This window comes from Streptomyces sp. NPDC004111, from assembly GCF_042874215.1.
In the GTDB taxonomy this organism is placed as follows: domain Bacteria; phylum Actinomycetota; class Actinomycetes; order Streptomycetales; family Streptomycetaceae; genus Streptomyces.
Genome location: NZ_JBIAMU010000023.1, coordinates 1 through 111,532, shown reverse-complemented (window position 1 = coordinate 111,532; position 111,532 = coordinate 1). Strand labels below are relative to the sequence as shown.

The 111,532-nt window shown below is 72.7% G+C and carries 104 protein-coding genes (1 of these 104 cut by a window edge); 43 read left to right on the top strand and 61 right to left on the bottom strand.

The features are described from left to right. The 5 genes in view from ACFYVL_RS36260 to ACFYVL_RS36240 are tightly spaced (at most 60 nt apart) and all read left to right on the top strand, a layout consistent with a single transcriptional unit that may run on beyond the window. Positions 1 to 1,688, top strand: the 3' portion of a protein-coding gene (locus tag ACFYVL_RS36260) for an FAD-dependent oxidoreductase (RefSeq protein ID WP_389252699.1). It extends 226 nt beyond the left edge of the window; 1,688 of the gene's 1,914 nt are visible here — the last part of the coding sequence; its start codon lies beyond the left edge, outside the window; its stop codon occupies positions 1,686 to 1,688. A gap of 60 nt (positions 1,689 to 1,748) precedes the next feature. Beyond that, positions 1,749 to 2,537 (top strand): hypothetical protein, encoded by a 789-nt coding sequence (locus tag ACFYVL_RS36255; RefSeq protein WP_389252697.1) that lies wholly within the window; start codon positions 1,749 to 1,751, stop codon positions 2,535 to 2,537. Then, a complete protein-coding gene (locus ACFYVL_RS36250) occupies positions 2,534 to 2,830 on the top strand; it encodes a PqqD family protein (protein WP_389252695.1) in 297 nt (98 codons plus the stop codon). Before ACFYVL_RS36255 ends, ACFYVL_RS36250 begins: the two co-directional genes overlap by 4 nt. Beyond that, a complete protein-coding gene (locus tag ACFYVL_RS36245) occupies positions 2,827 to 3,735 on the top strand; it encodes an ArsR/SmtB family transcription factor (protein WP_389252693.1) in 909 nt (302 codons plus the stop codon). Before ACFYVL_RS36250 ends, ACFYVL_RS36245 begins: the two co-directional genes overlap by 4 nt. Position 3,736: 1 nt before the next feature. Beyond that, positions 3,737 to 4,282 carry a GNAT family N-acetyltransferase gene (locus ACFYVL_RS36240; RefSeq protein ID WP_389252691.1) on the top strand — a complete coding sequence of 182 codons (546 nt, stop codon included), beginning with the start codon at positions 3,737 to 3,739 and terminating at the stop codon, positions 4,280 to 4,282. Here ACFYVL_RS36240 and ACFYVL_RS36235 read toward each other — a convergent pair. From ACFYVL_RS36235 to asnB, 8 genes are all read right to left on the bottom strand, one after another. Then, positions 4,272 to 5,306, bottom strand: a complete 1,035-nt coding sequence (locus ACFYVL_RS36235; RefSeq protein ID WP_389252689.1) for a pyruvate kinase — start codon at positions 5,304 to 5,306, stop codon at positions 4,272 to 4,274. The two genes, ACFYVL_RS36240 and ACFYVL_RS36235, sit on opposite strands and share 11 nt — an antisense overlap. Continuing rightward, positions 5,303 to 6,142, bottom strand: a complete 840-nt coding sequence (locus ACFYVL_RS36230; protein ID WP_389252687.1) for a hypothetical protein — start codon at positions 6,140 to 6,142, stop codon at positions 5,303 to 5,305. Before ACFYVL_RS36230 ends, ACFYVL_RS36235 begins: the two co-directional genes overlap by 4 nt. Before the next feature lie 91 nt (positions 6,143 to 6,233). After that, on the bottom strand, positions 6,234 to 7,436 hold the full coding sequence (locus ACFYVL_RS36225; RefSeq protein WP_389252685.1) for an acyl-CoA dehydrogenase family protein: 1,203 nt from the start codon (positions 7,434 to 7,436) through the stop codon (positions 6,234 to 6,236). Between the two features lie 16 nt (positions 7,437 to 7,452). Beyond that, a complete protein-coding gene (locus ACFYVL_RS36220; protein WP_389252683.1) occupies positions 7,453 to 8,451 on the bottom strand; it encodes a hypothetical protein in 999 nt (332 codons plus the stop codon). After that, positions 8,444 to 9,898 (bottom strand): FAD-binding oxidoreductase, encoded by a 1,455-nt coding sequence (locus ACFYVL_RS36215; RefSeq protein WP_389252681.1) that lies wholly within the window; start codon positions 9,896 to 9,898, stop codon positions 8,444 to 8,446. The genes ACFYVL_RS36220 and ACFYVL_RS36215 overlap by 8 nt, the downstream gene beginning before the upstream one ends. A gap of 141 nt (positions 9,899 to 10,039) precedes the next feature. Beyond that, complete coding sequence (locus tag ACFYVL_RS36210) at positions 10,040 to 11,308, bottom strand: MFS transporter (RefSeq protein ID WP_389252679.1); 1,269 nt, start codon at positions 11,306 to 11,308, stop codon at positions 10,040 to 10,042. After that, positions 11,305 to 12,354, bottom strand: coding sequence for a diiron oxygenase (locus ACFYVL_RS36205; protein ID WP_389252677.1), 1,050 nt, complete (start codon positions 12,352 to 12,354; stop codon positions 11,305 to 11,307). Before ACFYVL_RS36205 ends, ACFYVL_RS36210 begins: the two co-directional genes overlap by 4 nt. A 32-nt stretch (positions 12,355 to 12,386) precedes the next feature. After that, on the bottom strand, positions 12,387 to 14,564 hold the full coding sequence (asnB, locus tag ACFYVL_RS36200; protein ID WP_389252675.1) for an asparagine synthase (glutamine-hydrolyzing): 2,178 nt from the start codon (positions 14,562 to 14,564) through the stop codon (positions 12,387 to 12,389). 661 nt (positions 14,565 to 15,225) lie between these two features. Here asnB and ACFYVL_RS36195 point away from each other — a divergent pair. From ACFYVL_RS36195 to ACFYVL_RS36185, 3 genes are read left to right on the top strand one after another with little or no spacing between them, the layout of a single operon-like run. Further along, positions 15,226 to 16,623 (top strand): pyridoxal phosphate-dependent decarboxylase family protein, encoded by a 1,398-nt coding sequence (locus ACFYVL_RS36195; protein WP_389252673.1) that lies wholly within the window; start codon positions 15,226 to 15,228, stop codon positions 16,621 to 16,623. Between the two features lie 49 nt (positions 16,624 to 16,672). Next, on the top strand, positions 16,673 to 17,305 hold the full coding sequence (locus ACFYVL_RS36190) for a hypothetical protein (RefSeq protein WP_389252671.1): 633 nt from the start codon (positions 16,673 to 16,675) through the stop codon (positions 17,303 to 17,305). Next, positions 17,302 to 17,934: a DUF6875 domain-containing protein gene (locus ACFYVL_RS36185; RefSeq protein WP_389252669.1), complete on the top strand. Its 633-nt coding sequence runs from the start codon at positions 17,302 to 17,304 to the stop codon at positions 17,932 to 17,934. The genes ACFYVL_RS36190 and ACFYVL_RS36185 overlap by 4 nt, the downstream gene beginning before the upstream one ends. 60 nt (positions 17,935 to 17,994) lie before the next feature. On the opposite strand, the gene ACFYVL_RS36180 is transcribed toward ACFYVL_RS36185, so the two are convergent. The 12 genes from ACFYVL_RS36180 to ACFYVL_RS36125 all read right to left on the bottom strand — a co-directional run bounded on the left by ACFYVL_RS36180 (position 17,995) and on the right by ACFYVL_RS36125 (position 29,492). Then, positions 17,995 to 19,173 carry an alpha/beta fold hydrolase gene (locus tag ACFYVL_RS36180; protein ID WP_389252667.1) on the bottom strand — a complete coding sequence of 393 codons (1,179 nt, stop codon included), beginning with the start codon at positions 19,171 to 19,173 and terminating at the stop codon, positions 17,995 to 17,997. Further along, a complete protein-coding gene (locus ACFYVL_RS36175) occupies positions 19,170 to 19,904 on the bottom strand; it encodes an indole-3-glycerol-phosphate synthase (RefSeq protein ID WP_389252665.1) in 735 nt (244 codons plus the stop codon). Before ACFYVL_RS36175 ends, ACFYVL_RS36180 begins: the two co-directional genes overlap by 4 nt. A gap of 41 nt (positions 19,905 to 19,945) precedes the next feature. After that, a complete protein-coding gene (locus tag ACFYVL_RS36170) occupies positions 19,946 to 20,656 on the bottom strand; it encodes an N-(5'-phosphoribosyl)anthranilate isomerase (RefSeq protein WP_389252663.1) in 711 nt (236 codons plus the stop codon). Continuing rightward, positions 20,653 to 21,798, bottom strand: a complete 1,146-nt coding sequence (locus tag ACFYVL_RS36165; protein ID WP_389252661.1) for an acyl-CoA dehydrogenase family protein — start codon at positions 21,796 to 21,798, stop codon at positions 20,653 to 20,655. The genes ACFYVL_RS36170 and ACFYVL_RS36165 overlap by 4 nt, the downstream gene beginning before the upstream one ends. Before the next feature lie 46 nt (positions 21,799 to 21,844). Continuing rightward, the gene (locus ACFYVL_RS36160; RefSeq protein WP_389252659.1) at positions 21,845 to 22,219 is read right to left on the bottom strand and encodes an ectoine synthase; all 375 of its coding nucleotides are present in this window, start codon (positions 22,217 to 22,219) and stop codon (positions 21,845 to 21,847) included. Between the two features lie 71 nt (positions 22,220 to 22,290). Further along, on the bottom strand, positions 22,291 to 23,142 hold the full coding sequence (gene trpA, locus ACFYVL_RS36155; protein ID WP_389252657.1) for a tryptophan synthase subunit alpha: 852 nt from the start codon (positions 23,140 to 23,142) through the stop codon (positions 22,291 to 22,293). After that, complete coding sequence (locus ACFYVL_RS36150) at positions 23,135 to 24,190, bottom strand: hypothetical protein (protein ID WP_389252655.1); 1,056 nt, start codon at positions 24,188 to 24,190, stop codon at positions 23,135 to 23,137. Before ACFYVL_RS36150 ends, trpA begins: the two co-directional genes overlap by 8 nt. 50 nt (positions 24,191 to 24,240) lie before the next feature. Then, positions 24,241 to 24,504: an acyl carrier protein gene (locus tag ACFYVL_RS36145; protein ID WP_389252653.1), complete on the bottom strand. Its 264-nt coding sequence runs from the start codon at positions 24,502 to 24,504 to the stop codon at positions 24,241 to 24,243. After that, positions 24,501 to 26,135: an AMP-binding protein gene (locus ACFYVL_RS36140; protein ID WP_389252651.1), complete on the bottom strand. Its 1,635-nt coding sequence runs from the start codon at positions 26,133 to 26,135 to the stop codon at positions 24,501 to 24,503. The genes ACFYVL_RS36145 and ACFYVL_RS36140 overlap by 4 nt, the downstream gene beginning before the upstream one ends. Next, positions 26,132 to 26,980, bottom strand: coding sequence for a MaoC/PaaZ C-terminal domain-containing protein (locus ACFYVL_RS36135; RefSeq protein WP_389252648.1), 849 nt, complete (start codon positions 26,978 to 26,980; stop codon positions 26,132 to 26,134). The genes ACFYVL_RS36140 and ACFYVL_RS36135 overlap by 4 nt, the downstream gene beginning before the upstream one ends. Continuing rightward, complete coding sequence (locus ACFYVL_RS36130; protein ID WP_389252646.1) at positions 26,977 to 28,230, bottom strand: beta-ketoacyl-[acyl-carrier-protein] synthase family protein; 1,254 nt, start codon at positions 28,228 to 28,230, stop codon at positions 26,977 to 26,979. Before ACFYVL_RS36130 ends, ACFYVL_RS36135 begins: the two co-directional genes overlap by 4 nt. Positions 28,231 to 28,280: 50 nt before the next feature. Beyond that, positions 28,281 to 29,492, bottom strand: coding sequence for an aminotransferase class I/II-fold pyridoxal phosphate-dependent enzyme (locus ACFYVL_RS36125; protein WP_389252644.1), 1,212 nt, complete (start codon positions 29,490 to 29,492; stop codon positions 28,281 to 28,283). A 302-nt stretch (positions 29,493 to 29,794) separates the two neighbouring features. Between ACFYVL_RS36125 and ACFYVL_RS36120 the strand changes: the two genes are divergently transcribed. Further along, a complete protein-coding gene (locus tag ACFYVL_RS36120; RefSeq protein WP_389252642.1) occupies positions 29,795 to 30,730 on the top strand; it encodes a BTAD domain-containing putative transcriptional regulator in 936 nt (311 codons plus the stop codon). A 201-nt stretch (positions 30,731 to 30,931) separates the two neighbouring features. Here the strand turns inward: ACFYVL_RS36120 and ACFYVL_RS36115 are convergent, their stop codons facing one another. From ACFYVL_RS36115 to ACFYVL_RS36105, 3 genes are read right to left on the bottom strand one after another with little or no spacing between them, the layout of a single operon-like run. After that, on the bottom strand, positions 30,932 to 31,684 hold the full coding sequence (locus ACFYVL_RS36115; RefSeq protein WP_389252640.1) for an SDR family NAD(P)-dependent oxidoreductase: 753 nt from the start codon (positions 31,682 to 31,684) through the stop codon (positions 30,932 to 30,934). Further along, positions 31,681 to 32,667, bottom strand: a complete 987-nt coding sequence (locus ACFYVL_RS36110) for a 3-oxoacyl-ACP synthase III family protein (RefSeq protein ID WP_389252638.1) — start codon at positions 32,665 to 32,667, stop codon at positions 31,681 to 31,683. The genes ACFYVL_RS36115 and ACFYVL_RS36110 overlap by 4 nt, the downstream gene beginning before the upstream one ends. 11 nt (positions 32,668 to 32,678) lie before the next feature. Then, positions 32,679 to 32,933 (bottom strand): hypothetical protein, encoded by a 255-nt coding sequence (locus ACFYVL_RS36105; protein ID WP_384353763.1) that lies wholly within the window; start codon positions 32,931 to 32,933, stop codon positions 32,679 to 32,681. A 232-nt stretch (positions 32,934 to 33,165) separates the two neighbouring features. On the opposite strand from ACFYVL_RS36105, the gene ACFYVL_RS36100 reads away from it, so the two are divergent. The 6 genes from ACFYVL_RS36100 (at position 33,166) to ACFYVL_RS36075 (ending at position 39,517) form a co-directional block, all read left to right on the top strand. Then, positions 33,166 to 34,062 (top strand): class I SAM-dependent methyltransferase, encoded by an 897-nt coding sequence (locus ACFYVL_RS36100; RefSeq protein ID WP_389252636.1) that lies wholly within the window; start codon positions 33,166 to 33,168, stop codon positions 34,060 to 34,062. A 10-nt stretch (positions 34,063 to 34,072) separates the two neighbouring features. Beyond that, complete coding sequence (locus ACFYVL_RS36095) at positions 34,073 to 35,626, top strand: flavin-containing monooxygenase (RefSeq protein ID WP_389252634.1); 1,554 nt, start codon at positions 34,073 to 34,075, stop codon at positions 35,624 to 35,626. Positions 35,627 to 35,663: 37 nt separating this feature from the next. After that, on the top strand, positions 35,664 to 37,205 hold the full coding sequence (locus tag ACFYVL_RS36090; protein WP_389252633.1) for an FAD-binding protein: 1,542 nt from the start codon (positions 35,664 to 35,666) through the stop codon (positions 37,203 to 37,205). Between the two features lie 112 nt (positions 37,206 to 37,317). After that, positions 37,318 to 37,806 (top strand): SRPBCC family protein, encoded by a 489-nt coding sequence (locus ACFYVL_RS36085; protein ID WP_389252631.1) that lies wholly within the window; start codon positions 37,318 to 37,320, stop codon positions 37,804 to 37,806. Beyond that, positions 37,803 to 38,639: an alpha/beta fold hydrolase gene (locus ACFYVL_RS36080; RefSeq protein ID WP_389252629.1), complete on the top strand. Its 837-nt coding sequence runs from the start codon at positions 37,803 to 37,805 to the stop codon at positions 38,637 to 38,639. Before ACFYVL_RS36085 ends, ACFYVL_RS36080 begins: the two co-directional genes overlap by 4 nt. Then, positions 38,636 to 39,517 carry a 4'-phosphopantetheinyl transferase gene (locus ACFYVL_RS36075; protein ID WP_389252627.1) on the top strand — a complete coding sequence of 294 codons (882 nt, stop codon included), beginning with the start codon at positions 38,636 to 38,638 and terminating at the stop codon, positions 39,515 to 39,517. The genes ACFYVL_RS36080 and ACFYVL_RS36075 overlap by 4 nt, the downstream gene beginning before the upstream one ends. Here ACFYVL_RS36075 and ACFYVL_RS36070 read toward each other — a convergent pair. The 4 genes from ACFYVL_RS36070 to ACFYVL_RS36055 form a co-directional block, all read right to left on the bottom strand. Further along, positions 39,507 to 40,514, bottom strand: coding sequence for an AraC family transcriptional regulator (locus ACFYVL_RS36070; protein WP_389252625.1), 1,008 nt, complete (start codon positions 40,512 to 40,514; stop codon positions 39,507 to 39,509). The genes ACFYVL_RS36075 and ACFYVL_RS36070 overlap by 11 nt on opposite strands. A gap of 154 nt (positions 40,515 to 40,668) precedes the next feature. Then, positions 40,669 to 41,211, bottom strand: a complete 543-nt coding sequence (locus tag ACFYVL_RS36065) for a DUF1772 domain-containing protein (protein ID WP_389252623.1) — start codon at positions 41,209 to 41,211, stop codon at positions 40,669 to 40,671. Beyond that, a complete protein-coding gene (locus tag ACFYVL_RS36060; RefSeq protein ID WP_389252621.1) occupies positions 41,208 to 41,843 on the bottom strand; it encodes a hemerythrin domain-containing protein in 636 nt (211 codons plus the stop codon). The genes ACFYVL_RS36065 and ACFYVL_RS36060 overlap by 4 nt, the downstream gene beginning before the upstream one ends. Before the next feature lie 214 nt (positions 41,844 to 42,057). Continuing rightward, the gene (locus ACFYVL_RS36055; RefSeq protein ID WP_389252619.1) at positions 42,058 to 42,885 is read right to left on the bottom strand and encodes an NAD(P)H-binding protein; all 828 of its coding nucleotides are present in this window, start codon (positions 42,883 to 42,885) and stop codon (positions 42,058 to 42,060) included. A gap of 341 nt (positions 42,886 to 43,226) precedes the next feature. Between ACFYVL_RS36055 and ACFYVL_RS36050 the strand changes: the two genes are divergently transcribed. Further along, positions 43,227 to 44,219 carry an AMP-binding protein gene (locus ACFYVL_RS36050; protein WP_389252617.1) on the top strand — a complete coding sequence of 331 codons (993 nt, stop codon included), beginning with the start codon at positions 43,227 to 43,229 and terminating at the stop codon, positions 44,217 to 44,219. Between the two features lie 112 nt (positions 44,220 to 44,331). Here the strand turns inward: ACFYVL_RS36050 and ACFYVL_RS36045 are convergent, their stop codons facing one another. Beyond that, positions 44,332 to 45,141 (bottom strand): SDR family NAD(P)-dependent oxidoreductase, encoded by an 810-nt coding sequence (locus ACFYVL_RS36045; protein WP_389252615.1) that lies wholly within the window; start codon positions 45,139 to 45,141, stop codon positions 44,332 to 44,334. A gap of 110 nt (positions 45,142 to 45,251) precedes the next feature. Next, positions 45,252 to 46,586, bottom strand: a complete 1,335-nt coding sequence (gene gdhA, locus ACFYVL_RS36040; RefSeq protein ID WP_389252757.1) for an NADP-specific glutamate dehydrogenase — start codon at positions 46,584 to 46,586, stop codon at positions 45,252 to 45,254. 321 nt (positions 46,587 to 46,907) lie between these two features. Between gdhA and ACFYVL_RS36035 the strand changes: the two genes are divergently transcribed. Next, positions 46,908 to 47,414 (top strand): DUF1772 domain-containing protein, encoded by a 507-nt coding sequence (locus tag ACFYVL_RS36035; RefSeq protein WP_389252613.1) that lies wholly within the window; start codon positions 46,908 to 46,910, stop codon positions 47,412 to 47,414. Positions 47,415 to 47,501: 87 nt separating this feature from the next. Here the strand turns inward: ACFYVL_RS36035 and ACFYVL_RS36030 are convergent, their stop codons facing one another. From ACFYVL_RS36030 to ACFYVL_RS36015, 4 genes are all read right to left on the bottom strand, one after another. Further along, positions 47,502 to 48,179, bottom strand: a complete 678-nt coding sequence (locus ACFYVL_RS36030; RefSeq protein WP_389252611.1) for a DUF1772 domain-containing protein — start codon at positions 48,177 to 48,179, stop codon at positions 47,502 to 47,504. Positions 48,180 to 48,352: 173 nt separating this feature from the next. Further along, the gene (locus tag ACFYVL_RS36025; protein ID WP_389252609.1) at positions 48,353 to 48,499 is read right to left on the bottom strand and encodes a hypothetical protein; all 147 of its coding nucleotides are present in this window, start codon (positions 48,497 to 48,499) and stop codon (positions 48,353 to 48,355) included. Then, positions 48,496 to 48,885, bottom strand: a complete 390-nt coding sequence (locus tag ACFYVL_RS36020; RefSeq protein WP_389252607.1) for a hypothetical protein — start codon at positions 48,883 to 48,885, stop codon at positions 48,496 to 48,498. Before ACFYVL_RS36020 ends, ACFYVL_RS36025 begins: the two co-directional genes overlap by 4 nt. Continuing rightward, a complete protein-coding gene (locus tag ACFYVL_RS36015; RefSeq protein ID WP_389252605.1) occupies positions 48,882 to 49,391 on the bottom strand; it encodes a hypothetical protein in 510 nt (169 codons plus the stop codon). Before ACFYVL_RS36015 ends, ACFYVL_RS36020 begins: the two co-directional genes overlap by 4 nt. Before the next feature lie 180 nt (positions 49,392 to 49,571). Between ACFYVL_RS36015 and ACFYVL_RS36010 the strand changes: the two genes are divergently transcribed. Next, positions 49,572 to 50,405 (top strand): helix-turn-helix domain-containing protein, encoded by an 834-nt coding sequence (locus tag ACFYVL_RS36010; RefSeq protein ID WP_389252755.1) that lies wholly within the window; start codon positions 49,572 to 49,574, stop codon positions 50,403 to 50,405. Then, on the top strand, positions 50,402 to 50,665 hold the full coding sequence (locus ACFYVL_RS36005) for a DUF397 domain-containing protein (protein ID WP_389252603.1): 264 nt from the start codon (positions 50,402 to 50,404) through the stop codon (positions 50,663 to 50,665). Before ACFYVL_RS36010 ends, ACFYVL_RS36005 begins: the two co-directional genes overlap by 4 nt. A gap of 99 nt (positions 50,666 to 50,764) precedes the next feature. Here the strand turns inward: ACFYVL_RS36005 and ahcY are convergent, their stop codons facing one another. From ahcY to ACFYVL_RS35940, 13 genes are all read right to left on the bottom strand, one after another. Continuing rightward, on the bottom strand, positions 50,765 to 52,165 hold the full coding sequence (gene ahcY / locus ACFYVL_RS36000) for an adenosylhomocysteinase (RefSeq protein WP_389252601.1): 1,401 nt from the start codon (positions 52,163 to 52,165) through the stop codon (positions 50,765 to 50,767). 51 nt (positions 52,166 to 52,216) lie between these two features. Next, positions 52,217 to 53,125, bottom strand: coding sequence for a methylenetetrahydrofolate reductase [NAD(P)H] (gene metF, locus ACFYVL_RS35995; RefSeq protein WP_389252753.1), 909 nt, complete (start codon positions 53,123 to 53,125; stop codon positions 52,217 to 52,219). A gap of 110 nt (positions 53,126 to 53,235) precedes the next feature. Beyond that, entirely contained in the window at positions 53,236 to 56,736 is a 3,501-nt protein-coding gene (gene metH, locus ACFYVL_RS35990) for a methionine synthase (protein ID WP_389252599.1), read from the bottom strand. After that, on the bottom strand, positions 56,733 to 57,734 hold the full coding sequence (locus ACFYVL_RS35985; protein WP_389252597.1) for a carbohydrate kinase family protein: 1,002 nt from the start codon (positions 57,732 to 57,734) through the stop codon (positions 56,733 to 56,735). The genes metH and ACFYVL_RS35985 overlap by 4 nt, the downstream gene beginning before the upstream one ends. A gap of 125 nt (positions 57,735 to 57,859) precedes the next feature. Further along, positions 57,860 to 59,068, bottom strand: coding sequence for a methionine adenosyltransferase (metK, locus tag ACFYVL_RS35980; protein ID WP_389252595.1), 1,209 nt, complete (start codon positions 59,066 to 59,068; stop codon positions 57,860 to 57,862). A gap of 108 nt (positions 59,069 to 59,176) precedes the next feature. Then, positions 59,177 to 61,150 (bottom strand): condensation domain-containing protein, encoded by a 1,974-nt coding sequence (locus tag ACFYVL_RS35975; protein WP_389252593.1) that lies wholly within the window; start codon positions 61,148 to 61,150, stop codon positions 59,177 to 59,179. Positions 61,151 to 61,234: 84 nt separating this feature from the next. Then, positions 61,235 to 62,215 (bottom strand): SRPBCC family protein, encoded by a 981-nt coding sequence (locus tag ACFYVL_RS35970; RefSeq protein WP_389252591.1) that lies wholly within the window; start codon positions 62,213 to 62,215, stop codon positions 61,235 to 61,237. A gap of 102 nt (positions 62,216 to 62,317) precedes the next feature. Further along, complete coding sequence (locus ACFYVL_RS35965; protein ID WP_389252589.1) at positions 62,318 to 62,593, bottom strand: acyl carrier protein; 276 nt, start codon at positions 62,591 to 62,593, stop codon at positions 62,318 to 62,320. Between the two features lie 52 nt (positions 62,594 to 62,645). Then, a complete protein-coding gene (locus tag ACFYVL_RS35960) occupies positions 62,646 to 63,896 on the bottom strand; it encodes a ketosynthase chain-length factor (RefSeq protein ID WP_389252586.1) in 1,251 nt (416 codons plus the stop codon). After that, on the bottom strand, positions 63,893 to 65,206 hold the full coding sequence (locus tag ACFYVL_RS35955; protein WP_389252584.1) for a beta-ketoacyl-[acyl-carrier-protein] synthase family protein: 1,314 nt from the start codon (positions 65,204 to 65,206) through the stop codon (positions 63,893 to 63,895). The genes ACFYVL_RS35960 and ACFYVL_RS35955 overlap by 4 nt, the downstream gene beginning before the upstream one ends. A 144-nt stretch (positions 65,207 to 65,350) precedes the next feature. Continuing rightward, positions 65,351 to 66,334, bottom strand: a complete 984-nt coding sequence (locus tag ACFYVL_RS35950; RefSeq protein ID WP_389252582.1) for an aromatase/cyclase — start codon at positions 66,332 to 66,334, stop codon at positions 65,351 to 65,353. Next, positions 66,331 to 68,070 (bottom strand): FAD-dependent oxidoreductase, encoded by a 1,740-nt coding sequence (locus ACFYVL_RS35945; RefSeq protein ID WP_389252580.1) that lies wholly within the window; start codon positions 68,068 to 68,070, stop codon positions 66,331 to 66,333. Before ACFYVL_RS35945 ends, ACFYVL_RS35950 begins: the two co-directional genes overlap by 4 nt. A gap of 57 nt (positions 68,071 to 68,127) precedes the next feature. Next, the gene (locus ACFYVL_RS35940; RefSeq protein ID WP_389252578.1) at positions 68,128 to 69,726 is read right to left on the bottom strand and encodes a class I adenylate-forming enzyme family protein; all 1,599 of its coding nucleotides are present in this window, start codon (positions 69,724 to 69,726) and stop codon (positions 68,128 to 68,130) included. Positions 69,727 to 69,890: 164 nt separating this feature from the next. Between ACFYVL_RS35940 and ACFYVL_RS35935 the strand changes: the two genes are divergently transcribed. After that, the gene (locus ACFYVL_RS35935; RefSeq protein ID WP_389252577.1) at positions 69,891 to 70,364 is read left to right on the top strand and encodes a nuclear transport factor 2 family protein; all 474 of its coding nucleotides are present in this window, start codon (positions 69,891 to 69,893) and stop codon (positions 70,362 to 70,364) included. Positions 70,365 to 70,407: 43 nt separating this feature from the next. Here the strand turns inward: ACFYVL_RS35935 and ACFYVL_RS35930 are convergent, their stop codons facing one another. The 6 genes from ACFYVL_RS35930 to ACFYVL_RS35905 all read right to left on the bottom strand — a co-directional run bounded on the left by ACFYVL_RS35930 (position 70,408) and on the right by ACFYVL_RS35905 (position 76,676). Beyond that, entirely contained in the window at positions 70,408 to 71,661 is a 1,254-nt protein-coding gene (locus ACFYVL_RS35930; RefSeq protein WP_389252575.1) for a beta-ketoacyl-[acyl-carrier-protein] synthase family protein, read from the bottom strand. Further along, entirely contained in the window at positions 71,658 to 72,431 is a 774-nt protein-coding gene (locus ACFYVL_RS35925; RefSeq protein ID WP_389252574.1) for a thioesterase II family protein, read from the bottom strand. The genes ACFYVL_RS35930 and ACFYVL_RS35925 overlap by 4 nt, the downstream gene beginning before the upstream one ends. Positions 72,432 to 72,490: 59 nt before the next feature. Next, positions 72,491 to 73,312, bottom strand: a complete 822-nt coding sequence (locus ACFYVL_RS35920; RefSeq protein WP_389252572.1) for a BTAD domain-containing putative transcriptional regulator — start codon at positions 73,310 to 73,312, stop codon at positions 72,491 to 72,493. A 309-nt stretch (positions 73,313 to 73,621) separates the two neighbouring features. Next, a complete protein-coding gene (locus ACFYVL_RS35915; RefSeq protein ID WP_389252570.1) occupies positions 73,622 to 74,023 on the bottom strand; it encodes a DUF6009 family protein in 402 nt (133 codons plus the stop codon). Next, positions 74,020 to 75,522 (bottom strand): phage/plasmid primase, P4 family, encoded by a 1,503-nt coding sequence (locus ACFYVL_RS35910; RefSeq protein ID WP_389252569.1) that lies wholly within the window; start codon positions 75,520 to 75,522, stop codon positions 74,020 to 74,022. Before ACFYVL_RS35910 ends, ACFYVL_RS35915 begins: the two co-directional genes overlap by 4 nt. After that, a complete protein-coding gene (locus ACFYVL_RS35905; protein WP_389252566.1) occupies positions 75,519 to 76,676 on the bottom strand; it encodes a bifunctional DNA primase/polymerase in 1,158 nt (385 codons plus the stop codon). The genes ACFYVL_RS35910 and ACFYVL_RS35905 overlap by 4 nt, the downstream gene beginning before the upstream one ends. 799 nt (positions 76,677 to 77,475) lie before the next feature. On the opposite strand from ACFYVL_RS35905, the gene ACFYVL_RS35900 reads away from it, so the two are divergent. Both ACFYVL_RS35900 and ACFYVL_RS35895 read left to right on the top strand, forming a co-directional pair. Then, positions 77,476 to 78,708 (top strand): ParA family protein, encoded by a 1,233-nt coding sequence (locus ACFYVL_RS35900; protein WP_389252564.1) that lies wholly within the window; start codon positions 77,476 to 77,478, stop codon positions 78,706 to 78,708. Continuing rightward, positions 78,705 to 79,859, top strand: a complete 1,155-nt coding sequence (locus tag ACFYVL_RS35895) for a ParB/RepB/Spo0J family partition protein (RefSeq protein WP_389252562.1) — start codon at positions 78,705 to 78,707, stop codon at positions 79,857 to 79,859. The genes ACFYVL_RS35900 and ACFYVL_RS35895 overlap by 4 nt, the downstream gene beginning before the upstream one ends. A 275-nt stretch (positions 79,860 to 80,134) precedes the next feature. Here the strand turns inward: ACFYVL_RS35895 and ACFYVL_RS35890 are convergent, their stop codons facing one another. Then, positions 80,135 to 82,135, bottom strand: a complete 2,001-nt coding sequence (locus ACFYVL_RS35890; RefSeq protein ID WP_389252560.1) for an acyl-CoA dehydrogenase — start codon at positions 82,133 to 82,135, stop codon at positions 80,135 to 80,137. A 377-nt stretch (positions 82,136 to 82,512) separates the two neighbouring features. On the opposite strand from ACFYVL_RS35890, the gene ACFYVL_RS35885 reads away from it, so the two are divergent. From ACFYVL_RS35885 to ACFYVL_RS35825, 13 genes are all read left to right on the top strand, one after another. Next, positions 82,513 to 83,199 carry a ScbR family autoregulator-binding transcription factor gene (locus tag ACFYVL_RS35885; protein WP_389252558.1) on the top strand — a complete coding sequence of 229 codons (687 nt, stop codon included), beginning with the start codon at positions 82,513 to 82,515 and terminating at the stop codon, positions 83,197 to 83,199. A 166-nt stretch (positions 83,200 to 83,365) separates the two neighbouring features. Then, positions 83,366 to 84,604: a cytochrome P450 gene (locus ACFYVL_RS35880; RefSeq protein WP_389252556.1), complete on the top strand. Its 1,239-nt coding sequence runs from the start codon at positions 83,366 to 83,368 to the stop codon at positions 84,602 to 84,604. Positions 84,605 to 84,827: 223 nt separating this feature from the next. Continuing rightward, positions 84,828 to 85,415: a ScbR family autoregulator-binding transcription factor gene (locus tag ACFYVL_RS35875; protein ID WP_389252554.1), complete on the top strand. Its 588-nt coding sequence runs from the start codon at positions 84,828 to 84,830 to the stop codon at positions 85,413 to 85,415. Between the two features lie 291 nt (positions 85,416 to 85,706). Then, entirely contained in the window at positions 85,707 to 86,549 is an 843-nt protein-coding gene (locus tag ACFYVL_RS35870; RefSeq protein ID WP_389252552.1) for a BTAD domain-containing putative transcriptional regulator, read from the top strand. Positions 86,550 to 86,665: 116 nt separating this feature from the next. After that, on the top strand, positions 86,666 to 87,577 hold the full coding sequence (locus ACFYVL_RS35865; RefSeq protein ID WP_389252550.1) for a ScbR family autoregulator-binding transcription factor: 912 nt from the start codon (positions 86,666 to 86,668) through the stop codon (positions 87,575 to 87,577). Positions 87,578 to 87,870: 293 nt separating this feature from the next. Then, on the top strand, positions 87,871 to 89,670 hold the full coding sequence (locus ACFYVL_RS35860; protein WP_389252548.1) for an acyl-CoA dehydrogenase: 1,800 nt from the start codon (positions 87,871 to 87,873) through the stop codon (positions 89,668 to 89,670). Positions 89,671 to 89,737: 67 nt separating this feature from the next. Beyond that, positions 89,738 to 90,571 carry a 4'-phosphopantetheinyl transferase family protein gene (locus ACFYVL_RS35855; protein ID WP_389252546.1) on the top strand — a complete coding sequence of 278 codons (834 nt, stop codon included), beginning with the start codon at positions 89,738 to 89,740 and terminating at the stop codon, positions 90,569 to 90,571. A gap of 533 nt (positions 90,572 to 91,104) precedes the next feature. Next, the gene (locus ACFYVL_RS35850; RefSeq protein ID WP_389252544.1) at positions 91,105 to 93,228 is read left to right on the top strand and encodes a condensation domain-containing protein; all 2,124 of its coding nucleotides are present in this window, start codon (positions 91,105 to 91,107) and stop codon (positions 93,226 to 93,228) included. Positions 93,229 to 93,316: 88 nt separating this feature from the next. Further along, the gene (locus ACFYVL_RS35845; protein WP_389252542.1) at positions 93,317 to 93,601 is read left to right on the top strand and encodes a helix-turn-helix domain-containing protein; all 285 of its coding nucleotides are present in this window, start codon (positions 93,317 to 93,319) and stop codon (positions 93,599 to 93,601) included. After that, positions 93,598 to 95,175: a helix-turn-helix domain-containing protein gene (locus ACFYVL_RS35840; protein ID WP_389252540.1), complete on the top strand. Its 1,578-nt coding sequence runs from the start codon at positions 93,598 to 93,600 to the stop codon at positions 95,173 to 95,175. The genes ACFYVL_RS35845 and ACFYVL_RS35840 overlap by 4 nt, the downstream gene beginning before the upstream one ends. A 549-nt stretch (positions 95,176 to 95,724) precedes the next feature. Continuing rightward, positions 95,725 to 97,263, top strand: coding sequence for a phage/plasmid primase, P4 family (locus ACFYVL_RS35835; protein WP_389252538.1), 1,539 nt, complete (start codon positions 95,725 to 95,727; stop codon positions 97,261 to 97,263). Between the two features lie 68 nt (positions 97,264 to 97,331). Then, positions 97,332 to 97,721, top strand: coding sequence for a DUF6009 family protein (locus ACFYVL_RS35830; protein ID WP_389252536.1), 390 nt, complete (start codon positions 97,332 to 97,334; stop codon positions 97,719 to 97,721). Positions 97,722 to 97,865: 144 nt separating this feature from the next. Further along, the gene (locus ACFYVL_RS35825) at positions 97,866 to 98,276 is read left to right on the top strand and encodes a rodlin (RefSeq protein ID WP_389252534.1); all 411 of its coding nucleotides are present in this window, start codon (positions 97,866 to 97,868) and stop codon (positions 98,274 to 98,276) included. A 367-nt stretch (positions 98,277 to 98,643) separates the two neighbouring features. Here the strand turns inward: ACFYVL_RS35825 and ACFYVL_RS35820 are convergent, their stop codons facing one another. Then, positions 98,644 to 99,006 (bottom strand): hypothetical protein, encoded by a 363-nt coding sequence (locus tag ACFYVL_RS35820; RefSeq protein WP_389252532.1) that lies wholly within the window; start codon positions 99,004 to 99,006, stop codon positions 98,644 to 98,646. A 243-nt stretch (positions 99,007 to 99,249) separates the two neighbouring features. On the opposite strand from ACFYVL_RS35820, the gene ACFYVL_RS35815 reads away from it, so the two are divergent. From ACFYVL_RS35815 to ACFYVL_RS35785, 7 genes are all read left to right on the top strand, one after another. Then, complete coding sequence (locus ACFYVL_RS35815; protein ID WP_389252530.1) at positions 99,250 to 99,513, top strand: hypothetical protein; 264 nt, start codon at positions 99,250 to 99,252, stop codon at positions 99,511 to 99,513. Positions 99,514 to 99,760: 247 nt separating this feature from the next. Beyond that, positions 99,761 to 99,994, top strand: coding sequence for a chaplin (locus tag ACFYVL_RS35810; RefSeq protein ID WP_389252528.1), 234 nt, complete (start codon positions 99,761 to 99,763; stop codon positions 99,992 to 99,994). 157 nt (positions 99,995 to 100,151) lie between these two features. Further along, on the top strand, positions 100,152 to 101,369 hold the full coding sequence (locus ACFYVL_RS35805) for a chaplin family protein (protein ID WP_389252526.1): 1,218 nt from the start codon (positions 100,152 to 100,154) through the stop codon (positions 101,367 to 101,369). Positions 101,370 to 101,418: 49 nt separating this feature from the next. Beyond that, positions 101,419 to 101,652 carry a chaplin gene (locus ACFYVL_RS35800; protein ID WP_389252524.1) on the top strand — a complete coding sequence of 78 codons (234 nt, stop codon included), beginning with the start codon at positions 101,419 to 101,421 and terminating at the stop codon, positions 101,650 to 101,652. A 167-nt stretch (positions 101,653 to 101,819) separates the two neighbouring features. Continuing rightward, positions 101,820 to 102,725: a chaplin family protein gene (locus ACFYVL_RS35795; RefSeq protein WP_389252522.1), complete on the top strand. Its 906-nt coding sequence runs from the start codon at positions 101,820 to 101,822 to the stop codon at positions 102,723 to 102,725. Between the two features lie 226 nt (positions 102,726 to 102,951). Beyond that, positions 102,952 to 103,266 (top strand): hypothetical protein, encoded by a 315-nt coding sequence (locus ACFYVL_RS35790; RefSeq protein ID WP_389252521.1) that lies wholly within the window; start codon positions 102,952 to 102,954, stop codon positions 103,264 to 103,266. A 132-nt stretch (positions 103,267 to 103,398) separates the two neighbouring features. After that, positions 103,399 to 103,632 carry a hypothetical protein gene (locus tag ACFYVL_RS35785; RefSeq protein ID WP_389252519.1) on the top strand — a complete coding sequence of 78 codons (234 nt, stop codon included), beginning with the start codon at positions 103,399 to 103,401 and terminating at the stop codon, positions 103,630 to 103,632. An 80-nt stretch (positions 103,633 to 103,712) separates the two neighbouring features. Here the strand turns inward: ACFYVL_RS35785 and ACFYVL_RS35780 are convergent, their stop codons facing one another. The 3 genes from ACFYVL_RS35780 to ACFYVL_RS35770 form a co-directional block, all read right to left on the bottom strand. Further along, a complete protein-coding gene (locus ACFYVL_RS35780; protein WP_389252517.1) occupies positions 103,713 to 103,952 on the bottom strand; it encodes a chaplin in 240 nt (79 codons plus the stop codon). 222 nt (positions 103,953 to 104,174) lie between these two features. Continuing rightward, complete coding sequence (locus tag ACFYVL_RS35775; protein ID WP_389252515.1) at positions 104,175 to 106,247, bottom strand: reprolysin-like metallopeptidase; 2,073 nt, start codon at positions 106,245 to 106,247, stop codon at positions 104,175 to 104,177. Positions 106,248 to 106,644: 397 nt separating this feature from the next. Further along, positions 106,645 to 107,052, bottom strand: coding sequence for a rodlin (locus tag ACFYVL_RS35770; protein WP_389252513.1), 408 nt, complete (start codon positions 107,050 to 107,052; stop codon positions 106,645 to 106,647). Positions 107,053 to 107,318: 266 nt separating this feature from the next. On the opposite strand from ACFYVL_RS35770, the gene ACFYVL_RS35765 reads away from it, so the two are divergent. Next, positions 107,319 to 107,726, top strand: coding sequence for a rodlin (locus ACFYVL_RS35765; protein WP_389252510.1), 408 nt, complete (start codon positions 107,319 to 107,321; stop codon positions 107,724 to 107,726). Between the two features lie 232 nt (positions 107,727 to 107,958). Here ACFYVL_RS35765 and ACFYVL_RS35760 read toward each other — a convergent pair whose 3' ends face one another. The 4 genes from ACFYVL_RS35760 to ACFYVL_RS35745 form a co-directional block, all read right to left on the bottom strand. After that, the gene (locus tag ACFYVL_RS35760; protein WP_389252508.1) at positions 107,959 to 108,456 is read right to left on the bottom strand and encodes a DUF5949 family protein; all 498 of its coding nucleotides are present in this window, start codon (positions 108,454 to 108,456) and stop codon (positions 107,959 to 107,961) included. A gap of 101 nt (positions 108,457 to 108,557) precedes the next feature. Then, a complete protein-coding gene (locus ACFYVL_RS35755) occupies positions 108,558 to 109,442 on the bottom strand; it encodes a hypothetical protein (protein ID WP_389252506.1) in 885 nt (294 codons plus the stop codon). A 467-nt stretch (positions 109,443 to 109,909) separates the two neighbouring features. After that, positions 109,910 to 110,197, bottom strand: a complete 288-nt coding sequence (locus ACFYVL_RS35750; RefSeq protein WP_389252504.1) for a hypothetical protein — start codon at positions 110,195 to 110,197, stop codon at positions 109,910 to 109,912. 55 nt (positions 110,198 to 110,252) lie between these two features. Further along, positions 110,253 to 110,705: a hypothetical protein gene (locus ACFYVL_RS35745; RefSeq protein ID WP_389252502.1), complete on the bottom strand. Its 453-nt coding sequence runs from the start codon at positions 110,703 to 110,705 to the stop codon at positions 110,253 to 110,255. Between the last annotated feature and the right edge of the window lie 827 nt (positions 110,706 to 111,532).

Sequence of the window (111,532 nt, the reverse complement as noted above, 5' to 3'; positions counted from 1 at the left end):
CGCGGGCGCACATCACCAACCAGCGCACCATGGAGATCATGCGCGAGCTCGGCCTGGAGGACGAGCTGCGCCGGCTGTCCACCCCGCAGGCCGACATGGCCGAGAACGTGTACTGCGAGAGCCTGGCCGGCCCGGAGATCGCCCGGCTGCGCGCCTGGGGCACCGACGAGGACCGGCTCGGCGACTGGGCCACCGCCAGCCCCTGCCCGCCGGCCGACCTGCCGCAGTCCCTGCTGGAGCCGGTCCTGGTCACCGGGGCCGCCCGGCGCGGCGCCAAGGTCCGGTTCGACACCGAGCTGCTCTCCTTCGCACAGGACGCGGACGGGGTCGACGCCCGGCTCCTGGACCGGCTGACCGGCCACGAGTTCGTCCTGCGCAGCCGCTACCTGATCGGCGCGGACGGCGCCAACAGCCGGGTCGCCGAGCAGCTCGGGCTGCCCTTCGAGGGGCGCGAGGCGACCGGCGGCAGCATCAACATCGTCTTCGAGGCCGACCTGACCCGGTACGTCGAGCACCGGCCCGGGGTCCTGTACTGGATGCTGCGCCCCGGCGACGGCATCGCCGGGGTCGGGGTGGGCGTCCTGCGGATGGTCCGCCCCTGGAACCGGTGGATGGCGGTCTGGGGGTACGACATCCAGGGGCCCCGCCCGAGGATCGACGAGGCCGCAGCGCGGGACATCGTGCACGGGCTGCTGGGCGGCCCCCTGGTGGAGGTGCGCGTGGAGTCCGTCTCGGTGTGGGCGGTGCACGAGCGCTACGCCACCGACTACGGGCGGGGCCGGGTGTTCTGCGCGGGCGACGCCGTCCACCGCCACTCGCCCGCCAACGGCCTGGGCTCCAACACCTCCGTGCAGGACGCCCACAACCTGGCGTGGAAGCTGGCCGCGGTGCTGCGCGGCGGCGCGGGCCCCGCACTGCTGGACACCTACAGCGCCGAGCGCGCCCCGGTGGGCCGGCAGGTGGTGCGCCGGGCCGCCCGCAGCGCGACCGAGTTCGGGGCGCTGTTCGACGCGCTGGGGCTCGGCGACGGCACCCGCACCGCCGACCTGACGGCGGGTCTGGCCGCGCTGCGCGCCCCGGACGCCGCGGGCGCCGAGCGGCGGCGGGAGCTGGCCGCCGCGGTCCGCCTCAAACACTACGAGTTCAGCGCCCACGGGGTGGAGCTGAACCAGCGCTACTCCTCCACCGCGGTCCTTCCCGGCCCGGCCCCGCAGTCGCCCGCGGACACAGAGCGTCCCGCCGGGCAGTCCTTCGCCCGGGACTCCCTCGCCGGGGAGTCCTTCGCCCGGGACCCCGAGCTGTACCACCAGCCCGCGGCCCGCCCCGGGGCCCGGCTGCCGCACGCCTGGCTCACCGACGCCGCGGGCCACCGCCGCTCCACCCTCGACCTGGTCGGCCGGGGCTCCTTCACGGTGCTCACCGGTCTGGCCGGCGGCGCCTGGGAGGAGGCCGCGGAACGGTGCGCGGGCCGCTTCCTGGTCGGGCTGCGCACGGTCCGCATCGGCACTCCCGGGGCCCTGGACCCGTACGGCGTCTGGTCGCGGTTCACCGAGGACCTCGACGAGGCGGGCTGTCTGCTGGTGCGCCCCGACGGCCACGTCGCCTGGCGCCACGACACCCCGCAGCACGACGCGGCCCCGGCCGCCGAGGCACTGACCGAAGCACTGACCGCGATCCTCCACCTCTAGCCGGGGCCCGCCGCGACACCCCTCGTCGCCGGCCCCCTCCTCACCCCGAAAGGTCCGCCCATGCCGCAGCAGCAGCCCGCCGACTGGCTGGCCCCGCTCCACGCCAGGCAGCTCCTGCCCGCCGGTACCGTCGCCGCCTTCGTGGTCGGCTCCGCGGCCCGCGGCTGGCACAACGCGCGCAGCGACTACGACGTCTACGTGGTCACCACCGAGGAGTGGCGGACCGCCACCAGCGGCTCCATCCTCATGCCGCTCAACCCGCCGCGGGTGCGCAGCGAGATGTTCTACGAGGACGGCAGGCGCTGGGAGGTCACGTACTGGACGGAGAGCCAGATCGACCAGATGCTCGCCAAGGTCGGCTGGGAGGTGTACGAGCGCGGCATCATCGCGGGCGAGGTCCTCACCCCGCGCGAGGAGGTCTCGCTGGCCCGGCTCGGCACCTGTCTGCCGCTGCTCGGCGAGGAGTGGGTGGACGCCAAGAACCGGGAGCTCCAGAAGTCCGCCTTCCGCTCCTTCGTCGTGGTGCGCTCCCTGGGCGCCGCCGACGACGCGGTGGAGGACGCGCTGGGCCAGATGGAGTCCGGCAGCCTGGAGGCCGCGACGCTCTCCGCCCGCCGGGCCCTGGGCCACGCGGTGGACGCGCTGCTGGAGGGCGAGGGCGAGTACGGCAGCCACATGCCCAAGTGGCGCCCGCACCGCTTCCGGGCGGCGGCCCCCGAGGCCCTCTCCTTCGAGGAGTACTGGGCGCTGGAGACGATGCAGGGCTACGACCGCGCCGACCCGCGGCCGTGGATCCGCACCGTGCTGACCATCTGTCAGGACATCTCGATGCGGGTGGAGACCTCGTGAGCACCGCGCGCGACGTGCCGCGCAGGACCCTGGGGGTGCCGGTGCGCCGGGTCTCGGGCGAGCTGGTGCTCGGCGTGCAGGACGAGGCCCTGGAGCTGTCGGGCACCGCCCGGGTGATCTACGAGTCCGTCGACGGGCGGCGCACCGTCGCCGAGGTCGTGGACACCGTCGCGGCCGTCTTCGGGGCCGCTGCGCACGAGGTGTTCGACGACGTCGCCGGGTTCCTGGACGAACTCGCCGCACAGGCGGTCGTCGAGTGGTCGCCGCCCGGCGGCCCGGGGCGCGGGAGATGATCCGCCTGGAGGTGGACGACGAGAGCCTGGGCCGGGTGCGGCTCGGGCTGAGCCCGCTGTGGGAGACCATCGGCAGCCTCGCCCTCCTCGCCAGGTACCGGGGCCAGGCGCCCTCCCCGTACACCCAGTGGGCCCGCACGGTCAGGCACGCGATGCCCAGGGAGCTGGTGGAGGGGCTGGTGGTGCCGATGCGGCGGGGCACCCTGTTCCCGCCGGGCTCGGTGCCGCTGCCGGACGCGGCGCGCGGCACGCTCGCCGCCGAACTCGACGCGCTGCGCGCACGGTACGAGGGGCCGGGGGCCGGCCGGCTGTGCGCGCTGCTGGAGCGGTACTGGCAGTGGGCCCTGGCCCCGCACTGGACGGCGATCCGCGCCTCCCTGGACGAGGAGGTCCTCTTCCGGGGGCGCACGCTCGCCGTGTCGGGGGCCGAGGCGATGCTGGAGGAGCTGGACGGGCGGGTGCTGTGGGAACGGCCGCGGCTGACCGCCCCGTACCACCGCGACCTGGCGGTGACCGCCGCCGGGGCGCAACTGCTGCTCGTGCCGACCGTCTTCGCGGGCGGCGCCCGGCTCTTCCAGCAGGAGGACGGTGTGGTGGCCATGTCCTACCAGGCCCGCACCAACCGGTTCCTGCGGGTGCCCGCCCAGGAGGGGCGCGACCACCGCGCCGAGGACCGGCTGGCGCTGCTGCTCGGCAGCGGCCGGGCGCAGGTGGTGCGGGCGCTGGAGGTGCCGCGCACGACCACGGCGGTGGCCCAGACGCTGGGCTTCGCCAAGAGCACCGTCTCGCAGCACCTGACCGTGCTGACCTCGGCCGGTCTGGTGTGGAAGGAACGGATGGGCGGACGGGTCCTCTACCAGCTGGACCGCGGCGGACTCGCGGTCCTCGAACACCTAGGGTTCTGACATGAACGCCGTTGCGGAGCTGAAGCCCGAACTCGTGCGCCCCGACGCCCGGTTGCACAGCGCCTGGCTGGCCGCCCGCGCCGAGTGGCCGCCCGGCGCCCACATGGACGGCTCCGGGCTCGGCGACGGGGACGACACGGACGGCCCTGCGGGTTTCGCGGCCTGGGTGGAGCGGCTGCTGCGGTGCGCCGACCCGGCGGTGGAGCCCGCGCCGGGGCGGGTGCACTCGACGTACTGGTGGATCGTGTCCCGGGGTGCCGTGCTGGGCGCCGTGGAGCTGCGGCACTCGCTCAGCCCGTTCCTCCTGGAGGCGGGCGGGCACATCGGCTACAGCGTCCGCCCCGGCCACCGCGGCCGGGGGCTCGCGGGCTGGGCGCTGGACCAGGCGCTGGGCGAGGCACGGCTGCGGGACATGGCACGGGTGCTGCTCACCGTCACCCCGGACAACGCGCCTTCGGTGCGGGTGATCGAGCGCGCCGGGGGTGTGCGGGAGGACGTCCGGGAGACCGTGGCCGGCCCCAAGGCGCGCTACTGGATCACCCTCTGACCTGCCGTCGGCCCGCGGCCGGGGTGCCGTAGCGGCGGGCCAGCTCGGCGAGCAGGGAGACCGTGCGCAGCGGGTCGGCGCCGATGGTGGTCTCCGTGGCGAGCAGCAGCCCGTCGACGCCGGACTCCAGCAGCTCGCACAGGTGGGCCAGTTCGGAGCGGTGCGGGAGCCAGGAGTTCTCCAGCCCCGCCAGCAGCTGGGTGCCCACCACGACGGGCACCGACAGCCGGGCGCACTCCCGCACGACGTGCGCGCACAGGCCGGGGAACTCGACGGCCCCGGCGTCCAGGAGCAGGTCGCCGCGGCCGAGCAGCACGCTGTCCGCGGCCCGTGCCACCTCGGCCACGGCCGCGGCCCCGGCCACCGTCTCGACCTTCGCCACCACGGCGTTTGCCCCGCGACCGCCCCAGGCGGCGCGGACCGGTGCGAGGTCCGCGGCGCTCTCGGCGAAGGAGACGACGGCGCCGGTGAACGGCGCGTGCGCCAGCCGCTCCAGCAGCGCCAGGTCCGCCGGCGCCGCGGCGCCGGACCCGCGCGGCCCGCCGCCCTGCACGCACACCCCCTTGCGCGGGCCGAGCACCCCGCCGGTCAGCGGCTCGGCCACGCAGTGGTCGGCGGCCACGGACACCACGCGTGCGGCGTCCTCACCGTCCCCCAGCAGCAGCACGTCGCCGCGGGCGAGGCGGCGGCCCCACTGCGGCGCGGAGAGGCCCAGTTCGGGCACCTCGCCGCCCTCGCGGGCGGGCCGCGCCCCGTGCACCACGCGGAAGCGGCGGACCGCGGCGAGGTCCAGGGGCCGGGTGTTGGTGAACCGGGTCTTGACGCCGGGCAGGTCGAGGAGGAGTTCGACGGGCCGGCCGGCGGCGCGGCTCGCGGCCAGCGCGTCCGCCGCCTGGGCCGCCAGCTGGGCGGGGCCGAACTTGGAGGCCGAGAAGCGCAGTCCGCCGACGCCGAGCCGGATCAGTGCGGTCATCGTCGCCCGGTCGCCGGTGGCCGGGCCGACGGTCGCCAGCAGCGCCGTCACGGCCTGTGGGCGGTGCGCAGCAGCGGCAGGTGGGCCGCCCGCTCCAGCACCGTCTCCCGTACGGAGTCGGCGACGGCCAGGGCGGCGCGGACGTGCCCCTCGGCGGTGGCGCCGTCGTGCCAGTGCAGCAGGGCGTCGGCCAGGTCGCGGGCGGTGCGCGGGCCGAGGGAGCCGGCGTGCAGGTCCAGCAGCGGCAGCCAGCCGGTGCGGTCGGGGTCCGTCTCGCCCAGGGCGGCCAGCAGCGCGCCGAGCAGTTCGGTGAGGGACTCGCGGAGCGTCCACTGGGCCCGGCGCGGTTCGCCGTCGGCGAGGCGGGCCGCCGCGGCGCGGCGCAGTTCGCGGTGCCTGCCCAGGTGCTCGGCGAGCAGGAAGTCCGCGAGGCGGTCGGTGCGCAGGGTCTCGCGCCAGTGCTGGGCGATCGACTCGTTGGCCAGTACCCGGCCGGTGCGCACGCGGTGCAGCAGGTGCCGGGTCGCCTCGTCCAGGGACGGGGCGTTGGCCCGTACCGCGGGCTCCACCAGCGCCTCGGCGCAGTGCGCGGTGCGCGCCGCGGCCGAGGCCAGTTCGGCGTGCCCGCAGAAGCGGACGGTGGCGGTGCGGCCCGGGGCCAGGGCGTAGGTGCCGCTGCCGAGCGCGGCCACCGAGGCGGCGGCCCCGGTGGCCGAGGGGCCGGTGCCCAGCAGCAGCAGCCGTGCCCCGTCCGGGCCGTCGCCGAGCAGCAGCAGGGTGTCCTGGGGGCGTACGGCGGCGGCCAGTTCGGCCAGCGGGGCCGGGACCGGTCCGGTCTCGGCCGGTCGGGCCGGTGCGCTGCGCGGGGGGACGGCGACGGTGTGCACGGGGATCTCCTGACGTTGGCGTCGTGCCGGGACCGGTGAACCGGGCGGGGGCCGGACGGGGTCCGGGGGCCTGGGCGGGGCCGGGCGGGGCCTAGAGGAACGCGGTCTCGGGTTCCTGGCCCATCAGCAGCTGGCCGGACCACTGAAGGATCTTGCGCTGGCCCACCACGTGCTGGCAGGCGGTCGTCATGTCGCGCAGCGCCCGGTCCAGCGGGGAGCGCGTGCGGTGGATCGCGTCGCCGCCGACCAGGTCGTACAACTGGGCCGTGATCTCCCGGGCGGTGCGGAAGGCGTGGTAGCGGGCGAGGGCGGCGGCGGCCCGTTCGCGGTGGGTGGCAGGCTCGCCCGCCTCCAGCCGCCGCCACTGGGCCTCCACCGAGGCGAACACCTCGGAGCGGGCCGCCGCCAGGCGCATCTCGCACTCCGCGACGACGCCCTGCACGTGCTCGGACTCCCGCCACGGCGTGCCGGGACCGGCACCGCGCAGGTCGGCGAGCCCGTAGACGTGGTCCAGCGCGCCGCGCGCGACCCCGAGGGGAACGCCCGACATCTTGCGCAGGATCGCGTCGGAGCGCCGGTGCAGCGGGCCGTCCCGGTAGGGCTCGTCGAAGGAGAAGGTGTGCTCGGCGGGGACCAGCAGGTCCTCGGCGGTGTAGTCGCAACTGCCGGTCCCGGCCAGGCCCGTGGTGTGCCAGGTGTCGTGCACGGTGAACCGGTCCGCCGGGGCGAGCACCACCCGCCACACCGGCCGGCCCGCCGCGTCCAGCAGCGGCTTCCCGTCGCGGTGCACGGTGCAGCCGCCCGCGACGACGTCGGCGTGGGTGCAGCCGCTGCCGAACCGCCAGTGGCCGCGCACCCGGTAGCCGCCGGGCACCTCGTCGGCCCGGCCGGCCGGCGGCAGCCAGCCCGCCGTGATGGTGTCCAGGCGCGGGAAGAGCGTGCGGGCGGCGTCCGGGCGCAGGTAGCCGGCGTAGATCCCGGAGTCCATGCCGATCATGGCGCACCACGCGACGGACGCGTCGGTGCGGGCGAGCTGCTCGATCAGCTCGATCTGTTCCATGGAGGTCAGTTCGGGCCCGCCCCACTCGCGGGGCATCGCCGAGCGGAAGACGCCGGTGGCGCGCAGCTCCTCGACCAGGTCGTGCGGGAGCCTGCGGCCCCGGTCGATCTCCTCCTGGCGGGCCCGGACCAGCGGGGCGAGGGCCCCGAGGCGGCGGCCGATCTCGGCGGCGCCGAGGAACGCGGCCGGGTGGGGGCGGGCGTCCGCGAGGGGCGCCTCCGGGGCGATGGTCATGTCGTGGCTCCTTGGTTCACAGCGCGCCGCACAGCCGGGCGAGCACCGCCATGCGCAGGTGGAGGGATTCGCGGACCTGGTCGAGGTACAGCCCGCCCGGCAGGGCGTCGACGCCCGGGTGCAGTTCGTCGTTGCGGGGGCCCGGATGCAGGATCAGGGCGCGGGAGGAGGTGCGGCGGATCTTCTCGGCGGTGATCCGGTACTGCTCGGGGGTGATCGCCGCCTTCTTGGCCAGCGAGGCGGGGTCGGCCTCCAGGCCGGGTACGTCGACGGGCATCATCTCCACCGCGTCGCACTCGGCCAGCAGGTCGAGCACGTCGCCGCAAAAGTCGTGGGCGGTGCCCGAGGCGCGGAGCGCCGCGGCCAGGTCGGCCGGGAGCGTGGTGTGCAGCACCCCCGTGCCCGGCCCGGTGCGCAGCGGGGCGGCGGGCGGCACCAGGAAGAGGATCTTCCCGACGCGCAGCAGCGCCAGGGTGAGGACCAGGGAGCGCAGCACCCGGGTGCCGGGGTCGCCGACGATGCCGACCACGGCGCCGCGCAGGTCGCCCAGGCGCCGGGTCATCACCCAGGTGTCGCTGAGCGCCTGGGTGGGGTGCTCGTTGGAGCCGTCGCCGCCGTTGACCACCGGGCAGGCGGAGACGGCGGCGGCCCGGCGGCCGGCCCCGGCCACGAAGTGCCGCAGGACCAGGACGTCGGCCAGCTCGGAGACCACCGCGACGGTGTCCTCCAGCGATTCGCCGATGTAGTCCACCGAGCGGCTGGTGGACGGGTCGGCGAAGCCGGACACGGTGGCGCCCAGCCGCAGGGCCGCGGCCTCGAAGCCGATCCGGGTGCGGGTGCTGGGCTGGAAGAAGAGCACCGCGAGCAGCCGGCCCACCAGCAGCCGGCGGGCCTCGGCCGGGTCCAGTGCGGCGATCAGGTCGGCGTCGGCGAAGTGGCCGCGCACGGCCGCCTCGTCGAGGTCGTGGACGGCGACCAGGTGCCGGGTCGCCGTCGCTGTCCGGGTCTCACGCATAACGCCCCCTGGCGATGATGTCCTGCGGGTCCAGTGCGGTCTTGAGCCGGCGGAGCAGGGCTTCCTGTCCCGCGTCGCCGCGGTGCCCCGCGGCGGCGGCCATGCGGTCCACGTCCAGCCGGTAGGGCGGGAAGCCGGCCGCGGTGGCGTCCCGGTGGAGCGCGTCGAGCAGGGCGTGCGCCCGTGCGGTGGTGGCGGGGGTGCGGGCGAAGCGCAGCGAGACGACCACGTCCACCCAGCCGCTCGGCATGACGTTGAGGGTGTGTCCGACGGTGGCCTCGGGCATCCGGGCGGCGGCGTCCGCGATCAGGCCGCGCATCGTGCGCAGGGCGGGCGCGGTGAAGGGCACGACCGGCACGCAGAACAGCCAGCCCTGCCGGCTTTGGGCGTCCGCCTCGTCGGCACTGGTGCCGAACACGGCCTCCACCATGGGGTCGTTGGCCCGCGGGTCGCCCGCGTAGCCGCGCAGCGCGGCCCTCTCCTGCACGGAGGGCACGTCCTCGGCGGGGTCGAGCACCCGGCAGTCGGTGAAGCCCGCGGCCGGCGCCTCCTCGCGCAGCAGCGCGCAGGCCGCCGTCACCAGGGCGGTGCGTCCGGCGACGGGTACGAAGACCCGGTAGCCGCCCGCCCGGGGCCCGCCGTACGCGGCGGTGGCACCGGCGTCGAAGATCTTGACGACGCCGGCCGCGATCCGGTTGGCGTGCCAGCCGCGGAGTGCGGCCAGGCCCTCGTCGAACCGTTCGGCGGACAGCCGCAGGGTGACGATGCGCAGCGTCTCGGTGGCCGGGATGAGCCGCAGGACGGCCGCGGTGACCACTCCGAGGTTCGACTGGGCGAACAGTTGCACCGGGTTGGGGCCCGGCGGGTGGTCGTAGGGGGTGGTGGCGGTGCCCGGCCGGGGCCAGCGGCCGACCCGGGCCAGGGTGCCGTCCGCGAGGGCGACCTCCAGGCCGACGAGGTCCTCCGAGCGCTGTCTGCGCAGTCCGATGCCCCGGTCGAGGACGTTGCCGACGACGCTGGTGGCGGCGGCGGACGCGGTCACGTTGAGCAGGTACCCGGTGCCGGCCAGGCGGGCGGCGAGCGTCCCCTGGGTGACGCCGGGCTCGACGACGCAGACGCCGCTGTCGGTGTCGAGCTCGCGGATGCGGTCCAGGTGGTGCAGGCGCATCACGACCGCGCCGTCGGCCACCGGTTCGGCCGAGCCGAAGCCCCAGTTCCGGCCGGAGCTGGTGGGGTGGACGTGGATGCGGCCCGCCCCGGAGCGGGTGTACTCCCGCAGCAGGTCGGCGACCTGACGGGGGGTGCGGGGCTCCACCGCGGCGGGCACCCGGCGGCTGCGGAACCCGCCGCTGTTGCCCGCGCCGGGCGCCTTGGTCGTGCCGGAGGCGGGCAGCACCCGCCCCGACAGCTCGCCAACGAGGTCCGCGGTCGTTGTGTGGATGTCCATCGCCCCTCCTCCTCGGCACGGCCGCCCGGCCACTGACCGATGATCAGCGGGCCGGGAAGGGCCTGGCAACGCGCCGGTGACGGGCATCTCCGATGACCCGCATCAGTGCCGCCGATGCCCGAGGGGGGGTGGCTCGGGCTCTCAGGGGGAGTCGGCCAGTTCGCGGCGGTGCCGCAGCGGGCCGGCCAGCAGGAGCGGGCCGAGCAGGGTGCCCGCGCACACCGCCCACAGGGCCGGGCGCAGGCCCGCCGCGCCCGCCATCGTTCCGGCCGCCGCCGCGCCCACCGGGCTGGCGCCCCAGGAGACGAACCGTACGGTCGCCATCACCCGCGACAGCAGTTCCGGCGGGCTCTCGGTCTGCCGGTGGGTGCGGGTCACGATGCTGCCGACCACGATGCCCGCGGAGAGTCCGGCGTTGCCGACGAGGAAGAAGGTGCTGCTGCCCACGGTGGTGGTGAACGGGATGAGCAGGGCGAACAGTCCGCCGGTCAGGCTCGCGGCGAGCAGGGCGCGGGCGGTGCCCAGCCGCCGGGCGAGCGGAGTGGCGAGGGCCGAGCCGATCAGTGCGCCGAGCCCGTCCGCCGCCAGCACCGCGCCGACCAGCCAGGCGGGCGCGTCGACGGCGCGGACCAGGTAGAGCGGGGTGAGGGCCAGCAGTGCGGAGGAGAAGAAGTTGGTGGCCGTCGCCCAGACGAGGCACGGCCGCAGCACCGGGTGCCGGACGACGAAGTGCCAGCCCTCCTTGATGAGCCGGCGGGCGGGGACCTGCGGGCGGGGGTCGCAGGCACGCTCGGGCAGGGTGCGCAGGGTCAGTGCGGAGACGAGGTAGCTGGCGGCGTCCAGCAGCAGCGCGCCGACCGCGCCGGTGGCCTGGACGAGCAGTCCGCCCACGGTCGGGCCGCCGGTCTGGGTGACGGCGTGGGTGCCGGAGAGCAGGCTGTTGCGGGAGTTGAGCTCCTCGCGGTCGATGATCGCGGGCAGGAAGGTGGAGTTGCCGATCTCGAAGAGGACGCTGGCGAAACCGACCACGAGGGCCGCCAGCACCAGATGTCCGTAACCGAGGTGGCCGAGCCACCAGGCGAGCGGCAGCGAACCGATGGCGGCCAGCCGCAGCAGGTCCATGGCGATCTGCAGGCGGCGCAGCGGGAAGCGCTGCACGATCACTCCGGCGGGCAGGCCGAGCACCAGCCAGCCGGCCTGTCCGGCGGCGCTGAGCAGGGCGACCTGGAACGCGGACGCGTCCAGCAGGGTCAGCGCGACCATGGGCAGCGCCACCACGGTGACCGCCGAGCCGGCGCCGCTGACGGTGGTCGCGAACCAGAACCGGCGGAACATCGCCGCCGGGCTCATCGCGGGCGCGGCGGGCGGCCCGGTGGCCTGCTCGGCCGCGGTGTGCAGGGTGCTGCTCATGCCGCCACCTCCTGGGGTGTGCCGGGGGCGGCCCGCACGGGGCGGGCGCCCCACAGTCCCGCCTCTTCGAACGCGTCCCGCGTCCGGGGGTCGTCGAGTGCGCCCGCCTCGGCGAAGTAGCGCGTGAGCGGGCGTGCGGCGTCGGCGAGGGTGCGCCGCAGGGTCTGCTCGGGCCACGCCTCGGCGACGACCTGGGCGCACTGCTCCCGGCCGAGGCCGATGCCGCGCAGGAGTGCGGCGCTCTGCTCGTAGTCCGGTTCGAGGAAGGCTGCGACGGCGGCCGGGACGTGGGGTCCGACGGCCTGCCGCTCGCGCACGGTGAGCGCGGGCCACAGGTGCTTGAGCACGGACCGGAAGTACACGTGGTGGCGGCCCTCGTCCTCGGCGTGGTCGCGGACCAGTTCGCGCACCGGGACGGGCAGCCGCTCGTCGCGGGGGATGTCGGCGAGGATGCCGGAGATCAGGGTCTCGGAGACGATGCCGAACAGCAGCGACTCGATGCCCCGCACCTCGTGCGGCAGCTGTTCGCGCAGTGCGTCGAGGCGGCGTACGAAGGCGGGCGGCGGGGTGTCCTCGGGGGCGGGGCGGGCGACGTGGGTGCCGGCCTCGATCTGCCGGGCGAAGTCGTGGCTGAACTGGGCGTGCCAGGCCTCGTCCGTGACGATCTTGTACGCGTCGGCCTTCATCTGCTCCGGCAGGACCAGCCCCGAGCGGCCCCGGCTGATCCGGGTGGCCACCGGGATGACGGCCAGGTTCTCCAGCTCGGTGGTGAAGTCGAGGTAGTCGTAGAGGCGGCGCAGCAGCAGTGCCTCGACGACCACCTCGCCCTTGGCCGCGACCAGCGGGTGCAGCACGACGGGGTAGAGCTCCGGCGGGAAGTACAGCTCGCCGGTGTCCTGGCCGGTGAAGTCCCGGCGGGGCTTGCGGCGTACGCCGGCGAGTTCCTCCCAGCGCCCGTAGCGGCTGGCGTACCCGGCCGTCCGCGGGCGGTCCGCCGGGTTGCCGCGCACCAGTTGCTCCTGTGCCATCTGCTGGTAGATGCCCATCTGTCTCCCCCTCGGGTCTGCCGGGCCTGCGGTCAGTTGAAGGCGAGGAGCCGCTGGTCGAAGAGGTCGTCGAGATCGGAGCGGACCTCCTCCTCGCGCACCCCGGCGGCTTGGAGCACCCGGTCGAACGGGGTCGCTCCGTCGATGCGGCGCAGCACCCGCAGGGTCGGGGAGTCCTGTTCGAGGACGTACTCGATCTGCCCCTCGTGCAGGAGGAACCAGGAGTCGTCGGCGTCGGTGAGCAGCTGCACGCCCTCGGCGGCGGCCGGTACCCGGTGCGAGGCGTAGTCGCGGCCGGAGCCGAGCGGGTCGGCCGCGGACGGCGCGGTGGCGGCGGGCGCGGCGGCGGTGAGCGCGGTGCGCACCGGTCCGGGCGAGAGGTCGGCGAGGCGGGGCGGCTGCGCGGCCATCTCGGCCAGCAGCCCCATGTTCACCACGCGCATCAGCAGTTCCACGGCCGGGTCGTCCGTCGCGCCGTCGCCGAAGCCGGCCAGCCGGCGGCGGACGGCGGGGCCGTCGAGGTAGCGGTCGGCGCCGGGCGCGGCGAGCGCGCGCTCGACGAGTTCGCCGTCGTTGGCGCGCAGCACACCGACCAGCATCCGGTACGCGTGGCGGGTGCCCGACCCGTAGAAGAAGGGGCCCTTGGGGCGGTCGGCGATCCGTGCGGGCAGCCGGTCGCGCACCGCGTCGCGCAGGATCCGCTTGTCCCACAGGAGCCGGGGGCGCAGGTGCCGCGGGATGACCGCGGTCAGTTCGACGAGCCGGTGGTCGAGGAAGGGGACGCGGGCCTCGGTGCTGCTGCCGGCCGCGGTGCGGTCCTCGTGCCACACGTTGTACTGCTGGATCTTGGCGTACTCCGACTCCACGTACGCCCGGTACACGTCCCGCCCCGGGCCGCCGCCGAGGTGGTCGAGCGCCGCGTCGGAGAAGTAGTCGTGGCCCTCGGACCACCAGCGGCGCAGGCCGGGGTGGCGGTCCAGGGCGGTGGCCCGGTCCATGTGGCGCAGGCTCTCCTCGAAGGAGTCCCAGTCCTTCTCGCCGATCAGCTCGCGGGAGTAGCCGCCGTTGAACTCGTCGCTGGCGGCGCCCAGCAGCATTCCGCGCAGGCCGGGCCGCTCGGCGCGGGCGAAGCGGTGCAGTTCGTGCTTGTAGTAGATCTCGGGGCCGGTCATCGGGGTCTCGGCGAGCCACACGAGCCGGCGCCACTCCTCGGGCGTGGGCACCTGGTCGCGGCCGAAGACCACCTGGTGGTTGGGGACGCCCAGTTCGCGGGCGAGCCGGGCCGCGTGTTCGGCGTCCCCGTTGACCCGGGTGCCGCCGGAGAGCGCGGTGAAGGTGTGGACGTTGCCCAGCTGGGGTGCGGCCAGGGCGAGCACGGCGGCGGAGTCGACGCCGCCGGAGAGCAGGAGGCCCAGTTCGGTGTCGGCCGTCGCGCACTCGCGGACCGACTCCGTGAGGATCTCGCCGTAGCGCCGGGTGAACTCCTCGGGGCCGGTGCCCTCCTCGGGCTCGACGGGCATCTCCCAGTAGCGGTGGCTGTGGGTGCGGCCGTCGGCCAGGTCGATGCGCAGTACGGTCGCGGCGGGCACGGTGCGCACCCCCTCGAACCAGGTGACCGTGCCGGGTCCGCCGAAGCGGGGGGAGGCGGCCACGGCGGGCACCGACAGCGAGCGCTCCCAGTCGAAGGCGCGGGGCGTCGCGGGGTCGGCGAACAGGCCCTTGATCTCCGAGGAGAGGGTGATGCGCCGCTCGTCGCGGTGGTAGTAGAGCGGTTTGATGCCGAACCGGTCGCGGGCGAGGACGAGTTGGCCGCGGGCCCGGTCCCAGAGGATCAGGCCGAACATGCCGCGCACGTCGCGCAGGAAGTCCAGGCCGTGCCGGCGGTAGAGGTACAGCAGCACCTCGCAGTCCGAGCCGGTGCGCAGCCGCACCCCGGAGGGCAGGGAGGCGGCGAGTTCGCGGTGGTTGTAGACCTCGCCGTTGGCGATCAGGACGAGGTTGCCGTCGTCGCTGACCAGCGGCTGGCTGCCGTCCTCGGGGTTCACCAGGGAGAGCCTGGTGAAGGCGAGTCCGACGGGTCCCTGGCGCAGTACGTCGCGCTCGTCGGGACCGCGGTGGTGCAGGGTGTCGGCCAGCAGTTCCAGCAGGGCGTCGGTCCCGGGACCGAGATCCTGCCCGTCGATCCGGGCCGTGCCCGCGATTCCGCACATGTGAGTTCCTTCGGGACACGTCGTCTGCCGGTGGGGAGGTGCGCGCCACCGCTTGTGGCGGCCGGCGCGCACCCTCCTGTGCCATGCGACCGGATCCCCGGTGTGGGGGGTCGGTCACCTCACGCCTCAGGTGTTGCCCTTGAGCGCCGTCGTCTGCGAGACCTTCTTCGCGGAGGGTCTGACGAACTTCTGCATGGCGGTTCACCTCCCTCGTCGAGGTAGGGGCACCCGTGGTACCCGCGAGCGGCGTCGGGGAGCCGGGGCCCGGCTAGGACCCCGCGCCGCGGCGGCTCAGGTGTTGCCCTTGAGGGCCGTGGTCTGGGAGACCTTCTTCGCGCTCGGGCGGGCGAACTTCTGCATACGCTTCACTCCTTCTTCCCGGGGTCCTCCCGGGGTCCCGGGAGGGGGTCGCGGTGCGGTGGCCGGTCCCCTTCTCGGGGCTCCTGCTCCGTTCCGATGACAGGAGAAAACCACTGGTGGCGGGGGTGGGCCCAGGCATTCGTTCCTCACCGAACGCGCGGGGGCCGGGGCCCGGCCCGCGGGGGCCGTTGCGGGGGGCTTGCGGGGGGCGCGGCACGCTCCTGGTGCGTGCGCGGGACCGCGTACGCGCGATGCGAGCCGCACCGCCGTGTCCCGGGTGCGGCCCTTGGCGGAGGCTCCCGTGGACCTGCACGATCTGCACGACCTGCGTGCCTGGCTGCCCCGGGCGCTGTCGGTGGCCGAGCGGTGGGGCGGGCGGTTCGGCCCGTACGAGAGCCACGGCGCGCACCGGGTGGGGGCCGCGGCGTTCGACGAGGCCTTCGACCGCTTCGCGAAGCGGATGGACGACAACTACCCGTTCTTCCATCCGCGTTACGCGGGCCAGATGGTCAAGCCGCCGCACCCGGCGGCGGTCACCGGCTACCTCACCGCGATGCTGTTCAACCCGAACAACCACGCCGCCGAGGGCGGGCCCGCGACCACGGAGATGGAGCGCGAGGCGGTCGCCGCGCTGGCGCAGATGTTCGGGCTGGGCGCCTCCCACGTCGGGCACCTGACCACCAGCGGCACCATGGCCAACCTGGAGGCCCTGTACGTCGCCCGCGAGCTGCACCCCGGGCGCGGCGTGGCCTACAGCTCCGAGTGCCACTACACGCACGCCCGGATGTGCCACGTACTGGGCATGGAGGGCCACCGCGTCCCGGTGGACGTGCGCGGCAGGATCGACCTGGACGCGCTCGCGGACCTGCTGCGCGGCGGCCGGATCGGCACGGTGGTGGTCACCACCGGCACGACCGGGCTCGGCGCGGTCGACCCGGTGCACGAGGTGCTGGCACTGGCCCGCCGGTACGGGGCGCGGGTGCACGTGGACGCGGCGTACGGCGGCTTCTACGCCATCCTCGGCCGGGCGGGCACCGGCGGTGTGCACGCGGAGCCCTGGCGGGCGATCGCGGAGTGCGACTCGGTGGTGGTGGACCCGCACAAGCAGGGGCTCCAGCCCTACGGCTGCGGGGCGGTCCTCTTCCCGGACCCGCGCGCCGGACGGCACTTCGCGCACGACTCGCCGTACACCTACTTCACCGACTCCGACCTGCACCTGGGCGAGATCAGCCTGGAGTGCTCGCGGGCGGGGGCGGCGGCAGCGGCGCTGTGGCTGACCCTCCAGTTGCTGCCGCTCACCGTGGCCGGGTTCGGGCAGATCCTGGCCGGAAACCGCCGCGCCGCCCTGCACTGGGCCCAACTCCTCACGCAGTCACCGGAGTTGACGCTCTACCAGCGCCCCGACCTGGACATCGTGACCTACTTCCCGACCAGCGGGGGCGGCCGGCTGTCCGCGATCGACGAGGCGAGCGGGCGGCTGCTGCGCGACGGCATGAACGCGGACACCGACCCGGTGTACCTGAGCCTGCTGCGCGCCGACGCGGACGCCTTCCAGCGGCGCCACCCCCGGGTGGTGCGGGACGCCGAGGCGGCGCGGGTGATCCGCAGCGTCCTGATCAAACCGGAGCACGAGCACTACCTTCCGGTGCTGCACGCGCGCGTGAACGAGCTGGCAGCACGGGCCCGCAGCACGCCCTGACCGTGTCCGACCCGCACTCCCCCACGCCCCCGCGACCCTGGAGTCCACCTTGCCCCCGACCCAACGGTCCTCGTTGCCCGGCCCGCCGGACACCGGTTCCTCCGGTGCCGGCCCGTCCGTCCGGCCGTCCGTCACGGACCTGTGCGAGCTCCTTGCCACCTGCTTCCACGACGACGCGATCACCCGCTGGATCGTCCCCGACCCGCGGGAGCGGGCCGCGCGGCTGCCCGGCTTCTTCCGGGTGTTCGTCGAGCTGTCCGCCGCCTGCGACGGGATCCTCGCCGACCCCGGCGGCGACGGCGTCCTGCTCTTCCTGCCGCCCGGCGCCGCCCCCGACGAGGCCGCCCTGGACGCGGACCTGGCCCGCGCGCTGGGCCCGTACGCGGACGCCATGCGCACCGTCGCCGCCCTCCAGGCCGAACGGCACCCGGCCGACGCCCCGCACTACTACCTCTCCTTCGGCGGGGTCCGCCCCGGCCGCCGCCGCGGCGGGCTGCTCACCGGGTTCCTGACGACGGTGACCCGGCGCGCCGACGCCGAGGGGGTCGGCGCCTACGGCGAGGCCAGCTCGCCCGGCGGCGAGGCCGCGATCGGCCGGATCGGCTTCGCGCGGGTGGGCGGCGACATCGTCCTGCCCGGCGGCGGGGCCTCGCTGCGCCCGATGTGGAGGGATCCCCGATGAGGGGCGACGATCTGATCCGGTCGTGGACGGCGGGCGAGGTGACCCGGGGCGAGGTGCCGGCCGAACACCTCGCCCCGCTGTCCCTGGTGCTCGACTGGAGCCGGGACTTCCTGGTCTCCAGCCATCCGGAACTGGGCCGCAGCGGCCCGGTCTGCCCGTACACCCAGCCCTCCCTGCGCAAGGAGCTGTTCCACCTGGCGCTGCCGTCGGCCGGCTGCGACGACCTGGCCTCCGCCGTCGACTCGCTGCGCACCCGGCACGCGGCCCTCTCGCTGCCGCTGTCGGAGGACGACCGGGAACTGCTGACGATCCTCCTGGTGCTGCCGGACTTCGACGCGACCGACTCGGTGGAACTGGACGAGCTCCAGCTCAAGGCCAAGAACGAGTTCGTGGCCGAGGGGCTGATGATCGGTCAGTTCCACCCGGTGTGCGAGGAGCCGGGTCTCTACAACGAGGCGTTCCGGCCGCTGCGGGCCCCGCTGCCGCTGCTCGCGGTCCGCAAGCTGCTGGTCTTCGACCTGCCGTTCCTGCTGAGCGACGACCTGCACATGGACCACTACCTCCAGCGGTTCGCCCCCTCCATCCCGGCCCGGATCCGCGACCGGCTGGTGAGCGAGGTGGTGGCCTGATCCGCCGGCGGACGGCGGGCGGCCGGCTCCCCACCGGCCGGCCGGCCGCCGTCCGCGCGCTCACGCGGCCCCCGTCAGGCACTGCTCCAGGAAGGTGAGCACCGCCAGGTGGTACGCCGGGGCGGCGAGCCCCAGGCTGATGTTGTGCCCCGCCGACGGCAGCCGGACGGTGGTGGCCGAGGGGGCCGCGGTGAGCCGGGCGGCCATCTCCGCCAGGGTGTCCTCCGCCAGTTCCCACCAGTGCTCGTGCTCGGCGAAGGTCAGCCGGACCGGGACGCGGACCCGGGGGGCCAGGTCCTCGAACTGGCGCGGCCAGTGGACGGTCTCCGCGGACTCCCTGACCGGGGTCGGCGAGAGCAGGGAGCGGCTGGCCTTGAAGGTGCCGGGCGGATAGAGGTGCAGCGGCCCCCAGTTGAGCCTGGTGGCACCGCCGCCCAGCGTGGTCGGGAAGTGCAGGGCCTCGGGGTGGTACCGGTAGCCGGTGCCGGAGGTGTCCAGACCCAGCAGCGGCAGCGGCCCCTCGGACGCCGCCGTGTGCAGGGCGACCTTGCCTCCGTCGGAGTGGCCGAGCAGGAGGACTCCGGCGCCGGTGTCGTGGGTGCGGCTGAAGTCCTTGAGCGCCGCGTGCAGGGCGGCGCCCTGCTCGGCGAGCGGCAGTCCCTCGGGGAGGAAGTCCGCGGACTGCCCGTATCCCGGCCGGTCCACCGCGAGCACGGTGTGGCCCAGCGCCGTGGCCAGGGGGAGGAAGGAGTTCCAGTACGCCGCGCCGGTGCCCCGGCCGTGGACGGCCAGGATCGTGGCGCGCGGCGCCCCCGAGGAGGGCTCGGCCAGCAGTGCCGACAGGGGTGTGGTGCCGGCGTCGAGGGTGAGCGGGCGCGGTGGCGGGGTGGCGAGCGGGCCCGCCGCGGGGCGCTGTTCGGCGCGGTGCCGCGGGGGCGGGAGCGGGCGGGACGCGCGGGCCGTCGTGGGGTGTTGCGGAGATTTCGCAGAGCTGGTCCCTTCCGTGCGCGGGGGCGGATACGTCGCGGGGTCGTTCCCTTCCGTGCGGTGGGGCTCGGTGCGGCGGGGCTCCTTTCCGTGGGGTCCGTGGGGTCCGTGCGCTCCGGTGGGCCCGGTGCCGTGGGGCCCGGTGCCGTGCGGCGGGCCGGGGCGGCGGGGCGTCGGTGCGGGCGGCTGCTCCGGGCGGCGCAGCGGGGTGGTGGGGGTGTCGGTCTCCTCGGCGCGGGCAAGCGGGCTCATCGCAGCACCAGCTCCTTGCGGGCCTCCTCGCGGGCACCGGCCACCGCCTCGAACCAGGCCGCCGGTGCGCCGCTGCGCAGCAGCGAGGTGCCCACCAGCAGTCCGCCGAAGCCGGCGTCCAGGAGTTCGGCGGCGGTCGCGGGGCTGTCGATGCCGCTCGCGCTGACCGGGCAGGGGGTGCCGGTGGCGCGGACCGCGGGCAGCAGGTCCAGGCTCCGGTTCAGGTTCCCCCTGCCGCGCTCGCGCTGCTTGATGTCCTTGTTGTTGACCGCGATCACGCACTCCGCGGGGTGGTGGACGCTCTCCAGTTCCTCCTCCGTGGTGATCTCGACGAACGGGGTCAGTCCGGTCAGCAGGCACTCCGTCACCAGGGTGCGCATGCTGGAGCGGGGCAGCAGGGCCGCGGTCAGCAGCACGGCGGAGGCACCCAGTTCCTTCGCCGTGCGGACCTGGTCCTTGCGGGTGATGAAGTCCTTCTGCAGCAGCGGCAGTTTGGTGATCGCCGCGACGTCCCGCAGCAGGTCGGGCGTGCCGCCGAACCAGCGCCCCGTCACCACCGAGATGCAGGGCGCGCCGGCCGCCTCGTACGCGTCGACGATGCCGACGGGGGTGCGGCTGCCGAGCAGGTTGTAGCCGTGGGAGTCGAGCCGCTTCACCTCCGTCACCACGGGCGTCGGGGCGGCCAGGAGGGCCTCGAGAAAAGGGAAGTCGGTCCGGTTCCGGTGCGTCATCGCGAAGAGCTCCGTTTCGTGTCGGGGGCCCCGGGGGGCGGTCAGACGGGGTCGAGCGCGCGGGTGCCGGTGCACCAGGCGCGGGCCAGGGCGGCGATCTCCGGGACGCCGAAGCCGCCGGTGGGGGCGGAGCGGGCCGCGGTGTCGACGTCGATGCCGCGGAACCCCGGATGGGCGGCGACCTCCTCGTAGGCCGGGCGGTTGGCCGGGGTGAGCCCCCCGGCCAGCAGGAACGGGCGGGTCAGGCGCGGCAGCAGGGCGGTGAGGTGCGCGGGGTCCAGGGTGCGGCCGGTGCTGCCGATCCGGCCGTCGTCGGTGGCGGTGTCGAGGAGGAAGAGGTCGGTGCCGGCCCTGGCGTACGCCCCGGCCAGCGGGCGCTCCACGCAGCCGCCCGCCGCGTCGACGTGCAGCACCTTGACGATGCCGACCTCGGGGGGAAGGGCCTCGCGCAGGGCCCGTACCAGCGAGGGCGGCTGGTAGGCGTGGAGCTGGACCAGGCCGATACCGGCCCGGGAGACGAGCCGGGCCAGCTCGTCGGCGTCGGCCAGGAAGGTGACCAGGACCGGCAGCAGCCCGGCCGAACGGGCCTGTCCCGCAAGGGAGTCGAGCTGCTGTTCGGTCAGTTCCGACGGGCCGCCGGGGATGCCGTGCCACAGTCCGACACAGTCCGCCCCGGCGGCCGCCGCCGCCTCGATGTCCTGCGGGGCCGTGGCCCCGCAGACCTTCAGCAGAAGGGGTGGGAGCCGGGTCATTTGCCCAGCCCCAGCATCGAGGCGATGCGGTTGTACTGGATCTCGTTGGTGCCGGAGTAGATGGTGCCCCCGACGGCGTTGCGCACCTCCTGTTCCAGTCCGAACTCCGACATGTAGCCGTGTCCGCCGAAGATCTGGACGGCGGTCAGGCTGGTGGCCAGGTTGCTCTCGCTCGTGACCAGTTTGGAGATGGCGAGGTCCTCGGTGACGTTCTCCCCCGCCTCCAGCTTCTCGCCCGTGTCGTAGAGCCACTTGCGGGCGGTCTCCAGCTGGATCTTGGTGTCGACTATCTTGTTGGCGATCGTCTGGTACGAACCGATCGCCTTGCCGAAGGACTTGCGGGTCTTCGCGTAGTCGACGCACCGGTCCAGCCGGCGCTGCATCTCCCCCACGTTGACGATGAACGAGAAGAGGATCTCCCGCTTCATCACGTGGTCCAGTACGAGGAACCCGCCGCCGACCCGTCCCAGTACCGCACTCCTGGGCACCCGTACGTCGTCGAAGAAGAGTTCGCTGAGCGGCGAGGTCCGCAGGCCCATCTTCTTCAGGGGCTTGCCCGCGGTCAGGCCGGGGGTGTTCCTGTCCACCAGGAACGCGGTGGTGCCGAGCGGGCCGCCGTCGGGGTGGGTGCGGGCGTAGACCACGATCAGGTCCGCGACCGGTCCGTTGCTGACGAAGACCTTGCTTCCGTTGATGACGAAGTCGTCGCCGTCACGGACGGCCCGGGTGGTCATGGCCATGGCGTCGGAGCCGCCCTCGGCCTCGGTGATCGCATGTGCGCCGATCGCCTCGCCCGAGCAGATCAGGGGCAGGTAGCGCTCCTTCTGGTCGGTGGTGCCGAACTGCTGCAACGGGATTCCGGTGGAGCAGATGGAGGTGGTGACGGAGAAGCTCAGGCCGGCGTCCCGGTTGTACTCGCCGAGCCCTTCCAGCACGTACATGGTGGTCAGGAGCGACTGCCCCAGGCCCCCGTACTCCTCGGCGAAGGGCAGGGAGAGGATTCCCGTCTTCTGGACGAGCTTCCACTTGTCCTCCGAGAAGGCGGACTTCTCGTCGAGTTCGATGTGGTCTGCGCTGAGTGCGTCTCCCCACCTCTCCAGACTGCCGCGCAGATCGGCCTGGTCGGTGTTCCAACGGATCACGACGGACCCCTTTGTGTGGGCGGATGGTTCGGGCCGGTGCGCCGCCTCAGTAGGCGGAGGAGGTGGCGGCGTCGAGGCTGTGCACCTCGTCGCCGCGCAGGGCGGGCGAGAAGACGCAGACCAGCCGCAGGTCCTCGTGGGGGCTGGCGACCAGGAAGTGGGCGTCGTGCTGGTCGAGGGCGTACATCTTGCCGGGGGTGATCGGGTGCGAGGTGCCGTCGAGCTCGATCACTTCTCCGGAGCCGCCGATGCAGTAGCAGGCTTCCAGGTGGTTCACGTACTCCAGCCGGGACTTGGTGCCCGCGGCGACCGTGGTGTCGGTGAGCGAGTAGCCCAGGCCGTCCTCGGCGAGGAGGAAGCGGCGGCTGAGGCCGTTGCCCCACTCGACGGTCTTCACGGTCTCGATGTCACGAACGATCATGGCTGTCTCCTTGGGTGTGGTGGTGCGCGAGGGTGCTCGATGAGGGGTGGAGCTCTCTGTGGTGCGCCCCGTCAGGGGCTCTCGGGCAGGACCGAGCGGACGAAGGTCCGAAAGGCCTCGGTCACGTCCTGGCCGGCCTCCTGGGCCGCTTCGATCGCGGCGACCGCGGCGGAGCCGATGATCGCGGCGTCCGCCCCGGCGGCCCCGACGGCCTCGACGTGCTGCCTGGTGCTGACCCCGAAGCCGACGGCGATCGGGGAGTCGGTGTGCGCCCGCAGGCCGGTGACCGTCCGTGCCAGGGCGGCGTGGCCGTCGGCGGGTGCGGTCCCGCTGCGTCCGTAGTGGGCGACGAGGTAGAGGTACGCGGAGGCGCGGGCGGCTGCTTCGGCCCGGGTCTCCTCGGCGCTCCTGGCGTAGCAGGTGGTGACGACGGGGAGCCCGGCCTCGGCGGCCGACTCCAGGTGGGCGGTGCGCAGCCGGGGCGGCAGCGCGTGGACGAGCAGGCCGTCGGCGCCGGACGCGGCGATGTCGCGGGTGGCGGCGGCCAGGTCCCGGTGGCCCAGCGAGTACCTCCAGTCGGTGAGCAGGGCGATCCGGGTGTGGGTGAGGTGCGGCCGTACGTCGGCGATGAACGCGAGTACGTCGTCGAGGCCGGCCCCGCCGCGGGCCAGTGCGCGGCTCGCGGAGCGTCGTACCACCGCGCCGTCGGTGACCGAGTCGGGGAACGGGACGGCCAGTTCCAGGCAGTCCACGCGCTCCTCGTCGAGCATCAGGAGCAGGTCGCGCAGGACGGGCAGCGGCGGGTCCCCGGCGTTGAGGAACAGTGCCAGTCCGGTGCGGCCCTCGGTGCGGCGGGGGAAGAAGGGGGCCGGGGCGGTGGGGGCGGGGTTCGTGGTCCTGGTGACCTCCAGTCGGCTAGGCATGGGCCACCGCCGGCTTCTTCGACGGGGTGGTGGTCCTGGGGGCCTCGGCGATGCGCCGGGCCAGGTCGCGGGCGGCGCCGGAGCGCACCGCCTGCTCGGCGAGCGCGATGGCGGAGTGCCAGTCGCGGCGGGTGTCGGTGGCCACCGCGAGGGCGGCGGCGCCGAGGCAGACCGTGCGGGTGGCGATGCGGCCGGCCGTGCCGGACAGCACGGACAGGAAGTGCTCGACGGCGCCGGCCGGGTCGGCTGCGGGCCGCAGGTCGCCGAACGAGCCGTCGGCCGGGGTGAGTTCGCCGGGCCGGATGACCCGGGTCAGGGAGTTCTCCCCGTGCACGGTGTTGGTGGCGAAGGGCAGCAGTTCGTCGGCGCCGGTGTCGTTGGTGGTGAGCCAGATCCTGCGCCCCTGGTGGCTCGCGGCCAGGGCGCGCAGGGTGTCGATCGGGGCCGCCGCGGAGACTCCGGTGACCTGGGCGTTCACCGGCAGGTCCGCGAGGAAGGGGCCCAGCGCGTTCAGGAACCGGCCGAAGGGCTTCATGCTCAGCGGGGCCACCGTCCGCGCCAGCCGGGTCAGCTGCGCCGGGTAGACGAACGGCCCGGCGAAGGCGATCCCGTACGTGGCGAGGGTGTCCTCGGTCTGGGCGTAGGAGGAGGTGAGACGGACCCCGAGCCGCTCCAGCAGGTCGACGGAGCCGAGCGAGCTGGTGTAGGCGCGGGAACCGGTCTTGACGACCTTGACCCCGGCCGCCGCGGCGACGAACGCCGAGGCGGTGGAGATGTTGAAGGTACGGGGCCCGCCGCCGGTGCCGACGACGTTCACGGTGCCTTCCCAGGCGGCGCCCGCGGGGGTCGCGGGCCGGCGCTCGGCGAGCGAGTCCAGCAGGTGGCGCAGCGTCTGGTGGTCGGGGATCCGGCTGGTCAGCGAGGCCAGCAGGGCGACGGCCTGGGTCTGGTCGAGCTGGCCGTCGCCGAGCTGGTCCCACCAGGACCGCCAGGTCTCCCGGCCGACTGGGGCCTGCTGCCGCAGCAGGCCGGTGAGGGCGTCGTGCACGGTCGGTCTCCGTCTCGGGTGGGGTACTGGGGGCGGGGGTCCGCGGTGGGTCAGACCGTCGCGGCGGAGGCCGCGCGGGCCTCGGTGATGAAGGTGTCGATGGCCTCGACGCTGCGGAAGTTGTTCGGGTCGAGGTCGTTGTCGCCGACCGCGACGTCGAAGCGGTCCTCGACCCAGGCGATCAGCTTGAGGACGCCGAGGCTGTCGATGACGCCGTCGTTCAGCAGGTCGTGGTCGGTGGCCAGCTCGCTCGCCGGGGTGCCGGGGAGGAACTCGGTGATGACGAAGTTCTTGATGGTGTCGACGTTGCTCATGACGGGATTCCTTCGGGTGTGGTGGCGGTGGTGGTCAGCTGGTCGAGCCGGTCGAGCGCCTTGCGGTCGACCTTTCCGGTGGCCGTTTTCGGCAGCGGGACGTCGATGAGGGTGAGGTGGCCGGGCACGGCTGCCCGGGGCAGGTGCTGGGCGCAGTGCTTGCGCAGTTGCAGGCCGGTGAGGGCGGAGCCGGGTGCCCGCTGGACGCCGGCGACGAGCTTCTTGCCGGCGATCGGGTCGGGCAGGGCGGCGACTCCGGCCTCCAGCACGTCGGGGTGCTCCTGGAGGACCCGTTCGATCTCGGCGGTGTTGACCGCGACGCCGCGCACCTTGACCTGGAAGTCGGTGCGTCCGCTCAGGTGCAGGGTGCCGGCCCCGTCGCGCCGCACGAGGTCGCCGGTGCGGAACCAGCGGCGGCCGTCGAGCCCCAGCGGGTGGCCGGTGAACTTGTCGGCGTGCCGGGTGCGGTCGAGGTAGCCGCGGGTCTGGAAGGGCGTGGAGACGTACAGTTCGCCGCTGCCCGGTCCTTCGACGACGGCGCCGGTGTCGGGGTCCAGCAGGAGGGCCTGCACGCCGGGCAGCGGCTGGCCGATGGGTACGGGCGGGAAGGCGGTCGCGGTGGTGTCGACCTCGTGGATGAAGCTGTCGTTGGTCTCGGTGCAGCCGTAGATGTTGTGGATGCGGGCCCGGGGGAAGAGGCCGGGCAGGGCGGCGAAGGTGCGGTCGGGGATGGCGTCGCCGGTGAACATCACGTGCTCGACGCCGGGGAAGACGGTGCCGGTCTTGGCCGCCGCGTCCTGGAGCAGTCCGAAGGCCATCGGGACGGCCTGCATGACGTGCACCTCGTGGCGCAGCAGGAGTTCGGAGAGGTGGCGGCCGTGGGCGGCCAGTGCCGGATCGACGAGGACGACGCGCCCGCCGTGGGCGAGGGTGGTCCACACGTCGAGCAGGCACAGGTCGAAGTTGAGGGGCGCGTAGTTCAGCACGGTCCGGCCGGGGCCCGCCTGGAAGGCGGGGCCCGCCCAGCGGGTGAAGCGGTCCACGGCCCCGGTGCCCAGCGGGACGATCTTCGGGAGGCTGGTGGAGCCGGAGGTGGTGAGCAGGAAGGCCACGTCTGCGGCCTCGTCGGCGGGCAGCGGCTGGGCGGTGACGTCCGGGTTGGGCGTCACCCTGGCGCGTTCGCCGCCGGGGGCCAGGACGTGGGTGCAGCCGGCCTGGGCGAACAGATCGGCGAGCAGGGTGTCGGCGAGGGCGGGCGAGGGGATCATCACCGGCCGCCGGGCGAGCAGGCAGGCCAGGACGAGGGCGACGGTGGCCGGGGACTTGTCGGCGAGGACACCTACCGGCTCGCCGGGGGCCAACCGCAGGTGGGCGAGCCGGTCGCGCTCGGCCCCGGCGAGCTCGTAGAGGCCGCGGTAGGTGGTCTCGGCGCCGTTGAAGACGAGGGCGGTGGCGTGCGGGCGGTCCCGTACCTGGGTGAGGAATCCGGCGATCAGGCCGGCGGTGGGCACGGTGGCCGCGTCGTCGGTGTCCTGCGGGGCGGCGGTGTCCCGCGGGGCCGCGGGGGTCCGCGGGGCCGTGGCCCGCGCCGCGGCGGCGCGTGCCTTGCGGGCGCGCGGCCCGGCGGTCACGGCCGGCCTCCCGTCCGCGGGGGCGCGATCTCGATCCACCCCGACTTCACCGCCGCGCCCCGGGGCGTCTTGCAGGTGAAGCGGACGACGCGGGCCTCGGCGTCCGGCTGCAGGACGATCTCCAGCGGGGTGTGCGGCGGGACCGGTGCGGAGAACCGGCAGCCCAGGCCCCGTACGCGGGCGGGGTCGCCGTCGGCGAACCGGTCCACGGCCTCCTCGACCGCGAGGGCGACGACGCTCATGCCGTGCGCGATGACGGTCTCGAAGCCCGCGGCACGGGCCGCGTCCGCGTCGAGGTGGATGGGGTTGAGGTCGCCGGAGACGTGTCCGTAGGCGGCGATCCAGTCGGGGCTCAGCTCGTGGGTGGCGCTCTGCGGGGTGCCGGCGCCGGTGGGGGCGGGGGCGGGCGGGCCGCCCGCGACGTCGCCGTACGGCTCCAGCTGCGTGGCGCCCACCAGCAGGGCGGAGATGGTCAGTTCGGCGATCGGCCCGGGGCCGTCCTCGCCGGTCAGCTCGGTGCGCAGGGCGATCCGGGCGCCGCGCGGCTCCTTGCGGATGCCGGCCACCGACAGGCTCACGGTGATCTGCTCGTCCGGGCGGGCCTGGCGCACGATGCGGATGTCCTGGCCGAGGTGGACCACGGAGACGGGGCCGGGCTCGGCCTCGGTGAGGGCGGCGACGGTCTGCTCGGCGACGGTGTGCGCGAGGACGAAGGTGTGGACCGGGGAGGCCTGGCCGGGGCGGGCGGCGGGCAGACAGTGCCGGGCCGCGGTGCGGTAGCCGGTGATCGCCGGCTCGGTGACGGTGAGGGTACGGACCGGGGACGGCAGGGCGAGGGTCGTCATACCGGCATCACCACCACGGAGGAGTTGTGACCGCCGAACCCGAAGGAGTTCGTGAGCGCGGGTCCCGGGGGGACGGCGCGCGGTGCGCCGTGGACGACGTCGAGTTCCATTCCTGGCTCCTGCTGTTCGTGGTTGGCGGTGGGAGGTACCTCGCCGTGCCGTACGGCCTGCACGGTGGCGATGAGTTCGACGGCGCCCGCGGCGCCGATCAGGTGCCCGATGACGGACTTCGGGGCGGTGACGGGGGGCTGCGCGGTGCCGAACACCTTGGTGAGGGCGGCGGCCTCGGCGCGGTCGTTGTGGGGCGTGGAGGTGCCGTGCGCGTTGACGTGGGTGATGTCCTCGGGGGCGAGCCCGGCGTCCGCGATGGCGCCCGACATGGCGGCGGCGGCGATGGAGCCGTCGGGGACCGGCATGGCGAGGTGGTGGGCGTCGGAGGTGGCGGCGTACCCGGCGACCAGCCCGTAGGTGCGGGCGCCGCGCGCCCTGGCGTCGGCCAGGCGCTCCAGCACCACGAACCCGGCGCCCTCGCCCATCACGAACCCGTCGCGGTCCTTGTCGAAGGGGCGCGAGGCGTGCTCGGGGTCGTCGTTGCGCATCGAGACGGCGTTCAGGTTGCCGAAGCCGGCCAGCGTGACGGGGGTCAGGGTGTGCTCGGCGCCGCCCGCGATGACGACGTCCGCGCGGCCGGTCTGGAGCAGCATCAGGGCGTGGCCGATGGCGTCGGCGCCGCTGGCACAGGTGTTGGCGACGGTGAGGGCGGGGCCGGTCCAGCCGAGCCGGATGGCGATGTGCGCGGCGGCCGCGTTCGGCATCGTCATCAGCGGCATCAGCGGGTTGACCCGGGCCGGGCCGCCCTCGGTGAAGTGGGCGGACTCCAGGTCGCTGGTGGCGCGTCCGCCGACCGCGTTGCCGACGACGATCGCGGTGCGGCCGGGCTCGGCGGTGGGTGCGCCGGCGTCGCGGTGGGCGGCGAGGGCGGCGGCCGTTCCGTAGTGGGCGAAGGGGTCCATCCGGCGGGCCTCCTTCGCCGGTACGAGGCCGTCCACGGCCTCCAGACCGGTGACCCGGCAGCCGATGCGCACCCGGTGGCGGCTGAGGTCGAAGTGGGTGAGGGCGGCGGCGGTGGAACGGCCGGCCCGCAGGGTGTGCCACAGCTCGTCCGGGGTGCACCCGCCGGGGGTGACCACGCCCATGCCGGTGATGGCGACGGGCGGCTGCGCCGCACTGCCCCTGGACTGTCCAGGCATGTCTGCTCCTCGGAAGCTCAAAAAGCCGTGGTGGTGGGGGTGCGGGGCGCTCAGATGATCCGGCACTCGCGGGCGGAGGTGATGAAGGCGTCGGCGGCGAAGTCGATGTCGTCCTTGGTGTGCGCGGCGGTGATCGCGATGCGCAGCCGGGCCAGGTCGTTGGGGACGGCGGGGGTGACCACGGGCAGGCCGATCACACCGTGCTTGCGGCAGGTGGTGGCGTAGTCGTAGGCGGCCTCGTCGGACCCGGCGATGACGGGTACGACCGCGGTCTCGCTGTCGACGGTGCTCATGCCGGCCGCGTGCAGGATGCGGCGGAAGCGCTCGGACTCCTGCTGGATGAACTCCACGCGCTCCGGCTCCAGTTGGAGGATCTGGAGGGAGGCGAGGGCGGCGGCGGCCTGGGCCGGGCCGAGGGCTGCGGAGAAGAGGAAGGGGCGGGCCGCGTACTTGAGGTGGTGGATGAGCTCGGCGGAGCCGGCCACCCAGCCGCCCATGGAGGGGATGGCCTTGGAGAGGGTGCCGAGCTTGATGTCGACGCGCGCCTCGTAGTCGAAGTGCTCCTCGATGCCCTTGCCGGTGGCGCCGATGACGCCCAGCGCGTGCGCCTCGTCGACCATCAGCAGCGCGTCGTGCATGTCGCAGACCTTGCGCAGGTCGACCAGCGGGGCGATGTCGCCGTCCATGGAGTAGACGCTGTCGACGATGACCAGGCGCACCCCGGTCTTGGGGGCGGCGGCCAGCCTGCGCTCCAGGTGGCCGACGTCGTTGTGGCGGAAGCGGGTGACGGTGGCGCCGGAGAGGCGGCAGCCGTCGACGATGCTGGCGTGGTCGTACTTGTCGATGAAGACGGTGTCGCCGGGTCCCACGATGCCGCCGACGGTGCCGGTGTTGGCCGCGTAGCCGGAGCCGAAGACCATCGCCTTCTCGCGGCCGGCGACCTTGGCGACCTCGGCCTCCAGCTCCTCGTGCAGCGGGGTCGAGCCGGCCAGGGCGCGCACCCCGTGGTTGCCGGTGCCGTAGAGGTCGAGGGCCGCCTTGGCGGCGGAGACCACCCGCTCGTCACCGGCCAGCCCGAGGTAGCTGTAGCCGGACATCATCAGCAGCCGGCGGCCGTCCTGGTCCGCGTACGCCGAGTTCCGCTCGCAGGTGTACGCCACGAAGCTGTTCTTGCGGTTGGGCTCGTACTCCAGGGAGGCGACCCTGTCGCGGAAGTAGGCGAGCTTCGGCTCCAGGCGCTCCCAGGCAGCGGATGCGTTCACGTTTCTCTCCTCGTCGCGATCGTCCGGCCGGTCCGGAACTCCATCGGCGCCCCGCCGTTTCTCCGGCCGGGCTCTAGTGGAATTCCATTAGGGCTCGGGGGGCGCAATAGCAGCGCAAGAGCGGCCGTCGGTACGGGAATCGAGCACGGCAGGAGCGGGAGAAGTGCGCCGGTCCAGTCGCACTGGAAGAGCGCTCAATGGGGCATTTCGCCGTTGACACGCGAAGAGGGCGCGCGGTTATGTTCGAGATCGCACGAACTAGACAGACACGGCCGGAAGTCGTCCGTTTCGGAGAGTGCAAAATGCTGATCAGACTTGTGGGGATTGTCGCGATCGAGCAGGACGGAGCTGCGCCGCAGCACCTGTCGAGCGCCCAGGCACAAGTGGCGCTCGCCCGGTTGCTGGTCGAGCGGGCCGACGGCACCGAGCGTGACCAGTTGGCCGAAACCGTGTGGCCCGAGGGGCTGCCCGACACCTGGGCCTCGGCGCTGCGCAGTGTGGTCAGCCGGGTGCGGGCGTTCGTCACCACACCGCGGGACCTGCCGGGCGAGACCCCGCTGGTCGCGCAGGGCGGCAGGTACGTGCTGCGGATCCCGCCGCACGCGGTCGTGGACGTGGAGGTCGCCGAGAGCGCGGTGACCGAGGCCGTCGAGGCGTACGCCCAGGGCTCCTACGCGGTGGCCCGGCAGCTGGCGGCCGGCGCCGTGTCGAACCTGCGCGGTTCGTTCCTGCCCTCGCACGAGGGCGAGTGGGTGGACTCGATGCGCGAACAGCTGGAGGAGCTGCGGCTGAACGCGCTGGAGACCGCGAGCCTGGCCGCATCCGCGCTGGGCGACGAGCACCACGCGCTGCGCTACGCGGAGGAGGCGGTGCGCCGGGCCCCGTTCCGGGAGAGCGCCTACCGCTGCCGGATGGCCGCGCACACCAGGGCCGGCAACCGGGCAGAGGCGCTGCGCAGTTACCAGCAGCTGCGCGAGGTGCTGGCGGAGGAGCTGGGCATCGACCCGGCGCCGGAGACGGAGGCGGCGTACCTGGAACTGCTGCGCACCCCGGAGCCGCGGCCGGCCCTGCGGCCGGTGACCGTGCTGGACCCACTGCTGATGGGCATGTTCGAGGTGGACCGCAGGGCCGCGCCGCCCCGGCCGTGCTCGCTGTCGGCGCACGGCTGCGTCACCCACCCGCTGCCCGCGGCCCGCCCCTCGCTGCCCGCGACCCTGCCGGCCTCGCCCGCTGCTTGAGGGCCTGTGTCCCGCCCCCGGCCGGGGGCGGGACACAGGCCCTCGAGCAGCCCGCCCCACCACGCGCGAAGCCGCCGCCGGAGGAGTTCCGGCGGCGGCTTCGCGGCGTGCGGTGCCCGCACAGCACGCACGCGTGTACGGGCCCCGGCCGCTACGGGGGGATGGCGCGGCCGGGGCCCGGCGCGGGGGCAGGACGGGGCGTCAGGTGATGGACACACCGCTGTCGATCGAGACGACCTGTCCCGTCATGCAGTCCTGGTCGAGGAAGAGACCCGCGCTGCGGGCCACCTCCTCCACCGTGACGAAGCGCGGGATGGGCGCCTTGTCCTCCATGCCCTCGATGACGCGGTCGGGGAGGTCCTGCGTCATCCCGGTGATCATGAATCCGGGCGAGAGCGCGTTGACGGTCACACCCCGGCGCCCGCATTCGGAGGCGAGGGTGCGGGTGAAGCCGATCAGGCCCGCCTTGGAGGCGGAGTACGCCGTCTGCCCGGCCGTCGCGATGATGCCGGACGGGGAGACGATGTTGAGCACCCGGCCCCACCGCTTGCGCAGCATGTACGGCACGGTGGCGCGGGCGGTGTGGAAGGAGCCGATCAGGTTGGTCTGGATGACCTGGGCCCAGTCGGCCGGGTTCTGCATGGCCATCAGGCTGTCCTTGCGGATGGCCCCGTTGTTGACCAGGACGTCCACCGCGCCGAGCTCGTCGGTGATGGTGGCGTACATGCTCTGTACGGTCTCCCAGGAGCCGACGTCCCCGGTGACCAGCACCGAGGGGTTGGTCAGCTTCTCCTGGAGCGCCTGGGCCGCGTCCCGCGAGCTGTTGTAGTGCACCGCGACGCGGCAGCCCAGCGAGTCGAGTTCCAGCGCGAGCGCCTGGCCGAGACCCCCGGAGGCGCCGGTGACGAGCGCGACCGGGGACTCCGGCCGCTGACCTGCACTGTTCTTGCTCATGCGGCGACACCGCCCCATTCCAGAAGGATCGAACCCCATGTCATACCGGCGCCGAAGCCGGCCAGCAGGACCTTGTCGCCGGACTTGATGCGGCCTTCCTCCAGCGCCTCGGTGAGCGCGATGGGGATCGACGCGGAGGCCGTGTTCCCGTACTTCTGGAGGTTGGTGATCAGCGCTTCCTGGCGCAGCCCGGTGTGCGACAGGATCGAGTTGATGATCCGGATGTTCGCCTGGTGGGGGACGACGTGGTCGATGTCGGCCGCCTCCACCTTGGCGCTCTCCAGCGTCTCGCGCACCGTGCGGACCGTGTAGCGCACCGCGTTGAGGTAGATCTCGTTGCCGTTGATCTGCGCGTAGTGCAGGCCCGCCGCCACCGTCTCGGCGGTGGTCGGCATGCGGCTGCCGCCGGCCAGCACCTTGAGGGAGCCGGCGCAGGAGCCGTCGGCGCCCAGGTTCCAGGCCTTGACCCGGTTCTCCGGGCCCGCCTGGAGGACGATCGCGCCCGCGCCGTCGCCGACGAGGATCGACAGGTCCCGGTCCTCGGGGTTGGCGGTGAGGGTGTGGGTGTCGGAGCCGATCAGCAGGATCGGCCGGGGATCGATGGCGATGAGCGCCATCGCGGACACCAGCCCGTAGACGAAGCCCGCGCACTCGGAGTTGACGTCGTGCGCGCTCCCGGAGATGCCCAGTTCGTGGTGGACGAAGGCGGACGTGGCGGGGGAGGGCTGTTCGGGGGTCGCCGTGGCGACGATGAGGTGGGCGATGTCGTCGCCGGTCAGACCGGCCTTCTCCAGCGCCCGCCGGCCGGCCTCGACGGCCAGCGAGGCGGTCGTCTGCCCCGGGTCCACCGCTCGCCGCTCACGGATGCCGCAGCGGCTGACCACCCAGTGCTCGTCGACGCCGAAGCGTTCGGCGAGCTCCGCGCTGGTGACGACGCGTTCGGGTACGGACATGCCCCACCCGGTGATGTCGAAGCCGGACACAGGCCCCTCGCCTACGCGTTCGCCGGGACGAGCGCCACGATCTTCGCGTAGACGTCACGCAGCGTGGTGGTGTCGTCGAGGTCGGCGAAGAGCGACTCGTCGGCCGGGATGTGCGGGTACTGGTTCTGGAAGCCGTACAGCCACTCCATCAGGTCGAGCGAGTCGACGTCCGCGATGTGCTGGAGCGGGGCGTCGGGGCTGACCTCCGCGGCACCGGAAACGGCCTCCAGCTGGCTGGCCAGTTCTTCGATGGTGGGCAGCGACATGAGTCGGTCCTCTCTCGGCGGTGCGTCCTGTTTTCCGAAGCGATGAAAACCCCGCCCCCGCAAGGAAGTCGCAAGACGGTGCGGGGCCGTCCCCTCCATTGCGCGCGGCCGTCCCCTCCATTGCGCGAGGGGCCGGCGGGCGGCCGTATTGCGCATTCCTTGCGGGGCATCCGGTTTCCTCGGACGCGAATTGCAGGAATGTGCCGTCCCGCCGGACAGGAATGAGGATCAGATGACAACGGTCGCGCCCAAGTCGGTGGACCCTGAAGTCGATGCGATCAGGCACCACTACGAAGTCAGCAATGACTTGTACCGGCTGATCCTGGGTCCCTCGATGATGTATTCCGGCGGTTACTGGGAGGACGGCGAGGACCTCAACGCCGCTCTCGATACGGCCCAGTACCGCAAGCTGGACAAGTTCGCCGAGCTGGCGAACGTCGGGCCGAACGGCGCCAAGCGCGTCCTCGACATCGGCTGCGGCTGGGGCACCATGATCAACCGCGTCACCACCGTGCACGGCGCGGAGGCGGCGGTCGGTCTGACGCTCTCGCGCACCCAGGAGGCGTTCAACGACGCCCTGAACAACCCGCGGATCAAGACGCTGGTGACGAGCTGGGCCGACTACAAGGTCGCGGACGACAGCGAGAAGTACGACGCCGCGTTCTGCATCAACGCCCTGGAGCACTTCGTCTCCTCGAACCTGCCGCCCAAGGAGCGCACCAAGCGCTACCGCTTCTTCTTCCAGCAGATCGCCAACGCCCTGAACCCGGGCGCCAAGTTCGTGCTGCACACCATGACCGCCGAGGCGCTGCCGATGAACCGGGCGCTCCTGGACGACCTGAAGTTCCTCCAGCGCTCGGAGTTCGAGGGCTGCCACATCCCGCACCTGCACGAGCTGACCGCCGCCGCCGAGGGCCTCTTCGAGATCGACGAGATCGTGAATGAGCGCGAGTCGTTCGCGATGGCCTGCCGCGCCTGGCTGGTGCTGCTGGCCGAGCGCCGGGACGAGGCCGTGGCCATGGAGGGCGAAGAGGTCGTCGCCCGCTTCGAGCGCTACCTCGACATCTTCGCCTACACGCTGGAAGACAAGTTCTTCAACAACTTCCGCGTCACCATCACGCGCCGCTGAGGAGGTTGACATGACGAGCATTCTCGAACCGGCCAAGGACGGCGGGGCCCGCAGCGCCGCCGACACGGCCCCCGGCGGCCGGGGCCCCACCCGGCACCTGCGGGTGGCGGTCATCGGCACCGGGTTCTCGGGCCTGGGCACCGCCGTCAAGCTGCTCCAGAACGGCATCGACGACTTCCTGGTGTTCGAACGGGCCGACGAGGTCGGCGGCACCTGGCGCGACAACGACTACCCGGGTTCCGCGTGCGACGTCATGTCCCACCTCTACTCGTTCTCCTTCGCCAGGAACCCGAACTGGAAGTCCACCTTCGCCAAGCGCGACGAGCTGTACGACTACCTGCGCGACGTCGCCGACCGCTTCGGGGTGCGCCCGCACATCCGCTTCGGCCACGAGCTGATCGCGGCCCGCTGGGACGGTGCCGAGCGGCACTGGCGGGTGGAGACCTCGCAGGGCGACTACACCGCCCAGTTCCTGGTCACCGGCACGGGTTACCTCAGCGAGCCGTCCGTGCCCGACATCAAGGGCCTCGGCGACTTCGAGGGGAAGATCTTCCACTCCTCGAACTGGGACCACGACCACGACCTGAAGGGCCGCCGCGTCGCCGTCATCGGCACCGGTGCCTCGGCGATCCAGTTCGTGCCCAAGATCCAGCCCGAGGTCGCGCACCTGGACCTCTACCAGCGCACCCCCGCCTGGATCGGCCCCAAGAGCGACAAGCCCAACAGCGCGCTGCACACGAAGATGCTGCGCTCGCTGCCCGGCTACCAGGGCTTCAGGCGCAACTTCAACAAGTGGGGCCGTGAGGTCCTCGCCTTCGCCTGGGCCCGCCCCAAGGTCGCCGGCAAGGTCCAGAAGATGGCCAGCGACCACCTGAAGAAGTCGGTCCCCGACGAGGCGCTGCGCGCGAAGCTGACGCCCGACTACGTGGTGGCCTGCAAGCGGCTGCTGTTCTCCAACACCTGGTACCCGGCGATCCAGCAGCCCAACGTGGACCTGGTCACCGACGGCATCCAGGAGGTCCGCGCCAAGTCGGTTCTCGGCAGGGACGGTGTCGAGCGCGAGATCGACACCATCATCCTGGGCACCGGCTTCGCGGCCACCGACCGGCCGGTCGCCCGCCGGATCTTCGGCCGCGACGGGGTGCAGCTGCGCGAGGCGTGGAAGGACGGCATGTCCGCCCACCGCGGCACCACCGTCGCCGGCTTCCCCAACCTCTTCATGCTGCTGGGCCCGAACACCGCGCTGGGGCACTCCTCCCAGACCGTGATGATCGAGGCGCAGATCGGCTACGTCCTGGACGCCCTGAAGCAGATCGAGAAGCGGGGTCTGTCCAGCGTCGAGGTGAGGCCCGAGGCGCAGGAGGCGTACAACAAGACGCTCGACGGCCGCATCGAGGGCTCCGTCTGGACCGACTGCCAGAGCTGGTACCAGGACGCCAACGGCCGCAACTCGTCGATCTGGCCCACGTACACCTGGCGCTTCCGCGCCGGGACCAAGCGCTTCGACCTGAGCGAGTACCAGCTCGCCTCGCAGGTGCGCACCGGCACGCAGGTGCCCCAGTAGGACCCAGGACGCCACGGGAAACGGGAGACGTACGCAGATGAGCATCACCCCAAGAACAGCAGCCCGCACCGCCGCGGGCACGGCGCCCCAGCCGTCCCGGCGCAAGATCCTGGGCGCCGCTGCCGCCACCGCCGTCGCGGTCGTCGGCTGGAACACGGTGGACCAGTCGTGGGCCACCGCCGCCGAGCCCGGTGACCGCCGCAACGTGGTGCCGGTGCCGGCCCTGGACGGCGCGCTGGTGACCACGCCGGCCGTGGTCGAGTCCTTCGCCCACGACTTCGGGCACTTCTTCGACGGCGGCGCCAACAAGCCGTGGGCCGTGCTGCGGCCCGGCAGCATCAACGACATCGTCAAGATCGTCAAGTATGCGAACGCCAACAACATCAAGGTCGCCGTCAACGGTCAGGGCGGCACCGGCAAGGACATCGAGTCGCACTCGGTGTACGGCCAGGCGCGGGTGCCCGGCGGCATCTCCATCGACGCCCGCGGCATGTCGAAGATCTGCTCCTTCGGCAACAGCGTCGTGCAGGTCGAGGCGGGGGTGACCTGGGGGCAGCTGACCGACGCGGCCCTCAAGATCGGCAAGACGCCGCCGGCGCTGCCGGACTACCTCTACCTGTCGATCGGCGGCACGCTCAGCGTCGGCGGCATCGGCGGCACCGTCCACAAGTACGGCCTGATGGTCGACAACGTCGACTCGCTCGACATCGTCACCGGTGACGGCAGCCTGGTCACCGCGTCGCGCACGGTGCGCCCCGACCTGTTCTACTCCGCGCTCGGCGGCGGCGGCCAGGTCGGCATCATCGTGCGGGTCAAGGTCAAGCTGATCCCGGCGCCGAAGCGGGCCGTCATCTTCACCCTGTACTACGCCGACCTGGCGACCTACCTCGCGGACTCCGAGAAGCTCCTGGCCGAGGGCCGCTTCCAGGTGAACGCGGGCGAGCTGACGCCGACCGCGGACGGCAAGGGCTGGCGCTACAAGATGGAGGCCGGCGCCACCTACGACACCACGGCGCCGGACCGCGCCAAGCTGCTGGCCGGGCTGAAGGACGTTCGGGCCGAGGCGGTCATCGAGGACCGGTCGTTCCGCGAGTACATGTTCCGCCTGGACGCCTACGAGGCGTACCTCAAGGACAGCGGCCACTGGTACACGCCCAAGCCGTGGCTGAGCATGTTCCTGCCCGGCTCGAAGACCAAGGCGTTCATGGAGATCGCCGAGCGCGAGCTGAACGCCGACTCGCTCGGCGGCGGGTTCCTGCTCTTCTACCCGTACTACACCGCGAAGATCAAGGCGCCGCTGGCGGTCCAGCCCAACGAGTCCGTCGGCTACCTCTTCGACCTGCTGCGCTTCCCCAACCCGGGCGACCCCAACATCAACGCCATGCTGGAGCAGAACCGCAAGCTGTACGACATCGCGGTCAGCATGGGCGCCAAGCGCTACCTGGTGGGTTCCATCCCGAACATGACGACGGCCGACTGGAAGGCCCACTACGGCAACCGCTGGACGGGTTTCGTCGCCGCCAAGAAGAAGTACGACCCCAAGAACCTCTTCACTCCCGGCCAGGGCATCTTCTCCTGACGGCAGCCGGAAGGCAGAGGCACCGACGGGCCTGGAGGCCCGGCCGGCGGCGGGGGACGGGGTGGATCGCCCCGTCCCCCGCCGCCTTTTTCCATCTCTACGGGAGGTTCGGATGACCACGTACGACCTGATCGACGAGGCGGTGATCGACGCTCCGGCGGACGCCGTGTGGAAGGCGCTCGTCTCGGAGTTCCGCGGGGCCAAGGAGTGGTGGGTCCCCTCCAACACCTTCCACGCGGTCTCCGGGGAGCCGGACGCGGTGGGCGGCAGGACCGGTGTCGTCGTGCACACCAAGGGCGCCGACAAGGGCGGCCTGAAACTGCGCTTCACCTCGCGGACGGTGGCGGTCGAGCCGGGCCGCCGGCTGGACATCGAGTACGTGGACGGGGTGTTCCGCGGCCCGAGCACCTTCCGGCTGGAGCCGCTCGCCGACGACCGCACCCGGCTGTCCATGCACTTCACCGGCAGCCCGCACGGCTGGCTGAAGATCCTCGCCAAGGTCGCCGACCTGGGCGCGGAGCACTCCAAGGGCACGCTCGCCGCGTTCGAGTCGCTCAACCGGCGGCTGTCGGCCGAGAAGGCCACGGCGGTGGAGCGGTGACCACCATCCCCGAGCTGACCCACGAGCTGACGGTGCGCACCGACGACGGCGCCGCGCTCGCGGTCACCGTCCTGTCCCCGCTGGCCGGACGGTCGGCGGGCGTCGACGTGGTGCTGGTGCACGGCTGGGCGCACACCCGGCGGACCTGGGGCACCGTCTCCGACCGGCTGATCCGGGCCGGGCACCGGGTGGTGCTCTACGACCAGCGCGGCCACGGCGCCTCCACCCTGGGCCGCACCCCCGTCTCGGTCGAGCGGCTGGGCGCGGACCTGGCGGCGGTGCTGGCGGAGACCGGGGCGCGCGAGGCGGTGGTGGTCGGCCACTCGGGCGGCGGTTTCGCCGCCCTCTCGTACGCGGCCACCTCGCCGTCCGCCGGGCGCCTGAAGGGGCTCGTCCTGCTGGGCACCGCCGCGCACGGCCAGGACACCCCGGACAGCGAGGTCAAGATGATGGGCAGCGGCCCCTTCTCGTGGGCGCTGCGCCGGGGCGCGCTGGGCCGCAAGCTGCTGGGCTCCACCATGGGCAAGAACGTCGACCCGCAGGTTCGCGACGTCAACCGGCAGATGTTCTCCGCGACCCAGCCCCGGGTCCGGGCCGACTTCTTCCGGTGCACCCGCGGCTGGGACGTGCGCGAGGCCCTGAAGAAGGTGACCGTCCCCGCGGTGGTGCTGCACGGCACCCAGGACAAGGTGATCGGCATCGACTTGGCCGAGATCCTCGCCCAGGTGCTCCCCGGCGCGCGCTTCGAACGCCTGGAGGACGCGGGCCACATGCTCCCGCTGGAGCGCCCGTCGGCAGCGGTGTCGGCGGTGGCGGAACTCGCCTCCCGATGACGGCACCGACGGTGACACCGGCACCGGCGGCCGTGCCGGTGCCGGCGGCCGTGCCGGTGCCGGTGCCGGCGGCTGTACCGGTGTCGGCGGCCGTACCCGTGCCGGTGCCGGTGCGTGCCGTCGTACGGGTGCGGAGCGACGCGGCGGCGCGGGACCTTGGGCGGCCCGCCGTGCTGCGTTCCGCCGTGCCGCACCGGCCCGGCGGAACTGAGCGCGGCGGGGCGCTGATCGGGCGGATCCTTCCCGCGGGCGTCGCCGCCTCGGAGGCGTTCGACGACGCGGCGCCCGCCCCGCTGTTCCTCGCCGAGGCCGCCCTGATGACCGGGCGGCGCGAGCGCAGGCGGCGGCAGTTCGCGACGGCCCGCGCCTGTGCCCGGCGCGCGCTCGCCGAACTGGGCCGCTCCCCCGCCCCGTTGCTGCCCGGTCCCGGCGGCGCCCCGCGCTGGCCCGACGGGGTGGCCGGCAGCATCACCCACTGCGACGGCTACCGGGCGGCGGTCGCCGCGCCCGCCGCCCGGTACTCGGCCCTGGGCATCGACGCGGAGCCGGCCGGACCGCTGCCCCGGGGCGTGCTCGGCCTGATCACCGACCCGCGGGAGCGCGCCGCACTGGCCGCACTGGCGGCGGCCGAGCCCTCCGTGCCGTGGGAGCGGATCTTCTTCTCGGCCAAGGAGGCGGTGTACAAGGCCTGGTACCCGGCGACCGGCGTCTGGCTGGGCTTCCGGGACGCCACCCTCGGACTTTCCGCGGACGGCACCTTCACCGCCGAGGTCCGCCCGCCGCACCCGGTGGACACCGACCCCCGCTACGAGGGCCGCTGGCTGACCGGGCGCGGCCTGGTGCTGACGGCGGTGGCCCGCCCGGCGCTCAGCCCGTAGCGGTGTTCCCCAGCACGACCGTGCGGGGCACCGGCGGGGTCTCGCGCGGGCTGCTGGGGGCGGTGCCCGACCGGTACTCCTGGGGGCTGATGCCCCGTACCCGCTTGAAGGCGGTGGACAGGGCGAAGGCGGAGCCGTAGCCCACCCGGGTCGCCACGCCCGCCACCGTGGAGTCCGGTTCGCGCAGCAGGTCGGCGGCGAGCGCGAGCCGCCAGCCGGTGAGGTACGCCATCGGGGGTTCGCCCACCAGGTCGTTGAAGCGGCGGGCGAGCGAGGCGCGCGAGACACCGGTCTTCAGGGCGAGTTCCTCGACGGTCCAGCCGTGCGCCGGGTTCTCGTGCAGCAGCCGCAGCGCCGGGCCGACCACCGGGTCGCTCTGCGAGCGGTACCAGGCGGGGGCGCCGCTGCCCGGCTCGGCGAGCCAGGTGCGCAGGACACCGATCAGGAGCAGGTCCAACAGGCGGTCCAGGACGATCTCCTGGCCCGGTTCGTCGCGCGTCATCTCGGTGGCGAGCAGGGCGATCAGGGTGGAGTCGGCGCCCTCCGAGGGGCGCACGAGCAGGGTCGGCAGCGCGCTCAGCAGCCGCCGGCCGATCTCGCTGGGGGCCTGGTAGGTGCCGCTGAGCATCACCGCCGAGTCGCTCTCCTGGAAGGCGGCGCCCCAGGTCCGTACGCCCAGTGCCATGGACTCCGTGACGTCCTCGCCGTCCTCGGTGTTGCACCGCTGCTGCGGGCCCACCGTGATCTGGACCGGGGTGCCGGGGGAGTCCGCGACGGTGTACGGGTCGGGGCCGCGCACCACGGCGACGTCGCCGGGGCGGATCAGGGCGGGCGTGCCGTGGTCGGGAATCAGCCAGGCGTCGCCGTGCGCCATCGTCACCACGGAGATGGGGGCACGGTCCTCGATCCGCATCGACCAGGGCGGGTTGAAGACGGACTTCAGGAGGAAGGCGCCCCGTGCTTTGGGGCCTTCCAGCAGGCCGGTCAGGGTGTCCATGCGTGCATCCTCTCCGCTGTCGCCCCCGCCCGTCCCCCGCGGGGTCCGAACAAGGGGCGCGGGCCCCGCGGGGCGGGAGGGGAAAATGCGCCCGCCCCTGCCACGGGGGAGAGACAGGGACGGGCGCGGTTTCGGGGGGCCTGCGGGGCCGGGGTTACGCGGCCGAGGCCCGGCCGTGCAGGGTCAGCGCGCGGCCGAGGGCCGCCAGGGCCGCCGTACAGGCCACGGTGCGGATCATGTTCCCGCTGGTCCAGCGGTTGCCGAAGCGGGACCGGGCTGCGGTCGGGTCGCTTCCGGCGCGGGCCAGCTGGACGTTCAGCGGGATGTTGACGACCGCGGTCACCAGGAGCGAGAGCCCGTAGAGGGCGAACGCGGTCCAGCCCCAGCGGGCCGCGTCCGGGCGCCCGCCGCGCTGCTGCTGCACGGCGGCGATCCCGGTGGCGAGGAAGGCGCCGAGGAAGAGCAGGCCGAACAGGCCGTTGTCGATGGCCTCGTTGATGTTGCGCATCGCGGTGACGTAGGTGTGGTCGTCGCCGCGCCCCAGGCCCGGCATCACCGAGATGTCGAAGGCGAAGTAGAGGCCGGCCATCAGCCCGGTGCCCACGGTCGCGGCCACCAGGGTCACGGACTGCGTGGTGGTGCCGGGCCTCGCTCCGGTCACCGCCTCGGCCGCCGTGCCGGTCAGTGTGCTGGTCATGAAGAGATCCCCCTCAGGGTGCGTTCGTAGCGCCTGCGCAGCACGGTGGCGCCGAGCAGCCGGACCGGTGGCGGGATGGTGGCCGAGACATGGGCCACCGAGGTGCGCTCGGCGCCGTCGAACATCCAGGGCTGGAGGTAGGTCATCACGCGCCGGGGGGCGCTGGCGACGACCTTGCGCTCCTCGGCGAGGTAGGCCCGCTCCCCCAGCCGGTCGAAGACGGGGAAGACGACCTGTTCCTCGTCGCGCAGGTGGTCGTGGAGGATGCCCTCGAAGTCGGCCGCCGCCCGGACGAGGCCGGCGCCGCCGTGCCCGATCGCCGCGGAGACCTCCGCCATGGCGCGGTCCAGTTCCTCGTGGTCGTCGTGGAGTTCGCGGGCCTGGGCGTCGAAGTCGGCGTCGCGGCGGCGAAGTCCGGGCCACAGCACGTCGTCCTCGCTGGTGTGGTGCCATTCGATGACTTCGCGCAGGCGCTGCCACCACTCGTCTCCGGTGCCCCGCCAGTGCGGGGCCGCCGCGCGCAGTCGCGCCGCGTCGCGCCGCATGGCGATGTGCATCAGGGCGAAACCGTGGAAGTGCGGGGGCAGGGAGTGCGTTCCCTGCTCGCTGGACCAGGTCTTCGGAGTGGGCATCGGACAACGCCTCCTGCCGGGTTGGTGCGAAGAGCGGCGGTGGGCGGGAAGCGGCGGCGAAGCATGGTGAGTGCCCCGGTACCGGCGGGCGGCGGCCGTACCAGAGTCGCCGCCCGAACCGGTCGGGGTCTCACGCAGTGCCGTGCTGCCGAACTTCCCGTACTGCCGTGGTGCCTTGCTGCCGCGGCGTGCCGCCGCTGCGGTGCGGTGCGGGTCAGACGTTCCAGACGCCGGTGGCCGCGGCCTCGCGGGCGAACTCGGCGAAGTCCTTGGGCTTGCGGCCCAGGGCCTCCTCCACACCGTGCACCAGGTGCGCGTTGCGGCCGTCGAGGATCATGGCGAACAGGTCGGCGAAGTCCTCGGGAAGGCCGTTCTCCTTCAGGACCGCGCGGTACTGCTCGTTGGTGACCGGGATGAACTTGATGTCGCGGCCGGTGGCCTTGGACAGCTCGGCGGCCACGTCGCTGTAGCTGAGCAGGCGCGGGCCCGACAGCTCGTAGGTCTTGCCGATGTGCTTGTCGTCGGTCAGTGCGGCGACCACGACGTCGGCGATGTCGTCCGCGTCGACGAACGCCTCGACGGCGTCACCGGTCGGCAGGGCGATCTCGCCGGCCAGGACGGGCTCCAGGAAGAAGCTCTCGTTGAAGTTCTGGTTGAACCAGCTGGAGCGGACGATCGTCCAGTCGGCGCCGGACGCCTTGAGGTTCTCCTCGCTGGCCTCGGCGGCCTCCTCGCCGCGGCCGGAGAGCAGCACCAGCCGGCGGGCGCCGGCGGCGACGGCGGCCTTGGAGAAGGCGGCGACCTGCTCGGAGGCGCCCGGGAAGGCGAGGTCGGGGTAGTAGGTCACGTACACCCGGTCCACACCGGCCAGCGCGGCGTCCCAGGTGGCGGGCTCGTTCCAGTCGAAGGGCGGCTCACCGTTGCGCGAACCGATCCGGACCTGCCGGCCCTGCGCGGAGAGCTTCTCGGCAACGCGGCGGCCGGTCTTGCCGGTGCCGCCGATGACGAGGGTGGTCTGCGTGTTCTGCGCGTTCTGAGTCATGAGTACAGTCAAGTCCAGTCTCGCGAGACGGGCCATAGCCACAAAGCTCAGTTCCATAAGCGTCCGTCTCAGGACGCGAGGTGTTGGAGAGTGCGGCTGCGGCATGAGCCCGAGAAGCGTGGCATCTGCGGGCGGGTCGTGTCACAGCCTCTCCAGCGCACCTGGATCCTGCGTCGACCGGGCCTTGAGTACGCCTGGAGTACGCTCCGGTGCCGTACGCCCGAAAGCGCTTTTCCCCGCCGACTCGGTTGCATACAGCGGTACTTGAGCGTCGCTCCGGTGGTACGCGACACCATCGGCCCTGCACAGGCACCGACCGACCGAAGGGCCCGGGAGGCCGCATGAACCCCGCTCCTGAGCAGCCGGAGCTCGACCGGCTGTCCGCCGACATGGCCTCACTGCTCGGCCGGATCGGGCTCGATCCGGCCGAACGGCCCGAGCGGCGGCACCGCATCGACCTGCGTTTCGCCGCCGTGGCCGCCCGGTACCCGGGCCGCGTCGCCGCCCGGGACGCCGAGGACGAGGCGACGTACCTGGACCTGGAGCTGTTCGCCGACGACCTGGCGCGCCGGCTCTCCGGACGCACCGGTGCGGGCCGCGCGGTGGCGGTGCGCGCCGGGCGGACCTGCGCGGCGCCGGGCGCGGTGCTGGGCGTGCTGCGCTCGGGCGCGGCCGTGCTGCCGCTGGACCCGGGCCACCATCCGGGGCTCCAGGAGTTCCTGATGCGCGACGCGGGCGCATCCCTGGTGGTCTCCGACAGCGGGCTGCTGCGCGACGAGATCCCGGTGGCGAAGGTGGGCCGGTTCGTCATCGGCGCCCGCCCCGCCGCGGTCCCGGCCCGGGAGATCCCGGTGGAGTCGGCCTTCATGGCGCTCCCGGGTGCGGGCACGGACCCGGGGCGCGCGGCCCGGGTGCGGCCCCTGTCGCACCTGGACGTGCTGTCCTGGGTGGACGCCACCGTGCCGCTGCTGGAGGTGGGCCCCGACGACGTGTGGACGCTCTTCCACGCGCTGTCCCTGGACCTCGGGATGCGGGAGATGTGGGGTCCGCTGCTCTCGGGCGCCCGTGCCGAGGTGGTGGACCGGGCGACCGCCGCCGACCCGTTCGCGTTCGCCGCCCTACTGGCGGACCGGCGGGTGACGGTGCTGACCCAGCTGCCCTCCGCGTTCGCCCGCCTCGTCCCGGCGGCGCACGGCACCCGGCTGGATTCCCTGCGCCACGTCCTGCTGTCGCACGAGGCGGTGGACCCGGCGCTGGTGGCCGCCTGGCGCTCGGCCGCCGTCGCCCCGGCGGCGGTCGTCCGCGAGGTGACGGGGTCGCCGCGGGTGTGGTGAGCGTCCCCGGCACGCGCGAAGGCCCCGGCCGGGTTGGCGGCCGGGGCCTTCGCGCGGGTGCGGACGGGGACTGCGGGTGCGGTCGCGGTCCCCGTCGCCGCGGCGGGGTGGCTCAGAAGTTGCCCAGCCCGCCGCACACGTTCAGTGCCTGTGCCGTGATGGAGGCGGCGAGGTCGGTGGTCAGGTAGCCGACGAGGCCGGCGACCTCCTCGGGGGTGGAGTAGCGGCCGAGCGGGATCTTCGCCTCGAACTGTTCCTGGACGTACTCCTCGGTGGTGTCCCACGCCGCCGCGTACCCGCTGCGCACCCGGGCGGCCATCGGGGTCTCGACGTAGCCGGGGCAGACCGCGTTGACGGTGACGCCGGTGGGGGCCAGTTCCTTGCCGAGGGCCTTGGTGAGGCCGACCACGGCGTGCTTGGAGGCGGTGTAGGGGGCGCCGAGCAGGACGCCCTGCTTGCCGGCGGTGGAGGCGATGTTGATGATCCGGCCCCAGTCGGCGGTGCCGAGTCCGCCCGCGTTGAGCACCTCGCGGGTCAGCAGGAAGACGCTGTGCAGATTGGTGTCGATGACCTCGTGCCACAGCTCGTCGGTGATGTCGGCGGTGGCGCCGCCGCCGCTGCGGCCCGCGTTGTTCACCAGGACGCCGATGGGGCCGAAGACCGCGACGGCCTCGGCGACCAGGGCCCGTACCGCCTCGCGGTCGGTGACGTCGGCCGCCATGCCCTCGACGCACAGGCCCTCTTCGCGCAGGTCCTCCACCGTCTGCTTGACCGCGCTCTCGGTCCGGGCGCAGAGGAACACCCGGTGGCCGCGGGCCCCGAGGTCGCGGGCGATGGCCAGCCCGATGCCGCTGGTCGCCCCGGTGACCAGGGCCACCGGGTACTCGGGAGCCCTGCCTGCCGCCGTCGCCGTCGCCGTCATCGTCGGTCCCCTCCGTCGTTCGTACAGACCTCAACGACTGTCGCGGGGAGCACTCGCGGCCCGGCAGGAGCGGGGTCGAGCCGACGGCCCGCCCCGCTCCTGGTGGTCCGTCAGATCACGCCCTGGGCGAGCATCGCGTCGGCGACCCGCTCGAAGCCGGCGATGTTGGCGCCGGTGACGTAGTCGCCCGGGGCCCCGTAGCGGGCGGCGGTCTCGTGGGAGACCTCGTGGATGGAGCGCATGATGGCGGCCAGTTCGTCCTCGACCCGCTCGGCGCTCCAGGCCGCCCGGCCCGCGTTCTGGCTCATCTCCAGGGCGCTGACCGCGACGCCGCCCGCGTTGGCGGCCTTGCCGGGGCCGAAGGCGACGCCGGCCTGCTGGAAGACGTGCACCGCCTCGGGGGTGGTGGGCATGTTGGCGCCCTCGGAGACCGCGCGGACCCCGTTGCGCACCAGGGTCAGGGCGTCGGGCTCGGTCAGCTCGTTCTGGGTGGCGGAGGGGAAGGCCACGTCCGCGGGGACGTCCCAGACCCGGCCGCCGGGCACGTAGCGGGCGCTGGTGCCCCGGCGCTCGGCGTACTCGCTGACCCGGCCGCGCTCGACCTCCTTGATCTGCTGGAGGAGTTCGAGGTCGATGCCCTTGTCGTCGACGACGTAGCCCTGGGAGTCGGAGGCGGTCAGCGGGTTGGCGCCGAGCTGCTGGAGCTTCTCGATGGTGTACTGGGCGACGTTGCCGGAGCCGGAGACGACGGCGGACAGCCCGTCCAGCCCGGCACCGCGCTGCTTCAGCATCTCGGCGGCGAACAGCACGCTGCCGTAGCCGGTGGCCTGCGGGCGGATCGCGGAGCCGCCCCAGCCCTGGCCCTTGCCGGTCAGCACCCCGGCCTCCCAGCGGTTGGTGATGCGCCGGTACTGGCCGAAGAGGAAGCCGATCTCGCGCCCGCCGACGCCGATGTCACCGGCGGGGACGTCGGTGTACTCGCCGATGTGGCGGTGCAGTTCGGTCATGAAGGACTGGCAGAAGCGCATCACCTCGGCGTCGGACCTGCCGTGCGGGTCGAAGTCGCTGCCGCCCTTGCCGCCGCCGATGCCGAGGCCGGTCAGCGCGTTCTTGAAGACCTGCTCGAAGCCGAGGAACTTCACCACGCCGATGTTCACGGAGGGGTGGAAGCGCAGCCCGCCCTTGTAGGGGCCGAGCGCGCTGTTGAACTCCACCCGGTAGCCCCGGTTGACCTGCACATGCCCCCGGTCGTCCTGCCACGGGACGCGGAAGACTATCTGGCGCTCCGGCTCGGTGAGCCGCTCCACCAGGGCCGCGGCCGGCTCCGCGTACTCCGGGCGCGCCTCGAAGACGGGGGCCAGGGTGTCCAGCACCTCCCGCACGGCCTGGTGGAACTCCGGCTGGGCGGGGTTGCGGCGCTCGATGTCCGCGCGCAGCGCGTCCAGCCGCTGCCGGTGGCCGCCGCGGGCGGCGGGGGACTTCGGGGGCTCGGTGGTGGCCTTCACGGGCTGGGTCCTCTCCTCGGGTGGGTACGGGAGTCCGCGCCCGTGCCGGTCCAGGTGGCGGCCACTTTCGCCCGTACTGCTCAAGGGCTTCTGGAAGCCCGCTTGAGTTCTCCGCGGTGTGCGGCGCTTCCACCATAAGATCACGGCTCATTGACGAGCTTATGACCCTTCTTTTGGCGGTCATTTGATGGGTTTTTGCCCGATTATGACCTCTTCTGTTGTTGCCCCGTTCTGCCCACGACCACGTAGGGGGACCCCACCGTGGAGACCGCACGCCTGGCCTCGCTCATCGCCGCGATCAGCACCATGGGACTGGTCAGCGGCCTGTTCTACGGCTTCTCCGTGTCGGTGATGCCGGCCCTGCGGCGCACCCAGGACGACCGCAGCGTCATCGACGTCATGCAGCGCATCAACGTGGCCATCCTCAACGGATGGTTCGTGCTCGGCTACATCGGCGCGTTCCTGTTCACGGCGGTGGCGCTGGCCCTGCACGTGCCCTCGGACGGCCGCGGCGTACTGCCGCCGCTGATCGCGGCGCTGGTCTGCTACCTCGCCTCGATGGGCGTCACCAACAAGGTCAACATCCCGCTGAACAACGCGCTGGAGAAGGCGGGCCCGGTGGCCCGCATCCCCGACCCGACGGCGGTGCGGCGCGCGTTCGAGGGCCCGTGGGCGCGGGCGAACGTGTGGCGGACCCTGCTGTGCACGGCCGCGGTGGGCTTCCTGGCCTGGGCCCTGGTGCTCAACGGCGGCCTGCCCACCGCCTGACGGGCCGGGCGCCCGACCGGCCGGGAGCACGCCGAAGGGGCCCCGCGGTCCTGGCGGGACCCCTTCGGGCCTGGCGGTGGGGACTGTTCAGCGGGTGGCACGCCCGTAGAGCACCAGGGCGCGGGCCATCAGGGTCAGGGCCGCGGTGCACAGCAGGGTGCGCAGGATGTTGGTGGTGACCCAGGTCGTCTTGAACTTCTCCACGATGGAGAAGTCGGTGAGCTTGGCGGCGCTGCCGGCCCTGGCCAGCTCGTTGTTGAGCGGGATGTTCACCGAGAAGGTGATCATGAGCACGATGAAGTAGAGCACGGCGGCGATGCCGACCCACAGCGCGATCTGCTTGCGCCCCTTGCGCAGTTCGACCACCGCCGAGGCGACCGCGACCAGCAGGGCGCACACGAAGGCCATGCCGAACAGCCCGTTGCCGTCGATGGACGCGTTGAAGTGCTGCATCGCCGTGACGTACGTACGGTTGTCGCCGTCCGCGAGGCCCGGCATGACCGAGACGTCGAAGGCGAAGAACAGCCCGGCCATCAGGCCGATCAGGACGGTCGGGACGATGATCAGCGCCGTCGAGAGCTTGGTGCTCCCCGCGCCCGAGGCGGCCCGCGCGCCGGCCGCGCCGGCCTGCGGGAAGCCCTGCGGCTGCGGGCCCTGCTGCGGGAATCCCTGCTGCTGGTAGGCCTGGTACTGCTGGTTGTGCTGAGGTGGCGGGAAGTTGCCGGTGTGCTGCGGGGAGTAGCTCCCGGTCGGCGGGTGGCTCATGGCTGCGTCCTCATCTGAGTGGTCGGAGTACTGCCTGCCCATGGCACGGACATCCGATCGTGGCACTCCCCCGATGCCGGGCCCCGGCCTCTTGAACCGTCCTTGAGCGAAGCTCCAGGCCCGGCGGCCCGATCCGGCCGGACCCGGGCCGCGGACCGCACAGCGACGCGGCCCTATCGGTTCGTGTCCCGGTCGCGCCCAGGGTGGTCGCGGGGGCGGGCCGGGCTGTCGCGGCGGCGGCGGGCGGCGGATTCGGCACGGGCCACGAGGTACGCGGTCAGGACCGCGGTGGCCGCGACGATCCAGGTGGTGGCGCTCACCCGTGGAGGCCGTTCTTGAGGGTGAGGGTGTCGGCGAGGGTCCGTACGACGTCGGCCAGGCGGCGGGCGTAGGCGAACATGTGCTGCTGGTACGCGCGGTCGCGCTCGCCCTGCGTCCACAGGTAGGCGTCGGGGTGCCCGGCGCTGGGGTCGGTGGACGGCCGGTCGCGGACGAGGGCCCTGCCCAGGGCGACGGCCTTGTGGTGGCTGGCGGCCATCAGGCGGGGCGGGTCGTCGCCGACCGCGTCCGCGAGCTGCTGGAAGGCCGACTCCAGGGCGGCGGCGGTGCTCAGGATCGTGTCCCGTTCGGGGAGGATCCTCGCGGCGAGGACGGGGCGGCAGAGTGCGCGCACGGCGGCCGGGTCGGGCTGCCCCCCGGCGCTCACGTCGTCCCGCCCGCCGCCGCGCGGCCGGTGGTCGCGGCCGACCGGCCGAGCTGCCATGCGGAGAGCGCGCAGCACACGGTGTGCAGGGTCGAGGGGTCCACGAGGGGCGCCTCGTGGGTGGGCGCCGCCCACCAGGCGTACGGGGCGGTGGGGCCGGTCAGCGCGGGGATGCCGAGGTAGTCGTCGCGCTCCACGCCCAGGAGCTTGACGCCCGGCGGCCAGCGCAGGCCGGCCCCTGCCCCGGGCTCGGTGAGGAAGTACCAGGCGTCGGGGGCGGAGACGTGGGTGACGACGGCCCCGCTGCGGTGCTCGGTGACGGTGTGGAGACGGGCGGCGACCGCGCGGCCGAACTCGCCGTAGACACGTACCGCGCCGACGTACACGCCGATCTTGATGACGGAGTGTCCGGTGTCGGGAATCCACTCCGGCGTGAAGAGGATGTCCTGACCACTGCTCAACTCGGCTTTGTCGATGGTGAGTTCGGTTGATGGTGATTCGCTGCTCATGGGTAGAAGGCTGTCAGCGGACGACTACCGTCTGTACTGGAACCGGTCCGCAGGATTCATCTTGCGGGTGGGAAAGCAACCGGTCGCAGGCCTGTTGAGGGTGTCCCCGGATTCCCTTGCGGGTCTCTTGCGGGCCCGTTGCGGGTCGCACGCGGCCGGTCAGGGGCGAAAGGCGTGACGATGGACGGCCAGGACGAGGGAAGGGACCAGAAGCCGCTCGCATGGCGGATCTTCGGTCTCCAGCAGAAGCGGCTGCGGAGCCTGCGGGGGCTGACACAGGAGCAGCTCGCGGACCGCTCGAAGCGCGGGTACTCCCTCTCGACGGTGCAGAAGGTGGAGTCGGGGTCCATCCGGCCCACACCCGATTACATCCAGGACGTGGACGAGGCGCTGGAGGCGGACGGGCTGCTGCTGGTGATGATGGAGGATCTGGTGCGGCCGGAGCATCCGATGTTCTTCCAGGAGTACGCGGAGGCCGAGGCCAACGTGCAGCGGCTGTTCACGTACGACAACCACGCGATCAACGGTCTCCTTCAGACGGAGGCACACGCGCGGACGGTGCTCTCCGCTCGTGTTCCGCTGCTGGAGGAAGACCAGATCGAGGACCGTATCCAGGGCCGTATCGACCGTCAGCAGCTCCTCACCCGTCGGCCCGCTGCTTCGCTGTGCTTCGTCATCGAGGAGCAGGTCCTCCGGCGGCCCATAGGCGGTACCGCCGTCCACAAGGAGCAGCTGGAGCACCTGGCTGCCTGTGCGGGGATGCGGAACGTGGATGTGCACGTGATGCCGACCGAGGTCGAGACCCACGTCGGTCTCGACGGGCCAATGATCCTCCTGACCACAGGGGAGGGACGCCCGGTGGTCTACGTGGAATACCAGGGCGGCGGTTCCACCTTCTATTCCTCTCCGAAGGACATCGGCGTCCTCGAACTTCGGTATGGAATGATCCGATCGCACGCGCTCCGGGCTCCGGAGTCACTGGAGTTCATCCGCAAACTGGCAGGAGAGCTATGAGTAACCACCCCCCGAACTCTGCATGGTTCAAGTCGAGTTACAGCGGCAACGAGGGCGGCGCCTGCATCGAGATCGCGCACGGCTGGCACAAGTCGTCGTACTCCGGCAACGAGGGAGGCGAGTGCGTCGAGGTAGCGACGTGCCCGTGCGCCGACGTCCACGTCCGTGACAGCAAGCTCGGCTCCGACTCCCCCACGTTCGACGTGAACCCGGAAGCGTGGGCGGCATTCTCCGCCTTCGCCGCCACACACACAGTCTGACCGGCGGTACCGAAGACGGGCCCCTCGCCAAACCAAGTGGCGAGGGGCCCGTCGCGTCATACCGTAGCGGGCGGCGGCCGGTCCCCCGACCAGGTTCACTCAGTAGCGGTAGTGGTCCGGCTTGTACGGGCCCTCGACCTGGACGCCGATGTAGTCGGCCTGCTCCTGGCGGAGCGTCGTGAGCTTGACGCCGAGGGCGTCGAGGTGGAGGCGGGCGACCTTCTCGTCCAGGTGCTTGGGCAGCACGTAGACGTCGGTCGGGTACTCCTCCGGCTTGGTGAACAGCTCGATCTGGGCCAGCGTCTGGTCCGCGAAGGAGTTCGACATCACGAAGGACGGGTGACCGGTCGCGTTGCCCAGGTTGAGCAGGCGGCCCTCGGAGAGGACGATCAGGACCTTGCCGTCCGGGAACGTCCACGTGTGGACCTGCGGCTTCACCTCGTCCTTCACGATGCCGTCGATCTTCGCGAGACCGGCCATGTCGATCTCGTTGTCGAAGTGGCCGATGTTGCCCACGATGGCCTGGTGCTTCATCTTGGCCATGTCCGAGGCCATGATGATGTCCTTGTTGCCGGTGGTGGTGATGAAGATGTCGGCCGTCTCCACCACCTCGTCGAGCGTGGCGACCTGGTAGCCGTCCATCGCCGCCTGGAGCGCGCAGATCGGGTCGATCTCTGTGACGATCACCCGGGCGCCCTGGCCGCGCAGCGACTCCGCGGAGCCCTTGCCGACGTCGCCGTAGCCGAAGACCACCGCCGTCTTGCCGCCGATCAGGACGTCCGTCGCGCGGTTGATGCCGTCGATCAGCGAGTGGCGGCAGCCGTACTTGTTGTCGAACTTCGACTTGGTCACGGCGTCGTTCACGTTGATCGCGGGGAACAGGAGCTGGCCGTCGCGGTGCATCTCGTACAGGCGGTGGACGCCGGTGGTGGTCTCCTCGGTGACGCCCCGGATGCCGGCGGCCAGGGCCGGCCAGTCCAGCTCCGACTTGTGCAGCAGGGCCAGGACCAGCGCCATTTCCTCGTTGTCGGCGGTCGAGGGGTCCGGCACCGAGCCCGCCTTCGCGTACTCGACGCCCTTGTGGACCAGCAGCGTCGCGTCGCCGCCGTCGTCCAGGATCATGTTCGGTCCCGCGTGGCCCGGCCAGGTCAGCGCCTGCTCCGTGCACCACCAGTACTCCTCCAGCGTCTCGCCCTTCCAGGCGAAGACCGGGATTCCGGCGGCGGCTATCGCGGCGGCGGCGTGGTCCTGGGTGGAGTAGATGTTGCAGGACACCCAGCGGACCTCGGCGCCGAGGGCGACCAGCGTCTCGATGAGCACGGCGGTCTGGATCGTCATGTGCAGGGAACCGGTGATGCGGGCACCGGCCAGCGGCTGCGCCGCCGCGTACTCGCGGCGGATCGACATCAGGCCGGGCATCTCGTGCTCGGCCAGGGTGATCTCCTTGCGGCCGAACTCGGCGAGGGAGAGGTCGGCGACCTTGAAGTCGGTGAAGTCCATCGGGGCTGCTCCGTGGTGTGCGTGAGAGGTGAGTGGGGTGCGGCGCGTCGATTACGGCCGCGGCTGCGGCTTGGCGGTGTCCACGGCGAGGTTCTGGTGGATCTCCAGCGTCGCGGTGGACTTGTTGAGGGTGATGTAGTGCAGTCCGGGCGCCCCCTCGGCGAGCAGGCGCTGCGACATCTCGGTGGCGTACTCGACGCCGATCCGGTGGCCGTCGGCCGGGTTGTCCTGGGCCGCTTCGAGCCGCTGCGCCAGGGCGTCGGGGAAGCGGGCGTCGCTGAGTTCGGCGAAGCGCCGGATCTGGCGGAAGTCGGTGGCGGGCATGATCTCCGGGATGATGGGGGTCAGACAGCCCACCGACATCAGCCGGTCGCGCAGCCGCAGGTAGTCCTCCACGTGGAAGAACATCTGGGTGATCGCGTAGTCGGCGCCCGCCCGGCACTTGGCGGCGAAGTGGCGGATGTCGTCGGTCCAGCCCGGCGAACGCGGGTGCCGCTCGGGGAAGGCGGCCACGCCGACGCTGAAGTCGCCCAACTGCCGGATCATGGTGACCAGTTCGTGGGCGTGCGTGAAGCCGTCCGGGTGCGGGGTCCAGGCGCCGCGCGGGTCGCCGGGCGGGTCGCCGCGCAGGGCGAGCACGTCCCGGATGCCGGCGTCCGCGTACTGGCCGATGATCCGGCGCAGTTCGGCCCGCGAGTGGCCGACCGCGGTGAGGTGCGCGACCGGGCGCAGGGTGGTCTCGGCCGCGATGCGCTTGGTGACCTCGACGGTGCGGTCGCGGGAGGAGCCGCCCGCCCCGTAGGTGACGGAGACGAAGGAGGGCGCGCAGCTCTCGATGCGGCGGATCGCGTTCCACAGCGTCCGCTCCCCCGCCGCCGTCTTGGGCGGGAAGAACTCGAAGGAGAACGAGCGCCGCCCGTCGGCCAGCACTTCGCGCACGGTGGGGCGCGGGTTCGGCAGCGCGCGGGCGGGTTCGGGGGCGGGGGGTGCGGCCGGGGCCTCTCGTTCGGCGAAGACAGCAGTCAAGGGATCGTTCCTTCCGGTGTCGGCGGGCCCGGTGGCGGCGGACGTCAGCGGGCGTTGAAGTACGTGGCCGCGGGGTGGTGGATGACGATCGCGTCGGTGGACTGCTCCGGGTGGAGCTGGAACTCCTCGGAGAGGTGGACGCCGATCCGCTCGGGCTCCAGGAGTTCGGCGATCTTGGCGCGGTCCTCCAGGTTGGGGCAGGCGCCGTAGCCGAGGGAGAAGCGGGCGCCGCGGTACTTGAGGGCGAACATGTCCTCGACGTCGGCGGGGTCCTCGCCGGCGAAGCCCAGTTCGGAGCGGACCCGGGCGTGCCAGTACTCGGCCAGCGCCTCGGCGAGCTGGACGGAGAGGCCGTGCAGTTCGAGGTAGTCGCGGTAGGCGTTGGCCTCGAAGAGCTTCGCGGTCTCCTCGCCGATCTTCGAGCCGACCGTGACGACCTGGAAGCCGACCACGTCGACCTCGCCGGACTCCTCGGGCCGGAAGAAGTCCGCCAGGCACAGGCGACGGCCGTGCCGCTGGCGGGGGAAGGTGAACCGGGTGCGCTCCAGGCCCTGTTCGTCCAGGACGATCAGGTCGTCGCCCTTGGCGACGCACGGGAAGTAGCCGTGCACCACGGCCGCCTCCAGCAGGTTCTCGGTGTGCAGCCTGTCCAGGAGCCCGCGCAGCCGGGGCCTTCCCTCGCTCTCCACCAGCTCCTCGTACGTGGCGCCGCCGGTGCGGGCCTGCTTGAGGCCCCACTGGCCCTTGAACAGGGCGCCCTCGTCGAGCCAGGAGGCGTACTCCTTGAGCTGGATGCCCTTGACCACGCGGGTGCCCCAGAACGGCGGGGTCGGTACGGGGTTGTCGGTGGCGGTGTCGGAGCGCACCGAGCCCTCCTCCGCCGGGCGCTCGTCGGCCGGGGCGGCCGGTCCGGCGGGGCGGACCCGGCGCTGCTTCAGGGGCGGGAGCTCCACGCCCGGCACGCCCCGCTTGACGCCCATGAGAGCGTCCATCAGGCGCAGGCCCTCGAACGCGTCGCGGGCGTAGCGCACCTCGCCCTGGTAGATCTCGTGCAGGTCCTGCTCCACGTACGCCCTGGTCAGCGCGGCACCGCCGAGGATCACCGGATAGTCGGCGGCCATCTTGCGCTGGTTCAGCTCCTCCAGGTTCTCCTTCATGATCACCGTGGACTTCACCAGCAGACCGGACATGCCGATCACGTCCGCCCGGTGCTCGACCGCCGCTTCGAGGATCGCCGAGACGGGCTGCTTGATGCCGAGGTTGACGACGTTGTAGCCGTTGTTGGAGAGGATGATGTCGACGAGGTTCTTGCCGATGTCGTGGACGTCGCCGCGGACGGTGGCGAGCACGATGGTGCCCTTGCCGTCGGCGTCCGACTTCTCCATGTGCGGCTCCAGATGGGCCACGGCCGTCTTCATGACCTCGGCGGACTGGAGCACGAACGGCAGCTGCATCTGGCCCGAGCCGAACAGCTCGCCGACCACCTTCATGCCTTCGAGCAGGGTGTCGTTGACGATGTCGAGGGCGGGCCGGTCGGCGAGGGCCTCGTCGAGGTCGGCCTCCAGGCCGTTCTTCTCGCCGTCGACGATGCGGCGCCGCAGCCTCTCCTCCAGCGGCAGCGCGAGCAGTTCCTCGGCGCGGCCCGCCTTCAGCGACTTGGTGTTGACGCCCTCGAAGAGCGCCATGAGCTTCTGGAGCGGGTCGTAGCCCTCCGCGCGCCGGTCGTGGATCAGGTCCAGCGCGGTGCGCACCTGCTCCTCGTCGAAGCGGGCGATGGGCAGGATCTTGGAGGCGTGCACGATGGCGGAGTCCAGGCCGGCCTTGACGCACTCGTCGAGGAAGACGGAGTTCAGCAGCACCCGGGCGGCCGGGTTGAGGCCGAAGGAGATGTTGGACAGACCGAGCGTGGTCTGCACGTCGGGGTGACGCTGCTTCAGCTCGCGGATGGCGCCGAGGGTGGCGATGCCGTCGCCGCGGGACTCCTCCTGGCCGGTGCAGATGGTGAAGGTGAGGACGTCGATGAGGATGTCCGACTCGCGCACCCCCCAGTTGGTGGTGAGGTCGGTGATGAGGCGCTCGGCGATGGCGACCTTGTGCTCGATGGTGCGGGCCTGGCCCTGCTCGTCGATGGTGAGCGCGATCAGGGCGGAGCCGTGCTCCCGGGCGAGGGCGGTGACCTGGGCGAACCGGGACTCGGGGCCGTCGCCGTCCTCGTAGTTGACGGAGTTGATGACCGCGCGCCCGCCGAGCATCTCCAGCCCGGCCCGCAGGACCGGCAGTTCGGTGGAGTCCAGCACGACGGGAAGGGTCGAGGCGGTGGCGAAGCGGCCCGCCAGTTCCTTCATGTCGGCGACGCCGTCGCGGCCCACGTAGTCCACGCACAGGTCCACCATGTGGGCGCCCTCGCGGATCTGGTCGCGGACCATCTCCACGCAGTCGTCCCAGCGGGCCTCCAGCATCGCCTCGCGGAACTTCTTCGACCCGTTCGCGTTGGTGCGCTCGCCGATCGCCATGTACGAGGTGTCCTGCCGGAACGGCACCGCCTGGTACAGCGAGGACGCCCCGGCCTCCGGGCGCGGGTCGCGCGGCGGCGGCACCAGACCGCGCACCCGCTCGACCACCTGGCGCAGGTGCTCGGGGGTGGTGCCGCAGCAGCCGCCGACCAGCGAGAGCCCGTACTCGCGCACGAAGTTCTCCTGCGCGTCGGCCAGCTCCGCGGGCGAGAGCGGGTAGTGCGCGCCGTCCTTGGTGAGCACCGGCAGGCCCGCGTTGGGCATGCAGGACAGCTGGATCCCGGCGTGCCGGGCCAGGTGGCGCAGGTGCTCGGTCATCTCGGCGGGGCCGGTCGCGCAGTTCAGCCCGATCATGTCGATGCCGAGGGGCTCCAGCGAGGTCAGTGCCGCGCCGATCTCCGAGCCGAGCAGCATGGTGCCGGTCGTCTCGACCGTCACCGAGCAGATCAGCGGGACCCGGAAGCCCAGCGCGTCCATCGCCCGGCGGGCGCCGACCAGCGCGGACTTCGTCTGCAGGAGGTCCTGGGTGGTCTCGACGAGGAGGGCGTCGGCGCCACCGGCGAGCAGGCCCTCCGCGTTGGTGCGGTACGCGTCGCGCAGGGTGGCGTAGTCGGTGTGGCCGAGGGTGGGCAGCTTGGTGCCGGGGCCCATCGAGCCCAGTACCCAGCGCTGCCGGCCCGTGGAGGCGGTGAACTCGTCGGCGACCTCGCGGGCGATCCTGGCGCCCGCCTCGGCCAGTTCGAAGTTCCGCTCGACGATCTCGTACTCGGCGAGGGCGGCGTGGTTGGTGCCGAAGGTGTTGGTCTCCACGCAGTCCACGCCCGCCGCGAAGTACTCCTCGTGGACGGAGCGCACGATGTCGGGGCGGGTGACGTTGAGGATCTCGTTGCAGCCCTCCAGCTGCTGGAAGTCCTCCAGGGTGGGGTCCTGCGCCTGGAGCATGGTGCCCATGGCGCCGTCGGCGACGACGACCCGGGAGGCGAAGGCCTCGCGCAGGGCGTCGGCGCGGGCGCGGCTCGCGGTGTCGCTCACGACCGGTCCCCCGCCCTGTTCAGCACGGGCGCCAGGTCCTTGGCCGCCCCGGCCCCGTAGGCCGCTGCGACGGTGGCCAGGAGCGTGGCGGGCTCGGCCTCGTACGACTGGGAGCCGACGGCGCCCAGAGCCAGGGCCGCCATCGCGCAGCCCAGCCGGGCGGCGGACTCGGCCGGTGCGCCGTGGCTCACCGCGGCGAGGAAACCGGCCCTGAAGGCGTCGCCGACCCCGGTGGGGTCCGCGGCCGTCACGTCGGGGACGGCCCCCACCGTGACGGTGACCGTCCCGGTGGCCTCCCGGCGTTCGATGCGCACGCCCCGGGAGCCGAGGGTGGTGACCCAGGAGCCGACGCGCTCCAGCACCTCGCCGGTGCTCCACCCGGTGCGCTCGCGCAGCAGCGCGGACTCGTACTCGTTGGTGAACAGCCAGCGCGCCCCCTCGACCAGGGCGCGTACCTCGTCCCGCGCCAGCCGGGCGAGCTGCTGGGAGGGGTCGGCGGCGAACGGGACGCCCAGCTCCCGGCACTGCCCGGTGTGCCGGAGCATGGCCTCGGGCGAGCTGGGCGAGATCAGCACCAGGTCCGGCGGGCCGCAGCGGACGGCCAGTTCGCACAGGTCGATCCGGGCGGACTCGGCCATGGCCCCGGCGTAGAAGGAGGCGATCTGGTTGGCGTCCTGGTCGGTCATGCACATGAAGCGGGCGGTCTGCAGGGAGTCGCAGACGTACACCCCGGCGGTGTCCACGCCGTGCTCCTTGAGCCAGACCTCGTACTCCGCGAAGTCGGCACCCACCGCCCCGGCGAGCAGGGGGTTCAGCCCCAGCGAGCCGAGCCCGTAGGCGATGTTGGCCGCCACCCCGCCGCGCCGCACCTCCAGGGTGTCGACGAGGAAGGACAGCGAGAGGTGGGCCAGCTGGTCGGGGAGCAGCTGGTCGACGAACCGGCCCGGAAAGGCCATGAGGTGATCCGTGGCGACGGATCCTGTTACCGCTATGCGCACTGGGGTCTCCTGCGGAGGGGTATCCGGGCCGGTCCGGGCCGGTTTCGGGGCGAGCGTGCGGGGAGGGGATACGGGGTTACTACAAAAGGGCGCCGGTGGCCGCGGCGGGCGCGGCCACACACGCGTCAGCGGGCGGCGGCGGCCTTGAGCGCCTCGGCCCGGTCGGTGCGCTCCCAGGTGAAGTCGGGCAGCTCGCGGCCGAAGTGGCCGTAGGCGGCGGTCTGGGAGTAGATCGGGCGCAGCAGGTCGAGGTCGCGGATGATCGCGGCCGGGCGAAGGTCGAAGACCTCGGCGATGGCGTGCTCGATCCTGTCGGTGTCGATCGTGGCGGTGCCGAAGGTCTCGACGAACAGGCCGACCGGCTCGGCCTTGCCGATCGCGTACGCGACCTGGACCTCGCAGCGCGAGGCGAGGCCGGCGGCGACGACGTTCTTGGCGACCCAGCGCATCGCGTACGCGGCGGAGCGGTCGACCTTGGACGGGTCCTTGCCGGAGAAGGCGCCGCCGCCGTGCCGGGCCATGCCGCCGTACGTGTCGATGATGATCTTGCGGCCGGTCAGGCCCGCGTCGCCCATCGGGCCGCCGATCTCGAAACGGCCGGTCGGGTTGACCAGCAGGCGGTAGCCCTCGGTGTCGAGCTTGATGCCGTCGGCGGCCAGGCGGTTCAGCACGTGGTCGACCACGTGCTCCTTGATGTCGGGGGCCAGCAGCCCGTCCAGGTCGATGTCGGCGGCGTGCTGCGAGGAGACGACGACGGTGTCCAGCCGGACCGCCCGGTCGCCGTCGTACTCGACGGTGACCTGGGTCTTGCCGTCGGGACGCAGGTAGGGGACGGTGCCGTCCTTGCGGACCTCGGTGAGGCGGTGGGAGAGCCGGTGCGCGAGGTGGATGGGCAGCGGCATCAGCTCGGGGGTCTCGTCGCAGGCGTAGCCGAACATCAGGCCCTGGTCGCCCGCGCCCTGCTTGTCCAGCTCGTCGTCCTCGCCCTCGACCCGCTTCTCGTAGGCGGTGTCGACGCCCTGCGCGATGTCCGGGGACTGCGCGCCGATGGACACCGAGATGCCGCAGGAGGCGCCGTCGAAGCCCTTCGCGGAGGAGTCGTAGCCGATCTCCAGGACCTTCTCGCGGACCAGGGCGGCGATCGGGGCGTACGCCTTGGTCGTCACCTCGCCCGCGATGTGCACCAGACCGGTCGTGATCATCGTCTCGACGGCGACGCGGGAGGCGGGGTCCTCGGTGAGGAGCGCGTCGAGGACGGTGTCGCTGATCTGGTCGGCGATCTTGTCGGGGTGGCCCTCGGTCACGGACTCCGAGGTGAACAGACGGCGGGACATGTCACTCCTGATGGGTTGGGCCGGGAAAGGGTCCGGGGTGGTGCGGTGCGGTGGTCGTGGTGCGGGCGGCACGGGGGCGGGTGCGTCGCGCGGACGGCGTACGGGGTGTCATACGGCGCTCGTTCCGGCCGCCGCCACCGTGTCCTCCAGCACGCGGGCCAGCACCCGCAGCGGCTCGGCCCCGCCCTCGGGGCTGCCGCCGATCGCGACCGGCGGCGGGTACCAGCCGTGCGCGGCGACCCGGGCCGCGGCCCGCCGGGCGCCGTCGCCCGCGCCGGAGAAGCCGCCGAGGAACACCGGCTCGTGCCGGGCGAGCCCGGGGCGCAGCACCTCCAGGCACCGGTCCGGGTCGCTGCCCGGGGGCAGCACGGCCAGCGCCTGCGGTCCGTCGAACAGCTCGGGCAGCCGGTCGTAGCAGCCGGGCGGCGAGCCCGCCGCCGGCAGCACGCAGATGGTGCCCGCACCCGGCCCGGCCGCCCTCCTCAACACCCTTGCGGGCAAAGGCGGTTGAGGGGTCGCGCGCGGTACGGGCAGGCCGCCGAGCACGTCCAGGGCGCCGGACACGTCGAGCGCGCCCCGGCCGTCGGACAGGGTCCGCAGCAGCCGGGCCGCCTGGGCCAGGAGCCCGGCCGCGTCCGCGTCGGGGAACCGGGCGCGGTCGTGCACGCAGGTCAGCACCAGGCCGCCCTCGGCGTCGTGCCGGGCGACCAGGGTCAGCGGCAGCGCGGTGGGCGCCAGCAGGATCTCCGGCTCGTCCACCCGCACGCCCTCCGCGGCCAGTTCGCCCGCCAGGCCGGCGGCCGAGGCGGCGGACGCGGCGGCCGAGATCCCGTACAGGCCGCCGCCGGGGCCCGGGACCAGGCCGACGGTCGGCGGCGGCTCGAAGACCACGAGCGACTCGGGGCGCGGCACCGCGGCCGTCCCGCCGGGGGCAGGCGGGTCGCCGGGACGCGGGGAAGCGGGCCCGGCGGCGGGGGCCGCGGCCCAGCTCTCGATCTGCCCGCCGGAGACCCACTCGTACGCCGCGCCCTCCAGCGCCCGCGCGCCCAGCGTGTCCAGCAGCCGCGCCACCGGCATCCCGGCCGCCACCCGCACGTGCAGCGGATGGACCGCGCGCAGCGGCCCGGAGAGCAGCTCCACACCGGGCAGCGCGATGCCCCGGCCGGAGACGGCCACCGAGAACACCACCGGCACCGGGTCCACGGTCCGCGGGGAGGCCGACCGGGCGGCCCGGTACAGCAGCAGCGACCACACCGCCTGCAGGGCGGTCGACTCGGCGGCCCCCTGCACGGCCGCCCAGGTCCGCAGCCGCGCCGCCTCCAGCGGGGTCAGCCGCTCCCGGAACCACTCGTGCCCCTGCCCCGCCGCCGCCCCCGGCGGCGGGGCCAGCGGCAGCGCGGGCAGCGTGACGGCATCCGGCGGCGTGGCGGCGGTGCGCATCCAGAACTCCCGGGCGGCCACCGCGTCCTGCCGCGACAGCCACCGCGCGTGGTCCCGCACGTCGGGGCGGCGCGCACCGCCCCGCGGCCGGCCGTCGGCGACGTACGCGCGCAGGAAGGACCGCAGCAGGGCGCGCATGCTGCGCCCGTCGAGGAAGGCGTGGTGGTAGGTGAACAGCAGCCGGGTCACCCGGGCCCGGCCGGCCGCCCCGGCGGGCCCGGGGTCCTCCAGGAGCGCCACCCGCAGCTGCCCCGCGCGCCGCAGGTCGAACTCGCGCAGCCGCTCGCCGCGCACCAGGCTGTGCCAGTCGGCGCCGCTGTCCGCCCCGTGGTGGGCGATCCGCGGCACCACCCTCGGGTGGACGGCCAGCGCGGGCGGTTCCCCGGTGGGCGCGGCGAGCCCGGTGCGCAGCACGGCGTCGCCGTCGTACAGCGCCTGCCAGGCGGCGACGAACCGCGGCACGTCCAGCGGGCCCCGCCAGCGCACCGCCATCTGCTCGACGTGCAGCCCGGCCCCGGGGCGCACCAGCGCGTCGAGCAGCAGGTCCTGCTGGGAGGGGGAGGCGGGCACGCGCAGCGGGCCGCCGTCCCCGGAGCGGGGGCTGCGCGGGGGGTGCGGGCGCGGCTGCTCCGACGAGGCCATCGGATTCCTTCCTCCTCCCCGGTCAGGGGCTTCCTCCCCGGTCGGGGTGCGGTGCGGTGCCCCGGGCCGGGGGCGGGGGCGGGGTCAGAGCGGGCGTACGGCGCCGCGCGCGTGCCGGGCGGCGCGGGCGAGGATGCTGCGGCTCTCCCGGCCGAGCGTCTCGCGCACGTGGCCACGGGCCTGCGCCAGGCTCGTACCGGCGCCCAGCACCTCGGCCACGGCCTCCTCGCGCAGCAGCACGGTGTGCCGGCACAGGGCGGTGACGTCGCTCTCGTCGGCCGACAGCGACCACTCCAGGACGTGTTCGGCGAACAGCGGGGCGGGCACGGTGCGCTTCTCCACGATCCGGTACGCGGCCGGGAAGCAGATCCGGACGGCCTCGGTGGACCGCGTGGTCTGCGCGGCCCCCTCGGCGGCCAGGGTGTCCATGGCGACCCGCTGCACGCCGGGCGACAGTTCGTCCACCGTCACCCGGGCGACGTGCGGCACGGTGGCCGGCCAGTCCCCGATCCGGTACAGGAAGTCGTGCAGGGCCTCCGGGGACGCCTTGACTGTCAGTTCGTCCTCGACGGAGACGAGGAGTGCGGCGTGCCGCTCCGCGTTCTCGGCCGCCGCCCTGATCCGGTCGAGTTCGGCCCGGCTGTTGGTGTCGGTGGCGAGCCGGAGCCAGGCCTCGTCGTCGGGCAGGCCGGCGGCCACGGTGAAGTCGTGGTCCAGGGTGAGCCTGCACCGGCCGTCCGCGAGCTCGTCCACGCTCCACTGCCCGCCCATCGCCAGGGCGGGGGCGGCCGGGGTCTCGTGCCGGAAGGAGATGCGGCGCGCCACCGGGTCCATGGACCGCCGGGAGAACCAGGACTTCACCTCGCCGTTGGCGGTGACCCACATCTGGAAGCGGTCCTCGGCCCCGTCGAAGTCGAGCCGCTCCACGTGCACGGTGGGCGGCATGACCAGCGGCCAGCGGGTGGTGTCGGAGACCAGCCCGTACACCACGCCCGCCGGGGCCTGGACCTCCACCGTGTACGCCGTGCGAAGTACCCGCTCGCCGGGCATCGGCTCAGCTGACATCGGCTCCACCTTTCTCGACCTTGGACCACGAATGTGCCCAATGCCGCCGGAGAGGGGGTGGAGGTGCGCTAGAACCTGTCCGGCGGATCAGGCGGGGGGGTTTCAGATCACCGCGGAACGGGCCGCGGTCAGCGCCTGGTTGACCATGGCGAGGTAGCGGCGCGGGGTGTACGCCTCGTCCAGCTCCTCCTCGTCGAGCACCACGGCGTAGTCGCGCTCGACCCGGCCGGTGGTCTCCAGCATGGCCAGCGAGTCGTAGCCGAGGTCGCCGAACTCGGTGTCCAGGATGTCCCCGTCGAGGTCGATCCCCTCCGCCTGGCCCGCGCATTCGCGCAACAGCCGCACCAGGTCCGCGAGTCGCATCGGCTCCTGTTCCATGGGTCGTACCTCTCTGTCGTCCGGGTCGTGCTTCGTGTGGCGTGGGGGGGGGTCAGGGGGCGCGTACGACGGCCGCCGAGTTGAAGCCGCCCCGGCCCCGGGCCAGCACCAGGACGGTGCGCAGCGGCACACCGGTGCGGGGGCGGCCGATCACCAGGTCCACCGGGCAGTCGGCGGCGGGGCGTTCGGTGCCGGTGGTGGGCGGGATCACCTGGTCGCGCAGGGCCAGCAGGGCGGCGGCCAGGTCCAGGGCGGCGCCGCCCGCGGCCAGCCGTCCCGCCATGCTCTTGGGCGCGGTCACGGGCACCCCGTACGGCCCGAAGAGGGCGGTCAGGGCGGCGGCCTCCGCCCGGTCGGCGGCACGCCCGCCCGCCCCGTCCGCCAGCACGAGGTCGACGTCGGCGGCCACCAGCCCGGCGTCCGCGAGCGCGAGGGCCGCCGCGTCGGCCAGCCCGGGGCTGTGCGGGTCGGCGTCGAAGGTGGCGGAGTGCCCGGCCAGGCTCCCGTACACCCGGGCGCCGCGGTCGGCCGCGCTCGCCGCGTCCTCCATGACCAGCAGCGCGCCGCCCTCCCCCACCACGTGCCCGCAGGCGTCCTCGGCGAACGGCCGGTAGGCGCGCGCGGGGTCCTCGCAGGTGCTCATCCCGCCGCCGGCCAGGTGGGCGGCCCAGCCCCAGGGGCACAGGGCCGAGTCGAGGCCGCCGGTCACCACGAGACGGGCGCCCTTGCGGATCTGGCGGCGGGCGTGCGCGACCGCGTCGAGGCCGCCCGCCTGTTCGCTGACGACCACGCCGGACGCGCCGCGCAGGCCGTGCCTGATGGAGATCTGGCCGCTGTTGACGGCGTAGAACCAGGCGAAGGACTGGTACGCGCTGACGTGCTGGGGGCCCTTGCTCCACAGGGCTTCGAGTTCGCGCTGGCCGAACTCGAAGCCGCCCGCCGAGTTCGCGGTGACGACGCCCGCCGCGTACGGGGGCATCGAGGACAGGTCGACGCCCGCGTGGTCGAGGGCCTCCTGAGCGGCGGCCAGGGACAGCCGGGTGACCCGGTCGGTCTGCGGCAGCAGCCGGCTGGAGACGTGCTCCTCGTCGACGAAGCCGGGCACCTGACCGGCGATGCGCACCGGGTAGGGCGAGGCGTCGAAGCGGGTGACGGGGCCGATGCCGCTCTCGCCGCGCAGTACGGACTCCCACCACGTCCCGGTGCCGAGACCGCCGGGGGCGGCGACGCCGATCCCGGTGAAGACGGCGGTGGCGGGCGGGGCGTGGACGGGGTGCGCGGGGGTGTGGGCTGCGGTGCTCATGCGGCTGCTCCCTTCGGGCCGGCGGTGGCGACGGCCGCTCGGGGTGCGCCCGTTCGGCGCACGTCAAGGCGGTTGAGGACCATGGCGCTCTGGAACCCGCCGAAGCCGCTGCCGACCGTCAGCACGGTGTCGGTGCGCTGCTCGCGGGCGGTGAGCGGGGTGTAGTCGAGGTCGCAGGCCGGGTCGCTCTCGTGCAGGTTCGCCGTCGGCGGCACCACCCCGTGCTCGATGGCCAGCGCGCACGCGGCGATCTCCAGGGCGCCGACCGCGCCCAGCGAGTGCCCGATCATCGACTTGATCGAGCTGACCGGGATCTCGTACGCCCGCGCCCCCAGGCTCCGCTTGAACGCCTCGGTCTCGTGCCGGTCGTTCTGCTTGGTGCCCGAGCCGTGCGCGTTGACGTAGTCCACCGCGCCCGGGTCGAGCCGGGCCTCGTCCAGGGCCGCGGAGATGGCCTCGGCCATCTCCGCGCCGTCGGCGCGCAGTCCGGTCATGTGGTACGCGTTGCTGCGCGAGGCGAAGCCGGAGATCTCGGCGTACACCGCCGCGCCGCGCCGCCGCGCGTGCTCCAGTTCCTCGACGACCAGCACCGCGGCCCCCTCGCCGAGCACGAACCCGTTGCGGGTGCGGTCGAAGGGCCGGGAGGCGGTCGCCGGGGTGTCGTTGCGCGGGGTGGTGGCCCTGATGACGTCGAAGCAGGCCAAGCTGATCGGTGAGATCGGTGCCTCGGCGGCCCCGGTGACCATCACCTCCGCGCTGCCCTCGCGCACCAGGTCGACGGCGTGGCCGACGGCGTCCAGGCCGGAGGTGCAGCCGGTGGACACCAGCGACACCGGTCCCCGGGCGCCCGCCGCACGGGCCACCTCGGCCGCCATCGAGGAGGGCACGAACCAGTCGTACAGGTCCCTGGGCGCCCGCACGTGGTCCACCAGCCACCGCCGGCCGCCGTCGCTGACCTTGTCGAAGGTGTGGTCCAGGGAGGTGGTGCAGCCCAGCGCGCTGCCCAGGGTGACCCCGCACCTGGTGGGGTCGGGGAGCCCGTCGAGCCCGCTGTCGGCGAGCGCCTCGCGCGCGCTGACGAGCGCGAACTGGGCGGCCCGGTCCAGGCGTACGGCGTCCGCGGCGTCCAGGCCCTGCTCCAGCGGGTCGAAGTCGGCCTCGGCGGCGACCTGCGAACGGTAGGGCGCGGGGTCCAGGAGGGTGAGGGTGCGGGTGGCCGTGCGTCCGGAGGTGAGCAGCGACCAGAACTCCTTGGTGCCGGGCCGGCCGGGGGCGACGACCCCGATGCCCGTGATGACCACGCGTCTCATCGTCCTGCCCCCAGCGGTTGGTGTCATGGGACCTTCACCGAGCCTCTCCGACGGTGGTGGAGCGCGGCTGGAGCCGTCCCCCCGGCAGGGGCGGGGGGGGGCGGGCCGGTCTGTCCTGCCGGGGTGCGGGGGCCGGGCGGCGGATCAGCCCGCGAGGCCCTCCGCGTACCGCTTGGCGTGGTTCAGGGTGGCGGTGCTGTTGCGGCCGAGCGCCTCTCGCAGGTACGTGCGGGCGGCGGCGACGTCGGCGCCGGCGCCCAGTACGGCGGTGATGTTCTCCTCGCGCACCACCACGCTGTGCTGCGAGGTGACGGTGGTGCCGTGCGCGTCCTCGCGGACCGTCCAGCAGCCGGTGTGGGCCTCCATCAGGGCGGGGGTGCGGGTCTGCTTGTAGACGATGCGCCCCGACGCGGGGAAGCAGACGCGCACCGACTCGGTGGTGTGCGAGGCGCCGTCGGCGGTCAGCGTGTCCATCGTCATGACCTGCACCGGGCCCTCCTCGTCCACCTCCAGGCGCGAGACGTGCGGCAGCAGCCGCTGCCAGTCGGCGACCCGCTGGAGGAAGCCGTAGACCGGGGCGGCGGGCGCGGCCACCCGCACCGAGTCCTCGAAGGACAGCACCAGTTCGTCCAGGCGCGCCCAGCGCTCGCCCAGGCGGGCCAGGTTCGCCAGTTCGGTGCGGCTGTTGGTGTCGGTGGCGCGCTCCACCCAGGCCACGTCCTCGGCCCGGTCGCCGGGCACCGAGAAGTCGTGCAGCAGGGTCAGCCCGGTGCGCTCGGCGCCCCGCGGCTCCACGACCCAGGCGCCGGACATCGCCGACAGCGGCGGCGCGGGCACCTCCTGGCGGAACGCGACCCGCCGGGCGGCGGCGTCCAGGCGGCGGCGCGAGGTCCAGTGCTTCACCCGGCCGCCCGCGAGCGCCCACATCTCCAGGTGCTCGTCGCTCCCGTCGCAGGAGAGCCGCTCGACGTGCACGTTCGGGCCGAAGAACAGCGGCCACCTGGTGGCGTCCGCGATCAGCCCGTAGACGGCGCCCGCGGGGGCGGCGACCTCCGTCGTGTGCACGGTGCGGTGGATGCGTCCCTCCGGCGCCGGGGCTGCGGTGGGCGGGTCCGTCAGCGTCGTCATCGCGATCCCTCCATGACTCGGGTGGTGCTGACGACCGTGTCCGGGACCGCTGGAGAGCCGCCGGAGGAACGGTGGAGGGGCACCGGACCGAGCACCGACAGCGCCCGCTCCAGCCGCCGGTCCGTCAGCCGGGTGCCGCCCGCCGCGAGATAGCCGTCGGGGCGCACCAGCACCCAGCCGCCGGCGGCCGTGCCGAGGGCCGCGCGCAGGTGTCCGCCGGGGTCGGGCAGGGGCACCGCGCCCGCTGCCGCGCGCTGTCCGGGGGCGGCGCCGATCGCCCGTACCGACAGCCACTCGCCCGCCCCCGCCGCCTTGGCCGCGGTGCGGTCCGCCGTGCCGCCGTCGGGGACGTACAGCAGGCTCCAGCGGACGTCGCGCAGTTCGGCGTACAGCGCGCGGGCGCACGGCCCCTCGGGCAGGGCGGCGGCCACCGCCGCCGCGCGGGACCCGGCGGGCGGCAGCGGCGGCTCACCGGGGGTGGTCAGCGGGGACTCGGCGTAGTGCCGCAGCAGCCCGGACATGCCGCCGAGCACCTTGCGCTGGATTCTGCGGCGCAGCGCGGGCACCCTGCGCACGACGGCGAACACCAGCGGCAGCATCACCGGCGCCAGGGTGTTCTTGAACTGGACCAGGAAGGTGGCCCTGCCGGTGGAGCCGAGCAGCGCCCGGCCCACCGGCACCCGCTCCTGGCTGTAGGTGTCGAGCAGGGCCCGCCCGGCCTGGCCGTGCACGACCATGGCGAGCTTCCAGGCGAGGTTGTACGCCTCCTGGATCCCGGTGTTCATGCCCTGGCCGGAGGCGGGGCTGTGCACGTGCGCCGCGTCGCCCGCCACGAAGACGCGGCCGTCGTTCATGGTGGGCACCATGCGCTGCTGGAAGGTGAAGACGGACGTCCAGGACGGTTCGCCGACCCGCACCTCGCGGCCCAGTCCCGCGCTGAGCTTGGCGGAGAAGCGGGCGGCGGCCTCGGCGGGCGTCTCGTCGGCGGCGTTCGGCCCCGGGGCGGTGTCGAGCAGCCGCCAGTGCCCCTCGCGCAGGTAGGGCACCATCATCAGGGCGTGCCCGTCGGCGTGCGCCCAGTAGATGGTGTCGGGCGGCAGGTCCATGGTCACGGGGGCGTCGGCCAGCTGCCAGGTCTCGCTGGACTCGCCGAGCAGGGGCAGGGCGAGCTGTTTGCGGACGGCGGAGTGCCCGCCGTCGCAGCCCACCAGCCAGGGCGTGCGGTACTCCTCCACCGTGCCGTCCGCGTGCACGAGACGGGCCCGGACGCCGTGCGCGTCCTGCGTCAGCCCGGTCAGCCGCACCCCCCACTCGGGCCGCACCCCGAACTCCGCGCAGGCCTCGCGCAGCAGTTCCTCGGTGCGGGTCTGCTCGATGACGACGGTGTACGGGAACCGGGTGGGCATCGCCGCGTAGTCGGCCTGCAGCCGCACCAGGCGCCGCCCGGCCGCGTACATGGTGAACGCCTTGTTGTGCCGGCCGCTCGCCAGCACGCCCCGGGCCACGCCCATCTGGTCGAAGGTCTCCAGGGTGCGCGGGTGGACGGCCACCGCACGGCTGGTGGGGGCGGGGCCCGGGGCGGCGTCGACGAGGCGTACGGGCACGCCCCGGCGGGCCAGTTCACGGGCGGCGGTCAGACCGACGGGGCCCGCCCCGACGACGAGGACCGGACTGCCGGGCACCGGCGCGCCCGCGGCCGGGCTGCCGGGGGCGTGGTGGTCGGGGAAGGTGGCCATGGTGGTCTCCTCTTGCCGGGGATTGCCGGGGCGGACCGCGGGGGCGGACCGCGGGGGTCAGGCGGCGGCCTCCAGGGCCGCGCGGTCCCTCAGGGTGCGGCGCAGCCCGCGCCGCTCGGGCTTGCCGACGGGGGTGCGGGGCACGGAGTCGACCACCTCGATGCGGCGGATCTGCTCGAAGCCGGCCAGCAGCGCGTTCGCGCCGTCCGCGATGGAGTCGAGGGTGTCGAGCAGGTCGGGCACGGTGGGGTCGCGCAGCACGATGCCCGCCCAGGTGACGGCGCCGTGCCGGGGGTGCGGCCAGTCGGCGACCACGCAGTCCGCGACCCGGGGGTCCTGGGCGAGGACGTGCTCGACGGCGGTGGGCGAGACGAGTTCGTTGTCGTACTTGAAGACGTCGCCCAGCCGGTCCACCAGGGTCAGTTCGCCGTCGTCGTCGACGTGGCCGATGTCGCCGGTGGAGAACCAGCCGTCCGGCCGCATCCCGCCGTCGCTCCCGTCCAGGTAGCCCGCCATCAGCTGCGGGCCGCGGACCTGCACCTCGCCGGTGGCGTGCGCGCCCAGCGGCCGTCCGCTCCCCAGGTCCACGATGCGGCACTCGGTGCCCGGCAGGGGGCGGCCGACGGTCCCGGTGCGGGTGGCGTCGGGGCTCTGGCAGTGCGAGAGCGGGGAGAGTTCGGCCATCCCGTACCCCTGGACGACGGGCACGCCCAGGCGCCGGGAGAGCGCGCGGGCGGTGGCGGGGGCCAGCGCGGTGCCGCCGGACAGCACGGCGGTCAGCGCGGGCGTCCGGGCGGGCCCGGGGCCGTCCTCGCCGTCGGTGAGCTGTGCGGCCAGGCGGTGCAGCCGGGCGGGCAGCCCGTAGTAGTGGGTGGCGCCGGTGCGGGCGGCCAGGTCCAGGGAGGCCAGCGGGTCGGGGTCGGTGCACAGCACCTGGCAGGCGCCCGCGAACACCGCCGAGTTGAGGTGCATCGTGTGCAGCAGCGGCAGGTGGTTGAGGGTGACGGAACGGGCGTCGAGGCGGTGGGCGGCGGCGGTCTGCGCCGCGTTCGCCACGAGGTTGCGGTGGGTGAGGCGGACCCCGCGCGGCGCCCCGGTGGTCCCCGTCGTGAACTGCACGCAGGCGTCCGCGTCGAGGTCGGCGGGCGGCGCCTCGAAGGCCTCGCAGGGCCCGCCGAGCGCCACCGCGAGCGGCACCCCGTCCCCGGGCACCCCGCCCCGGTCCGCGTCGGTCACCACCACGGCGCGCAGCGCGGGCAGCCGCTCGCGCAGCCCCGCCAGGAGCGCGGCCGTCGCGGCGGGCACGAAGGCGATCTCGACGCCGGCCGTGGACAGCACGTGCAGCAGACCCGCCTTCCCCAGCAGCGGGTTGACCAGGACGGCCGTGTTGCCGCTGCGCACCGCGCCGTAGTAGGCGGCGGCGAACTCGGGGCCGAGCGTGTTGGCCACCCCGACCCTGGCGCCCCGGGAGCCGCCGGCCAGCCAGGCGGTGCAGGCGGCGAGGCGGTCGGTGAGCGCGTCGAGCCGCGCGAAGGTGGTCACCGAGGTGTCCTGGGGGCCGTCCCCGGTGCGCAGGGCCGCGCCGTGCGGGTCGCGGGCCGCGGCGCGCCGCAGCAGTCCGTCCAGGGAGAGCTGGGGGTAGGCGGGTCTCGGCACGGCTGGCTCCTCCTCGTCCCACGGGGATCCACCGGGATCCGGGGGGCCCACACTCGGCCGGGACGCTTGAGGAATCTTCGAAGGGCACTCGATGTGGCCTATAGATGCTGGAGAGCACCCACTCGCACCCTGTCGGGGAAAACTGGAGAAGGGAGCCCACCGGCATGACAGCCCTCATCGCCGCCGTCGCGGCACCGGCGGACCAACCGGAGGCACGGGAAGCGGATTTCGCGGCCCTGTACGCCGAGGTCCAGCAGTTCTACGCACACCAGATGCAGCTCTTCGACTCGTTCCTCGCCGAGGCGTGGGCGGGCACCTTCACGGAGGACGCCGTCTTCGACGTCCCGACGCTGGAGCGCCCGCTGCGCGGCCGGGGCGAACTGGCCGCCTCCGTACGCCGCAACGAGGAAAGCGCCCGGCGCAGCGGCGAACGGCTGCGGCACTGGCTCGGCATGATCGACGTGACCGTCCGCCCGGACGGCACCCTGCACACCCGGGCCTACGCGCTGGTGTACGTCACCACGCACGGCGGCAGTCCCAAGGTGCACCGGGTGTGCGTGATGGAGGACTCCCTGGTGCGCCGCCGGGGCAGCCTGCGCACCTCCCACCGCCTGGTCACCCGCGACGACCTGGCCTGAGGCGCCCGGGGCCGGAGGCCGGCCCCGCCCGGCGGACCGTCCGTCAGACGCTGCTGAGCACCAACGCGCTCTGGGTGCCGCCGAATCCGCTGCCGACCGCGAGCGCCGTCGCGGTGCGCTGCTCGCGGGCGGTGAGCGGGGTGTAGTCCAGGTCGCAGGCCGGATCGGGCTCGTGCAGGTTGGCCGTCGGCGGCACCACCCCGTGCTCGACGGCCAGCAGACAGGCCGCCGCCGCGAAGGCGCCGAGCGCGCCCAGCGAGTAGCCGAGCATGGAGGCCACCGCGCTGATCGGCACCCGGTGCGCGTGCGCGCCCAGGGCCCGCTTCAGCGCGGTCGTCTCGTGGACGTCGCCGCGCCGGGTGCCCGCACCGTGCGCGGCGACGTGGTCCACCGCCCGGGGGTCGATCCGCGCCTCGTCCAGCGCGGTCCGTACGGCCTCGGCGAGTTCGGCGCCGTCGGCCCGCAGCCCGGTCATGTGGTACGCGCTGGAGCGCGCGCCGTACCCGGCGATCTCCGCGTACACATGGGCCCCGCGCCGCCGGGCGTGCCCGAACTCCTCGACGACCAGGACGGCCGCGCCCTCGCCCAGCACGAAGCCGTCCCGGTTGCGGTCGAAGGGCCGGGCGGCGCCCGCCGGGGCCTCGTTGCAGCGGTGCGAGGCGAGCCGCACCGCGTCGAACCCGGCCAGCACGACCGGCGAGATGGGCGCCTCGCAGCCCCCGGTGACGACCACGTCGGCGCTGCCCTCGCGGACCAGGTCGGCCGCGTGCCCGATCGCGTCCAGGCCCGAGGTGCAGCCGGTCGACAGCAGCGAGACGGGCCCGCGCGCACCGACCGCGCGGGCGGCCTCGGCGGCCATCGACGACGGGGCGAGGTAGTCGTAGAGCCGCTCCGGGGCGGCCGGCGGCGCCCCGGTCCGGCCGCCGCCTGCCGCGTACTCCCGGTCGAGGGCGCTCGCGCAGCCCAGCGCACTGCCCAGGGCGAGCGCGCAGCGGCCCGCGTCGAAGTGCCCCGCGGCGAGCGGGCCGCCCAGCCCGCTGTCGGCCATCGCCTCCCGGGAGGCGGCGACGGCGAACTGGGTCGCCCTGTCCAGGCGCAGCGCCTCGTCCAGGCTGAGCCCGCGGGCCAGTTCGTCGAACTCGGCCTCGGCGGCCACCCGGGAGCGGAACGCGGAGGCGTCGAACCTGCTGAGCGCGCGGGTGGCGGTCCGCCCCGAGGTGAGCAGGTCCCAGAAGCCGGCCACGCCGGTGCCGCCGGGCGCCACCACCCCCAGGCCCGTGACGACGGCGCGCCTCACCGGCCCGGCACCGCGGCGTGCGCGGGCACGGCCAGGCGCGCCACCACCCGTGCGGCCCGCCCGATCAGACGCGGCAGCGCCTGCTCCCGTACGAAGAAGTGCCCGCCGGGCACAGTGCGCCGGGCGAAGGGCCCGGTGGCCCACCGCTCCCAGCCCGCCATCGCCTCCGGCGGCGCGAGCGGGTCCTCCCGCCCGGCGACCGCGAGCACGGGCACCGGCAGCGGCCCGCCGTACGCGTCGGCCCCGGCGCGCTCCCCCGCCCCTGCGCGCTCCCGCAGCGCGTCGGCGAGCCGGAAGTCGTCGCGCAGCACCGGCAGGGCGAAGCGGTGCCACAGGTCGCCGGGTTCGGTGCCGGGCGGAACGGAGCCGAAGGTGTCCAGCAGCCGCACCAGTTCGGCGTCGGGCAGGTCCGCGCAGTGGGCGAGCGCGGGCGGCGCGTCGGGCGGCGGCAGGGCCCCGACGGCCAGCAGCGCGGGCAGTGGAACCCCCTGCGTACGCAAAGAGCGAACGAGGGCGGCGGCGATGAGCCCGCCCAGGCTGTGCCCGTACAGCAGATAGGGCCGACCGCTCAGGGCCGACGGCACCACCACCCGGGACACCTCGGCGAGCAGTTCGTCCGGGCAGGTCAGCCGGGTTTCGCCGCGCCGGGCGTCCCGGCCGGGCAGCAGCACCGGCGTGATCTCCACGTCCGGGCCCAGCAGCTTCGGCCAGCGATGGAAGGCCGATACACCGGCCCCCGCGTGTGCGAAGCACACCACCCGCACGCTCATCTGCGCCCCTTTGTCCCGTGTGACCCAGGTCCGGCACGTCCGGCCCGGCGGCCGGCGGTCTATGCCGCGTACAGGTTGAAGGTAGAGCCGCGGCGCGGCCCGGCGCTGATGTCGAGGGCCGGGTCGACGGCGAGCATCGCCTGGTGCAGCCGCTGGACCTGGCGGGAGGGTTCGACCCCGAGGTCGTCGATGAGGCGGGCGCGCAGCCTGCGGTAGACGTCCAGGGCGGTGGCCTGGCGGCCGGCCCGGTAGAGCGCCACCATCGCCTGCGAGTGCAGGCCCTCGTGCTGCGGGTGACGGGCGATCAGTTCGGTGAGTTCGGCGAGGAGTTCGCTGTGCCTGCCTAGCCGCAGGTCCGCGTCGATGCGCCGCTCGACGGTGCCCAGCCGGCTCTCCTCCAGCCGCATGACCTCGATCTCCAGGATGGGTCCGACCCGTACGTCGACGAGCGCGGGCCCCTGCCACAGGGCCAGGGCCCGGCGCAGCATGGTGGCGGCGCCGTCGTCGTCGCCGTCGTCGAAGGCGCTCTGGCCGCCGCTGACCAGCTGTTCGTAGGTGTGCACGTCGACCGAGTCCGGCGGTATCTGGAGCAGGTAGCCGCCGTGCCGGGTCGCCAGGACCTCCTTGGCGCCGCCCGGGGCGCCCGGTCCCATGGCCGTGCCGAGCCGCCGGCGCAGATGGAGGATGTACGTCTGGAGGGTGGTCAGCGCGCTGTGCGGCAGCTCCGTGCCCCAGATCTCCTCCATGAGCGTCGGCACGGGTATGACTCTGCCGGGGTAGAGCGCGAGCAGCGCCAGGATCTGGCGCGGCTTTCTGGCCGTCGGAACGATGGATCCCCCGTTGACCTCTGCACTCAACGGACCCAGAACTTGAATCTCCACGGTCCCCTCCGCCTCGATAGCCCAGTTCCCGTCGATTTCCGGCCTTCGACCCGTGAAAGGTATCCGGGGCCGGTCGCATGGGTCAGGAAGCTCTAGTGAGCATCGAGCGGCTTTCCATGTGCCGCTTCGTGGCGGGCACTCGCGCGGCCCGGGGTGGTGACGCCGTCGTCGCCCCGCCGCAATCCGGCCGTGGCGACACGTTCGGGCCAACGGATTCAGGCCGCTTCGGGCACCCCGGGGGAACGCGGGAGAACGCCCGGGTGATTACGCCGTAATCACCCGGGCGGCCCAGGGAGCCGTGCCGGGCGCCTACAGCGGGAGCGTGATGCCCAGTTCCTGCATCGCGGAGGACGGCGGGCCGCCCTCGGAGCGCTCGGTCTTGCGGCCCTTGGTGCCCGGGGCCAGGGTGCGCGGGTCGACGGCCTCGGCGGGCGCCCCGCTGGAGTACAGCCCGTCGGGCGCGGTGTCCCGGTCGTGCGGCAGCAGCCAGAACACCCGGCGGCGGAAGGTGCCGGAGGACCGGGAGGACTTGGCGCGCGGGCCGAGCACGGCGTAGCCGACCATCCGGCCGTCCCGGTGGTAGGCGGGCTTGCCGCGCCGGGTCGGCAGCCGGTCCAGGCTCTGCCGTACGTAGTCGAGGTCGCTGACGTCCTCCAGCCAGACGAGATCGATTTCGTGGAGGATCTCGTCCTCCGCGATGAGGGCGCTCATGCTGTCTCCTCGTCGGCGAGCAGTCCGATGCCCGGGTAGTACTTCCGCTGGTTCGACAGGATCATCTGCTTGGGGGAGGCCAGACCCACTGCCTCACGGACCCTCACCGCGAAGGCTCGCGAGGAGATGGCCGACGCACCCTCATTTTGGCACCACGCCCGGTAGGCGGCGTACAGGTGTGCCTGTTCCGCCCTCAGGTCGGGGTCCAGGACGCAGGATTCGCCCAGGAAGCGCCCGGTGTGGTCCTCGGTCTCCGCGTACGCGGTGGTGGCGATCCGCACCCGCTCGGGGCCCGTCAGGTTCTTCTCGCCGCGCAGGTAGCGGCGGGCCCCGTCGATCAGCCAGTTGAGGATGCCCGCGCCCTCCTCGGTGACAAGGATGTCGGCCAGGTTGTCGATCTTCCGGTCGTCGGAGACCACCCGCTCGAACGGGATGAGCCGCATGCGGCGCCAGAAGGCGAAGCCGCCGGTGCCCACCTCGGGGCGGTGGTTGCCCAGCAGCCAGAGCTTGTGGGTGGGCTCGAAGCTGAAGAAGTCCTGGCGCATCCGGCGGGCCTTGATCCGGTCGCCGCCGGTCAGCAGCTTCACCCTGGCCTCGTCGAACTTGTCGCCCGGCTTGACCTCGCTGCACACGATGACCCGGCGGCCGTGCAGTTCGGCCAGGTCGGTGGGGTGGCCCTCGTAGGGGCGCGACATCAGGAAGCCCGGCGGGGCGGCGTCCGCGTAGTCGCCGAGCAGCTTCATCAGGACGTCCAGCAGCACCGACTTGCCGTTCTTGCCGGAGCCGAACAGGAACGGCATGACCTGGCCGCCGACGTCGCCGGTGACGGAGTAGCCGAGCAGCAGGTGCAGGAAGTCGATCATCTCCTCGCCCTCGGGCCCGTCGCCGAAGGTGTCGGTGAGGAACCGGTTCCAGCGCGGGGTGGCCGTCGGCCTGGGCGCCAGCGAGGTGGAGCGGGAGTGGAAGTCCTTGTTGGGGTCGGGGGTGCGGATCGTGCCGGTGCGCAGGTCGACGATGCCCGCGGGCGTGCACAGGGCGTACGGGTCGGCGTCCAGCAGCGCCGCGTTGAGCACCATGCCCGGCGCGGACCTGGCCTGGGTGAGCATGGCGTTCATCCCGCTGGTGCTCAGCGCCCGGCGGCGGTGCTGCTGGAGCGAGGAGCTGGTGTGGACGCCGCGCGGGTCGCTGAGCGCGATCGACTCGGCCAGGTCACCGGCCGCCCAGATCACCGTGTCGTCCTCGTCGATCTGCCAGCGGGAGCTGTCCCAGCGGTACCAGCCGAGCCCGGGGATGTGCCGGTAGTCGTTGGCGTAGAGCTTCACGAACAGCTTGGCGTTGCCCCGGTCGGTGAGGGTGTCGGGGAGCAGCCCCTGCGCGGTGGCGGGTGCGGTGCTCTCCGCCGCGGCCTGCGCGGGGACGGCCTCGGCGGCGGGCTGCGCGAGGATCTGCGCGGCCACCGCCCTGGCGTCGAAGAGGGTGTTGTCGTTGTTGCCGTTCACCTGCGGTCCCCCAGCGACAGGGGGCGCAGGGCGCCTGCGCTCAGACCGCCGCGGATGATCGGGCCGTAACGGCGCTCCTGGCCGGGCCGAGCCTGTTCGGCCGCCTCTCTCAGGATGGTCTCGGCCTCGTGTTCCTTCAGGTGTCCCGCAGCCACCAGTCCCCCAGCCGTGTAGGCAGCCCTGTTGAGTTTCTCCGAAAACGCCGCCCCTTCCGGGGCGGACGCGCAGCCCGCCACCTCCGCCAGCACCTTGGAAAGGGCTCTGACGGGGCCCTGGCGGCCTCCCTGGGCCGCCAGGACCGCCTGGCGCGCCCGGGGAGGCACGGGGCGCGGTGCGGGCGCCTGGGCGGACGCCAGGTGCCCGGTGCGCTCCAGCTCGCCGGCCAGCCAGTCGGGCAGCGGCGCGGGTTCGCGCACGCCGTCGACCGGTGTGTAGGTGCCGGCGGCCGTGGTGGTGCCGGGCGCGACGATGTACCCCCCGTGCGCCCGTACGTCGACCTGCCAGGCGAGGGCCCGGCCGGGCCCCGACCCGGTGGAGCAGCGCCAGTGGTGGCTCCACTGGGCCCGGTACCAGACGTGCAGGCCGCCCGAGGGCGTCCGTACCCGCAGGGTCGTCCGGTCCTCCGCGGGGCTGGTGGTGCCGCGCAGCGCCGCCAGGACGGCGAGCGTGTGGAACCCGTTGGCGAGCCCGGCCAGGTCGACGCCGGCGGAGATGTTGATCCCGGGCAGCAGCCGGTCCCGGTCCGGCAGCTGCTGCGGGTGCGCGTCGACGTCGATGACCACGAGCCCGGCGGGCCCGCAGGCCACTCCCGTCCCCAGGCCCGGGGTGCTCCCCCACCACTGCTCGATCCTGGCCGGGTCGAGGGTGGCGGCGTGGAACCCGTGGCACCAGCGTCCGGCCGCGAGACACGCGCATCCCTGATGGGTGTGACCCGGGACCCGGCACAGTTCACAATTGCCCGCGGGCGTCTTGCGGCCCGGAGCCAGCGGATGGACCGGCCAGCCCCGGTGCGCGCACCAGCGGGCGATCGCGGACGGCCCGGCGGAGCCGACGGGAGCGGGCCCGGGTACGGCGGACCCGGCAGGGGCGGCCCCAGTGGCAACGGGGCCCGACCCGTCTGAGTCGCTGCGGTAAAACCGCAGGTCAGGAGTCATGCTTTCCCCCCATCAGCGACCGAAGCGACTCAACGACAGACATAGACTAGCGAAACCGGAGTGATGCGGGGGTCACTTGTTCCCATTACGGGTGTGCCCCTGACGAAGCCGTTCCGGACCCCTCCCGCACGGCCCAGCGACCGACGGTTTCGGCCCAGCGACCGAGCGGCTTTCGGTAGCTGTTCAGTCGCTCCCAAAAAACCGCAGGTCAGAGGCCCTGTAGAGACCCTAACAGCGACTGAAGCGACTCAAGCCCCCTATATATGACGCACACACGCGCACGCACACACGCGCCAATGTCTTCATATACCCGGACCTTGGGTCGCTTCGGTCGCTGTTCCTCGGTCTCACCCCTTCTGACCTGGGCTTTTCCCAGCGACCGAGGCAGCTACCGAAGCCCTTTGGGTCGCTTTTCCTCAGTAGCTGTTCAGTCGCTGGCCCACCGGGAGCAGCGACCGAACAGCTACTGAGCGACCGGGAGCGACCGAGAGCGACTCAAGTCCCCGGCCCCCGGGACCTTGTTCCCGAGGCCTCCTCTCCACCCCCGGGGCACTCCTTCTCCTGCCGGGCTCCAGAGCTGCTTGAGCTGCTTGAGCGACCGAAGCGACCGAAGCGACTCACGCCCCGACAACACCGGAACGCGTCCGTCCGCCTCAGCCGCCCACCCCCTCCGCCACCGGGCCGTCTTTTTCGCCCGTCACCCTCCCGGCCGGGGACTTGTCACCCCGCAACAGAGGGAAAGATGGAAAACTAACGTGTCTGTGCGTCATGCGGTGTCAGTAGTTAGTAATGTGACGCCATGGCAACTCCCCATGCGCAGGGTGACCGCGACAAGGTCGTCTCCAAGCTCCCGTCCTGGCTCCGTCAGGAGCTCAAGATCCGCACCGCCCAACTCGGCGTCGACATCCAGGAAGCCGTCGCCCAGGGCACCACCGACTGGCGCAACCTCGGCTCGAACCTCTCCCCCATCGACACCTCCGGCGCGGAGTCCTTCGCCACGCTGCTGCCCGCGGGCCTGTGGGAGGAGTTCCGTACGGACTGCAAGGCCCGCGGGGTCTCCCTCGTCCAGGGCCTGGCCCAGTCCGTCCAGCTGTGGCTGGAGAAGAACCCGGCCCCCACCGTGCAGCGGCCCGCCTTCACCAAGCGGCTCATCGTCTGCAACCAGAAGGGCGGGGTCGGCAAGACCGCCATCACCGCGGGCACCGGCGAGGCCCTTGCGGAGGACGCCCACTCCCTCTACCCGGTCCGGGTCTCCCGGCACTTCGCCGCCCTGACCGAGGGCGACGCGCACCTCGACTCCGAACTGGTGCCGGGCCCCGGACTGCGGGTCCTGCTCGTCGACTTCGACCCCCAGGGCCACCTCACCAAGCAACTCGGCCAGGACACCCTGCCGATGACCGGCGAGAGCCTCACCAAGCACATGTCCGGCGAGGCCGTCGGCGCCATCAAGGACCTCGTCGTCACCATCGAGGACGAGCGCTTCGGCGACCGGCTGCACCTCCTGCCGGCCTGCACCGACGCCTTCCTCCTCGACGTCAAGCTCTCCTCCGTACGCGCCAGGGAGGCGGCACTGGAGCGGGCCCTGGCACCCCTGGAGGACGATTACGACGTAGTACTCGTCGACTGCCCGCCGAGCCTGGGCCTGAGCATGGACGCCGCCGCCTACTACGGCAGGCAGCGCCCCGAGGAGCCCTCGGGCAACTCCGGGGTCCTCATCGTGGTGCAGGCCGAGGACAGCTCCGCCGACGCCTACGACCTGCTGACCGCCCAGATCGCCGACCTCCGCGACGACCTGGCCCTGGACATCAACTACCTGGGCATCGTGGTCAACCAGTACGACAGCAGGCGCGGCTTCATCGCCACCTCCTCGCTCCAGGCCTGGACCGACATCAAGGACCCGAGGGTCGTCGGCGTCATCGGCGACCTCAAGGAGCAGAAGGAAGCCGTACGGGTCAAGCGCCCGCTGCTGGCGTACGCCCCCAAGTCCGAGCAGGCGGTCGCGCTGCGCGCACTGGCCCGGGAGATCTCATGAGCAGCAAGGCCAGCCGCCTGGGCACCAGCGCCTCCTTCGGCAACGCCCGCCCGGTCAGCGCCCGCCGCGCGGCCATCAACAGCGCGACCAAGGCCCCGACCGAGGGCGCCCCTCCCCCGGTGGTCCTGCCGGTGCACCACATCAGCCTCAACCCCGCGAACCCGCGCGCCACCCTCGGCGACCTCAGCGCCCTCGCGGGCAGCCTCAAGGACCACGGGCAGAAGCAGGCCATCACCCTGATGGCCAGGGACTCCTACCTGGCGGCCAACCCGGACCAGCACGAGCACCTCGAACCCGACACCGCGTACGTCGTCATCGACGGCAACAGCCGGCTGGCGGCGGCCCGCGAGGCCGGTCTGTCCACCATCAAGGTGATGGTCGACGACGAACTGGGCAGCGACCCGGACGAGTTGCTGGAGTCCGCGCTCGTCGCCAACATCCACCGCCAGGCCCTCGCTCCCCTGGACGAGGCCCGTGCCCTCCACTCGCTGCTCGCCGTCCACGGCAGCCAGCGCAAACTGGCGGCACGCCTGCACCGCTCCCAGGGCTGGGTCGCCCAGCGGCTGGCGCTGCTCGGGCTCACCCCCGAGCTCCAGCAGCGGCTGGAGCGCAAGGAGGTCCCGGTCGAACTCCTGCGGGCGGTGGGCAACAAGCCCCCGGAGGAGCAGGAGGCGGAGTTCGAGCGGCTCAGGCTGGCCAAGGAGCAGGAGGAGACGGCCCGGGAGAACCGGAACGCGGCTCCGGCACCGGCCCCGGGTGATTACGCCGTAATCACTCCGCCCTCCGCCCCGGCCCCTGCGGAGGCGCCCTCAGGTGATTACGCCGTAATCACTCCGTCCCCCGCCCCGGTCGAGACGGAGGCCCCCCAGCCCCCGGGTGATTACGCCGTAATCACTTCCGCGCCCGCATCCGCGCCTGGATCCGCGCCCGCATCCGCCTCCTCCGGGACCCGCCCCGAGGCCCCCTCGGGTGATTACGCCGTAATCACTCCCAGGGCTTCCCGCTCCCCCAGGCAGCCGGTCCCCGAGCGCACCCCGGTGGACACCGTGCCCTGGGCGGACCCCAGGGCGGTGCTTGCCGTCGCCCGGCAGCGGATGACGGAGGAGAACTACCGGACGCTGCTCAAGCTGGCCGCCGAAGCCACCGGCTGACGCACGCTCCTGACTGTGGGCGGGGGGGGGGGGGGGGGGGGGGGGCGGGCACCCCCCCCCCCCCCCCCCCCCCCCCCCCCCCCACAGCCGTCTCCGCAGCACTCCGAGCGACCCAAGCGACTGGGGGTCGCAGGTGATTACGCCGTAATCACCCCGCCCACTCCCCCGGTCCCGGCGCGGTCCCTGAGGCGCCGGGTGATTACGCCGTAATCACTTCCACGCCCGCACCAGCCCCTCCGGGACCCGGACCGTGCTCCCGGGTGATTACGCCGTAATCACTTCCCGGCCCACGCGGGCTCGCCCTCGCCGAGGAAGCCGTAGCCGTTCTCCTGGAGCATCGGCAGTGCGCCGAGGAACTCCTCCGGCAGGTCGAACGCGTCGACCAGAGTCGTCATGTGCGGGGCGAGTTCCGAGGTCAGTGCCTCGACCGCCTCCGGCAGCGCCAGGGCGTGCCCGGCCGTCAGCCGGCCCTCCGCGAGCAGGTCCCCGGTGTGCTCACCGAGCTGCTGCAGCAGGAAGAGCAGGCACACGTTCTCCAGCAGGGCGCGCGTCGCGGGCTCCGCCGCCCGGTCGATGGCCCGCGAGAAGGCGTCGGCCGCCCGAACGGTGGCGTGGATTCCGACCATCCGCACCGCGGCGAACGAGGCCGAGTTCCAGCGGCCCAGCGGATCCCCCGCCGGTCCCCTGCGCAGCCCCGCACTCGCCCGGCTCCGCCACAGCCGCTCGGCGTCGGCCAGCAGCCCGCGCAGGAACCGCCGGTCGGTCAGGGGCTGCTCGTCCAGCGGCAGGCCGCTCTCGGCGCGCTCGGCGGCGTCGGTCCCGAAGAGCAGTTCGCTGGCGGCCTTCAGCCAGACGACCAGGTTGTCGCCCTCGGCGGTGATGGTGCCCTCGGTGTACTGGGGGAAGTCGGCGAGGCCGTTCGCCGAGAACAGGGCCTGCGCCCCGCACCGCTCCCGGCACTCGGTGGTGACGGTGCGCGCCTGCCAGGTGATCCAGCCCTTCATCACGGCCACCTCGCGCTCCGCCTCCACCCGCTCCTCGGGCGTGCGCGCCTCGCTCCAGAGGTTCACCGCCTCGCGGTGCGCGAAGGTCATGGCGTACGAGGTGACCAGCGGGCCCAGCAGCCGGCCGTGGTGGCTGCGGTGGGCCTGGAGCGGAACCCGCTCGCCCGCCCTGGCCCCGCTGATGTGCCGGTGCTGGGAGTAGCGGACGGCGATGGCCAGCGCGGCCCGCGAGGCGCCCACCGCGGCGCCGCTCATGCAGAGCTTGCCGGTGGTGACCCGGCCTATCGAGTGCAGGAACCGCTTGCGCCGGTTGCCCAGGACGCTGGTGAGCCGCCCCTCCGCGTCCAGTCGCCCGTGCTCGGCCTCCAGCAGGGCGCTGCGCTCCAGCCGTACCTGGTTGAAGGAGGTCAGGCAGTGGTCCACCGGAGCCCCCGAGCGGTACGGCAGCGGCGTCACGCAGACCCCCGGGAGTAACCCCTCCTCGTCGCTCAGCGGCACCAGGAAGAGGAAGACGCCCTCGTCCCGCCCGCCGACCCGCAGCCGGGCCGCCACCAGCGCGCTCTTGGGCCCGCCGACGGGGCTGGTGTTCGGCATGAACTTCCGGGCGCCCGCCGTCGGGGTGTGCAGCACGAAGCTGTTGGTGATTACGTCGTAATCGGCGACGGTCTCCAGCGCGCTGGCGTCGTTGCCGTGCTCCAGCTCGGTGCACAGGAACGTGCCGGTGCGGCGCATGGAGGTGAAGTCCGACAGGTCGCGTCTGGTGTGGGCCCCGTGGTCCAGGAGGCTCCCGAGGAACAGGTTGTAGTGGATGCTGGCGACGGTGCACAGCCCGCCGCCGCCGTCCACGATCGCGGCCCACTCGTGCAGGCTGGCCAGCATCCGCGGGTCGCCCGCCAGGTCCTCGGGGCTGCCGATCACGGAGTTGACCTCGCGCAGCCGCTCGTAGGAGAGCGCCGCACGGTCGGCGGGGGAGAGGCCGTCGCGGTAGCGGAACGACTCGTCCGAGATGAAGTCGCGCCACATCCCGTGCACCCGCTCCCGCTCGCCCTCGTCGAAGAGCAGCCGGCCGAGCTCCGCGGCGGTCGCGGCGGCGGGGGAGAGGGCGGGGGCGGCGGGGGAGGACCCCGAGGCCGCAGTGAGATGGTCCGTGACGTCGGCGAGGAGCGGCGCGTCCGGGAGGAGCGGTGCGTCGAGGAGCGGCGCCTCCAGCAGCAGAGGCTGGTGCAGCCCGGCAGGAATCAGCTCTTCCGGGCGGTGAGTGAGCACAGACATGTTTCCCCCACAGCGTCATCACGGATCCGATGCAGGCCCTGAAGATACGTACCACCCGGTTTTGTTTACAAGGCTTTCGCGATGACGATTCGCCGTCGAGCTCAAGAGGAATGTCGTATTCAGCGGGGTAAAACCGCGCACATGCGTGGGGAACTTGCCCCGGGTGCGCAGCCATTGAAAAACCGGCTGACTGGTTTTATTGTCCTCTCCCAGGACGCAACTACCGCACATCCAGGTTTTACAGGGGCGCGATCCCGCCTCTGTGGCATCACCGCAGGGTGAAGGCAGGCAGTACGGAGGGCGATGGCGATAAGATACGTACCGTTCGGTCTTTAAATGTTCGAACGGTCCAGGCACAGCACGGCGCGGAGGTACTTGTGGCGAAGCAGGAGCGGGCGGTCCGGACGCGAGACGCGATCCTCGTCGGGGCGGCCGAAGTGTTCGACGAGGTCGGCTACGAGGCCGCGGCCATCTCCGAGATCCTCGGCCGGGCCGGGGTGACCAAGGGAGCCCTCTACTTCCACTTCGCGTCCAAGAAGGAACTGGCGCAGGCGGTGCTCGCCAACCAGGTGCACGCCATCCCGGCGGTCCCCGCACGCGAGCTCACCCTCCAGCAGGGCGTCGACGAGGCCCTGATGCTCGCCCACATGCTCAAGTCGGGCGACCCGATGGTGCGCGGCAGCATCCGGCTCACCGTCGACCAGGGCTCGCGCCTGGACGGACTGGACCGGCGGGTGCCGATGAGCGGCTGGATCGACCGCAACGCGGCCATCCTCGGCGAGGCCCAGGAGAAGGGCGAACTCCTTCCCCAGGTCGACGTCGCCGCCACGGCCAAGCTGTTCGCCGGGAGTTTCACCGGGGTCCAGGTCCTCTCGAAGATCATGACGAACCACGCCGATATGCCGGAACGGGTGGCCGATCTCCAGCGCCACCTGATGTCGAGCCTCGCGCTGCCCGCCGTGCTCGTCCGGCTCGACATCACTCCGCAACGGGCGGCGCAGGTGTACGAGGAAGCGGTCGAGGCCCGCGAGAAGCAGTCGCTCGCGGCCGAGGTGAGCGTCTGACCTCTGCGGGGGAGCGGTGCCCTGCAGAAGTGAGGACGCGGTCCTCGCTTCCCGGTCCCGGCGAGAGGTGATTACGCCGTAATCACCTCTCCCGCTCCGGGCGACCCGTACGACAGGTACGAGTACGACGCAGTGGACATCGACGCATCGACGCAGGGGTGGGGAAATGACGGACGCAACCGGATGCCCGTACGCGCTGGACGTCACCGGACGTGACCTGGCCGGAGAGGCAGCCATGCTGCGGGCCCAGGGCCCCGCGGTCCAGGTGAGACTTCCCGGGGACGTGCGGGCCTGGGCCGTCGTCGGCCAGACGCAGGTCGAGCGGCTGCTGATCGACCCCCGGGTCTCCAAGGACGCGCGGCAGCACTGGCCGGACCTGCGGGAGGGCCGGATCACCCCGGACTGGCCGCTCTATCCCTGGGTGGCCAACGAGAACATGCTGTTCGCCTACGGGGAGCAGCACTCCCGGCTCCGGCGCCTGGTCGCCGGGGCCTTCACCGCACGCCGCTCGGAGGCACTGCGCCCCCGCGTCGAGGAGATCGCCGCCGAACTGGTCGACGACCTCGCCGCCAGGCCGGCCAGCACCACCGTCGACCTGCGCGCTTCGTACGCCGAGTTGTTGCCGATGCGCGTGATCTGCGAACTCTTCGGGGTCCCGCAGGGGGACGTGACCAAGGCCCTGTGCACCGCGCTGCACACCGTCTTCAGCACCACGGTCGGCGCGCAGGAGATGGAGGCGGCCCGGATGGAGGCCTTCGGGCTGCTCGCCGCGCACGTCGCCGCCAAGCGCGCCGAACCCGGCGAGGACCTGACCTCCCTGCTGATCCAGGCCAGGGACGAGGGGGACCGGCTCAGCGAGACCGAACTCCTCGGCACCCTCTACCTGATGATCGCCGGCGGCCAGGACACCACCGCCGCACTGATCACCAACGCCGTCGGCGCGCTGCTCACCCACCCCGAGCAGTACGCGCACGTCCGCTCGGGCCGTGCCTCCTGGGAGGACGTGGCCGCCGAGACGATGCGGGTGCACACCCCGGGCGCGTACTCGCCGATGCGCTTCGCGGTCGAGGACATCGACCTGGACGGGGTGCGGATACCGCAGGGCGACCCGATACTCGTCTCCTTCGCCGCGGGCGGCCTCGACCCCGAGCGGTACGGGGAGCGCGCGGCCGACTTCGACCTGCTGCGCACCGACCGCGACACCCTCGGCTACGGGCACGGCACCCACCGCTGTATGGGCGTCCCGCTGGCCCGGGTGGAGGCGGTCGCCGCCTTCGAGGCCCTCTTCACCCGCTTCCCGGACCTCGCCCTGGCGTGCGCCCCGGACGAACTGCGGCCCATGCCGACCTTCCTGATGAACACCTACCGGGCGCTGCCCGTCCTGCTGGGGGAGCGGGCCCACTGAGCCGGTCCCCACCCGAGCCGGACCCCGCCCGAGCCGGACCCCGAACCGCACAGGAGCTCCGCGGCCCCGCTGGGGGCCGCGGAGCCCTTTTTCGTGGCGCGGGTGATTACGCCGTAATCACTTCCGCCCGCTCTCCACCTACAAACCGCATAAGCGGTTTGTTAATCTGGATGATCAAGGTACGGTGACCGCCGCCGCCTGCCACCGGAACCGGGAGAGAACAATGGCCAAACAGGAGCGAGCGATACGCACACGCGAGTCGCTGATCCTCGCCGCCGCCGAGGTCTTCGCGGAGGAGGGGTACGTGCCCGCCTCGCTGACCACCATCAGCCGCCGGGCCGGGGTCAGCAACGGCGCGCTGCACTTCCACTTCGAGAACAAGCAGGCGCTCGCCCTGGCCGTCGAGGAGGAGGCCGCCCGGACGCTGGACACCATCACCGAGGAGGCGTCCGGCGCGGGCGGCGGGGTGCTCCAGGAACTCGTCTCGGCGACCCACGCCCTGATGGGCAGGCTCGCGCAGGATGTCGTGGTCAGGGCCGGTTTCGAGCTGGGCGGCGGCCTCTCAAAGGGGGCCGGGACCTGTCGGCGCGGCTGGCAGAAGTGGGTCGAGGAGGCGCTGTCCAGGGCCGAGCGGGAGGGCAGCCTGGCGGCGGGCGTCTCGCCGGAGGACGCGGCCGGCGCGATCGTCGCCGCCACCGTGGGCTTCGAGGTGCTCGGCGCCCAGGACCCCGACTGGTACACCGGCCGGAAGGTCGCCGGGTTCTGGGAGCTGCTGCTCCCGCGGCTGGCGCAGACGCGTACCCAAAAATGAGACCGAACGGTTTGGTAAATGCGGCTCTTCCGAACCGCTTGGTCTTCTCCTTTGATCGACTTCCCCGTGTCGCGGCCGGGGGAGTGGAAGTCAAAATTCCCCCAAAAGCTCTGTAGAGAGGCAGGAGTTCGGGGAAGTTGTCCGCTCCGGCGTGAGTATAGGGCCGCTTGAGCGGCCCGCGAGACGCTAACAAAACAGCATGGACGGTTTCGTATTGACAGACCGGTTGGCCTGTTTTTAACTGGGTGTGTACCCGAGTGGCGAGAAGCAGCTCCGAAGAGGGGAAACGGCGTGGACATCGCAGTACTGGGCCCGTTGGCCGTGAGGGAGAACGGGATCTCGGTGACGCCGACGGCCCCCAAGCCGCGACAGGTGCTGGCTCTGCTGGCCCTGCACGCCGACGAGGTCGTACCGGTCGCCGCACTCGTGGAGGAGCTCTGGGGGGACCGGGCGCCGCGCAGCGCGCGCACCACCCTCCAGACGTACGTCCTGCAGCTGCGCGAGATGATCGCCGCCGCCCTGCTGCACGACCCGCAGGACAGCGCGCCGCGCATCGCCAAGGACGTCCTGGTGACCGCACCCGGCGGCTATGTGCTGCACACCTCGGGCGGCGCCAGCGACGTCCGCGAGTTCGAGCGGCTCGCCGGGGTCGGCTACCGGGCCATGGACGCGGGCGACTTCCCGCGCGCGGCCCGCGAACTGAGCCAGGCCCTGGCCCTGTGGAACGGCTCCGCGCTCGCCGACGTCACCGCCGGCCCCCAGCTGGAGATGCAGATACGGCGGCTGGAGGAGACCTGGCTGTGCGCGCTCGACCAGCGCATCGAGGCGGACCTGCGGCTGGGCCGCCACCGCGAACTGCTGGCCGAACTGACCGTCCTGGTCAGCCGCTACCGCACCCACGAGAACCTGCACGGCCAGTTCATGCTCGCCCTGCACCGCTCCGGCCGCCGCAGCGAGGCCCTCGACGTCTACCAGCGGCTGCGCCAGACCCTGGTGCGCGAACTGGGCCTCGAACCCTCCGCGGGCCTGCGCCGCCTCCAGCGCTCGATCCTGATGGCCGGCCCCGAGCAGCCCCTGGAGGCGCCCGCGGCACCCGCCGCCCCCGGCGCCGAACGGCTGAGCCGGGTGGGCTGACCCGCCCGGCGGGACGGCAGCACCGCAACACCCGTGTCACTCGTGTCACCCGCAACACCGGCGTCACCCGCAACACCCGTGTCACCCGCGTCACGCGGAAAGGGGGAGAGGACCCGATGCAGGCCAGATCGGAGCAGACCCGGCACCGGCTGGTGCTGGCCGGAGCGGAGATGTTCTGCCGCAAGGGCTACGCGAACGCCACGCTCGGGCAGATCGTCGCCGCCGCAGGCATGACCAAGGGCGCGCTGTACTTCCACTTCGTCTCCAAGGACCGGCTCGCCGACGCCGTGCAGGAACAGGGCCGCGCCATGCTGCTGGACTTCGTGGCGGGGCGGCGGCAGGCGGGGGAGCCCCCCGTACAGGTCCTCATCGACCTGACGCACTGGCTGGTCCGGGCGCGCTGCGCGGACCCGGTCGTACGGGCCGGCTTCCGGATCGCCCACGAGTGCGCCGGCCGCGTGCCGCCGGTCACCGACTTCCACCAGGTCTGGACGGCCGAGGTGCTGCGCCTGGTCGACGAGGCCCGCGCGGCGGGCGACCTGCGCGCCCACGCCGGGCCGGAGACGACCGAGGTGCTGCTCCCGGCGGCGGTGTGCGGCATCGCGGCACTGGCGGACACCGGACCGACGTACGACGAACTCCGCGGCAGGACAAGGGCGTTGTGGACCGCACTGCTCCCGGTACTGGTCCCGCGCGGCGCCCTGGACCGCTACCGGCTCGCCCCGGCCGACCCCCCTGCCGAAACCGCCACCACCACCCCGGCCCCCGCCCCTGCAAGGACCGAGGAACCCTCTCTGCCCGCCGGACTGGTCGTGTCCGCCATGCCCGCCCTGTCCGAGGAACCCGGCCTGCCTGCCGCGTCCGCCGGACCCGAGAAAACCTCTCTGCCCGCCGGACCCGCCGCGTTCGCCGGACCCGCCCTTCCCGAGGAACCGGCCGCGTCCGCCGAACTCGCCGAACTCGCCGCGTCCGCCACACCAACCCCCTTCGCCCCGGCCCGCGTTCTGGCCGGTGCCGCAGGCGGGTGAGGCACCCGGCTCCCTCCCGGTAACCGGCCCTCCCCGTAACCGGCCCCCTCCCCGGCCGGTCCGCCCACCGCCCGCCCGCCGAACCCGCCCCCCGACCGCACACCCACCGACCACCCGCCTCCCCGCAACCGCCCGCCCCCCCACTCCTCCCCTCGTACCTCCCTCCCCCCCCAGACGGCTGCCGTGCCCGGACCCCCACCGGGCGCGGCAGCCGTTCGTGTTTCCGGTGGCTCTCCGCGACCGCTGGACCGGTTCTCCGTCGGTTCTCAAGCGAAAGTCGTCAGAGTGCCACCATGACCACGATCGCCGAGATATCCGACACTTCGGGCACCCCCGGCACGGGCACGCACGCGGGGGGTCCCGGCCGGGCCACCGACGCGTTCGTACGGGCCGCCAGGCTCGAAGCACTGCTCGGCGATCCGTACGACCCGGCCAACCCGCACGGTCTGCGGGCCCTGTTCGCCGCCGACGCCCGGCGCGAGCCGCCCGCCGCGACCGAGGAGCTGCTGACCGGGCACGGCACCGGCGCCGAGTTCGTACCGGCCGCGCACGGCGGTCTGCTGACCCGCGCCGACCACCTCGTACGCGCCCTGCGCCCGGTCTTCCGGCGGGACCTCGCCCTCGGCTTCGGGCACGGCATCACCTCGCTGTTCGCCGCCGGGGTGATCTGGGCGGCGGGCAGCGAACAGCAGCGCGGGCACGTCGCACGGCGGCTGCTCGCCGGGGGCCGGGCCACCACCCTGCACCACGAACTCGCGCACGCGAACGCGATCCTGCGCCACGAGTTCACCGCCCGCCCCGCTCCCCGGACCGGCCCGACGGCGCCGGGCGGCCAGCTGCTCGGCGGCCGCAAGGACGTCATCATCAACGCGGCCCGCGCCGACCTCCAGGTCGTGTACGCCCGCACCGACGCGGCCCGCGGCCCGCGCAGCCACTCCGTGTTCCTGCTGGACGCCGCCGACCAGGTGCCGCACCAGGTGCGGCACCTGCCCCGGGTGGAGATCCCCGGCATGCGCGGAGTGCTCTTCAGCGGCCTGGAGTTCCACGACTGCCCCGTGCCCGCCCGCGCGCTGGTGGGCACGGCGGGCGCGGGGGTGGCGCTGGCCCTGCGCACCTTCCAGGTCAACCGCAGTCTGGTCTGCGGCGCGGTCACCGCCGCCGCGGACACCGTGCTGCGCTCCGCGGTCAGGGCCGCGACCGAGGGCCGCGGCCGGCGGCCGGTGGCCCGCCGCTGGCACAAGCCGCTCGCCGGGGTCTTCGCCGACGTACTGGCCTGCGACAGCATGAGCACCGTCGTGCTGCGGGCGCTGAGCCTGCTGCCCGCCGGGGCCCATGTGTTCGCCGCGGCCGTCAAGTACGTGGTGCCCGACCTGCTGCGGGAGGACCTGGAGGAACTCGCCCCGGTCCTCGGCGCGCACGGCTACGACCACCTGAGCCCCGAGTACGGCGCGCTCGGCAAGCTCGCCCGCGACCTGCCCGTCGCCGGGTTCGGCCACGCGGGCCGCGCCTCCTGCCAGGCCGCGCTCGTCCCGCAGCTGCGCAACCTCGCCGAGCGGTCCTGGTTCGCCGAGGAGGAGCCGCCCGCCGAACTGTTCCGCTCCGGCGCCCGCCTCCCCGACCTGGACTACCGGCTGCTCGGCATCGCGGGCGGCGGCGACTTCATGGCCGCCTCCCTCACCGGCTCCGCCGCCCGCCTCGCCGCGGCCCGCGGCGCGGGCGGCCACATCGCGGCACTCGCCGCGCTGGCGCAGGAGTTCGTCGCCGAACTGCGCACCCTCCAGGAGCAGTGCCGCCGCCTGCCCACCTCGGGCGCCGCGCTCGCCGACTCCGCCGTGGCCGTCCTCAGCGACCGCTACTGCCGGGTCGTCGGCGCGGCCGCGGTGCTCGGCGTGTGGGAGGGGCAGGACGGCAGCGACCCGTTCCTCGCCAACCCGGCCTGGGCGGTGCTCGCCCTCTCCCGGATCGCGGGCCACCTCGGCATCCCGGTGCCCGAACTGCCCGAGGGCTGCCAGGAGCAGGTCCTCCAGGAGCTCGTACGCCGCTACCGGGACGGCCGCAGCTACGACCTCGACGCCCTCGCCCCCGCCACGTGAGGGCACCCGGCCGGCCGGTCCCGCACCCCGCGGTACCGCCCAGCACCCACGGAAGGCAGGGACCACGTTGACCCACACCCCGTTGCCCGGCGCGGAGCGCATCGCACGGCCCCTCCACGTCGGCGGACCCGACGCCCCCTGGCACCGCGTCCGCGAGGACATGGACCGGCACGGCAACGCCGTCGTCCACACCACCTGGGGCGAATGGCTGCCCACCGCCGTCGCCGACCCCGCGCTGCGCCCGCTGCTCGGCCGCGACTGGGCGCGCTACCGGCGCACCGAGGACGCCACCACCCGCTACCGCTTCGCGGCGTCCCGGCTCGCCACCAAGTACACGGCCGCGGCGGCCCTGCGCATCGCACCGGCCGGCATCGACCTCGCGTACAAGGCGGGCGGGCGGCCGTACCTGCGCGGACTCGACCAGATCGACGTCAGCCTCACCCACACCGAGGACCTGATCGCGGTCGGCATCAGCCGCGACGGCCGGATCGGCGTCGACTCCGAACCGGCCGGCCGGCGGATGGACTACGACCTGCTCCAGGGCCAGGTCCTCACCCCCGCCGAGCGCGCCGACCTCGCCCCGCTGCCGCCAAGGGAGCGGGCCGCCGAACTGCTCTGCCTGTGGACCCTGAAGGAGGCGTACACCAAGGCGCTCGGGCAGGGGATGCGGCTGGGCTTCACCAAGTTCGGCTTCGGGGCGGGCAACGGGGGACTGCGCGCGCCGGACGGCAGCCCGGCCGCCGAGGACGAGTGGGCCTTCGTCACGCACCGGGTGCTGGGCGGCCGTTACCTGCTCAGCGTGGCCCGGCAGGACGCGGGGCTGCACAGCTCGCCGGACACCGCGGCGCACACCATGTTCGACGAGGGCTTCATGGAGGCGGTCGCCGAACTCCTCGACTGACGAACGCGGGTGACGGGCCGTCGGCCGCGGGTGACGGGCCGTCGGCCGGGGGCGGGTCGCCGGCTGGGGGTACGGGCCGTCGGCCGGGGGCGGGTCGCCGGCTGGGGGTACGGGCCCGTTTCGCCCCCGTACGTTCCGTGCCCGCTCAAGGGCGGGTCGAGCCCTGCTCGAAGCCCGCCGAAGGGAGCGGGCACACCCTCGCGGGCGTGGCTATCGTACGAAACGGTGGGTGCGTATGCGAAGGCGAGGAGACCGACAATGGCGGAGCTCGACGCAGCTCCTCGTCCGCACTGCCCGCCCCGGGGGACGGGGTGTTGCTCTCCGGCCGCCCCGTCCCCGACCTCGCTCTTCCGTTCTCCTTCTTCCCTGATTTGTTCTGTACATGCCATTTTGTGGAGGCGTTGTCAGGGCAGGAATCCGCGCATCCGTTTCGCTCTGGCGAAGGAGGGGAAGGAGAGGTTCCGCCGTATGGGCAGCGGAGCCGGCGCGGGGAGCTGCGCGCGGGCCCGCGAACGCGAGCGCCCCCGGAGACAATGACCGCCGACCACACCGCCCCCGGCGACGCACTGATCGTCGTCATCGACCTGACCGGCCGCCCCGGCCAGGCCGAAGCCGCCCTGCCCGTACTGGAGTTGTACGGGCCGCTGGACGCCCACCGGCTGGAAGCCGCACTCGACCGCATCGAGCGGACGATGCCGCGCACCGCGCGCGCACCGCTGTGGCACCACCGCCTCGAACAGCACGGCCCCGGCCGCCACACCCTGCACCTGAGCGCCGCCCCCGGCCCCGACGCCCCCGTGGACTTCCCCGCGGGCCTCCTCGCCGGACTCCTCACCCACCCGCGGCCCGCCCGGCCCGCCGCCCGCCGCACCGAACCCACCCCGCTGCAACGCGAACTGATCGCCGACACCGACGCCCACCCCGGCACCGGACGGCACAGCGAACAGCTCGCCCTCACCTGGCGCGGCCCCCTCGACCTCGACCGGTTCACCGCCGCCTGGCAGTCCGTCTTCGACCACGAGAGCGTGCTGCGCACCTCCTTCGAGGAAGGCCCCCAGCCCCACCTCGTCCCGCGCGAGAGGGTCGCCCCCGAGGTCGTACGCCTCACCTACGCCGTCACCGACTGGGAGACGGCCGTGGAGACCGACCGCTACCGGGGCATCGACCCCCGCGGCAACGGCCCGCTGCGCATCACCGTCCTGACCGGACAGGGAACGGGGGAGGGGCCCGGACCCGAGGAGAGCGGCGGCCCGCACCGGGAGCAGGGCACCGGCCCCCTCGGCCTTCCCGCCCTGCCCACCCGCATCCTGCTCACCTTCCACCACACCCTGCTCGACGGCTGGAGCGTGCGGATCCTGCTGGAGGAGTTCTACCGCGCCTACCTCGCCGACGGCACGCTCCCCGGCGGCGACCGCAGGCCCGACCTCGGCGACTACCTGCACTGGCTGACCGACCGGGACACCGCCCCCGCCCAGGAGTTCTGGGCGGCGGCCGACCTGGCCCCCGGCACGGAACTGCCCGCCGCCACCGCCCCGGGCACCGGCACCGGACACACCCGCACCCGGCTCACCACCGGCCAGAGCGAACGGCTGCGCACCTGGGCCGCCGGCCTCGGCAGCCCCGAGAGCAGCGTCCTGTACGCCGCCTGGGCCCTGCTGCTGCACCGCCTGCGCGGCACCGAGGGCCCCGCCCGCGTCCGCTTCCACACGGCCGTCTCCGGCCGGGGCATCCCCCTGGCCGGCGTCGAACGGCTCCCCGCCCCGCTGCGCAACCCCCTGCCCGTCAGCGTCGACATCGACCCCCGCGCCCCCCTGACCGCCCTCCTGGAGGCCCTGCGCGACCAGGCAGTGGACCGCTCCGCCTACGAGTGGGTGACCGCCGGACAGGCCCGCGCCTGGTCCGGCCTGCGCACCCCCACCGCCACCGGCAGCCTGCTCGTCTTCGAGCACCGGCGGCACACGAACGACGCCCTCACCCGGCTCCTGGCCGCCCAGGGCATCCACGTCACCACCGCCGAAACCCTCGGCGCCCGCACCGCCCACCCCCTGACCCTCACCGCCCAGCACGACGACGACGGCGCCCTCGCCCTCACCGCCGCCTTCGACCGCGGCCGGCTCGACGGCGCCGGACAACTCCTCACCCAGGCAGCACGGCTGCTGCGCCGCATGAGCGACGAGGCGGACCGCACCACCACCCTCGGCCAGCTCCTGGCCACCCTCACCGACCTCCCCGGGCACCCGCCGCCCGCCACCGCCCGCCGTACCGCCCGCCCCTACGCCGAGGACCCGCAGGCGTCCCCGCTGGTGGTCCTGCGCCCCGCCGAACGCCCCGGCGCGGGCACCGTCTGCCTCGTCCAGACCCCCACCGCCCGCCGCGCCGACCACACCCGCGTCAGCCGCGCCTACCGCGGCCCCGAGGCGGTGGCCCTGCTGCGCCCCGCGCAGGTGCCCCGGCTGCGCGACGCCGTCCTGCGGGCCCTGGGCCAGGGCCCCGTGGTGCTCGGCGGGTTCTCCGGCGCGGGGGAGGCCGCCCACGAGGTCGCCCGGTCCGTCGCCGCGTTCGGCGCCCGCGCCCCGCTGGTGGTGCTCACCGGTACGCACACGCCCGCCGACGACTTCGTACGCGCCCTGGCCGGGGCGGCCCGGCGCGCCCGCTGACCACCCCCGCGGCCGGGCCTGCCGGGGCCGCCGCCACACCCGCCACCCCTTATGCGATTTCCGCATACCCGCTGGTAGCGTGAGGGTTGTGGGGCTGAGCCTGGAAGAGACACTGCAACTGACGGTGGCCTCGCTGATGCGGGCGACGGGGGATTCCCAGCGGACCGTCGCCCAGGTGCTGGGCCTGACACAGACACAGGTCTCGCGCCGCCAGTCCGGCACCGCCGCATGGCGCCTGGACGACGTGGACGCACTCGCCGCCCACTACGGCGTACGCCCGCTCGACCTGCTGGCAGGTCCCGCGAGGGCGTGCGCGGCCCTGTCCGCCGACCGGCGGCGGACGGCGGACAGGACGAACGGAGCCACCCGATGAGCGACGACAGCACCTTCGACGCGATCGACTCGCTGCTCTCCTCCGTCAGCGCACCGGCCGCCCTCCCCGACGCGGACGTCCGCCGCGCCCTGCGCGAGGGCGCCCACCTGTCCCGGGCCCAGGTCGCCAGGGCGCTCGGGGTCGGCCCGTCCACGGTCTCCGGCTGGGAGTCCGGCCGGGAACCGGCGGGCGAGGTGCGGGCCAGGTACGCCTACCTCCTCGACGGGCTGCGCGAGAAGCTCGCCGACGCGGCCCGCGACACCCCCGCCGGTCCCGCGCCGCAGGACCCCCCGCCCGCCCCCGAGGGCGCACCCGCACAGGACGCGCCCCAGGGCTACGACGACGTGGAGACCCTCGCCGCACCCGAGCCGTGCGTCCTGTGCGGCAGCCCCGCCCGGCACCGGATGGACGGCTTCGCCCAGCACATCGACCCGGCCGAATGCGCACCGGCCGCCCCCGACCCCGTACCCGCGCAGCCGCAGCGGGCCCCCGCACCGGCCCGGCCCGCACCGGAAACGGCCCCGGCCCGCACCGGCACCGGGCAAGCGGACCCCGCACCCCGTCCGTCGGACCGCCGGACGGCCCGCACGGGGGCGGCCCGGCGCCCGGCGAAGGCACCGCGCGGACGCGCCTTCCAGCCCGAGACCGGCCCCGGCGACCTGATCACCGCCGCCGTGGAGACCGCGCTCGACGAGCACGGCGGCGACGTCGAGGCCGCCACGGCAGCCCTGCTGAAGCGCGCCATCCCGGACGCGATGCGGCTGCTGGACGAGACCCGCAAGGGCGGCCGGTACGACGTCGTAGCCCACCCGTGGATCCCCGACATCCTGCGCAAGCAGACCTCCAAGGGCGCCGACCAGGTCTGGGAGGCCCGCCCGAAGTGGACCCGCACCGCCCTCCCGCCGGGCTCCCACGAGGTGACGGCGCTCGACATGAACGGCGCCTACCTCTCCGCTCTCAAGACCCACCTGCCGCTCGGCCAGCTGGAGCACTCCACCGGGTTCGACTTCGACCGCCGCCGGGCCGGCGTCCACCTCGTCACCCCGCCCGCCTGGGACCACGAGGACGTACTGCCCAACCCGATCGGCAACCGGGAGGAGCCGGGCCCGCTGTGGGTCACCGAACCCACCCTGCGCCTGCTGCTGCGCCTCTCCGGGCCCCGCCACCGGCTCTGCGACCCGCCGGAGATCCACGAGTCGTACACCTCCGGCGCCACCGAGGGCCTGCTGGAGAAGTTCCGCGTCGCCCTCAAGGAAGCCCGGGACACCGCCCTGGCCCAGGACGACGAGGTCACCCTGGAGTACGTCAAGGCGATGTACTCCAAGTTCGTCTCCACGATGGGGGAGTCGAACTACAACCGGGAGCTCTACCGCCCCGACTGGATGCACCTCGTCCGCTCCCAGGCCTTCGCCAACCTCTGGACCAAGGCGCTGAAGGCCCACGACGAGGGCCTGCACGTCGTCCGCGCCATGGGCACCGACGAACTCCACGTCATCGGCGACTGGCGGCAGGTGTTCCCCGAGGGCCGGGGCGTCACCGAGGTCAAGGTCAAGGACACCTACACCGTCGGCTGAACCGCCCTTCCCGCGAAAAGCGGCCCGCTGCCCGCACCGCCCGGCCCGCACCCGGCGCCCGGCCGGCCTCCCGCACGGGACTGAACGGGACCGAAGACGCCCCGCGTTCGGTCCCGTTCTTCAGTCCCGTCACAAAAGCCCAGGTCACAGCGGTGCGCTCAATATCAACGGGACTGACGGGACTGAAGGTCGTAGTTATCAGTTGCGTAGCTCTTTTTTGTCATATGCGCGCCCGCATATGACAGATATCTCCTGAGCAACTCATAACTACGACCTTGAGTCCCGTCAGTCCCGTAAAAAATCCGCGCAAGTCTGTGACCTGGGGTTTTACCCAACGGGACTGACGGGTCCAAAGGCCCACGGGACTGAACGGTCCCGTGCGGGCACCCCCGACGGGACCAACGGGACCGAACTTTTCCGACACACCAAGGGCGGGACTACGCGGTGTGCCGGGTCCGCTACGATCTGTTCCGCAGTCTCGAAGCGTTAGTCCCGTTAGTCCCGTTGGTCCCGCCGGGGATCCCGATCCGCTTCCCCTTGAGGTCGCTCATGAGCGCCAGCGCCCCGTTCGGACGCTTCGACGCCAGAGGCGCCGCGCAACAGATGCTCAGCGACGAACTGGCCCTGCTGGACAACCCGAAGGCCCTCCCCGCGCAAGCGACCGAACCGCACCGGCCCGCCGTCACCGCCGACGTCGGGATACTGCCCGACGCACTCACCGACCGGGGCAACTCCAAGCTCTTCGCACGCACCTACGGCGACCGCTTCCGGTACGTCATCGGCATGGGCTGGCACAGCTGGGACGAGTACCGCTGGAAACTGACCGGCGGCATGGAGGCGGCCATGTGGGCGGCCGGGGACATGGCCGAGGCCATCCCGGGCCGCGACCCGCGCGGCGAGTACACCGACCGCGAACTCGCCGCCCACCGCAGGCACTCCGCCTCCACCGCCGGCCTCAAGGCCCTGCTCGTCCAGGCCCAGGGCGCCCCGGGACTCAGCCTGGACCCCGACGTCCTGGACGGCGACATCTACGCCCTGTGCACCCCCTCCGGCGTGGTCGACCTGCGCACCGGCGAACTGCGCAAGCCCGACCCGTTCACCGACATGCACTCCCGGGCCACCACGGTGGCCCCCAGCCCGCTGCCGGTCCCGCGCTGGGACAGATTCCTGCGGGACACCTTCGGGGACGACGAGAAGGGCCTGGAGACGATCGGGTTCCTGCACCTGCTGCTGGGCTACTCGATCACCGGCGACGTCGGCGGCCAGGTCCTGCCCTTCCTCTACGGCTCCGGCGCCAACGGCAAGAGCGTCCTGCTCGACGTCCTCACCCAGCTCCTGGGCGACTACGCCAACGCCGCCCCGCCGGGCTTCCTGATGGAGAAGGGCAAGTTCTCCGAGCACTCCACCGAGCTCACCGAACTGCACGGCCGGCGCATCGTCGTCTGCTCCGAACTCAAACCCAACGACAAGTTCAACGAGGCCCGCGTCAAGCTCCTGACCGGCGGCGACACCATCACCGCCCGCCGGATGCGGCAGAACTTCTTCACCTTCACCCCCACCCACAAGCTCTGGCTGCTGGGCAACCACCGCCCCGAGGTCGGCACCGGCGGCCACGCCTTCTGGCGCCGCATGCGCATCATCCCCTTCGAACGCCGGGTGCCCGACGCCCGCAAGATCGACAACTTGGCCGCCGAACTCGTCCGCGACGAGGGTCCGGGCATCCTGCACTGGCTCATCACCGGCGCCACCCGCTACCTGGCCACCCGCGACCCGCTCACCGGCCCCGCCAGCGTCCGGGTCGCCACCGCCGCCTACCAGACCACCGAGGACCACGTGGGCCGCTTCCTGGAGGAATGCTGCCTGCGCAGCGACGACGCGGAACTGCGGGTCGAGCAGAAGGTCCTCTACGAGGCCTACGGCCGCTGGTGCTACGAGGAGGACATCAGGCCCTCCTCCAGCAGGGCGTTCGCCAGCCGCATCCGGCAGGAACTCGGCCTCGCCTCACCCGCCGACATGATCAAGAACAACGCCACCAAGCTCTACCCCGGTCTCGGCCTCATCGCCCCCGACCAGGGCGGCACCCCGTGACCCACAGCCCCACCCCCGCCCCGCCCGCAGGCCGACCGTACGAGGGCCCCCGACACCCAGGAGACTTTGTGAGCGCGACGCCGAGCGAAGGCGATCTCGTCCATGAGGCCGAGGTGGTGTGGCTGGAGGACCCGGAGCACTTCGACTACGTCCGCCAGGCCCTCGACAAACTCCCCACCCGCAAGGGCAGGCCCCGCTACGAACGCGACGGCCGCCTCGTCGGCTACACCAACCTCCAGCCCACCGCGAAACGCAGCGCCGACAGCGGCCTCTTCGCCCGCCGCACCTTCTACCTCCTGCCGCACGACCGCCCCAACCAGCCCGGCAACCCCGAATGCCCCTACCGGGTGGGCTCACCCCTCGAAGCGGTCGACCCCTCGACCATCGCGCCCGGCCGCGCGGGCGAGAAGACCCCCCGCTCCCAGGCCACCGAGACCGGCAAGGAGATGGTCGCCTGAGGGCCCGCCCGAGGGCCGTACGGCGGCACCGAAGGCCCCGGCGCCCGTTGCCCGTTCGGCCCAATGCCGATAACCAATGGGCGCCGCCGCAGTTCTGCAGGGAGCCCCGGCACGGGGCACCCGACGCAGAGAAGGAATCCACAGATGAAGAAGGTCATGGCAACCGCCGCGCTCGCAGCGACCACCCTGGGTCTGGGCGCCCTCGGCGCTCCGCAGGCCATGGCGCTCGGCGACGACTCCGGCACCACCTCCGAGAGCGGCAACGGCGCCGAGCAGCACTACGGCAACGCCGAGACCGCCGGTGACATGAGCCCCCAGCTGGCCCCGGTCCAGGGCTCGCTCAACAACCTGTGCCTGGGCGTGCCCGCCAAGGCCAACGCCACCTCGCTCGTCGGCGTCCTCGTCCCCGTCGGCGTCCAGGACATCCCGGTGCTCTCCGCCCCGCAGAACCAGCAGTGCGCCGCCAACTCCACCCAGGCCAAGGGCGACGAGCCGCTCTCCCACCTCGCCCAGGACTTCCCGATCCTCTCGGGCAACGGCGCCGGCCAGAGCTGACGCCCCCGTGTGCGGGCCCCGCGGCCCGCACACGCCCCTGCGGGCGCGCACCACGCAACGAAGAGGCTCGTCCCCGAGTACCCGGGGGCGAGCCTCTTCGTACGTACGGATGGGACCCAAGTGGATCTTGGCCCCCATCCGTGCACAAGCGCCAGGGAACGGGCCAGCGGTCGCACACCCGGTCAACGAACTGCGAGCCGAAACGTTGCTGCTCAACTGTCCCAAGGGGGATCTTCTTCACGATTCGTACCCACCCGCCATCAACTCCCCGCCGCACCCACACACCGCCACCGGCGAGGTCACCCCGGTGCCGCGAACGCCGACGGCCCCCGCGGCACACCGCGGGGGCCGTCCGAACGGGGCGGAATCAGGCCAGCGAGTCGAGCGGCACACCGATCGGGCCGCCACCCGCGGTCAGCCCGCCGAGTAGCGCGGCGGGAGCGGGCACCGCCCCGGCACCGCCCGGGTGCACGGCACGCGCCGCCGCCTCCTCCTTGGCCTGGAGCCCGTCCACGTTCGCCTTGACGTCCGACAGGAACTTCTGCGGGTCCGTCAGGTTCTTCAGCTGCTTCAGCTGCTGGGCGTTGACCTCGTCGGCCCGCGCCTGGCCCGCGGCGACCTGAGTGGCACCCGGCGCGCTGTGCGCCTCGTGCTGGGCGAACGCCGGAGTGGCCGACCCCAGGGCGACGAGCGTGCCCGCGAGAGCTGCGGTGGCCTGCGTGTACTTCATGAGCGGTCCTGTCCGTGAGGCGATGACGGAACGACAGGACGCGGGGGCCACTGCCGTTTCACGTCTGGAGAACGCCCACTGCCGCCAATGGAGACGTGACCCCGCCGTAGATCACCCTATTGACTCGCCACGCCATCGGTGAGTCGAACGCCGGGCACCCCTCGCACGACGACGGGCGCGTGACCTCCGCACGGTGCGGCTCGTTGCGCCAGCGACCCGCCGAACCCCCACCCCAGGAGAACCATGCGCCACCACAAGACCTCCGCCGCCGCCCTCGCCGTCCTCGTCTCCGGTACCGCGCTCGCCGCCGCCGGCACCGCCCAGGCGGCGACGCCCGAGGCCGCCCCGGCCCCCGTCCCCGCCGCGGCCCCGGCCGGCGACCTGCTCAGCGGCCTGCCCGTGGTCGGCGGCCTGACCCAGGGCGGCTCCCCGGCAGGTGCCCTCCCCGGCGGACTTCCCGGCGGTCTCCCCGGCGGCCTGCTCGGCGGACTCCCGCTCGGCGGCTGACCCGCCCCCGGGCAGTACGCGGCCGGCGGCGGGGCGCCCGATTTCACTCCCGGTGACCCCGCTCGCATTTGCGAAATCCCCCCATAGGCCTTTCGGGTGATAGGAGAAATTCGCGGAATTAAGCGAGTTTCCTCTATGCCGTCGGATCGTTACGGATATCGACGGCGACGTCACGGGATTCTGTAACAGGCTCGTGCAGCACGAAATACGTGGCTGTTCACGACGTCACCGAAAGAAAGGTCACCAAATGAAGCACATGAAGCTGGCCGCGATCGTCACCGGCTCGCTGATGGCGCTCGGCGCTGCCACCCCCGCCATGGCGGACTCCGAGGCGGAGGGTGCGGCCACCAACTCCCCCGGTGTCATCTCCGGCAACGCCGTGCAGGTGCCGGTGCACGTGCCCGTGAACTTCTGCGGCAACACGGTCAACGTGATCGGCCTGCTGAACCCGGCGTTCGGCAACACCTGCGTCAACAAGTAATTCTCCATTCGAACCCCCACCGGTTCGGATTTGGCCGGCCCCTGAATGCGCGCTTCGCGTTCGGGGGTTTGCCAGTCAGCGCCTCATCGTGTGTGGGCGAGCAATCGGCTTACCCCGCAAGCAGGAAAGACAGGGAAACGGCGAAGTGCGACAGGTCATGAGTAGGAACGTGCTGGTAACCGCAGCCGTCTCAGGTGTGCTCTCCATGGTCGGGGGCCCCGCCCACGCCGACGCGGTGGGGAACAGCGCGGTCACGAACTCGCCGGGCGTCGTCTCCGGCAACAGCGCCCAGGTTCCGGTGCACGTTCCGGTGAACGTCTGTGGCAACACGGTCAACGTGATCGGCCTGCTGAACCCGGCGTTCGGTAACACGTGCGCCAACCGGTCCGGCATGAAGGCCGGCAAGGGCGCCGGTGCCACCGCCGCCTCCAAGGTCTCGAACTCGCCCGGCGTGGGCTCCGGCAACAACGCCCAGGTGCCGGTGCACGTCCCGGTCAACCTGTGCGGCAACACCGTTGACGGCATCGCGGGCCTGAACCCGGCCTTCGGCAACGACTGCGCCAACGAGTCGGGCGGCGCGGCCGCCGGCACCACCGGCACCACGGGCGCCTCCGCCGAGTCCGTCGTGTCCCACTCGCCCGGTGTCGTCTCCGGCAACAACGCCCAGGTTCCGGTGCACGTCCCGGTCAACCTGTGCGGCAACACCGTCGACGGCATCGCGGGCCTGAACCCCGCCTTCGGCAACGACTGCGAGAACGGGTCCGCCAAGGCCCCCGCCGGCAACACCGGTACCACCGGTGCCTCCGCCGCCTCCGTCGTGTCCCACTCGCCCGGCGTCATCTCCGGCAACGGCGTAGAGGTTCCGGTGCACGTCCCGGTCAACGTCTGCGGCAACACCGCCGACCTGATCGGCGCGCTGAACCCGGCGTTCGGCAACGACTGCGCCAACGGCCCCGCCGCGCAGACCCCGCCGGTCACCCAGCCTCCGGCCGACCAGCCGCCCGTCATCGAGCCCCCGGCCGACCAGCCGCCGGCCGATGAGCCCCCGGCGGACGAGCCGCCCGCTGACGAGCCGCCCGCCGACGAGCCGCCGGCCGATGAGCCGCCGGCCGATGAGCCGCCGGCCGACGAGCCGCCGGCCGACGAGCCGCCCGCCGACGAGCCCCCGGCGGACGAGCCCCCGGCCGACGAGCCGCCGGTCACCCAGCCCCCCGTGACCCAGCCGCCGGCCAACCAGCCGCCGACCAAGCCCACCCCCCCGAGCAAGCCGAAGCCGGGCAAGCCCACCACGACCCCGGCCAAGCCGAAGCCGAGCAAGCCCACCGCTCCGGCGCCGCACAAGCCCGGCAAGCCCACGGGCAAGCCGATCGGCTGATTCCAGCCGCGCACGACCCCTCATTGACACACCACCGAAAGGTCACGACATGAAGTACACGAAGGTCGCCGCCGTCATCGCCGGTTCGCTGATGGCCCTCGGCGCCGTCTCCCCGGCCATGGCCGACTCCGGCGCCGAGGCCGCGGCCACCAACTCCCCCGGTGTCCTCTCGGGCAACGTCATCCAGGTGCCGGTCCACGTCCCGGTGAACGTCTGTGGCAACACGGTCAACGTGATCGCCCTGCTGAACCCGGCGTTCGGCAACACCTGCGTCAACAAGTAAGTCTGCATCACACCTTCGTGAGTTCGGACTTGGCCAGCCCCTGAACGCATGCCGCGCGTTCGGGGGCTTGCCAGTCAGCGCCTCATCGTGTGCGGGCCGGCACTCGGCCGGCCCCACCAGCAGGAAAGACAGGGAACGGCGAAATGCGACAGGTAATGAGCAAAGGCGTGCTGGTAACCGCAGCCGTCTCGGGTGTGCTCTCCATGACGACCGGCTTTGCCCACGCCGACGCGACGGGCAACAGCACGGTCGCGAACTCGCCGGGGGTCCTCTCCGGCAACAGCGCCCAGGTTCCGGTGCACGTTCCGGTGAACGTCTGTGGCAACACGGTCAACGTGATCGGCCTGCTGAACCCGGCGTTCGGCAACAAGTGCGCCAACAAGTCGGCGAAGAAGCCGGCCACCCACCCCGCCGGTCACCCCGCGGGCCACCCCGCCGGTCACCCGGCAGGCCACCCGGCCGGTCACCCCGCCGGACATCCGGCAGGCCACCCCGCCGGACACCCCGCGCAGAACACCGGCTCCTCGGCCACCTCCACGGTGTCCCACTCGCCCGGCGTGCTGTCCGGCAACAACGTGCAGGTCCCCGTGGACGTACCGGTCAACGCCTGCGGCAACACGGTCGACGCGGCCGCCGCGCTCAACCCGGCGTTCGGCAACAAGTGCGCCAACGGCCCGGCCACCCACAACCCGCCCGCCGACCAGCCCCCGGCCGACGAGCCCCCGGCCGATGAGCCCCCGGCCGACGAGCCGCCCGCCGATGAGCCCCCGGCCGACGAGCCCCCCGCGGACGAGCCGCCCGCGGACGAGCCCCCCGCGGACGAGCCGCCCGCCGACGAGCCCCCGGCCGACGAGCCGCCCGCCGACCAGCCCCCCGTCGACCAGCCCCCGGCCGACCACCCGGGCAAGCCCGGTAAGCCCGGCAAGCCGACCGGCTCCGGCAAGCCCTCCGCCCCGGGCCCGCAGCTGGCGCACACCGGCGCCGGTGAGCTCACCGGCGCCGCCGCGCTCAGCGCCGCGCTGCTCGCCGGCGGCGTCCTGCTGACCCGCCGCGGACGCACCGCCGGCCGCTGAGGCCGACGGACGGCGACCGCCGCACCGGTGGGGCAGGCCCTGTGGGCCTGCCCCACTCGCATTTCCGCCCTCCCGGCAAGCGAGTGAAATGCCGGGCATTGTGCATGAAATGAGTTTCCCCCGGCGGCGCCACGCCGTTAGGCATCACGCAGGGCCACGGAGGAGAAGCACTCCGGCCCGAATGTGCCGAATGAAGATCCGCTTCACAGAGAATGAGGGAATTCCCATGAAGTACACGAAGGCAGCTTCGGTTCTGGCGGTCTCGATGGTTGCCGTCGGTGCGGCCTCCTCGGCGGCAGTGGCACAGACCGGCATGCCGACCGCCCCCTCGATGAGCCTCAACTCGGGACTGGCCCAGATCGTGGACGCGTACAACACCCACACCAAGGCCCTCGACAACCCGGTGCCCGTGGTGAAGTCCGCGACGGACGCGGCGAAGAAGCTGAACGCCGCCAAGGACGCCAACCCCCTGAAGCTGGTCGAGGGCGCGGTGGGCGCCAAGGGCACCGGCTCGATGCTCGGCGGACTGCCGGTGGGCTGATGGAGTCTGCCGGGTGGCGCAGACGGCGTAATCGCATGCCCCGCAGGAATGACGCTCATGCTCCGGCGAGGGGAGACGCACGAGAGGCGGTATGCCTCCTTGCGTCTCATTCCCCCTTCACTGGGAGCACACATGCGCAAGATCGTCGGACAGGCAGTGGTGACCGCGGCCCTCGCGGCAGTCGCCCTCGTCCCGCTCGCCGGAACCGCGTCGGCGGCAACGGCCGAGCCGGTGGCGAAGCCCGCGGCCGCTGACCGCTGCTGGTGGCACCACGGTCGTCTGTACTGCGCGGACTACGGCCCCTGGTACCACCACAGCGGCGTCGGTGTCGGCGTGGGTCTCGGCCTGGGCGTCGGAGTCCTCTAGGACCCCGGCTGCCTGAAGAACGCCCGAGGAGGGGCTCCACAGCACGTCTGTGGGGCCCCTCCTCGCATGCGGGCGTGCTCTCAGCTGTTGGTGGCGCTGTTGCCGAACGCCGGGTTCAGCAGCCCGATCACGTCGGCCGTGTTGCCGGAGACGTTGACCGGAACGTGCACCGGGACCTGCGCCTGGTTGCCGGAGATGACGCCGGGGGAGTTGCTCGCCACACCCTCCGCCTCGCTGTCGGCGGCGGCGGTACCGGCGGCGGCACCCGCGGCGAGACCGGCAGTGGCGAGGACGAAAGCAGCCTTCTTGGCAGCGTTCATAATTGCACCTCCTGGGGAAGTTGGGGGGTTGAAGAAATCTTTGCACACGACAACATCCCCCCTGAGCACAGAAACCGCTGGACGATCGAATTCCTGCATCCAGCGCATTCGGCATTCCGTACTTCCGTACTCTTTTCACATGTTCGGCGCACGGGAAATCCGGCGCATGGGAAAGGGGCCCGTTCCTCGTCGAGAACGGGCCCCTTCCGTCGTACCGGTCGGCTACCTCACCGGGCGGAAGACGGCAGTCAGGGAGTGGTCGCTGTCGTCGCTGAAGGACACCGCGGTCTCACCGTTGGACTTGTCGATGTCCCCGCCGTACTCCTCGTCGTCCAGGAGCCACCCGGCGAACACGAACCCGCGCTCGGGAACCGCCGTCGCCGTCACGGTGTCGCCCTGCGCGTAGGGGCCCTCCTCGGACAGCGAGACCCTGCCCCGGCCACCGGTCACATCCACGTCCAGGTCGTACCTGTTGCGGTCGAACCGGGCGCGCAGCTGCAGGTTCTGGTCGTCCGGCGACAGCTCGATGGTGTCGTCGTCACCCGCGAACGACCCGTTCAGGGTCCAGCCGGTGAAGGACCAGCCCGGCGCCGCCACCGCGTCGTAGATCTCGGCGGCCGGCGCACCACGCTTCGCGGGCGCCTTCTTCACGGCACCACCGCGCGTCGCGGTCGTCGTGACCGCCGGCTTGGGCGTCGCACCCTTGCGGAACGTCGCCACGAGCCGCGAGTCGGCGGCGACCGCGACGCTCACGGCGTTGTCGGCGGTCCCGACCTTGCGGCCGTTCAGCGTCCAGCCCGAGAAGACATAACCCGAGGCCGGCTTCGCCGTGAACCGCGCGGTGCTGTTCTTCGGATACGGCCCCACCTCCGACGGCGTCACCGAACCGGCGCCCGCGGGCGAGACCGACGTACCGACCGCACACAGGGTGTCGCTCGACTTGGTGCCCCGGTAGCTGGCGATGGCCTTGGACGTGGTGTTGAAGATCCGCGCCGCGTCCGCCTCGTCGGGCCGGCCGAGCGGCACACCCAGAGCCTGACCGCGGTAGGCCAGCTGCGGATTGGAGAACTGGTTGATGCGCCCGCACCGGCCCTTGGTGGACTTCCGGCAGCCCGACTCGTACGCCATCATCGTGGCGAAGTCACCGTTGCGCGGGAAGTACCCGTTGGCACCGTACGGCGGCGGCTGGTTCGGCTCGGTCGTACGGTCGTGCGCGGCACCCAGGTTGTGGCCGATCTCGTGGCCGAGGGAGAAGTTCTTCAGCGCCGCGTGCGCCACCACGTTGTAGCCGTAGTTCGCCGTCTTCTGCGAAGGCGCCTTGGGCGAGTAACCGAGACCGCCCGCCGCCCGCCCACCGGCGATCACCGACACCAGGTCGGCGCCGAACCGGTCCCGGTACGTCATCATCTCGTCGAGCAGACCGTCGCGCGGGGTCGCCAACGCCTTGATGAGGTCCTGCGTGACACCGTCGCGCGCCGCCGGGACATTGCTCACCTGAGGGATGTTCACCAGCCGCAGCCGGGCGTCGACCCTGCTGTCGGCCAGGCCGTCGTTGGCCAGGGCCACCGCGCGCGTGATGTCGGCACGCATCTGGGTCACACTGCCCGCCTCGGCCAGCGCCTTGGGGGTGTAACCCACGATGAGATCGATGAGAGTGGTCCTGCCGCCCTGCTGGCAGGCCTTGTCCGCCGCGACCGGCACCGAACGCGGCACCGTCCCCGCAACCGGCCGGGTCGGCGGCATGCTCATGGACGCCTCGTCCTCGTCGCCCAGCGGCGTCACCTGAGTGATCGACACCCGCTCCGGGCCACTGGACTCGATGGCGTAACTGTCACCGCCCAGCATGAACTGGGCCGTCACGTGCTCGTTGCCCGGAGTGCCGTCACAGGCGTTCTGCGCCGTGGCCACCACATGCTGACCGGTCGCACCCACCACGTCCGCCGTCAGGATGACGATGTCACCGACCACATTGCGGGACTGCTCGACGACCTGCACATTCACATCGTCGAAGAGCGGGAAGTCGTACTCGCGCTCGGACGGCCCCGCACACAGGGCGGCCAGCGCCGTCGGGTTGATCATCGCCTCACGCTGGCGCACCGCCTCGCTGCCACCGCCGTCCTCCGGCGTGGTGTCCTCCGCCTCCGACGCCACGGACAGCAAGGAGCCCGGCCCGGCGAAGACCGCGGCCGCCGCGGAACCCGGCCGCGGCGGGGCGGGTGGCGCGGAGAACCCGGTGGCTCCGAGGACCATCGCGCCGAGCGCGAGGCCTCCCACCCACTGCGAACTGCGTTTCACGTGTCAGCTTCTTCCTGCCGATGTGCGAAAAGGGAACGGCGTCACCATTCCCCGGCCGGACCACACGTCACTGCGTCATTCACGCTTGTCACCCGGCTGCCGCGCGAGGGAATCCCCGAACACCTATTTCGCACCGAAGACACGAAAAGCAAACGAGTGATTCACGCCCGGCCCCACCGGCAGGGTGGGGTAATCTCTTTCCCGAGTCTGTTCGAGCGGTATTCACACAGCCGGCGGCCCGTGCCGTCGAATACCGCCAGGACCACACGTGTGTTCCGCACTTTCCCTGCGAACCGCACAACACTGCGCCCCCAACCCGGAAACGGGCTGGGGGCGCAGTGCCGTACGTGGAGGAGTCCGCCCGGGGCGGGCCCGCAGGCCCGCCCCGGAAAAGGCGTCAGCCGTTGTTGGCGCCGTTGCCCGAGAGAACCGGGAAGTCGTTGAGCAGGTGCGACAGCGGCTCGTCACCCTTGGCCTGGGTGGAGTTCTCGACACACTGCTGGTTCTGCGGAGCCGACAGGATCGGAATGTCCTGGACGCCGACCGGCACGACACCCACGAGCGAGGTGGCGTTGACCTTGGCCGGCAGGCCGATGCAGGGCTTGTTCAGCGAACCCTGGACCAGGGACATCTGCGGGCTCATGTCACCGGCGGTCTCGGCGTTGCCGTAGTGCTGCTCCGCACCGTTGCCGCTCTCCGACGTGGTGCCGTGGTCGTCCGCGATCGCCATGGCCTGCGGAGCACCGACGGCCCCGAAGCCCAGCGCGGTGGCAGCGAGCGCGGCGGTTGCCAGGACCTTCTTCATCTCAGCATTCCTTCTTTCCCATTGAGTACCCCGACCTGGAGCTTCCTGAAGAACTTCCTGGAAGTCGTTTGGTTATCGTCATTCACTCGGACGGGAGAGCAGACGCCGCAGACCAATTAAATGAAGAACCGACAGGCAGGCAATAACAGCAGCGGTTCGGTGGATAGCCCTTATGCCATACGGGTGAAGAGAAAGAACCAAACCCGAGGCCCAGTGGTTGTGCAGTCCGTAGATGGCCTGCCCCCGGAACGAAGAGGTACTTCCCCATGAACAAGATGATGGCCTCGGCCGTACTCGCCGCGACCGCGATGAGCCTCGGCGCCGTCGCCGCCCCGCAGGCCATGGCGGTGGCCAACGACGACGGTACGACCTCCATGAGCGGCAACGGCGCCGAGCAGCACTACGGCAACGCCAAGACCGCCGGTGACATGAGCCCGCAGATGTCCCTCGTCCAGGGCTCCCTGAACAAGCCCTGCGTCGGCCTGCCCGCCAAGGCGAACGTCTCCTCCCTCGTCGGCGTCGTGCCGATCGGCGTCCAGGACGTCCCGATCCTCTCGGCCCCGCAGAACCAGCAGTGCGTCGAGAACTCCACCCAGGCCAAGGGCGACGAGCCGCTCTCGCACATCCTGGAGGACTTCCCCGTCCTCTCCGGCAACGGCGCCAACAACCACTGAAGTCAGGACCCCACATCCTGACCCGGTAGTGGTCCGTGCGTGAACAGCCGCTCACGCACGGGGAAGAGGTGGCGCGTGTGGCCCCGCGAAGCATTCCGCTTCGCGGGGCCACACGCCTTTCCGCCCGAAGTCACCGGGCCGGGCCCGCCAGGAGCCGCCGGACCCGGCCCACCAGGAGCCGCCGCCCCGGACCCAGCCAGAACCCGACGACGCCCGACGGGGCCCGAAGCCGCTAGCGCAGCCGTGCCACAGGAAGCCGGCAGTGCGCGGCATCCCGGATCGTCTCCTCGTCACCGACGAACTCCGTCAGCAGCTCCTCCGTCACCGGCTGCCCCGGCCGGCTCGCCGGCCAGGTCCGCGTCGTGAACATCAGATGCACCTGGCCCCGCTTCTCCGCGGCAGCGGCCCACTGCGGCGGCACAGGGCAGGTCACATTGATGCTGGGCAGGGTCAGAACGGCATTGCTGCCGTCGACCATGAGCGTCACGGGAACACTGGACAGGGCACCGTTCACGATGGCACCGCCGACCGGGAGCTTGGCCTCGGCGAGCAGCGCCCGCACAGCGGCCTTCCCCTCGTCCTCGGTGCCCGAGCCGTCCCCGAGCGCGTACCCCAGCAGGAAGGCCGAGTCGTGCCCGTCGTCGCTGTGCTCACCCGCCCACGCCAGCACGGCGACAGTTCCCAAATGGGCGCGGTTGAGGGGAGTTCCGGTGGTCTGAGTTGAAGTCATGTGGCAGGACAGTAATTGCACCGAACGACCACCCACCGGCTCACGTCACCCACTCAGGCTAAGGAACGCGCCTCGGTCGCCCGTACGGGTAACCACCCGGCTCACAGAGCGGGCGAACAGCGCTGACACCGCTTGTAGTACAGACCCCCCTTGGGCCCCGTCCGCTCGTCGATCCACTCGCGCATCTCACGAGCACCCAACGCCTTGATCCGCGGATAGCGATGAGCCCCCTCGAAGTCCCAAGGATCACTGCGCCGATCCACACTGTGGCTGTACTCGCGCAGCGCGTCCAGATAAAAACTCCCCGCCGGACGGGCATACGTCTCCGGAGCCTCACGGCGCACGATGTGACAACCCACCGTGTGAACGCCCTTCCTGCTGACCGCGAACGGAAACTCCTCCGGCCGGCGCAGACGGCTCCAGCGCTCGTCGCACTCGTCCAGCATGCTCTCGAAGTGCCCCCGGTAGTGCTCGCACAGCGCACAGCCGTCCTTGGCCAGACACACCGCCATGATCTCGTCGGCGGTCTCCGCATGCACACAGCCCAACGGCCGGTACAACTGCGCCGCCGACTCCAGGAACAACCCACGTACAGCGGCAACGGTCGTGGCACCGGACTCGACCGAGGCCAGCAGATCGAGCACGGCAGGCACCTCGACACTGAAGCCGTACCCCTCCGCGATCGAACGCCGGCGCTGCTCCGCGTACAGCTTCCCGAACCCAAGCTGCACACCGGGCACTGGAGCACCGGGAATCACGAAGTCACAGGAGGCCTGCCCCCGCGAACCCCCCAGCTCCTCGACATAGAAACCGTCCGCACACGCCCCGTCGGACACCTGGACGGCCTGGACCCGCACGGCGACAGCGGGCTCCACGGACGCAGCCGCCTGCGCACGCGCCGGACCCGCCTCCGGCCGGGGAGCGGGCACCAAGCTCTTGTACTTGGTCCGGTTCCTCCGCGTGGGAGACCTCCGCTTCTTCGCCATCTGGCACTCCTTCTGCTCGCTCGCGCATCACCAGCCGGGGAACCGTTTTTCCTCACGGTTTCCACACCCGGCCCGACGCGAAGTCATTTCGCCGTCCCTGGGTCTAACGCGCGAACTCGACCTGAGGACTGCACCAATTGGGTGGTGCTGAACGCTTTCTGACGACGAAGACGGGGAGATCGAAGGGGAACAGACGTAAGTGCCCGAGAAAAAGCCCAAGTTCAGGCAGCGCAGCGCGACCAGAATCAATGACCGAGACGCCGCAACTGCCCAACTCGGCTCGCCCAGCAGCAACCCCCGGAAAATCCAGTGGAGTTGCCGCGCTGTTCGGCGAATCACCGCTGAGAAAGGCGTGCAGCGCGCCCCCGGCGGCCTGCCGAATGCGCCTGACACTGTGCCTTCCTCAGCGGGACAGGACGTCGTTCCTACGCGCTGCCGAATGTCCGGCGAGCTGCAGGCACCTCGGCCTACGACTCGTAGAACATGAACCAGCTGTTCTGCGCGGCGTTGTACACACAGGTGGTGGCATCGACCCACCAGTACTCATTCTTGTACGACGCTGCCTTGGCCCAACAGGCACCCGCGGTCGCGAAAGCCGCGTAGAACGTCCACCCAGTACCGTCCTGCACCTGAGTGACGGCCTTGGAACGGACGGCTTCGGGCGCGTTGGCCGCTGCGGTCTGTACACCGACCGTAGACGTCAGCAGAGCCACCATCAGAGTGGCAGTCGAAAGTCGCTTGGCAACCGATTTCATGGGGAACCTCACTTACTCGATGTGCTTGATGGAAAAGACACGGAACAGATGCCGGCTAGTCCTTCGTCCAGACGAAGATGTAGGAGTTCCCGCCCGACATCTTCTCCTTGGCGTCGACCACGTTGTACATCTCCGTGTGCACGCCGAAGGTCTTGGCCTTCCACAGCTGCAGTCCGTGGGCATTGAAGTCGGAAACCGAAACCTGGGCACTGGAGGACTGCTGGTTGTCCTGGGCCTGGCAGAGCACGATGGGCCCCGTCTGAATGCCCTTCCACCAGGTGACCCCGGAGAGCTTCAACTGGATCGCGATCTGGCCGGGTGCCGCGCCGCCCGGGAGGACAGTCGCCTGGATGACATCGCCGTCCGGAAGCCGCTCGCCGTTGAGGAGCTGCTGGAACTGGATTCCCTCGGCCGCCTGCGCGGACGACGCGTAGCCGAAGACCTGTACAGCGCCGAGCATGGTCGTCATCAGAGCGACGGCAGGCAGCCGCTTTACAGCTGAACGCATGGTGTCACCTTCCTTGTTGAGAGTCGGTCATCGAGTGTCGATCACCAGAAATAAGGATCTCGATTCTTGATCTTTCTCATCAAAGAAGAAACGAAGGCGCTCGAAGCACCACACGCGGTAAAAGTGCTTCAACACATCTTTGCTGGGCTGAGCCTGGCTATGAGTAACTATTCCTGTTCAGAAAGTATGAAAGTCTGCTGATTTTTATTATGGAGAATTGGTGGTGAAGTAGCTCGACGGGGGAGGGGGGTTCGGTTCAGGGGCGGTTGGTTTTTGAGACCCTCCAGGGGCTTTCTGCTTCTGAAAGAAATAACGGGAAGGACCGGATTTTAGATGCTGGAGACCTTGGCGGGTTTTAGCAGGCGCGCTTGGTTTTGGCGTAGAGGGAGGGTCGGCTTCTTGGTGGGCAGCAGTTTGTTTTGGTGGCTTAACTTGCTTGCGGAGCAGGCAAGTTACTGGCGCGGAGCGCCAGAGCAGTGAGGGGGTTGCCGGTTTCGGGGGGAAGAGAGAGAAGAGAGAGGTTTTTGGTGTGTAGGGCCACGGAGTGGACCGGAGGTTTTGGGCGCGGAGCGCGAAAGGGGAATGGGGGAGTTCCAGGGGGTTGAGGGTGGCTGGATTTGGGTGCTTTGGGCGGGGGTGTTGTGTAGGGAGCCAACTCGACTGCGGAGCAGGCGAGTTACTGGTGCGGAGCACCAGAGCCTGGGTGGCCGCGGAGCGGGCGCCCAGGGCGTAGGGCCACGGAGTGGACCGGAGGCCTTGATCGCGGAGCGATCAAGGGTAGGGCCGCGTAGCGGCCCCGCGTCGTGTCTGCGGAGCAGACCGCGCGC

Bases quoted from the DNA above. Each gene is read 5' to 3' on its own strand.
- ACFYVL_RS36255 (WP_389252697.1), top strand. From the start codon at position 1,749: ATGCCGCAGCAGCAGCCCGCCGACTGGCTGGCCCCGCTCCACGCCAGG.
- ACFYVL_RS36245 (WP_389252693.1), top strand. From the start codon at position 2,827: ATGATCCGCCTGGAGGTGGACGACGAGAGCCTGGGCCGGGTGCGGCTC.
- ACFYVL_RS36240 (WP_389252691.1), top strand. From the start codon at position 3,737: ATGAACGCCGTTGCGGAGCTGAAGCCCGAACTCGTGCGCCCCGACGCC.
- ACFYVL_RS36225 (WP_389252685.1), bottom strand. From the start codon at position 7,436: ATGACCATCGCCCCGGAGGCGCCCCTCGCGGACGCCCGCCCCCACCCG.
- ACFYVL_RS36220 (WP_389252683.1), bottom strand. From the start codon at position 8,451: ATGCGTGAGACCCGGACAGCGACGGCGACCCGGCACCTGGTCGCCGTC.
- ACFYVL_RS36215 (WP_389252681.1), bottom strand. From the start codon at position 9,898: ATGGACATCCACACAACGACCGCGGACCTCGTTGGCGAGCTGTCGGGG.
- ACFYVL_RS36210 (WP_389252679.1), bottom strand. From the start codon at position 11,308: ATGAGCAGCACCCTGCACACCGCGGCCGAGCAGGCCACCGGGCCGCCC.
- ACFYVL_RS36205 (WP_389252677.1), bottom strand. From the start codon at position 12,354: ATGGGCATCTACCAGCAGATGGCACAGGAGCAACTGGTGCGCGGCAAC.
- asnB (WP_389252675.1), bottom strand. From the start codon at position 14,564: ATGTGCGGAATCGCGGGCACGGCCCGGATCGACGGGCAGGATCTCGGT.
- ACFYVL_RS36185 (WP_389252669.1), top strand. From the start codon at position 17,302: ATGAGGGGCGACGATCTGATCCGGTCGTGGACGGCGGGCGAGGTGACC.
- ACFYVL_RS36180 (WP_389252667.1), bottom strand. From the start codon at position 19,173: ATGAGCCCGCTTGCCCGCGCCGAGGAGACCGACACCCCCACCACCCCG.
- ACFYVL_RS36175 (WP_389252665.1), bottom strand. From the start codon at position 19,904: ATGACGCACCGGAACCGGACCGACTTCCCTTTTCTCGAGGCCCTCCTG.
- ACFYVL_RS36170 (WP_389252663.1), bottom strand. From the start codon at position 20,656: ATGACCCGGCTCCCACCCCTTCTGCTGAAGGTCTGCGGGGCCACGGCC.
- ACFYVL_RS36160 (WP_389252659.1), bottom strand. From the start codon at position 22,219: ATGATCGTTCGTGACATCGAGACCGTGAAGACCGTCGAGTGGGGCAAC.
- trpA (WP_389252657.1), bottom strand. From the start codon at position 23,142: ATGCCTAGCCGACTGGAGGTCACCAGGACCACGAACCCCGCCCCCACC.
- ACFYVL_RS36145 (WP_389252653.1), bottom strand. From the start codon at position 24,504: ATGAGCAACGTCGACACCATCAAGAACTTCGTCATCACCGAGTTCCTC.
- ACFYVL_RS36135 (WP_389252648.1), bottom strand. From the start codon at position 26,980: ATGACGACCCTCGCCCTGCCGTCCCCGGTCCGTACCCTCACCGTCACC.
- ACFYVL_RS36130 (WP_389252646.1), bottom strand. From the start codon at position 28,230: ATGCCTGGACAGTCCAGGGGCAGTGCGGCGCAGCCGCCCGTCGCCATC.
- ACFYVL_RS36120 (WP_389252642.1), top strand. From the start codon at position 29,795: ATGCTGATCAGACTTGTGGGGATTGTCGCGATCGAGCAGGACGGAGCT.
- ACFYVL_RS36115 (WP_389252640.1), bottom strand. From the start codon at position 31,684: ATGAGCAAGAACAGTGCAGGTCAGCGGCCGGAGTCCCCGGTCGCGCTC.
- ACFYVL_RS36105 (WP_384353763.1), bottom strand. From the start codon at position 32,933: ATGTCGCTGCCCACCATCGAAGAACTGGCCAGCCAGCTGGAGGCCGTT.
- ACFYVL_RS36100 (WP_389252636.1), top strand. From the start codon at position 33,166: ATGACAACGGTCGCGCCCAAGTCGGTGGACCCTGAAGTCGATGCGATC.
- ACFYVL_RS36095 (WP_389252634.1), top strand. From the start codon at position 34,073: ATGACGAGCATTCTCGAACCGGCCAAGGACGGCGGGGCCCGCAGCGCC.
- ACFYVL_RS36090 (WP_389252633.1), top strand. From the start codon at position 35,664: ATGAGCATCACCCCAAGAACAGCAGCCCGCACCGCCGCGGGCACGGCG.
- ACFYVL_RS36085 (WP_389252631.1), top strand. From the start codon at position 37,318: ATGACCACGTACGACCTGATCGACGAGGCGGTGATCGACGCTCCGGCG.
- ACFYVL_RS36075 (WP_389252627.1), top strand. From the start codon at position 38,636: ATGACGGCACCGACGGTGACACCGGCACCGGCGGCCGTGCCGGTGCCG.
- ACFYVL_RS36070 (WP_389252625.1), bottom strand. From the start codon at position 40,514: ATGGACACCCTGACCGGCCTGCTGGAAGGCCCCAAAGCACGGGGCGCC.
- ACFYVL_RS36065 (WP_389252623.1), bottom strand. From the start codon at position 41,211: ATGACCAGCACACTGACCGGCACGGCGGCCGAGGCGGTGACCGGAGCG.
- ACFYVL_RS36060 (WP_389252621.1), bottom strand. From the start codon at position 41,843: ATGCCCACTCCGAAGACCTGGTCCAGCGAGCAGGGAACGCACTCCCTG.
- ACFYVL_RS36055 (WP_389252619.1), bottom strand. From the start codon at position 42,885: ATGACTCAGAACGCGCAGAACACGCAGACCACCCTCGTCATCGGCGGC.
- ACFYVL_RS36050 (WP_389252617.1), top strand. From the start codon at position 43,227: ATGAACCCCGCTCCTGAGCAGCCGGAGCTCGACCGGCTGTCCGCCGAC.
- ACFYVL_RS36045 (WP_389252615.1), bottom strand. From the start codon at position 45,141: ATGACGGCGACGGCGACGGCGGCAGGCAGGGCTCCCGAGTACCCGGTG.
- ACFYVL_RS36030 (WP_389252611.1), bottom strand. From the start codon at position 48,179: ATGAGCCACCCGCCGACCGGGAGCTACTCCCCGCAGCACACCGGCAAC.
- ACFYVL_RS36015 (WP_389252605.1), bottom strand. From the start codon at position 49,391: ATGAGCAGCGAATCACCATCAACCGAACTCACCATCGACAAAGCCGAG.
- ACFYVL_RS36010 (WP_389252755.1), top strand. From the start codon at position 49,572: ATGGACGGCCAGGACGAGGGAAGGGACCAGAAGCCGCTCGCATGGCGG.
- ACFYVL_RS36005 (WP_389252603.1), top strand. From the start codon at position 50,402: ATGAGTAACCACCCCCCGAACTCTGCATGGTTCAAGTCGAGTTACAGC.
- ahcY (WP_389252601.1), bottom strand. From the start codon at position 52,165: ATGGACTTCACCGACTTCAAGGTCGCCGACCTCTCCCTCGCCGAGTTC.
- metK (WP_389252595.1), bottom strand. From the start codon at position 59,068: ATGTCCCGCCGTCTGTTCACCTCGGAGTCCGTGACCGAGGGCCACCCC.
- ACFYVL_RS35975 (WP_389252593.1), bottom strand. From the start codon at position 61,150: ATGGCCTCGTCGGAGCAGCCGCGCCCGCACCCCCCGCGCAGCCCCCGC.
- ACFYVL_RS35970 (WP_389252591.1), bottom strand. From the start codon at position 62,215: ATGTCAGCTGAGCCGATGCCCGGCGAGCGGGTACTTCGCACGGCGTAC.
- ACFYVL_RS35965 (WP_389252589.1), bottom strand. From the start codon at position 62,593: ATGGAACAGGAGCCGATGCGACTCGCGGACCTGGTGCGGCTGTTGCGC.
- ACFYVL_RS35960 (WP_389252586.1), bottom strand. From the start codon at position 63,896: ATGAGCACCGCAGCCCACACCCCCGCGCACCCCGTCCACGCCCCGCCC.
- ACFYVL_RS35955 (WP_389252584.1), bottom strand. From the start codon at position 65,206: ATGAGACGCGTGGTCATCACGGGCATCGGGGTCGTCGCCCCCGGCCGG.
- ACFYVL_RS35950 (WP_389252582.1), bottom strand. From the start codon at position 66,334: ATGACGACGCTGACGGACCCGCCCACCGCAGCCCCGGCGCCGGAGGGA.
- ACFYVL_RS35945 (WP_389252580.1), bottom strand. From the start codon at position 68,070: ATGGCCACCTTCCCCGACCACCACGCCCCCGGCAGCCCGGCCGCGGGC.
- ACFYVL_RS35935 (WP_389252577.1), top strand. From the start codon at position 69,891: ATGACAGCCCTCATCGCCGCCGTCGCGGCACCGGCGGACCAACCGGAG.
- ACFYVL_RS35925 (WP_389252574.1), bottom strand. From the start codon at position 72,431: ATGAGCGTGCGGGTGGTGTGCTTCGCACACGCGGGGGCCGGTGTATCG.
- ACFYVL_RS35915 (WP_389252570.1), bottom strand. From the start codon at position 74,023: ATGAGCGCCCTCATCGCGGAGGACGAGATCCTCCACGAAATCGATCTC.
- ACFYVL_RS35905 (WP_389252566.1), bottom strand. From the start codon at position 76,676: ATGACTCCTGACCTGCGGTTTTACCGCAGCGACTCAGACGGGTCGGGC.
- ACFYVL_RS35900 (WP_389252564.1), top strand. From the start codon at position 77,476: ATGGCAACTCCCCATGCGCAGGGTGACCGCGACAAGGTCGTCTCCAAG.
- ACFYVL_RS35895 (WP_389252562.1), top strand. From the start codon at position 78,705: ATGAGCAGCAAGGCCAGCCGCCTGGGCACCAGCGCCTCCTTCGGCAAC.
- ACFYVL_RS35890 (WP_389252560.1), bottom strand. From the start codon at position 82,135: ATGTCTGTGCTCACTCACCGCCCGGAAGAGCTGATTCCTGCCGGGCTG.
- ACFYVL_RS35880 (WP_389252556.1), top strand. From the start codon at position 83,366: ATGACGGACGCAACCGGATGCCCGTACGCGCTGGACGTCACCGGACGT.
- ACFYVL_RS35875 (WP_389252554.1), top strand. From the start codon at position 84,828: ATGGCCAAACAGGAGCGAGCGATACGCACACGCGAGTCGCTGATCCTC.
- ACFYVL_RS35865 (WP_389252550.1), top strand. From the start codon at position 86,666: ATGCAGGCCAGATCGGAGCAGACCCGGCACCGGCTGGTGCTGGCCGGA.
- ACFYVL_RS35860 (WP_389252548.1), top strand. From the start codon at position 87,871: ATGACCACGATCGCCGAGATATCCGACACTTCGGGCACCCCCGGCACG.
- ACFYVL_RS35850 (WP_389252544.1), top strand. From the start codon at position 91,105: ATGACCGCCGACCACACCGCCCCCGGCGACGCACTGATCGTCGTCATC.
- ACFYVL_RS35840 (WP_389252540.1), top strand. From the start codon at position 93,598: ATGAGCGACGACAGCACCTTCGACGCGATCGACTCGCTGCTCTCCTCC.
- ACFYVL_RS35835 (WP_389252538.1), top strand. From the start codon at position 95,725: ATGAGCGCCAGCGCCCCGTTCGGACGCTTCGACGCCAGAGGCGCCGCG.
- ACFYVL_RS35825 (WP_389252534.1), top strand. From the start codon at position 97,866: ATGAAGAAGGTCATGGCAACCGCCGCGCTCGCAGCGACCACCCTGGGT.
- ACFYVL_RS35820 (WP_389252532.1), bottom strand. From the start codon at position 99,006: ATGAAGTACACGCAGGCCACCGCAGCTCTCGCGGGCACGCTCGTCGCC.
- ACFYVL_RS35815 (WP_389252530.1), top strand. From the start codon at position 99,250: ATGCGCCACCACAAGACCTCCGCCGCCGCCCTCGCCGTCCTCGTCTCC.
- ACFYVL_RS35810 (WP_389252528.1), top strand. From the start codon at position 99,761: ATGAAGCACATGAAGCTGGCCGCGATCGTCACCGGCTCGCTGATGGCG.
- ACFYVL_RS35805 (WP_389252526.1), top strand. From the start codon at position 100,152: ATGAGTAGGAACGTGCTGGTAACCGCAGCCGTCTCAGGTGTGCTCTCC.
- ACFYVL_RS35800 (WP_389252524.1), top strand. From the start codon at position 101,419: ATGAAGTACACGAAGGTCGCCGCCGTCATCGCCGGTTCGCTGATGGCC.
- ACFYVL_RS35790 (WP_389252521.1), top strand. From the start codon at position 102,952: ATGAAGTACACGAAGGCAGCTTCGGTTCTGGCGGTCTCGATGGTTGCC.
- ACFYVL_RS35785 (WP_389252519.1), top strand. From the start codon at position 103,399: ATGCGCAAGATCGTCGGACAGGCAGTGGTGACCGCGGCCCTCGCGGCA.
- ACFYVL_RS35780 (WP_389252517.1), bottom strand. From the start codon at position 103,952: ATGAACGCTGCCAAGAAGGCTGCTTTCGTCCTCGCCACTGCCGGTCTC.
- ACFYVL_RS35770 (WP_389252513.1), bottom strand. From the start codon at position 107,052: ATGAAGAAGGTCCTGGCAACCGCCGCGCTCGCTGCCACCGCGCTGGGC.
- ACFYVL_RS35765 (WP_389252510.1), top strand. From the start codon at position 107,319: ATGAACAAGATGATGGCCTCGGCCGTACTCGCCGCGACCGCGATGAGC.
- ACFYVL_RS35760 (WP_389252508.1), bottom strand. From the start codon at position 108,456: ATGACTTCAACTCAGACCACCGGAACTCCCCTCAACCGCGCCCATTTG.
- ACFYVL_RS35755 (WP_389252506.1), bottom strand. From the start codon at position 109,442: ATGGCGAAGAAGCGGAGGTCTCCCACGCGGAGGAACCGGACCAAGTAC.
- ACFYVL_RS35750 (WP_389252504.1), bottom strand. From the start codon at position 110,197: ATGAAATCGGTTGCCAAGCGACTTTCGACTGCCACTCTGATGGTGGCT.
- ACFYVL_RS35745 (WP_389252502.1), bottom strand. From the start codon at position 110,705: ATGCGTTCAGCTGTAAAGCGGCTGCCTGCCGTCGCTCTGATGACGACC.